The organism is Pseudarthrobacter sp. C4D7, assembly GCF_013359725.1.
Lineage (GTDB): Bacteria > Actinomycetota > Actinomycetes > Actinomycetales > Micrococcaceae > Arthrobacter.
This window is the reverse complement of sequence record NZ_JABFMW010000005.1, coordinates 57,672-173,014: the sequence shown is the minus strand read 5'-3', so window position 1 is coordinate 173,014 and position 115,343 is coordinate 57,672. Positions and strand designations below refer to the sequence as shown.

The following is a 115,343-nucleotide window of genomic DNA, read 5'->3' as shown; positions in this document are numbered from 1 at the left end:
TAATGCACCCGGTTTTCGGCACTGCTTGTAGCTTCCCTACAAAGGAGGGCCGGTTTACACGCGGATTCCGCACGTAATATCGGCGGAACCCTCAAAACCGCGCTAGGCTCCCTGAAGGAAAGAAGGAGACGCCTTGTCAGCAATTTTGGAGCAGTCCGCAGGAACCACGCAGCCCAGCCTCACCAAGGTGCTGATCGCCAACCGCGGTGAGATCGCCGTGCGGATCATCCGGGCGGCCCGGGACGAAGGCATCGCCTCCGTGGCTGTCTATGCCGATCCGGACCGGGATGCGCTGCACGTCCGGCTCGCTGACGAGGCCTTCGCCCTGGGCGGCTCCACCGCCGCCGAGTCCTACCTGGTCATGGACAAGATCATCGACGCCGCCCGCCAGTCCGGTGCCGATGCCATCCACCCGGGCTACGGCTTCCTGGCCGAGAACGCCGAATTCGCCGCCAAGGTGATCGCCGCAGGCATCACCTGGATCGGCCCCTCCCCCGAGGCCATCTCCGCCTTGGGCGACAAGGTCCAGGCCCGGCACATCGCCGAAAAGGTGGGCGCACCCCTGGTCCCCGGCACTGCAGACCCCGTCGGGTCCGCAGACGAGATCCTGGAATTCGTGGACCGGCACGGCCTGCCGGTGGCCATCAAGGCTGCCTTCGGCGGCGGCGGGCGCGGCATCAAGGTGGCCCGCACCCGCGAGGAAATTCCCGAGCTTTACGAATCCGCGGTCCGCGAGGCCACAGCGGCGTTCGGCCGCGGCGAATGCTTCATCGAGCGGTTCCTGGACGCTCCCCGGCACGTGGAAACACAGTGCCTGGCCGACGCCCACGGCAACGTCGTGGTGGTCTCCACCCGCGACTGCTCGCTGCAGCGCCGCAACCAGAAACTCGTGGAGGAAGCTCCGGCACCGTTCCTCACTGAGGACCAGAACCGCCGGCTCTACGAATCCTCCAAGGCCATCCTGAAGGAGGCCGGCTACCTGGGCGCCGGAACCTGCGAGTTCCTGGTGGGCCAGGACGGAACCATCTCCTTCCTTGAGGTCAACACCCGCCTGCAGGTGGAGCACTGCGTCTCCGAGGAAGTCACCGGGATCGACCTGGTCCGCGAGCAGTTCAGGCTGGCCCGCGGCGAGGAGCTCGGCTACGGCGACCCCGAGGTGCGCGGCCACTCCATCGAATTCCGCATCACCGGCGAGGACCCGGGACGCAACTTCCTCCCCGCCCCCGGCACGCTCCGTGTGCTGAAGAACCCCACCGGCCCCGGCGTCCGCGTGGACTCGGGCGTGGAGCAGGGCGACGTCATCAGCGGGAACTTCGACTCCATGCTCTCCAAGCTCATCATCACCGGAGCCAGCCGCCCGCAGGCCCTGCAGCGGGCCCGCCGCGCCCTGGAGGAAATGGTGGTGGAGGGCATTCCCACCGTCATCCCGTTCGACCTCGCGGTGGTCACGGACCCCGCCTTCGCACCCGCGGAGGGGCCCTTCACGGTCCACACGCGCTGGATCGAAACCGAGTTCACCAACAACCTGCCGGCGTGGACCCCGGACACTGCCGCCGACGGCGAAGCTTCCGCCGAGGAACGCCAGCGCGTCGTGGTGGAGGTGGGCGGCAAGCGCCTCGAGGTGGTCCTCCCCGCATCGCTGGGCACCCCAGGTGCGGCCTCGGCTGCCGCCGGCAAGCCGGGCAAGTCCAAGAAGCGTTCCCGGACTGCCGGACCCGCAGCCGCCACCGGCAATGCGTTGACCTCCCCCATGCAGGGAACCATCGTCAAGGTGGCCGTGGCGCACGGCGACGTGGTCACCGAAGGCGACCTGGTGGTGGTCCTGGAAGCCATGAAGATGGAGCAGCCCCTCACCGCGCACCGGTCCGGCACCATCACGGGCCTGACCGCAACAGCGGGCGAAACGGTGTCCGCGGGCGCAATCATCGCCACCATCGAAGACTAGAAGGCGGCGCAGGAAACCATGCTGGCACCCAGCTTCCAGGAAGAAGTGGCCCGCTACCACCAGGCGGTTCCCGAGATCACCCGGGGCAACCCGGCACCCATCAAGGAACTGTACTCCCGGCTGGATGACGTCACCTTGGCCAACCCGTTCGGCGGGATCGCCCGGGGCTGGGCACAGGTGGAAGCCAGGCTGGATCAGGCGGCCAGGCAATTCCACGACGGCGAGATGCTGGGCTTCGACACCATCACCTCCTATACGGCCCGCGACACCGCGTACCTGGTGGAAACCGAACACTTCCGGGCCCGGCTGGACAGTGCCGCCGCCACGGAGGAGTTCGCGCTGCGCGTGACCAGCATCTTCCGCCGCGAGGAGGGCTACTGGAAGCTGGTCCACCGGCACGCCGACCCTGCTGCCCGGCCGCAGTCCCGCCGGTCCCTCACGCAGCCTCCAGCCTGAGGTCGTGCTGGCCGGGGGCGCCCGCAGCATGCAGACTTAGCACATGCTGCCTTTCCTGCTCCTGGCTTCCCGCGCGGAAGACGCCGCCGCTGAGGACGAATACGCCGCGTACCTGAGGTACGGCGGGCTGGAAGAGCGGGAACTGCGCCGGATCCGGCTCGAAGCAGCTCCCCTGCCCCCGCTGGACCTCTCGAAGTACTCCGGCGTCATCGTGGGCGGCAGCCCCTTCACCTCCAGCGACCCGCAGGAGGACAAGAGCGCCGTCCAGCAGCGGGTGGAGCAGGAGCTGGCCGGACTGCTGGACCGGCTGGTGGACCTCGACTACCCGTTCCTTGGCGCCTGTTACGGAGTCGGGACCCTGGGGAGCCACCAGGGCGCCGTGATTGACAGGACCTATGGCGAGCCGCTCGGCGCCGTCGAGGTGGAGCTGACCCCCGAAGGCCTGCAGGACCCCATCCTGCAGGGCATCCCTCAACGGTTCACGGCGCTGACCGGACACAAGGAAGCTGTCAGTTCACTTCCCCCGCATGCGGTCCTGCTGGCACGGGCCGCCACCTGCCCGGTCCACATGTTCCGTATCCGCACCAACCTTTATGCCACCCAGTTCCACCCGGAGCTGGACGCGGACGGGCTGGCAACGCGAATCGACATCTACCGCAACGCCGGGTACTTCCCGCCCGAAACCACCGGGGAGCTCATGGCGGCCGCGCGCCGGTTCACCGCCACCGAACCCATGGCGGTGCTGAAAAACTTCGTGGCCCGCTACGCGCGCTGAAGACAACAATGCCCGGCGTGCCGAAAGGCAGCGCCGGGCATTGGGTCAAACGAAGGGTCAGGCCACGTTGTTCTCGTAGTCGACGTCCTTGGTTTCACGGGTGAGGAACAGTGCGATCAGGGTCAGCACCGCCATGGCGGTGAGGTAGATGCCCACCAGGACCGGGCTGCCCTTGGCGGCTTCCCACAGGGCGACGGCGATGAACGGAGCCACCGCGGCCCCCAGGATGCTGGAGAAGTTGTAGCTGATGGCAGAGCCGGTATAGCGGACGTTCGTGGGGAACAGTTCCGGCAGCAGCGCACCCATGGGGCCAAAAGTGAGGCCCATGAGGGAGAACCCAAGGATCAGCAGGCCCATGGTGCCCACGAAACCGGCGCTGAACAGCGGGACGAACAGCAGGCCGAAGACGAAGATGCCGGCGGTGACGGCCAGGAGCATCTTGCGGCGGCCGTACTTCTCGGCCAACGGGCCCGAGACCAGCGTGAAGATGCCGAAGAAGACCACGCCGGCAATCAGCATCCAGAGGAAATCGTTGCGGCTGTAGCCCAGGCCCGGAACGAACGCGGCGGCAGCTGCCTCGGACATGGGCTTCCCGGCCTTCTCCGCGGCGGCTTTGGCGCCTTCCAGGGTGGGCTTGGTGCCGTAGGTCAGCGTGAACGTGGTCATCAGGTAGAAGAGCACATAGGTGGCCAGCATGATGAAGGTGCCCAGGATCAGCTGGCGCCAGCTGGACTTGAAGACGCGGCCCAGCGGCAGCTTGGCTACTTCGTTGGATTCCACCACCTTGGTGAAGGCGGGGGTTTCGATCAGCTTGAGCCGGACGTAGAGGCCCAGGATCACCATGACGGCGCTGAGCAGGAACGGGACGCGCCAGCCCCAGGCCTGGAAGGCCTCAGGTGTGAGGGTGTAGCTCGCCACCAGGAAGATGACGTTGGCGATGATGAAGCCGATGGGGGCGCCCAGCTGGGGGAAGGTGCCGTAGATGGCGCGCTTGTTGGCAGGGGCATTCTCGGTGGCCAGCAGGGCCGCACCGCTCCATTCGCCGCCGAGGGCCAGGCCCTGGGCGAAGCGCAGGACCACCAGCATGGCCGGTGCCCAGAACTCCCAGCCCGGAACCAGCGCCGTGGGCAGGCACCCGATGAGGAAGGTGGCAATGCCCATGGTCAGCAGCGACGCCACCAGGGTTCCCTTGCGGCCGAACTTGTCGCCGAAGTGCCCGAAGACAATCGAGCCGAGGGGGCGGGCAATGAATGCCACGCCGAAAACAGCGAAGGAGCTCAGCAGCTGGGTGGTTTCGTTGGCGCCCGGGAAGAAGAGCTTCGGGAAGACAAGCACGGCGGCCGTGGCATAGACGTAGAAGTCGTAGAACTCCACGGTGGTGCCGATCAGGCTGGCGACGATGACTCGGCCGCGGGAGTTCACCGGCTGGTGCGAATCGGGCACCTTGGTGGTATCGGTGGATGACATGGGTAAGCGCTTTCGTGAGACCGGCCGGGCGCAGGCAGTCCTGCCGCCCGGCGCGAATAGTTAGAGTTCAATCTTACTTTGTCGCGTCCAGTCAATGGACGAAAGGTCCACGATGCGGACACCTGTTGTGTGGTCCCGCCGGCCGGGAGCGGAATTCCGCCTCACTCTGTCCGGTGGGCCCGGATAGGCAAAAGTCACAGCGCGTTAACAAACATCGTCGGTCCGCGAAACGCGCCGTCCCTACCTTTGAGGAACAACATCCCCCGAAGGAGGTAATCCGTGACTGTAGACCGCACCGTTGATGCCATATCCGCCAGCGCACAGCCCGGCCCTACCCGCACCACTGACGCCCCTGCCCTTGAATTCCGCCCCGGCCGCTGGATCGCCAACTGGGATGCCGAGAACAAGGAGCAGTGGGAAACCGCCGGCCGCGCCATCGCCCGCCGCAACCTGAACTGGTCCATCTTCGCCGAGTTCCTCGGTTTCGTCGTCTGGCAGCTCTGGTCCATCGTGGTGGTCCAGCTCCCCGCCGCAGGCTTCACCTTCTCCACCTCGGAAATCTTCTGGCTCATCTCCATGCCAAGCCTGGTGGGCGCCACCCTCCGGATTCCCTACACCTTCATGGTGCCCCGCTTCGGCGGCCGCAACTGGACCATCGTGTCCGCCCTGCTGCTCCTGATCCCCTCCACCGGGCTGGCACTGTGTGTCTCCAACCCGGGCACCCCGTTCGGTGTCATGCTCCTGGTGGCTGCCCTGGCCGGCTTTGGCGGCGGCAACTTCGCCAGCTCCATGGCCAACATCACGTTCTTCTACCCGGCCCGGGAAAAGGGCTGGGCGCTGGGACTGAACGCAGCGGGCGGAAACCTGGGTGCCGCCGTCGCGCAGCTTGCCGTGCCGATTGTCATCACCCTGCTTGCCGCGGGCACCGTCAACCTCCCCATGGCGGGCTGGATGTGGGTTCCGTTCATCCTGCTGGCCGCCTTCGGCGCCTTCAAATACATGAACAACCTCACCAGCGCCAAGGGTGACGTGGCCGGCTCGGTCGCAGCACTCAAGGAACCGCACCTGTGGATCATGGCCCTGCTGTACATCGGCACTTTCGGCTCCTTCATCGGCTTCGCCGGCGTCTTTCCCAAGCTGATCAAGGACTACTTCCCCGCGTTCTCGTCCATCGGCGTGGGAACGGTCGCCCTGTCCCTGGCGTTCCTCGGCCCCCTGGTGGGTTCCCTGGCCCGGCCCTACGGCGGCCGCATGGCGGACAGGATGGGCGGCGCCCGCATGACCGTGTCCGCCTTCGCCGCCATGGCCGTCATTACGCTGACCATGATCTGGACCCTGCCGCTGAAGAACTTCCTGCTCTTCCTGGTCCTCTTCCTGATGCTCTTCACCGCCAGCGGCTTCGGCAACGGCGCAACGTACCGGATGATCCCGGTCATCTTCGCCACCTCCAGTCGCGCCGCACGCAACGGGGCAAGCCCGGTGGCCACCCAGCGGCTCGCGTCCTCGGCCCTTGGCCTGGTCTCCGCGATCGGCGCCTACGGCGGCTTTGTCATCCCGCAGGTGCTGAACGCCTCCAACACGGCCAGCGGCTCCTACACCCCCGCGTTCTACGGGTTCGTCGGCGCCTACGTCCTGATGCTGGTGGTCTGCTGGGCCTGCTACATCCGCAACGCCGGCCGGAATGCGATGGGACACGTCTAACATGGCCACAAGCGCCGACACGCACTGCCCCTACTGCGCCCTGCAGTGCGCCATGACGCTCACGTCCCCGGCAGGCCTGGCCCCGGCTTCGCAGCCGGGGCCAGGCCCAGCCCCTGCTCCTGCCGGCCCCACGGCACCCCCGCTCCTGGATGTGGCCGGCAGGGACTTCCCCACCAACCGCGGCGGCCTGTGCCGCAAGGGCTGGACGTCAGCCACGCTCCTGAACCACGCGGGCAGGATCACCGAGCCGCTCCTGAAAGGCGCAGACGGCATCCACCGGCCCATCGGCTGGGACCAGGCCCTGGACCTTGCCGCCACGGCCGTGAAGGATGCCCGCGCCCGGTACGGTGCGGACGCCGTCGGCGTTTTCGGCGGCGGCGGGCTCACCAACGAAAAGGCCTACCAGCTGGGCAAGTTCGCCCGGCTGGCCCTGGGCACGTCCCGGATCGACTACAACGGCAGGTTCTGCATGTCCTCCGCGGCTGCGGCGGGAATGCGCGCCTTCGGCGTGGACCGCGGGCTGCCTTTCCCCCTGGATGCCCTGGACACCGCCAGCACCATCCTGATGCTTGGCTCCAACGTTGCCGAAACCATGCCCCCGTTCGTCCAGCACCTCCAAGGCGCCCGCGACGCCGGCGGGCTGATCGTGGTGGATCCCCGACGCTCCGCCACCGCGGCCTTCACGGCCGACGGCGCCGGCCTCCACCTTCAGCCCCTTCCCGGCTCCGACCTCACCCTGCTGCTGGGCCTTTCCCACGTGGTCATCCACGAAAACCTGGTGGACGCCGCCTACGTCCAGGAGCGCACCTCCGGCTACGGCGCAGTGGTCCGCAGCGTGAACGCCTTCTGGCCCGAACGCGTCCAGTCCATCACCGGCGTCCCGGCCGACCTGATCCGGGAAACGGCCCGCAGGCTCGCCGCCGGGGCCCGCAGGGGCGGCAGCTACATCCTCACCGGCCGCGGCGTGGAACAGCATGTGGACGGTACCGACACCGCCACCGCGGCCATCAACCTCAGCCTCCTGCTGGGCCTGCCGGGTTCGGCCCGCAGCGGCTATGGCACCCTGACCGGCCAGGGAAACGGCCAGGGCGGCCGCGAGCACGGCCAGAAAGCCGACCAGCTGCCCGGCTACCGCAAGATCACCGACCCCGCCGCCCGCGCACACGTCGCCGCGGTCTGGGGCGTCCCCGAGGACCTGATCCCCGGCCCTGGCCTGCCCGCCGTCCAGCTGCTGAAGTCCCTGGGGCAGCCCAACGGCGTGCGGTGCTTTTTCGTACACGCCTCCAACATCGCCGTGGCAGCGCCTGACGCCAACGCAGTGATCCAGGGGCTGCGGAGCCTGGACTTCCTGGTGGTGTGCGACTTCTTCATGTCCGAAACCGCCGCCGAAGCGGACCTCATTCTTCCGGTCCTCCAGTGGGCCGAGGAGGACGGCACCCTGACCAACCTGGAAGGCCGCGTGCTGCGCCGCCGCCGCGCCATTTCCCCTCCAGCCGGCGCCCGCAGCGAGCTGTGGATCATGGCCCGCCTGGCCGAGCGGCTGGACGCCCCCTCCACCTACAGCGAGGACCCGGAAACGGTCTTCGAAGAACTCCGCCGGGCCTCCGCGGGCGGCCTGGCTGACTACTCCGGCATCGACTACGCCATGCTGGACCGGGGCCAGGCTGCCTACTGGCCCTACCCGGCCGGCAGCACCGGAACGCCGCGCCTGTTCCGGGACGGCTTCGCCCACCCCGACGGCAAGGCGGTCATGGTCCCGGTGGCGCCCCGCCGCCGTCGTACTCCCGCAGCTGAAGCCGCCGGGAACCCAACAGGCCCCGCCGGCACACCCATGACCCTCATCACCGGCCGCCTCCTGGAGCACTACCAATCCGGGGCCCAGACCCGACGGGTGCCCGAGCTGGCCGCCGTGCAGCCCGCAGCAAGGATGCAGCTCCACCCTGGGGCGGCAGCCGCCATGGGCATCGGTGCCGGAACGCTGGTGTCGGTGTCCAACGGCCGCGGCGAGGTGGTGTGCCGGGCGGAGCTCAGCACTGCCATCCGTCCAGAGACGGTCTTCCTGCCCTTCCATTTTCCCGGGGCGGAGAGCGCCAACCGGTTGACGGAAGCCGCCACTGATCCGGTGTCCGGGATGCCCGAGTTCAAGTTCAACACCGTCTGGGTCCGGCCCGTGACCGCACCCGAATCCGCCCGCATGCTGCAAACAACGGAGGCCTCATGAGCGAGCAGATTGTCATTGTGGGGTTCGGTCCCGTGGCCGCCCGGCTGGTGGACGAGCTCCTCCCCGCCGTGCGCAGCGGACACGTCCGGCTCACGGTGCTCGGCGAGGAAGCCGAGGCCGCCTACAACCGCGTCCTGGTGGCCGATCTCGGCGTCGGCCGAACCACCGCTGACGCCCTGGCCCTCACCGACACCTCAGACCTGGCTGCGGAAGGAGTGGACATCCGGCTGGGCATCCGCGTCCGGCGCGTAGACCGGGCGCGGCAGCAGGTGGTTCTCTCCGACGGCGCGTCCGTGCACTACGACCGGCTGGTGTTCGCCACCGGATCCCGGCCGGTGATTCCCAACCTCACCGGCATCAATCCGGACCCCTCCTCCCCCGTGCTGCCTGCCGGCGTCACGGCACTGCGGGACCTGCGCGACGCGGAAGTCCTGCGGCAGGCGGTGGACGGCGGCAAGCGCGTGGTGGTCCTGGGCGGCGGCGTCCTCGGCCTGGAGACGGCGCTGGCAGCTTCTGAGGAAGGTGCCACGGTGACCGTGGTCCACAACGGCCCGCATCCCCTGGGCCGCAGCATCGACCGCGGCGGCGGGGCCGTCCTGGCCGCGGGGCTGCGGCGCTGCGGCGTCCGTGTGGCCGGGAACGCCCGGTCCACCGGCGTTGAGCACAACGCGCCCGACGGCGGGTTCTCGGCTTTGCTGCTCGACGACGGGTCGGCAATCGACGGCGACCTCCTGGTCATCTCGTGCGGCGTCCGTCCCCGGACAGAGCTGGCCGAAGGCTGCGGCCTGTCCACCGGCACCGGGATTTTGGTGGATCACCGGCTGCGGGCCCACCACGAGCCGCACATCTTCGCCATTGGTGACTGCGCCGAGGTCCGCTGCCCGGATCCGGGCTGCGCCGCCTGCCGCCATGCCTCCGGCCCGTCCGGGCTGGTGGGGCCGGGCTGGCGGCAGGCCGAATGGCTCGCCGGCTACCTCACCCTGTTGGCAGAGGGGGCGGACGCGGACGTACTGCCCGCGCTGCCGCCGGAACAGCCCGGCGTCGTGGTCCTGAAGGCCCGGGGGATGAACCTGGCCGTGGCCGGGGACAACGCTGCCGAGCCATGGGACGAGGAAATTCTCACGGCCGGAGCGGTCAACGGACGCCCGCGCCGGCACGTGTCGCAGTGGGCCGATCCGGAGCACGGCCGGTACGTCAAGATGACCACCCGTGGCGGTGTGCTGGAAGGCCTGTTGGCGGTGGGCATGCCCCGGACTGCGGCCGAACTCGTGGGACTGTTCGAACGGGGGGCCGAGCTGCCCGCCGACCGGTCACTGCTCCTGCGCCTGGATGGACCGGACCAGCTGCCCGGAGGCGGGGCTGCCGACCCTGCCGGCACCGTGTGCCGCTGCGCGGGGGTCAGTGGCGCTGCCATCATGACGGCAGCCTCTGATGGCTGTTCCACCGTGGCAGAGGTGTCCAAGGCCACCCGTGCCGGCACCGGATGCGGTGGTTGCCATGAGGACATCAAGGGCCTCATCGAACGGCATTTCCAGGCGGCCGCAGCCTAGCCGCATGCGGGGCTTTGTTCCCTTGGCAGCGGCTTCCGGCCGGACTTGAATGGTCACAGGATTCCACCGTCTGCAGGAGGCCCCCAATGTCCTTCCCCCTCATTCTGGCGTTCGCCGCGGTGGTGCTCGCCGCCGTGGCCGGCGTGGTCCTGGTCCGGGAGAAGGATCCGCAGCGCCGGGCCCGTGCCCTGGTGAAGATGGGCGCGGTGGTCATGACGGTCTTCACCGCGGCGGCCGTGGCCTTCATTGGCGGCTACGCCATGGATCAGCCCGGCGGCATGGCGGGGCTGATGATGACCCTGTCCTGGTTTGTGCCCATGCTGGTCCTTGCGGCCCTCGCGTGGTTCCGGCCGGCGGTGGCCTCTCCCCTGCTGATTCTGCTGGCCGCGGTACTGGTAGTGGCCTGCGTGTGGTTCGCCCTGGATCCCGCGACGGCCCGCAGCCTCCAGGATTCAGTCGGGCCGGTGGTGGCCATCGGCGTCGTCGCCTTGGCGTTCCCGGCCGCTGTCCTCGGGCTGAAACGGTCAGGCCCCGCCGGCTGGCTGCTGCTGGCCCTTGGCACGCTGCCGCTGCTGGTCACAGTTCTTGGCCGGTCAGGGCCTGCGGCCTCACTGGCCGCCGCAAGCGCGGTTCCCCTGATAACCGGCATTGTCTACCTGGTGGCCGCACGGCTGGCGCGGCGGGACCCGGCATCCCGGAACACGCTCCCGGCCCCGGCCTAAAGATCCGCCCGGATACCGCTGCCTTTCCCGTCCGTGCCCTTGACGGCGGCGCCTGCACAGCATGTGATGGACGGGACTGACCCGCGCTCCCATCTTCCGGGCCGGATGCCTGACGTCCGGACCAACGAAAGGACCACCCTATGTCCCTGCTCGACTCCGCCCGCTGGGAAGGCAAGATCTACCTCAACGGCTGGCGGGCGGGCGGCGGCGGTACCGGCGCCAGCATCGAGCCGGCCACCGGCGGGCAGCTGGGCACCTACGGCGTCGCCTCCGTCGATGACGTCAGGGAGGCAGCGGCCGCCGCCGCGGCGGCGCAGAAGGAATGGGCCGCCCGCAACCCCGAGGACCGTGCGGCGGTGCTGCGCCGTGCGGGGCAGCTCTGGGAGGAGCATGCCGCAGAGATCCAGGACTGGATCGTCCGGGAATCCGGCGGTATCCCGCCCAAGGCCGGGCTGGAAACGCATATCGCCGCGAACGAATGCTATGACGCGTCTGCGCTCCCCTCGCTCCCGGCCGGCGACGTGCTGACCTCCAACGAGAACCGCTGGTCGTTCGCCCGGCGCAGGCCGGTGGGCGTCGTCTCGGTGATCGCTCCGTTCAACTTTCCGCTGATCCTCTCCATCCGGGCCGTCGCTCCGGCCCTGGCGCTGGGCAACGCCGTGCTGCTCAAGCCGGACCCGCGCACGGCGGTCTGTGGCGGCGTGACCGTGATGCGGATCTTCGAGGAGGCTGGACTCCCGCAGGGCCTGCTCTCCCTGCTGCCCGGCGGCGCGGACATCGGCGCCGCCGTCGTCGAAGCCCCCGAGGTCCGCGTGATCGCCTTCACCGGCTCGACGGCGGCCGGCCGGAAGATCGGCGAGACCGCCGGCCGGCTGCTGAAGCGGGCGCACCTGGAACTGGGCGGCAACAACGCGCTGATCGTGCTGCCGGGCGCCGACCTGGCCAGGGCGGCGTCCGCGGCCGCCTTCGGCTCCTTCATGCACCAGGGCCAGATCTGCATGGCGGCGGGCCGGCACATCGTGCATGAAGACATCTACGACGACTACGTTGCCGCCCTGTCCGGAAAGGCGGCGCACCTTCCCGTGGGAGATCCCAAGAGCGGCACCGTGGCCCTGGGGCCGGTGATCGATGAGCGCCAGCTGCACCGGGTGGACGGGATCGTCCAGGACGCAGTCCGGGCAGGCGCCCGGCTGGCCGCCGGCGGCACCCACGACGGCCGCTTCTACCAGCCCACCGTGCTGGTGGACCTGGCCGTGGACAGCCCGGCGTGGAAAGACGAGATCTTCGGCCCCGTGGCGCCGGTCATGAAGTTCTCCACCCTTGACGAGGCGGTGGCACTGGCCAACGACAACGAGTACGGCCTGTCCATCGGCATCCTGGGAGACGTCGGCATGGCCATGGCCATCGCGGACCGCCTGGACTCCGGGAAGGTCCACATCAACGAACAGACCGTTTCGGACGAGGCAAACTCCCCCTTCGGCGGGATGAAGAATTCCGGGAACGGCTCGCGGATCGGCGGACATCACGCCAACATGGAGTCGTTCACCGAGATCCAGTGGCTCACCATGCGCCCGGACATCGCCCCGTACCCGTTTTAGGACCGGACAGCCCGCGAGTCTGCGGTCTGCATGAGCGCCTCGAGCCAGCGCTGGTGCTGCTTCGCGATGCTGCGCTTGACCACCGGTCCCAGCGGCGTTACCTGGTGGAACCGCGGCCGGCGCCCTCCCCTGCCGAGGAATCGAAGGGTGCAGGCCAGGTGCCGGTGGGGTTCATTTCCTGAACTGCAGGCGGAGGTAGGCGTCGAAGAGACCGGATCCCAGGAACCGCCGGGACTGGACGATGGCTTTGGCGGCCGGGGTGACCGTGTAGCGGGCCCGGGGCCGGCCCGATGTTGCGGCGTGCTCAACCGCGCTGGCCACGGTGTCCGGTTCGGCAGCGAGGACCGGCGAAGCGTAGGAGGCGGCCATTTGCTCGTCCGCGGCGGCCCTCAGCTCGGCGTAGGGCCCTGCCGCGCTGCCGGAGGCTGCCAGGCTCCGGGCTGCGGTGGCGCCAAAGCCGGTGCGGATCAGGCCCGGGGCGATCAAGGAGGCATGGATGCCAAAGGGCGCGGTCTCGAAGCGAAGCGCGTCCGTGATGGCCTCCACCGCGTACTTGGTGGCGTGGTAGTAGCCGCCCACGGGGAACGTGACCCGGCCGCCCATGGAGCCAATGTTGATGATGCGGCCGGCTCCGGCCGCCCGCATCCCCGGCAGGACCAGCTGGATCATCCGGGAAAAACCGAACACGTTAGTCTCGAACTGCCGCCTGACCGCGTCCAGTTCGGCCTCCTCGATCGTGCCGTACTCGCCGTAGCCGGCATTGTTGATGAGCACTCCGACGCTGCCGTGCTGTTCCTCCACGGCGCGGACGGCGGCGGCCATGGACGATTCATCGGTGACGTCGAGTGCCAGGACCTGGGCCCCCGCAGTCCGCAGGTCTTCGATGGTTTCCGGCCGGCGCGCCGTGGCGTAGACGGTGAACCCGGGCCGGCGGAGCAGCCGCTCAGCGGTAGCCCGGCCAATGCCGGAGGACGCTCCGGTAATCAGAACAGCGGTGGTCATGATGTTTCTTTCCTTGGGGTGAGGTTGTTGAGTCCGGTGACAAAGATGGTGACGCCGCGGCGGAGGCGGCCGGGCAACGCGGCGGGGTCGGAAACTCCCGCCTCCAGGCCTCGGGTGAAAGCCAGCAGGATTTCGGCAGCTTCCCGGGCGTCCGCCGCCGGGTAAGCCCCGTGGATGGTCCGGGTCAGCAGCTGGAGCATGGCTTCGTCGTAGCGTCCGAGCACCTCGGCGCCCAGGCGGGCATCGACTCCCAGGAGTTCCCCGGCGTGCGCCGGGCTGTCCCGCCAGATCTGCATCACGAGGCCAAGCTTGGCCGCCAGGATCCCCTCCAGCCGGCGTTCCGGCGGCCCTTCCGTTTCCGCGGCGCGCTCGGAAGCGGACAGGGCATCGGCCAGCAGACGCTCGACCAAAGACCGGAACACTTCCTCCTTGCTCCGGAAGTACTGGTACAGGGCAGGACGGGACAGGCCCGCCTGCTCGGACAGGTCGTGCATCGTCGTCCGGCGGGCCCCGTGGCGCGTGAAGCACACGTAGGCCGCATCGATGATCTCGTCAGAACGGCTCGGCACTCTGACAATATAGTCATAAAGTGTCGGAGTGTAAACGGCGTTATCCCGCCCTCGGCGGCCAACGCGCCCCCAGCTCTCCCGGCTTAAAGCGAAGCACCGGCGCCCTGGGACGCCGGTGCCGGAGTTCGCTGCCGAGGCAATTCTCGGCTGGCTACATGTGGACGTGCAGGCGGCGGGCGGCCTCGGAGATGGACCCGGTGAGCGACGGGTACACGGTGAAGGTGCTGGCGACGTCGTCGACGTGCAGCTTCTGCTTGACCGCGATGGCGATGGGGAAGATCAGCTCAGAGGCGTTGGGCCCTACGACTACGCCGCCGATCACCGTGCCGGAACCCTTCCGGGCGAAGATCTTCACGAACCCGTCCTTGGCGTTGCGCATCTTGGCGCGGGCATTGCTGCGGAGGGATAGCTTGATGATGTCCGCCTGGTATTTACCGGACTCAATCTCGGCTTCGGAGACGCCCACGTTCGCGATCTCGGGCGAGGTGAAGATGTTGGAGGCCACCTGGTGGAGCTTGAGCGGGGTGACGCCGTCGCCCATGAAGTGCGCCACAGCGATCCGGCCCTGCATGGCGGCGACCGATGCCAGCGGCAGGACGCCAGTGGCGTCGCCGGCGGCGTAGATGTTCGGGGCCGTGGTGCGGGAGACACCGTCCACCTTGATGTGGCCGCTCTCGCTGACGGCCACGCCGGCCTCCTCGAGGCCAATCCCGGCGGTGTTGGGGATGGAGCCGAGGCACAGGAGGCAGTGGCTGCCGGTCACCTGGGTCCCGTCGGAGAGGGTGACCACCACGCCGTCGTCCGTGCGCTCCACGGTCTGGGCACGGGAACGGGACAGGACCCGCACACCGCGGCGCTCGAAGACTTCCTCCAGCACCACGGCGGCGTCAACGTCGGAGCCGGGCAGCACGCGGTCGCGGCTGGAGACCAGCGTGACCTTGGAGCCCAGGCCGTTGTAGGCGGAAGCGAATTCAGCGCCGGTCACGCCGGAACCCACCACAATGAGTTCCTCAGGCAGTTCGTCGAGGTTGTAGATCTGGGTCCAGTTCAGGATCCGTTCGCCGTCCGGGCGGGCCGTTTCCAGCTCGCGGGGGTGGGCGCCCACCGCCAGGAGGATGGTGTCCACCTCGACGGTCTCGGTGCCGTCCACGGTGAGGACCTCGATGCGGTGGTTGTCCAGAAGCCGGCCCGAGCCCTCGATGATGCGCACACCCTGTTTCTCCAGGCCGTCGCGGATGTCCCGGGACTGGTTGCGGGCAAGGTCGAGGAGGCGGTCGTTGATGTGCTTGAGGTCGGCGCGCATGACCGGCACGAAGTCGCCGCCGTCGACGTCGAACTTCACCCCGAGCTCGCCGGCCTCTGCCACGCGGGTCATCAGGTCAGCCGTGGCAATGAGGGTCTTGGAGGGGACTACATCGGTCAGCACCGCGGACCCACCGAGTCCGGCACGTTCGATCACGGTGACCGTCGCCCCCAAAGAGGCGGCCACCATGGCAGCTTCATATCCGCCGGGACCACCTCCCAGGATTGCGATCCGGGGGGAACTGAAGTCTGGATGCGTAGTCACAGTCATCCATTCTCTCCCATTGACGGCCCGACCACCAAGAAACCGGGGTCCCGTCCGGGCCTGCCGTGACGGGGGCAACATCGGCGGCAGGATAACTTGTACGGGTGAGTACAACAGACTTCCTGAACACTGACCCGTTCGCTGCCGCCCGCGCCGCCGCGGACTACATTGCCGAGGAAACCGGAGTGGACCGCCACGACACGGCCCTGGTGCTCGGCTCCGGCTGGGGCGAGGCCGCAGACCTCATCGGCGAGACCACCGCCACCCTGTCCGCCGAGGAGGTTCCCGGCTTCCACGCCCCCGCCGTGGAGGGCCACGTTGGGACCATCCGCTCCGTGCTGACCACCTCGGGTAAGCGCGCACTGGTCCTGGGCGCGCGCACCCACTATTACGAGGGCAGGGGCGTGCGTGCCGTGGTGCACGGGATCAGGACCGCTGCAGCCGCCGGGTGCAGCACTCTGGTCCTTACCAACGGCTGCGGCGGACTGAATGAGGCCTGGGCTCCGGGCACGCCGGTGCTGATCCGGGACCACATCAACCTGACCGCCACCTCGCCGCTGGAAGGCGCCACCTTCGTGGACCTGACGGACCTCTATTCGCCCAGGATCCGCGGGCTGGCCCGGGAAGTGGACCCCACCCTGGACGAGGGCGTGTATGCACAGTTCCCCGGCCCCCACTATGAAACCCCCGCCGAGGTGCAGTACGCCAAGCGGATCGGCGCGGACCTGATCGGGATGTCGACGGCGCTGGAAGCCATTGCAGGGCGCCACGCCGGGATGGAGGTGTTCGGTATCTCACTGGTCACCAACCTCGCGGCCGGCATCAGCCCCCAGCCCCTGAGCCACCAGGAAGTCATCGAATCCGGACAGGCAGCGGGCCCCCGCATTTCCAGGCTGTTGGCTGACATCATCGCCCGGCTCTAGCGGTTCGGGTGCCCGGGGTGCGTCACCTCGCCGGGCAATGACGATAGCGTTATGCCCATGACGTCTTCCGATGCCGAACTTCGCCTGCTCACCGAGGCCCGCGAGTGGACTGCCCAAGACCCGGATCCCGCAACGGCGGCGGCGCTCCTGGAGCTTGTCCGCCTTGTGGAGGATGGCGATCCCGCGGCCCGGCAGGAACTGGAAGACAGCTTCCGCGGCACACTGCAGTTCGGCACCGCGGGCCTGCGGGCCGCGCTGGGCCCCGGGCCGAACCGGATGAACCGCGTGGTGGTCCGCCGCGCCGCCGCCGGACTTGCTGCTTTCCTGGTGGACGCGGTGGCCAAGGCGGCGGACGGCACCCGGCCACGCGCCGTCGTCGGCTATGACGCCCGGCATAACTCCGATGTCTTCGCTGCGGAAACGGCGGCGATCTTCACCGCGGCCGGCATCGAGACCTTCATGCTGCCCTCCGCCCTCCCCACTCCCCTGCTGGCATACGCCGTCCGCGCCCTGAAGTGCGACGGCGGCGTCATGGTCACGGCCAGCCACAATCCGCCGCAGGACAACGGGTACAAGGTGTACCTGGGGCGGCACGCGGTGGGGGCAGAAGGCGACGGGGCCCAGATCGTCGCCCCGTACGATGCCGAAATCGCAGCGCGCATCAGTGCCGTGGGGCCGCTGGAATCGATAACGCTGGCAGCGGATGGCTGGACCGTCCTGCACGGGTCCATCGCCGCCGATTACCAGCGGGCAACCGCGGCGCTGGCCATGCCTGGGCGCTTCCCGGCACGCGATCTGCGGATTGTCCTGACCCCGCTGCACGGCGTAGGCGGCGGAACGGCGCTGGAGGTGTTGAAGGCGGCAGGCTTCACGGATGTCACCGTGGTGGCCGAGCAGGCCGACCCGGACCCCGACTTCCCCACTGTCAGCTTCCCCAACCCGGAGGAACCCGGCGCGCTGGACCTGGCGTTGGAAGCAGCAGCCCGGCTGGACGCCGACCTCGTGATCGCCAATGACCCCGACGCCGACAGGGCTGCCGTGGCGGCGAAGGACCCCGACACCGGGGCGTGGCGCATGCTCCGCGGCGACGAAGTGGGCTCGCTGCTGGGCGCCCATATGGTGGCCCGGCTCGCGGACGGCCACCCGGACGCCGGGGCCCCGCAGGTGTTCGCCAACTCGATTGTGTCCTCACGCCTCCTGTCCCGCATCGCTGCCGCCGCGGGACTCGGCCACGAGGAAACCCTGACCGGATTCAAGTGGATCTCCCGTGTCCCGGGCCTCGCCTACGGCTACGAGGAGGCGCTGGGGTACTGCGTGGCGCCGGACCAGGTCAAGGACAAGGACGGCATTTCCGCCGCGGTGCTCATCGCCGAACTCGCAGCCACCGCCAAAGCCGCAGGGAAAACAGTCTTTGACACCCTCGACGAGCTCTACCTTCAGCACGGCCTGCATGCCAGCGACCAGCTGAGCATCAGGGTGGCGGACCTGGGACTGCTGGACGCCATGATGAACCGGCTCCGGGTTTCGCCGCCCGAGTCGTTCGGCCAGTCAGCGGTGGAGGTCTTCACCGACCTGGCCGAAGGCAGCGCGCAGTTGCCGCCCACGGAAGGCCTGCTGTACATCACCCGGAACCTCACCCGCGTCATCATCCGGCCCAGCGGCACCGAGCCCAAGCTCAAGTGCTACCTGGAGGTCATCCTGCAGGTGGGTTCCGCGGCGGAGCTGCCCGCGGCACGCCAGGCAGCGCGCGCGTCGCTGGATGAGGTTCTTCACGACGTCAGCGAGGCCCTGGGGCTGTAGCCGACCCCAGCCACGACAGGGTGCCGGGCGTCTCGAACGCCCGGCACCCTTTTTCGTGTCCTGAGGGATTTCCCCTTGTCAGAGCTGCACCTCAACGAAACCGTCGATGATACGGGTGCTGAATGCTTCCAGCCGCAGGCCCGGGGCGCTGAAGCACTCGCCGGTCTCAAGGTCGTAGACCTCCTTGTGCAGCGGTGAGGAGATGGTGGGGCGCGTCCCCTTGGAACCGAGGATGCCGCGGGCCATGACGTTGGCCCCGGTGGCCGGGTCCTGGTGCGCCACGGCGAAAACCTCGCTGGGGCCGGTGCGGAAGAGCGCCACCTGGCGGCCTGCCACCAGGGCTGCCTCACCCCACGCCGGTTCGAGGTCATCCACCATGCAGACCCGGCGCCAGCCGGTCCGGAACCCGGCGGTGTCTGATTCGGCGGCGAGCGCCCCAAGTTCAAGTGTTGCCGTCATGTCCGGCTCCTTTCCGTGTGCCTGTTGTCCCTTGCGGTGGCAGCTTGTGCGGCCGTGTTCAACGCTAGGGTCCGGGTGTTTCAAAGGGGTGCGGTGAATGTGTCCGGCGGGTAAAAGAGACCTAACGCGGGCGGAAATGCGTTCGTGATGCAGAAGTTAAGTTGACGAAACAAAGGGGAAACTGAGGCGAAACTGCCTCCTCCTAGGCTGGATGCACAAGCTGCAGAGCACCGTCTGCGGCCCATGCGAAAGGCCCACAGTGACCGAACAGACTTCACGCACAGAGACTCCGCGCCGCATTGTCGTCGCCGGCGGAGGCCCAGCGGCCCACCGTTTTGCGGACGCCATGCACGCCCGCGGCCTCGACGGCTGGCATGTCACGGTCCTCACCGAGGAGGCGCACCTCCCCTACGACCGGGTGGCGCTCTCCAAGGCCCTCACTGATACCGGAGTGGACCTCACCCTGGGCACGGCTTCCATGTGGGACCACGGTTCGCTGGTCCTGAAGACCGGCGAACGCGTGGTGAAAATCAACCCGGACGCCAGGAGCGTGGAAACTGCCGCCGGCCACAGTTATGAATACGACCACCTGGTGGTGGCTACGGGCTCGGATGCCGTGCGCCTGCCGATTCCCGGTGCTGAACATGCCCACGTGTACCGCACCCTCGAGGACGTGTGGGCCATCAACAAAGCCATTGCGGAACTCACCGCCAAGCGCGGCCGCAGGATCAACGCGGTGACCATCGGGGGCGGGCTCCTGGGCCTTGAGTCCGCCGCCGGCACCGAGCAGCTCGGCGCCACCCCCCTGGTGATCAACGGTTCGCCCTGGCTCATGAACACCCAGCTGGACGAGGGCGCCGGCCAGGCTTTGGGCCGGCTCATCGAGGCGAAGGGCTTCGAAGTGCACGGCGGCGTGTTTCCGTCCGAAATTGTCACGGACGACGACGGCCAGGTCACCGGGGTGCTCATGGCTGACGGCCGCGTCATCCCGGCAGACCTGGTGATTGTCGCCGTCGGCGTCAGGCCCCGCGACGAACTGTTCCGCGCCGCCGAGGGCGAAGACCAGCTCTTCAGCCTGGGCCCCCGCGGCGGGGTGGTCATCAACGATTACTGCGCCACCGAAATCCCTGGCATCTGGGCCATCGGCGAAGTGGCCAACTTCGGCGGCATGTGCCTTGGCCTGGTGGCTCCCGCGAACACCATGGCCGAGATCGTGGCCGACCGGCTGCATGGCGGCGACGCCACGTTCCCGGGCTTTGACACCGCCACCAAGCTCAAGCTCTCCGGCGTGGACGTTGCCAGCTTCGGGGATGCCTTCGCCAGGACCGAGCACGCCCTGGAAATTGTCTACGCCGACCCCGCCCGCGGCGTGTATCAGAAAATCGTCACCACCGATGACGCCAAGACCCTCCTGGGCGGCATCTTCGTCGGGGACGCCTCCCCGTACATGAGCCTGCGCCCGCTCCTGGGCCGGGAACTTCCCGCCGAGCCCGGCGCCTTCCTCACCGCGGCCGGCGGCGGCGACGCTCCGGAAACCGAACTGCCCGACGACGCCACCCTCTGCTCCTGCAACAACGTCACCGCGGGAACCATCCGCGACGCCATCAACGGCTGCGGCACCTGCGAGGGCAGCGCTCCCGTCCAGGAGCTTGGTGAGCTGAAGGGCTGCACCCGCGCCGGCACCCAGTGCGGCTCCTGCGTGCCGATGCTGAAGAAGCTGCTCGAAACTGAGCTGACCAAGTCCGGCGTCGAGGTCTCCAAGGCCCTGTGCGAGCACATCGAGCTGTCCCGGCAGGAGCTCTTCGACGCCATCCGTGTCCTGGAACTGGGCTCCTTCGAGGAGATCATGGCCAAGTACGGCACGGGCGCGGGCTGCGACATCTGCAAGCCCACCATCGCCAACATCCTGGCCAGCCAGAACAGCGCCTACGTCCTCGACGCCGGCCGCGGCACCCTGCAGGACACCAACGACCGCGCCCTGGCCAACATGCAGAAGGACGGCACCTACTCGGTGGTGCCACGCATCGCCGGCGGTGAAATTACCCCCAAGAAGCTGGGCGTGATCGCCGCCGTGGCGGAGAAGTACAACCTGTACACCAAGATCACCGGCGGCCAGCGGATCGACATGTTCGGTGCCCGGCTGGAACAGCTTCCCGAGATCTGGAAGGAACTGGTGGACGCCGGCTTCGAGTCCGGGCAGGCCTACGGCAAGAGCCTGCGCACCGTGAAGTCCTGCGTCGGGTCCACCTGGTGCCGGTTCGGCGTCCAGGACTCGGTGGCCATGGCCATCCAACTGGAGCTGCGCTACCGCGGCCTGCGCAGCCCGCACAAGCTCAAGATGGGCGTCTCCGGCTGCGCCCGCGAATGCGCCGAGGCCCGCGGCAAGGACGTGGGCGTGATCGCCACGGCGGACGGCTGGAACCTTTACGTTGGCGGCAACGGCGGTGCCACCCCGGCGCACGCCCAGCTGCTGGCCAAGGACCTGGATGACGAGACGCTGATCAAGTACATCGACCGGTACTTCATGTACTACATCCGCACCGCGGACCGCCTGCAGCGCACTGCCCGCTGGCAGGAAGAGCTCGACGGCGGCATCCAGCATGTGGAAGACGTGGTGGTCAAGGACACCCTGGGCATCGCCGCCGAGCTGGAAGCGGCCATGGCCAAGCACGTGGACACCTACGTGGACGAGTGGGCCGACACCCTCAAGGACCCCGAGCGGCTGCGCCGGTTCCGCTCCTTCGTCAACGCGCCGGACCAGAAGGACGATTCCATCACCTTCGTCCCGGACGAGCGGGGCCAGATGCGCCCGGCCACACCCGAGGAGAAGGGCAAGGTCCTGATCGGGACCTCCATCCCGGTCCGCACCGCCACGGCCGGCACCACCGGAAACGAGGCATGAGAATGCAGCTCAGTATCGATCTCACCGGCCGGGACGTCCTGGTAACCGGCACGCCCGCTGCTGCGCGGCAGGCAGTGCGCCGGTACCAGGCCGCGGGCGCCGTCGTGCACCGCCTCACCAGCCCGTACGACGCCGGCCGGCCCGCCCAGGTGCCGGCGGGGACGTTCCTGGTTGCCGCCGTCGAGGATGGACAGCCCGGCTGGGCCGGCCTCCTGGACCAGTGCCGGAACGCAGGCATCCCTGTCGCCGCCGAACCTGCTGCCGGCCCTGCCGGGCACGTCACCCTGGTGGGCGGCGGGCCAGGCACCAGCGACCTGCTCACCGTGGCGGCGGTCAAGGCCCTGCGGGACGCCGATGTGGTGTTCTATGACCGCCTTGCCCCGTACCAGGAACTCCCGCTGCTGACGTCCGCGGAACTCGTGGACGTGGGGAAGAAGCCGGGACACCACAAAGTCAGCCAGGCGGACATCGAGAAGCTGATGGTGGAAAGCGCCCTGGCCGGAAACAACGTGGTCCGCCTCAAGGGCGGGGACCCCTACGTGTTTGGCCGCGGCGGCGAGGAGGTGGCCGCCTGCGTGGCCGCCGGCGTCCAGGTCCAGGTGGTCTCCGGCGTGACCAGCGCCATCTCGGTACCCGCAGCCGCAGGCATCCCGGTCACCCACCGGGAGGTCAGCCACATGTTCACGGTGGTCTCCGGGCATGCGCCGCTCACCGAGAAGGAGCACCACCACCTGGCCGGGCTGGGGGGCACCATTGTGGTGCTCATGGGCATCGGCACCCTGCACCAGCTCGCCGCCGGGCTCCGCCGCGCCGGGATGCGCCCGGACATGCCCATGGCCGTGGTGGAACGCGGCTACCGGCCGGGACAGCGGACCACCATCGCCGACCTGGGCACCATTGCTTCGGCCGCCGCCGGTTGCAGCAACCCGGCCGTGCTGGTCATCGGCGAGGTGGTTCGGGTGGCTGAAGCGAACCGGCAGCACGCCGGAACAACCGCCGACCTGGACCGGCTGGCGGCCTCGCTGCTGGGATCGTGAAAGGATTGACCCCCATGACTGCACTTGCACCGGCCGAACCCACGCAGGCTGAAGAATCCACTGACACCGCGGAATCCCCGCTGGAGGGGTTCCGCATCGGCGTCACGTCGGACCGGCGGTCCCGCGACCTGATCGAGGCCCTGGAACGCCGCGGTGCGGAGGTGCTGCACGCCCCCGCGCTGAAAATCGCCCCCGTCCAGGAGGACATGCGCCTCATTGAGGACACCAAGGCCATCATCGCCGCCAGGCCGGACCTCTGCATCGCCACCACCGCCTACGGAATGCGCCGGTGGTGCGAGGCAGCGGATTCCTTCGGGATCGGCGACGAACTGCTCGAAACGCTGGGCAGCTGCCGCATGTTCGTCCGGGGACCGAAGGCCCGCGGTGCGGTCCGCGCCGCCGGCCTGGCCGACGTCGGGATCAGCAGCGACGAAACCACCTCCACCCTGGTGGACATGCTGCTCACGGAGGGCGTCCGGGGCAAGACCGTGGCCATGCAGCTGCACGGGTACACCGATGTCCGCCAGATTGAGCGGCTCCGGATGTCCGGCGCCACCGTCCTGACCGTTACGCCGTACCGCTGGGTGAAACCCGACGGCGAGGACCGGCTTCCGCGGCTGATCGACGCCGCCTGCACCGGGAACCTGGACGTCCTCACCTTCACCAGCGCGCCCGCGGTGGATGCGATGTGGAGCACGGCCCACGAGATGGGCCTCTACAAGCAGCTGGTGGAGAGCCTGAAGCTGAACGTCACTACTGCCGTGGTGGGTCCCGTCACGGCGCAGCCCCTCCTGGACGCCGGGATCACACCGCTCATCCCGGAACGGTTCAGGATGGGTGCGCTCATCCGGCTGGTGTGCGAGCATCTGGCACTGAACCATGTCCGGCGGCTGGAGACCCGGTCCGGGAACATCGAGCTGCGGGGCCGCAGCCTGCGCATCGACGGCCGGCAGGTGGAGCTGGCGCCCGCCCCCTTGCTGCTCCTGCGCGCCCTGCTGGGAGCCGGCGGCGCGGTCCTGTCCCGTGAATCGCTGTCCGACCTGCTGGAACTGCGCGGCTCCGTGCATGCGCTGGACATGACGGTGAGCCGCCTGCGCTCCTCGCTGCCGGACGGCAAGCTGGTTGAAACCGTGGTGAAGCGCGGGTACCGGATCCGCGTCTAAGGGCTGCGGACAGGGCGACGGGGGCCTGCCACCAGGACGTATATTTCCGGGGACGGACGATTGAGAGGTGCGTCACGGGTTCTGTTACCGGCCGGTAAATACTGGCGAACAACAGCCCTTTCAACAGCAACTGCCGGGAAACACCCCGGAAAAAACGCGGGCCTACGCTGTGTTCCATCATGAAGTTCCGGCCGGTTACCGGCCACCAGCGAAAGGGCCAGCACATGTCCGCTCCGGCACCCTCCCCGTCCACCCCCGCCGCCACCCGCATTGTCATTGCAGGCGCCGGCCCCGCTGCGCAGGCCCTGGTGGCGCAGCTGGACCGGGCGCGGTTCACCGGCACCATCACCGTGCTGAGCAACCGGGATGACGCCCCTGCCGGGCTCCTGGAGCTGGCCCTCCTGCCCCAGGTCTCCGTACGCTTCGGCCAGCCGGCCAGCCACATCGACGCTGCCAACCGCACGGTGGCGACGGCCGATGGCATGGAGTTCGCCTACGACCAGCTGGTCATCGCCACCGGCTCCGCGCCGGTGGCGAACCCGGTGGACGGTGCGGCACAGTGCCTGAGCTACGCCACGATCGACGACGCACCGCGCATCGCCAAGGGCGTGCAGAAAGTGGCACGGGAGCTGGGGCGGCGTCCGGTGGGCATCCTGGTGGGGACCGGCGCGGCGGCGGGACAGGCCGAGGCCGTCCTGCGGGCCAAGGGCGTGCGGCCCATCCGCACCACGGCCCGCCCGTCCGCCATCGTCCCCGCGGTTGTTGCGGGTGTTTCAACGCCCCGGGCCGCATCCGCGGTGGTCTTCGAGGACGGCAGCAGCATGACCGGAGACCTGGTGGTCCTGGCCGAGGAGCGGGTCTCCCGCGATGGCCTCGCCGCCAGTGCGGGGCTGGACAGGGCACCAGGGGGCGGGATCGTGATCAGCCGGGACTACCGCACGTCGGTTCCTGGCATTTGGGCGATCGGGGACGCGGCAGCGTTCGACGGCGTGCGGCTGGGGCTGCTGGTGGCCGCGGCTTCGGCGGCGGGCGCCTGCGCCTCGCAGCTGCTGACTGCCGCGGCGGAAGCACCGCTCCTGCAGGCGGCCTGAGCGGCCAGGCCCGCCTGCGGCCCTCCCGCGGCGCCGCCTGCTGCAGTACGGTCCGCTGTGACAAGATGGTTCCCGAAACCGAGTCAACGACGGGCCCACAAGGCCCTCCGAGAGGACCATCATGAGCAACGAAGCCACCGTCCACGCAGGTACCGCCCATCCGGCCGGCCCGGCGAACATCGCCTCCTACATTGACCACACGCTGCTCAAGCCCGAGGCCTCGGAAGCTGACGTGCTGAAGGTCTGCGCCGAGGCCGCCGAGTACCGGTTCAAGTCAGTCTGCGTCAACCCCATCTGGGTCAAGACCGTCACCACGGCACTCAAAGGCTCAGGCGTCCTCACCTGCTCCGTGGTGGGCTTCCCCCTGGGGGCCACCCCCACGGATGTAAAGTCGTTCGAGGCCCGCGGCGCCGTTCTGGACGGCGCGGAAGAGGTGGACATGGTAATCAACATTGCCGCCGCACGGGCCGGCGACAAGGGCGCCCTGGCGGAGGACATCGCTGCGGTGGCCGAGACCGTCCACGCCGGCGGCGCCATCCTGAAAGTCATCATCGAAACCGCCCTCCTGACGGATGAGCAGAAGGTGCTGGCCTGCCAGGCCGCCGTCGAGGCTGGAGCGGACTTCGTGAAGACCTCCACGGGATTCAACGGCGGGGGCGCCACGGTGGAGGATGTGGCCCTGATGCGCCGGACCGTGGGCCCGGACGTGGGGGTCAAGGCCTCCGGCGGCGTACGGTCCCTTGCCGACGCGCAGGCTATGATTGCAGCAGGTGCAACACGAATTGGTGCCAGCTCCGGAATTGCCATTGTCAAGGGTGAACAGGGTTCATCCGCTTACTGACCCGGTCCGGAAGCCGCCACAGATCACGCCCCGCGGGGCCAAGGAGGAACACATGTCCAGCCAGATCAACGCGTCCAGCAGGGACACGGCGTCCAGCCAGGAATCCGTCCGGACCCCGCAGAACGAAAACAACCTCGCCACCAGCGTGGTCCTGTTCGTGATCTGCTTCGCCCTGTTCCTGGGATCCATCTACTCCCTGTCCTTCCTGAGCCTTGGCAACCCTTGGCCCATGGCCGCCTGCCTGGGCCTGTTCGCCCTGGCGTTCTGGCTCCCGCAGACCATCTTTGGCCGCTCGGACTCGGCCGGCGAGCACTAAAGCTACACACGCAGCAACACAGGAAGGGACCCCGGACGAATGTCCGGGGTCCCTTCCTGTGTGTGGTGCCGCTGGTGCCGCCGGCTAGAACCAGAGCCTGATCCAGGCGCCTGCGGCTGCCGCCACGCGCCCCCAGTGGTGCTGGGCGATGGCCCAGCCGGCCATGGTCATGCCCACCATGGCGTAGGCACTGACCGGGATCAGTACCAGCCACTCCCGTTTGGAACCGGCGCGGCCCAGCAGGGGCAGCGACAGTGCGCCGTTGGCGCGCCAGACGTTCCGCAGCAGGGGCAGCCGGCGCAGCAGTTTCGGTGGCCGGACCACCAGGGGCCACAGCAGGGGCACTCCCCCGGTGGTGATGAGGTCTCCGACGATGTGCACCACCACTCCGATCAGCATCGACGTGGGCAGCCAGGTCCACTGGTCCGGTGCATACCAGGTCACCAGGCCCGCGGTCACCAGCGCGAAGATCCAGTTCGAGATGAAGCCGCTCTTGGGAAAGAGCTTGAGCGCCTTCGCGGCGATGTTGATCAGGAACATGCACAGCAGCCCGGCGCCGACGGACAGGCGCCCCCAGTCAGTGTCAACGTGGACCTGGGAGGCCAGGCCGGCCAGGAAGACGAAGAACGCCGCCCCAAGGATGGATTGCGTTCCCTGCCGGTGGCCGCCGCTGGCGTTTTCGATGCCGCGCGCTATCACGTTGGACAACGGAGGCAGCGAATGGGCCACCGTGCTTGAGCGGTGGTCCCAGTCGCAGACCAGCGCGGTGCCGGCCGTGGCCATGCCGCCGATCAGGATGCCCGTGGGATCCAGCGGGTACCAGCCCAGGGTGTACGGGCCGGTGGACGCAACAGCTACCCACGCCGCGGCTCCCGACGCGGCGTGGTGTCCTCCCATCAAGTGCTAACTCACCGCCAGCGGGGCGTCGGAGAAGATGTTCCGGATGACGCCGTTGGCCCATTCCAGGATCTCGGCGTCCTGGAGGTCCCGGCCGCCGATCCGTGCCGTCTTGGGCTTGGGGATGAGGATGGCGTCCATGGCCGGTTTGGACTGCGAGCCCGGATACATCCGGTTCAGCCGCATGGTCTTCGACTCCGGGAGCGAGGCCGGGGAGAACTTGATGAAGTTGCCCTGCAGCGCCACGTCGGAGAGGCCTGCCTCGCGGGCGGCGACCCGGAACCGCGCCACTTCCACCAGGTTCCGGGCAGGCAGCGGCAGCTCGCCGTAGCGGTCCACCAGCTCGGCCTGGACCTCCTCGATGGCCTCGTTGGTGAGGGCTGCGGCGAGCTTGCGGTACGCTTCCAGGCGCAGCCGTTCGCCGGGGACGTAGTCGTGCGGAAGGTGTGCGTTGACCGGCAGTTCGATCTTCATTTCCGCGGCTTTCTCTTCGGCTTCGCCGCGGAAGTCCGCCACGGCCTCGCCCACCAGGCGGATGTAGAGGTCGAAGCCCACGCCCTGGATGTGGCCGGACTGTTCCCCGCCCAGCAGGTTGCCGGCACCGCGGATTTCCAGGTCCTTCATGGCCAGCTGCATGCCGGCGCCGAGCTCGTTGTGCGCCGCCACGGCCTTGAGCCGTTCCAGCGCCACCTCGCCCAGGGGTTTCTCGGAGGGGTACAGGAAGTAGGCGTAGGCACGTTCGCGGCCACGCCCAACACGGCCGCGGAGCTGATGCAGCTGGGACAGGCCGTACTTGTCCGCCCCGTCCACGATCAGGGTGTTGGCGTTGGAGATGTCCAGGCCGGTCTCGATGATGGTGGTGCACACCAGGACGTCGAAGCGCCGTTCCCAGAAATCCACGATGATCTGTTCCAGGCGGCTCTCGGACATCTTGCCGTGGGCCACCTCCACCCGGGCCTCCGGGACCAGTTCGCGGATCTTTGCCGCGGTCCGCTCGATGGTGGACACCCGGTTGTGGACCAGGAACACCTGGCCTTCGCGCATCAGCTCGCGGCGGATGGCGGCAGACGTCTGCTTGTCCGTGTACGGGCCAACGTAGGTCAGCACCGGGTGCCGTTCTTCCGGCGGGGTGGCCAGGGTGGAGGTTTCCCGGATGCCGGTGAGCGACATCTCCAGGGTCCGGGGAATCGGGGTGGCGCTCATGGCCAGGACGTCCACGTTGGTGCGCATCTTCTTCAGCGCTTCCTTGTGTTCGACGCCGAACCGCTGTTCCTCGTCCACGATCACCAGGCCGAGGTCCTTGAACTCGAAGTCCTTGGAGAGCAGCCGGTGGGTGCCGATCACCACGTCCACGGCGCCGCTCTTGACCCCTTCGGCGGTTTCCTTGGACTCCTTGGCGGACTGGAACCGGGACAGCGGCTTGACCCGCAGCGGGAAGCCGGAGAACCGTTCGGTGAAGGTTTCGTAGTGCTGCTGGGCCAGCAGTGTGGTGGGCACCAGCACCGCCACCTGCTTGCCGTCCTGCACGGCCTTGAACGCAGCGCGCACGGCGATTTCGGTCTTGCCGTAGCCAACGTCGCCGGACACCAGGCGGTCCATGGGGATTTCGCGCTCCATGTCGGCCTTGACCTCGTTGATGGTGGTCAGCTGGTCCGGCGTCTCCACGTAGGGGAAGGCTTCCTCCAGCTCGCGCTGCCAGGGGGTGTCCGGGCCGAAGGCGTGGCCGCGGGAGGCCATGCGGGCCGAGTACAGCCGGATCAGTTCACCGGCGATCTCCTTGACGGCCTTGCGCGCCTTGGACTTGGTGCTGGCCCAGTCCGCGCCGCCCATCTTGCTCAGGACCGGGGTGTCGCCGCCAACGTAGCGGGTCACCTGGTCCAGCTGGTCTGTGGGGACGAACAACCGGTCGCCGGGGGCGCCGCGCTTGGCGGGAGCGTATTCGAGCACCAGGTACTCCCGGACGCCGTCGCCACCACCGGCCACCTTGCGCTGGATGAGTTCCACGAACCGGCCGATGCCGTGCTGTTCGTGCACCACGTGGTCCCCCGCCACCAGCTGCAGGGGGTCCACGGCGTTGCGCCGCTTGGAGGGCATCCGCCGCATGTCCTTGGTTGACCCGGCAGAGGTGCGGCCCAGCAGGTCCGCTTCGGTGAGCAGGCCAAGCTTGAGGCCGTCCAGGACAAATCCCCGGCCGACGGCGGCGGTGGTCACCTCGATGATGCCCGCCTGGGGCTCGTGGTCCAGGCTGTCCACGCGGGCGCAGGGAATGTCATTCTCGTGGAAGAGTTCCGCCAGGCGCTGGGCCGGCCCCGGGCCTTCGGTGGCCACCACAATCCGCCACTGGTCGCGGACGTGCGAGCCGATGAAGTCCATCATTTCGGCAACGTCACCCTGGTAGCCACGTGGTTCGCGGGCGTGCAGGTTCAGGACGTCGATTTCGGGCAGCAGTTCCGCATCCTGTGCCAGGGAGGTGATGGACCACCAGGACACGCCGTGGGACAGCGCCGAGCCGCGGGTCTCAGCCAGCGAGCGGAAGCTCGCCGAATGCAGTGCCTCGGACGCCTGCGAGCTGAGGTCCAAAGGTGCCGCACCGCCGTCGGACGCGGTGGACCACGCAGCCTCAAGGAATTCCTCGTTGGTGGCGGCCAGGTCATGGGCGCGGGTGCGCACCTTTTCCGGTTCGATCACCACGGCGATGGAGTCGGCCGGGAGCTGGTCCACGAACGGGACCATCGCGTCCACCAGGACGGGCGCCAGCGATTCCATGCCTTCCACCGCAATGCCGCCGGCGATCTTCTCCAGCATGTCCGCGGCCGCCGGAAGCTGGGACTTGAGGGTGGCGGCACGGGACATCACGGCGGGGGTGATGAGGATTTCACGGCACGGCGGGGCATGCAGTTCGGTGGGGTGGTGGATGCCCGGGGCGGACAGCGAGCGCTGGTCGGCCACGGCGAACCAGCGCATCTGGTCCACTTCGTCGCCGAAGAACTCCACCCGGATGGGGTGGTCCTCCGTGGGCGGGAAGACGTCGATGATGCCGCCGCGGACTGCGAACTCGCCGCGGTGCGTGACCATGTCCACCCGGGCGTAGGCAGCATCCGCGAGGCTCTTCACCACGCTGCTGAACGGAACGTCCTGGCCCACCTTCAACGTGACCGGGACCAGGTCCCCCAGGCCGGCCACGATGGGCTGGACCACGGCGCGGACAGGCGCGACGACGACGCGCAGCCGTCCCGTCGTCGACGTTTCCGGATGTGCCAGGCGGCGCAGCACGGAGAGCCGGCGGCCCACGGTGTCCGAACGCGGCGAAAGCCGCTCGTGCGGCAGGGTCTCCCAGCTGGGAAACTCGGCCACCGAATCCGCGGGCAGATACGCGCGCAGTGCCGCGGACAGGTCCTCAGCCTCCCGGCCGGTGGCGGTGACGGCCAGCACGACGCCCGGCCCACCCGCCTGCTCTGCCACCGCGGCGGCCAGCCCGTCCGCCATTTCGGCCAGCAGCACGGGGCGCAGGCCTGCAGGGGCGCTGATCTGGTAGTCCTGCCCGCGGACGGCGAAGCCCCGGGCAGCCTCGGCCCGGACCCGCGCGAAGGTCTGGTCCGGCTCAAGGGCACGCCGCAGCCCGTCCAGGGACGGAAGCGGGGCGGACGTGCCTGTGCTGGACGTGCCGGCGGCGGACTGGCCGGGAAGGCTCATGGCAGAAGCTCCTGTGGTGATCATCGAAGGCAACGCGAAAACCCGAAATTCGCTGCGAATCCCGGGTATACCCAGCCTACCGCGCGGCACAGACATGGCGGCGCGGCACCAACCTCCGGCGGAATACATCTAGGCTGGCAGGGCCGAGCTTTTTCCGCGGAGCTTTCTTTGCCGGAGCAGCCGTCCCTACGGGCCGCCGCTCCGAATCACAAAGGACGAACAGGAGCCAGCATGACCGCAATGAGCGCCCAGCCCACACCGAAGACCGTCCTGGTGACCGGCGCCACCGGCTACATCGGTGGGCGGCTGGTGCCACGGCTCCTCGAAGCCGGCCACACCGTAAAAGTCCTGGTCCGCTCGCCCGAAAAGATCGCCGGGGTCCCGTGGCGTGACCAGGTGGAGGTGGTGCAAAGCAGCCTCGACGACGGCGACGCACTCCGCGCAGCCCTGGCCGGCGTCGACGTCTTCTACTACCTGGTGCATTCCATGGCGGCAGGGGCAGGATTCGAAGCGAAGGAAAAGGCCATGGCCCGGACCGCCGCGGATGCTGCCGCCGCCGCGGGAGTCCACCGCATCGTCTACCTGGGCGGCCTGCACCCGCAGGGCGTGGATCTCTCTACCCACATGCGCTCCCGCGAAGCCGTGGGCAAGGTGTTCCTGGACAGCCCGGTGGACGCCGTGGTGTTCCAGGCCGGAGTGGTGATCGGGTCCGGCTCCGCATCCTTTGAAATGATCCGCCACCTCTCCGAGACGCTGCCGCTGATGCCCGCGCCCAGCTGGGTACGGAACAGGATCGAAGCCATCGCCGTGCGCGATGTCCTGTACTACCTGGTGTCAGCCGCCTCCCTGGAGGGCACCATCAACAGGACCTTCGACATCGGCTGCCGGCAGGTGCTGACGTACGCCAGGATGATGCAGGAGTACTCCGCCGTGGCTGGCCTGCCCTACCGGGTGGTGCTGGCGTTGCCCATCCCCGCACCCAAGCTGGCCGGCATGTGGGTGGCACTGACCACGCCCATCCCCTGGTCCATGGCGGTCCCGCTGGTCCAGTCCCTCCAGCATGACGCGGTGTCCAACGAGCACGACATCGACCAATTCATTCCCCAGCCGGAGGGCGGCCTCACCCCGTACCGCGATGCGGTGGCCCTCGCCTTGGGCAAGGAGCGTGACGGCCAGGTGGAAACCACGTGGGCGAGTGCCGGCGCCGATTCGGATCCGCTGCCCAGCGACCCCGAGTGGGCCGGGCACAAGGTGTACATCGATGAACGGACGTTCCACGGCGACGTGGACCCCGCCCACGTCTGGACCATCATCGAGGGCATCGGCGGACGCAACGGCTGGTACTCGCTGCCGCTGGCCTGGCAGGTCCGTGGCTGGCTGGACAAGCTCACCGGCGGCGCCGGCCTGCTCCGTGGCCGCCGCCACCCGCACTCGCTGGTTGCGGGGGAAGTGGTGGACTGGTGGCGGGTGGAGAAAATTGAACACGGCAGCCTGCTGCGGCTGCGGGCGGAGATGCGGGCACCGGGACGGGCGTGGCTGGAGCTGTCCGTGGAGCCCGACGGCGGCGGCAGCCGGTACCGGCAGCGCGCCATTTTCTTCCCGAAGGGACTGAGCGGACGGCTTTACTGGCTGGCTGTCCTTCCATTCCACAGCGTGATCTTCCCTGCCATGGCGCGGAACATCACCACGGCTGCGCAGAAACTGGCCGATGCCGAGCGCCCCCAGCGGACCCCGTAGGATGTTGAAGGCGTAAAATCCTTTCCCCACGTCCCAGGAGGACCCATGGCGCTGAGCGCAACCACCACCCTTCCGCACTCCGTTGACAGCGTTGCCGCTGTGCTGGTGAACGAGGATTTCCAGCGCCACGTCAGCCAGCTGGTAGGCGGCAACCTGGAGTCCTTCACGGTTGACGGCGACATCGCAGGGGCTTTCAACACCACCTCCGTACGCACCCTCCCCACCACCCGGCTGCCGGAGATCGCCCGGAAGTTCGTTGGCGAGAACCTCAAGGTAACCCAGGTGGAGAACTGGGAAGCCCCCGCGGCGGACGGCTCCCGCCAGAGCAACATCTCCCTGAAGATTGCGGGCGCCCCCGTGGACGTCACCGCCGTCCAGCGGCTGGTGGCCGAGGCCGGCGGAACCCGCGTCGAGCTCGAAGGTGCCGTCAAGTCCTCCGTACCGTTCCTCGGCGGAAAGATCGCCGACGCCGCCGAGCCCATGGTGGCCAAGGCGCTGAACCTCCAGGCTGCCCAGGCACAGGCCTGGCTGGAAAGCCACTAGCCGCATGCAGCTTCCCGTGTTCGCCGCGCTGGTCCTGATCGTTGCAGGTGTCTGGTCGCTGGTGGTGTGGCCGCAGTTCCTGCGCCGGGTGATGAAGGACCCGCGGGCCCGTGACTCCGCCGGCAAGGCCACCAAGTTCCTGACCGTGCACGTGGTGCTCGTCAGCATCTCCATGGTGCTGGGACTGGCCACCGCCGTGATCGGCGTCCTCGGCCTGCTTGGCTGAACCGACCCAACGCCAGGCGTTTTCCGCGCTGAACAGCCCGGGCCTATCTCCTGCTGGAGAAAGGCCCGGGCTGTTTTGCTGTACGGCTTGTTTGCTGGCCCGGACTGTTTGCTGTCCCGGGCTGTATGCTGCCCGGTTTAGGCTGCCTGGTTGAGCGCGTCTTCGGCCGCGACCCAGGAGATCATGGCGCACTTGACCCGGGCTGCGTACCGGGACACTCCCTCAAAGGCGGCAGCGTCGCCCAGGAGCTCAGGATCGGCATGGACCTTGCCCCGGGAGCGCAGCACTTCCCGGAAGCTGTCGATCGCTTCATGCAGTTCGGCCACCGTCATGCCCTGAGCAAGCTCTGACAGCACTGAGGCGGAGGCCATGGAGATGGAGCAGCCGGCCCCGTCCCACGCGATCTGGGCCACCTTGCCCTCCTGGACGGCAACCCGGAGTGTCACTTCGTCGCCGCAGACGGGGTTGAGCTGGTGCGACTGCCCCGTGGACGTCCCCTGGGGAGATTCGGTGGCGGCAAGCCCGCTGCCGTGGCGGGCCTTGGAATGGTCCAGGATGATCTGCTGGTACAGCTGGTCAAGGCTCATGATGTTATCTTTCGTCTTCTCCGCTAGGCCTGGAAGTAGGCCTTGACGCCCGCGACAGCTTCGAGGAAGCGGTCCACGTCATCGGTGGTGTTGTAGAGGTAGGCGCTGGCGCGGGTGGTGGCGGTCAGGCCCAGGCGGCGGTGCAGCGGCTGGGCGCAGTGGTGCCCCACCCGGACCGCGATGCCGCGCGAGTCCAGGAACTGGCCAACATCGTGGGCGTGGACACCTTCGACGTCGAACGCGGCGAGGCCGATCCGTTCCTTGCCGGCGGCCGGGCCGAGCACCCTGATACCGGGAATGCCTTCCAGCCCCGCCACCATGCGCTGGCCCAGGTCTGCCTCCCAGCGGTGGATGCGGTCCAGCCCCGTCTCGGTCAGGTAGTTGGCGGCAGCAGCCAAAGCCACCGCCTGGGAGATGCGCTGCGTCCCGGCCTCAAAACGCTGGGGAGCCGGAAGGTACTCTGCCCGCTCCATGGTGACGGTGGTAATCATCGATCCGCCGGTGAGGAACGGCGGCAGGACGTCCAGGAGCTCCTGCCTGCCATAAAGCACCCCGATCCCGGTGGGCGCGAGCATTTTGTGGCCGGAGAAGACCGCGAAGTCAACGTCCAGTTCCTTGACGTCGAGGGGAAGGTGCGGCGCCGACTGGCAGGCATCCAGGACCACCAGTGCGCCCGCGGCGTGCCCCAGGGCCACCAATTCCCGCACCGGGTTGATGATTCCCAGGACATTCGAAGCGTGGGTGAAGGCAAGGACCTTGGTGTGCCGGCCGATGATGTCTGCAGCCTGGTCCATGCGGAGGCTGCCATCGTCCGCGACCGGGATATAACGCAGTGTGGCCCCGGTGCGGAACGCCAGTTCCTGCCACGGGATCAGGTTGGCGTGGTGCTCCATTTCCGTCACCACGATCTCATCCCCCGGCTTGAGGGCCAGCCCCTTCAGCGCTTGGTCCCCACGCCCCTGGGCAGCCCACAGCCCGGCGTTGGACAGCGCATAGGCCAGGAGGTTCAAGCCCTCCGTGGCGTTCGACGTCCAGACGGTTTCCGCGTAGTCCGCACCGATGAAGTCGGCCATGGTCTGCCTGGCGTCCTCAAATACCTCGGTGGCCTCCACCGCGAGATGGTGGGCGCCGCGGTGCACGGCGGCGTTGCGCTGCTCGTAGAATTCCTGCTCGGCTTCAATAACGCTTAGGGGGTTCTGCGATGTGGCCCCGGAGTCCAGGTAGACCAGAGGCTGCCCGTTGACCAGCTGGTTCAGCACCGGGAAGTCGTTGCGGATGCGCAGCACCTCGGCATTGTCCATGGCTGGGAGGGCGCGCTCCAGTGTGGCTGGCGTTGATACTACGGCCAAAACGAACTCCTTGGGCTGCCAATGTCTGACTCCCAATTGTCCCACACACGGCTGTGGCGGCCGCCCGAAGGGGCAGCCGCCACCGCTGCCCCGGGCTTCAGCCGAGGGAGCAGAGGGCCGGCGACGGCTGGGGGGAGAGTCTCGGTCTCAGAAGACTCTGACGTCGCCGGCCCCGTCCAAGCCCGGCCCCGTCGGGGACCGGAAATCGATAGGGCCTCAATGGCCTCTTCGGCATTCCAAGCGGCTTCGAACCGGCCGCGTCGCTTTGCCTCCTTAAGTAAATCGCGCAGCGCCCTCCCGTACACGAGTAGGAAGTACTCGATTCCCAGAGGTGCTACTACCGGGGCGCGGGCCTCTACCCGTCCGCCGCCAGGCCGCATGAAGCTGCCGGCAGCAGAAAACCGCCGGGCGTGGAACGCGGCAGGCGGCACAGGGCACTCGGCACTCATGGCAGCGGGTACGGGCAGGGCGAAGTGCCCGGCGGGGGCATCCCACGGAATCCGGACACGCGAGGGCATGGGCCCGGACCCCGGAGAAAGGGCAGCCCGTAGACGGGGAAGCAGTGCGGGGTTGGGGCGGCTGCGTCCTATCTGGGGAGGGCCGACTCCAGCTCATCGCGGCTGCGGACCCCTAGCTTGACGTAGGTCCGGTACAGGTGGCCTTCCACGGTGCGCACGGAGACCATCAACCGTTGTGCGATTTCCCGGTCCGTCAGCCCCTGCACGGCCAGCTCCACGATGTCCTGTTCCCGACGGGTCAGGCGGACCGCAGGCGCCGCGGCAATAAAGCGCCCTTCCCGGAACCGTTCGCCCAGTTCGTGGTCGCACTTCTCGCGCTGGGCAACCGCCTGCCGGGACCGGCGGCGTTCCCCGGACTGCTCCAGCACCGTGCTGGCACGTGCATAGGCTTCACGGGCCAGGTTGACAAAGCCTGCCTCCTCCAGCGAGGCAGCCGTTGCCATGAGGTTGTCGCCGTCGGCGGCCTCCCACGCGGTGGCCAGGGTCAGCAGCGCTTCCGCCCAGCGCCCTTCGACACCGCGGGCGGCCGCCTGCACCATGGGGACCACCGAGGGGTCCCCGAGGTCCCAGCACATGGCAAAGACTTCAAGGAGGTTTCCCGTCCGGGCAGAAGCCTCCGTGGTGGTCATCAGCGTCTGCAGGGCGGCCAGGCCCTTGCCGTCCCGGGCCAGGTATTCCGCAGCTGCGGACACATAGGCTTCGGCCAGGAGATCATGGGCCGGCCAGCCGGTATCGGCGTCTTTGTGGTCCTGTTCCAGCCGCCTGGACTGGTCCGTGTCCCCCAGCCGGGCGGCGGCATAGAAGCCCAGGGCGGTGCCAAAACGGTACAGCTGCAGCGGGTCGTTGAGCCTGAGCGCTTCGACGGCGGGCAGCAGGACCTGGTAGGCGCGCTCCATCCTCCCCTGCCGCAGCAGTGAGTAGCCCCGAAGCAGCTCGAGGCTTCCATGGAAGGTGGCAGCCGCGGCCGCGTTCCCGGCAGCGTAGTGGTTGATTTCCCGCTCGGCCGATTCCCACTCACCCATGGCCAGGTAGTCGGACACCAGCCTCCCCAGCACGAACTCGGGGAAGAAAAAAAGGCTGCCTTCCAGCGGGGGAAGTTCCGAGGCTGCCTGCAGGGCTGCCTCCAGCCCCTGGACGGGACGCCCGGCAGACGCCAGTGCGTGCGCCAGCAGCCCCTCCGCCAGGGCGCGGAGCGGATCTCCCCCGGCATCCGTGCTGCGCTCCCGCATGGCGTCCACGGCGTCGTTCAGTGCCTGGACGTTAACCTCGGCCCCCAGCTGCAGAAGGTGCAGGAGTTCTTCCTGCCAGCCCTGTCCCCCGGCCGCGGCGTGCATCTCGACATCGTCCGCCACCACGCCCAAGGGGTGGCCGATGGCCTGATGCGCCGAGACCCGGAGCAGAAGGACCGCGGGTCCCTCGGGATCCCCTGCCAGGGGAAGCCAACACGTGTCCAGGAGGGCTGCGGCCTCCTGGTAGGCGCCTTCGTTGTACAGCGCCCGCGCCTGGATGGCCTGGGCCAGCGCGACCAGCGGAGGGTGGTGGATGCGGGCAGCGATGGAACGCGCGCTGTGGTTGCGGAACCGCAGCAAGGCTTCCTTGGCCGCCGCCATCAGTTCGTCATCACTGACCCGGACACCGCACTCCAGGGCCCACTCAACGGACCGCAGCCGGCCTTCACCGTGCAGCTGGGCAACGTCCTGGTGGGCTTTGACCTTCTCCAGCAGCTGGAGGCTGCGGGACACGGAGACGGTGTTCCTGATGGCGCCGGCAAAGAGCCCGTTCCAGAGGGAAAGCTCGGCCGGTATGCCCGCCGTTTCCACCACCATCTGCTGGTCCAGCAGGGAACGGACCACAGCAGCGCCGCTGATATCTTCAATGACTTTCCGGCCCACGGGCCCGGCCAGGGCTATCAGCTTCAGCGCTTCCTGTTCCTCGGGTGCACGCCTGAGGTGGTCCTTGGCCACCACAGCCGCGAGCCGTGCCCCGTCCGCGGGCAAGGAACCCAGCAGCATCCAGATTCCGTTGCGCTTGGCCAGGACGCCGGTCTCGGCAGCGTCATGGAGCAGGGCGTCGAGGATCCGGGGGTTTCCTCCCGACGCCGTCCAGATGGCGTCCACCGTTGCATCCGGGACGGTCCCGTCCAGGGCGTGGGCCAGGACCTCTTCGATCTGCTCGCGGTTGAGCGGACGGAGGTCCACGCGCTCGGCAAGACCGTCATACCAGAGCTGGTCCAGCGGCTGCGGAAGGCCGGGACGGGGACGGGCGGCGGCCACCACCGTGGCCCAGCCGGCCGAGATAACCTCCGCCAGGACGCCTGCGGAAGCGTCATCCAGGTGGTGGGCATCATCAACCACCAGGAGGACAGCTGCGCCGTTGCCGCCCTTCAGTTTCTCGAAATACGACCACATGGAACGGAGCACAGCCACCGGTGAGACCGACTCTTCCGCGGTCAGTTCCCCCGTGTACGGAGTCAGCACCCCAAAAGGCACCCCTGCGAGCGCTGAACTGGCATGGATGCGCAGGACGCTCATGCTCCCGGCAAGGCGCTCCGTCACGGCGTCGGTCACAGCCGACTTTCCGATGCCCGGGCCCGCCATGACGAACACGGCCCGGTGGGTGCCGTTCCGGACCAGGTTGCAGATGCGGTCCACCGGTTCCCGGCGGCCGGTCAGGAGCCGGTGTGCAGCCGGCGGCTTGTGGCCATTAGACGAGTCCAGTCAGATCACCCCTTGAAGTTACGCCCAGCTTGGTGAAGACCTGGTACAGGTGCCCTTCCACGGTTCGGACGGACACCCCCATTTCCATGGCGATGTCGCGGTTGGAGGCGCCACGGCCGGCCATCCGCGCGATTTGCCGCTCCCGGCTGGTCAGCAGCGGGCTCCCGCTGCTGGGCACGATGGGCAGGTTGGACACTGTGGCGGCCAGGATGTCCAGCCGTGCCTGCGCCGTCCTTGCGGACAGGGCATCGCCCTCCTGGCGGGCGAAATCCACCGCAAGCGCCATGCAGCGGGCTTCCACGGCGTCGAGTTCGAGCGTGGCCGCGAGTTCACCGCCGGCCAGCAGGACCTTGGCGTCCTTGGTCCTGCTGCCCAGGGCGATCAGCCGCGAAACCTCAGCCAACGGCCCCTGCCTGTGGCCGGCGACATCCTCCAGGAGGCGGAAGTCGGCGTCGCTGCCGTTGACGGTTGCCGCCAGCAGGTACATGCCGGCAAGAGTGTGCCTGCCTGCCTCCACGTTCCGGCGGGCCCCCTGTTTCAGGCCGGCTACCGCGTCCGAGTCCCCCAGCCAGCGGCCGGCAACCAGCGAGCAGAATTCGATCAGGCTCTCCGGGGCGAAGCCCGCGGTGCCGGAGGTGCGCTGCAGCTTGGTGAGGTACTTGCGGGCAAGGGCGGCGTTGCCGGTCTGGGCATACGCCAGGGCGGTGGCCGCGTAGGCAGTCCGCAGCGCTGCCTGGACGGGCTGCAGTTCAAGCTGCGCAGCTGCGGAAATCAAGGGCTCCAGGGCAGCCTCTCCACGGCCGGAAAAGGCGTAGGCCACGCCGGCGGCGAGTTCAGCGGCGGCGCTGCGGTATGGCAGCCGGTGCGGCTGCCCGGCGTCGAAAGGGCTGAGCAGATCAATGCAGCGCCGCCACTGGCCCGCCACCAGCAGCACGAAGTAGGACTCCCTGAGGTAGCGCTCGCGGAGGCCGATGATGTGCGAGGCATCGGTGAGTTGCCCGCCCAGTTGGCGCATGAGGCCCAGCGCCTCCATTTCGCGTCCGGTCAGCGCGAGGGCACTCATCAGGATCATCGCGGACTGGAGCCTGAACGAGGTGTCCGGGTTGAGGTCGGGATCGGCTGCACGTTGGAGCGCCGGGATCATTGGGGCGTAATCCCCGGCGTGGGCCTGGTATTCGAACTCGCTTAACGAGATCCGGTTCGCTGCCACCGCTGCAGGTGCTGGCCAGGACTGCTCCTGGCCCGTCCTGTGCAGCCGTTCCCGGGCGGCGGCAAGCAGGCCGGGCACCTTGCCCGCCTGCTCCGGAATGCAGCGCATCACCTGTGCTTTCGCGGCCACCACCTGGGCGAACTCCTCCAGGTCCAGGGCCTCAAGTTCAGGCTGGGAAAGGTCCGCCAGTGCGGACAGGGCCTGGTCCGGCAGATCCAGCTGGAGGTAGGCCGCAGCCTTCTGCCGCTGCGCGGACGCCCATCCGGGATCGGTCCTCTTCACCATGTCCGCGTACGTCAAGGCAAAACGTGGATCGAAGAGCTGCACGGCGGCCTGGGCTGCGGCCAGTGCCAGCGTTGGCGCCAACTCGGCCTCGCACTCGTGGGTCCAGGCGGCAAAGGACATGAGTTCTTCCACCGTCATGGCCGCCGGGTCCGGTTCCCGGCCGCCCAGCAAGACATTCCGGAGCTCACGCCGCCGGGAGATACTCAGCCATGTCCTGACGACGTCTCCGATGTACTTCTCCCGCAGCGCTACCCAGCGGTGCTCGGAGTCGTCGATTTCCAGCAGGCCGCCGTCCTCCATGTCCGCCACCACGTCGGCACCGTAGATGGTGGTGAGGCTGGAAAGCTCCGCCCGCCGGGCGCAGGAGAGCATTTCGATGACTTCCTGCGCCGCGGGTGATTCCCGCGACCAGCGCGAGCGGACAATGTCGTCAAGGCTGGCGGCGCCGTCGAGCACCACTTTGTCCCGCAGAGTCCAGACGGAATCGGACAGGACCAGGTTCCCCGAGAGCTGCTGTTCGGTGACCAGCGCTTTGAGGAGCAGGGGGTTTCCACCCACCATCTGGTGGTAGGTGCTGACCAGTGAGGAGGCTACCCGGTGCCCCAGCAGGGACAGCAGGACCTGCCTGGTTTGCAGCTCGTTGAGGTTGCTGAGCCGTACTTCGGTCAGTTTCCGGTCCGTCAGCAGCCAATGGAAGTCCGCAGGCAGGTCACTGGAGTTCGGGGCGACGGCGATAATCTTCGCCGTCCCCGTCAGCAGGACGTTAAGGAGAACGCCCGCGCTCATGTCGTCAATGCTGGCGGACGTATCCAGTGTGATGACGCAGGGCCTTCCGGCGGCGTCGCTGCGGATGAGGGAGGTGATGCCGCGCAGGATGGCGGTGGGCGAGCCCATGTACGCCTGCGGCAACCGGGCAAGCAGGAAGGACAGGCAACCGTAGGGCGTGGCGGAGCCGGACGGACCGCTCCGGAGCTGCAGCGACCAGACATCGGGTCCCAGATCAGCCACTGCTGCGCGGGCCAGGGAGGACTTGCCCACTCCCCTGGCGCCGGTGATCACCACGCCATAGGAGTTTTCGCTGGTCAAGGCGGTGCGGACGGCGTCGAGGTTGGCACTTCGTGCAGGCATGGACCATTGCTGGCCCTCGTAGGCCCCTGAAGCAGGCGTGGGCAGCCCGTCACCTTGCGGCGTTGACCCACGTCCCCAGCTGAGTGGCTCGATCGACATGAACTTTTCCCCTACATCCAGCAGTAGCGGGATGTAGCCCCATTGCTCCCCCGCATAGGAAGAAGAGTACCCTGTGCCGCAGACAGGGAAACAGAGCTGGAAGGAACTTTTACGATTCCGTTTGGGTTGATCCGGATTTGGCGGGGTGGAATCTCTGCTGTGCGGCGGTGAGCCCGTCGCGGAGCAGGCACTCCACGGCATCGGCGGCATCATCCAGCAGGAAGGGCAATTCCTTGTGCTCCACCGTGCCGAAATCGCGCAGGACAAAGTCGGCGGTGTCCATCCTGCCCGGCGGACGCCCCACGCCCACGCGCACCCGCAGGTAGTCCTTAGTGCCAAGCGCCTTGGAGATGTCCCGCAACCCGTTATGGCCGCCTTCGCCGCCGCCGAGCTTAAGCTTGACCGTGTTGAAGGGAATGTCGATCTCGTCGTGCACCGCAACCACGTGGTCCGCCGGGATGCCGAAGAAGTTGGCCAATGCCGAGACCGGACCACCCGAAACGTTCATGTAGCTCATGGGCTTCGCCAGGACCACCCTGGGTCCGCCGATGCCCAGCCGGCCTTCAAGGACCTGGGCACGGGCTTTGTGGGTCTTGAACCCGGAACCGATGCGGCCCGCTAGTTCATCGAGCACCATCTGGCCCACGTTGTGCCTGTTGCCTTGGTACTGCGCGCCGGGGTTGCCGAGGCCAACAATCAGCCAGGTGTCAGTCATGGGATCAATCCTAGGGGGACGGCTTGGACAGGGAGGTCCGGACGCTCGTGGACGCCGGCCCGTGGACATGGCAGTGGCCGGGCCCCTGCGGGGTCCGGCCACTGCTGCAAACTGGGAAGTGGTTACTCGGCAGCTTCTTCGGCTGCGGGAGCTTCCTCTTCTGCGCCTTCGGCGCCTTCTTCGGTTTCGGTTTCCTCGACGATTTCGACTTCCTCGGAGATGTTCACCACGAGGGCCTCGGCGTCGGTCAGGAGGACGGTGCCCTTGGGCAGGACCAGGTCCGAAGCGTGGATGTGCTCGCCGGCGGCGCGGCCTTCGATGGAGACCTCGACGGCGGTGGGCAGGTGGGTGGCCTCAGCTTCGAGGGAGACGGTGGTCAGTTCGAGGTTGTGAACCGTGCCGGGAGCGGACTCGCCCTCGACGTGGACGGCTACGTCAACGGTGACCTTCTCGCCCTTGCGGACGGTCAGGAGGTCGATGTGCTCGATGATCTGCTTTACGGGATCGCGCTGGACGTCCTTGACAAGGGCCAGGTGGCCCTCGCCGTTGATGTCCAGGGACAGCAGGGCGTTGGGGGTGCGGACGGCCAGGGTGGTGGCCTTTGCCGGCAGGGTGACGTGGATGGGGTCTGCGCCGTGGCCGTAGATCACGGCGGGGATCAGGTTGGCCATCCGGGCGCGGCGGGCGTAGCCCTTGCCGAATTCGGTGCGCAATTCTGCTGCGAGCTTCTGCTCAGACATGGAATTCTCCTTGAAGACTAAACGGGGTTCAGCAAGGGCGGAGGTCTGGTGTGACCTTCAACGCCGGGCGGCCGGGAGGCGGCCCTTCAAGAAGGTGGCCCCTCGATGAGGAACCATCAGACCCAGTCGATAACGGAGACCTGCAAACCGGTGTCCCGGTTGCTCTCCCTCGCCAAGGTATCGGGAAAAGCCTACCAGTGCCGGGCCGGTTTCCTCAAAAGAGGCCCGGCACTGGTGCGGTATGGATCAGGCCTTGCCGTCGAAGAGGCTGGTGACTGAACCGTCGTCGAACACTTCGCGGATGGCCCTGGCAATCAAGGGCGCGATGGAAAGCACCGTCAACTGCGGGAACTGCTGGGACGAATTCAGCGGCAGGGTGTTGGTGACCACTACTTCGCGTGCGCCGGACTCCGAGAGGCGGCGGGCGGCGGGATCGGAGAAGACCGCGTGCGTGGCTGCGATGATGACATCCTTCGCGCCTGCGTTCTTCAGGACGGTGACGGCACCGGAAATGGTTCCGCCGGTGTCGATCATGTCGTCGATCAGGACACAGGTGCGCCCCTCGATCTGGCCCACCACGGTCTTGGAGACTGCCTGGTTGGGGACGGTGAGGTCGCGGCTCTTGTGGACGAACGCCAGCGGCGCGCCGCCCAGGCGTTCGGCCCACTGTTCGGCCACGCGGACGCGGCCGGTGTCCGGAGAGACAACCGTGATGTTGTCCGAGCCCACACGGGTGCGGATGTAGTCGGCCAGCAGCGGGATGGCCATCAGGTGGTCCACGGGGCCGTCGAAGAAGCCCTGGATCTGGGAGGTGTGCAAGTCCACGCTCATGATGCGGTCCGCGCCGGCGGTCTTGTAGAGGTCGGCCACCAGCCGGGCGGAGATCGGCTCGCGGCCGCGGCCCTTCTTGTCCTGGCGCGCGTACGGGTAGAACGGCGAAACCACCGTGATCCGCTTGGCGGAGGCCCGCTTGAGCGAATCGATCATGATCAGCTGTTCCATGAGGTGGTTGTTCAGCGGCGCGGGGTGCGCCTGGATCACGAACGCATCCGTGCCGCGGACGCTCTCGCCGGCCCGGACGTAGATCTCGCCGTTCGCGAAGTCATAGGCATCCAGCGGCAGGAGTTCGGTGCCGAGCTCCTTGGCGATTTCCCGGGCCAGCTCCGGATGTGCCCGCCCGGAGGCGAGCACCAGCTTCTTCTCGCCGTGCGCCGTAATTTCGCTCATTGTTACTTGCCCTCTTCTGTAGATGCCGGGGTACTTGAGGAGTCATGGGTGGCCGCCTGGGCCAGTTCGGCGGAGCGGGTTCCCGGGCGGTGCTCCGGGACCCAGCCTTCGGTGTTGCGCTGGGCTGCGATGCTCAGCGCAAGCGCACCGGCCGGTACGTCTTTGCGGATCACCGCGCCGGCGCCGCTGTAGGCGCCGTCCCCCACGGTGACCGGGGCGACAAAGACCGTGTTGGAACCTGTCCGGACGCCAGAGCCGATCACCGTGCGGTGCTTCTTCTCGCCGTCGTAGTTTGCCGTGATGTTGCCACAGCCGATGTTGGTGTCTTCACCGATTTCGGCGTCCCCCGCGTAGCCCAGATGGGAGAGCTTTGAGCCGCGGCCAATGGTGACGTTCTTGGTTTCGTAGAAGGCGCCGATCTTGCCTTTTTCACCCAGCACGGTGCCGGGGCGCAGGTACGTGAAGGGGCCGACGGCGGCGCGCGGGCCGATCACCGAGCCGGAGCCGTGGGTGCGGACCACCGTGGCGCCCTCGTGGACTTCGACGTCGGTGAGGGTGGTGTCGGGGCCCACGACGGCGTCCCTGGCCACCGTGGTGGCGCCGTGCAGCTGTGTGTTGGGCAGCAGGCACACGTCCTCGTCAAGGGTGACGGACGCGTCGATCCAGGTGGTGGCCGGGTCCACCACCGTCACGCCGGCGCGCATCCAGGCTTCCACCGTGCGGCGGTTCAGCTCGGCACCGAGTGCTGCGAGCTGGACGCGGTCGTTGGCGCCTTCGACCTGCCAGCGGTCAGCGGTCACGACGGCGGCAACCCGGCCGCCCGCCTCGCGCGCCAGTCCCAGCACGTCGGTCAGGTACTTCTCGCCCTGGGCGTTGTCGGTGGTCACCTTGGCCAGCGCGTCCCGGAGCACGGCGGCGTCGAAGGCGTAGATCCCGGAGTTGACCTCCCGGATCAGGCGCTCGGCCTCGGAGGCATCCTTGTGTTCGCGGATGCACGTGACGGAGCCGTCCTCGCCACGGAGGATGCGGCCGTAGCCGCCGGCGTCGTCCAGGACCGCGGTGAGCACGGTGACAGCGTTGCCGTCGCGCTCGTGGGTGGCGACCAGCTCGGTCAGCAGTTCGCCGGACAGCAGCGGCACATCACCGTAGGTCACCACGACGGTTCCAGCCAGGTGCTCATCCGCATGCAGGGCGTGGAGGGCGGCCTCCACGGCGCGGCCGGTGCCGGGCACGTCGTCCTGGTCCACAATGACGGCGTCGGGGTCCAGTGCCGAGACGTGTCCTGCCACCAGGTCGCGTTCGTAGCGGACCACGATGGCGAGCCGCTGGGGAGCGATGCTGCGGGCTGCCCGGAGGGCGTGGCCCACCATGGACAGGCCACCGATTTCGTGCAGGATCTTGGGGGTACGCGACTTCATCCGGGTACCGGCGCCTGCTGCCAGAACGATTACAGCGGCCGGGCCGGCATTCTCGGGGATCACGTACGGGCTCTCCTTGCTTGGTTGTGCTGGCGCTTTGCAGCGTCCGGTGGACCAGGCCGCCGGACACCGGGTGCCATCCTCATGATCGCGCCCCGCGCAGCAGTTCCGCCCATAGGATTCGAACCTATACTCCACGGCTCCAAAGGCCGGGGTGCTGCCGTTACACCAGAGCGGACCGTGCCGGAGGACTCAAGGCCCGGGCACAAGTCCCTATTTTGCCACGGGTTCAGGGCCCCGCGCGACACGGGGCGCTACGCTCCCGTCCGCCCGCTGAATCCCACCGCCGGCGGTGGGGCATGATGGGAAGGTGAGCAACAACCTTCCGCGGACGCGGATGACTGGCCTGCAGCGCCGAAGCCAGCTGATCGACGTCGGCCGGGGCCTTTTCGCCGTCCGCGGGCTGGACGGGACCACCATCGAGGAAATCGCCGCCTGCGCTGGAGTGTCCAAACCGGTCATCTACGAACACTTCGGTTCCAAGGAAGGCCTGTACACCGAGGTGGTGGACGGCGAATTCCACATCCTCCTGGACGCCGTCAACGCCGCCCTTACCGAGGAAGCCAAGCCCCGGGTCCTCGTCGAACGTGCCGCGCTGGCCCTGCTCACCTACATCGAGGAACGCACGGAGGGCTTCCGCATCCTGATGCGCGACGCACCGCCGTCCCAGCCCGAGGGTGCCTTCTCCACCCTCCTGTCCCACGTCACCGCCCGCGTGGAACACATCCTTTCCGACGAGTTCTCCCGCCGCGGCCTCAGCGGTGAGGACGGTGCCATGTACGCGCAGATGCTGGTGGGCATGGTGGCCATGACCGGCCAGTGGTGGCAGGACAGCCGCCAGCCCGACAAGCACACCGTCGCCGCGCACCTGGTCAACCTCGCCTGGAACGGCCTCACCGGCCTCAAGAAGGAACCCGGGCTGCAGTCCGAACCCTAGGGTGTCACCCTTCGTGAGCGGGGCACCTGCGTCCGGTCCGGGCCTGCCACCCAAGGTGACCTTAGTCGCCCAAGAGCTCTGAGGCTTCGAGCCACTCCATTTCGAGGGTGTCCTTTTCGTCCGTGAGGTTCCTGAGCTGTTTGTTCTGGTCGGCGAGCTTGTCGAAGTCGCCGGCCTCGGTGGTCTTCAGCATCAGGTCGTGAAGCTTCTTTTCCTCTTGGTCGAGCTTTTTGATTTGCCGCTCGATCCTGTTGAGGGCCTTGCGGGCGTCGCGCTTTTCGGCCTCTGAGGGTCCGCCGCCGGCGCCACCGGCGGCCTGTGCCTGCCCGGCACTGGTGACCGGGTTTCCGCCGCCGGTCACGGTGGAGCCGGCAAGGGCGGCCTCACGCAGCTCAAGGTACTGGTCCACGCCGCCGGGCAGGCCGCGCAGCTTGCCGTCGCCGAGCAGCGCCATCTGGTGGTCGGTCACCCGTTCCAGCAGGTAGCGGTCGTGGCTGACCACCACCAGGGTGCCGGGCCAGCCGTCCAGGACGTCCTCGACGGCGGCGAGGGTGTCGGTGTCGAGGTCGTTGGTGGGCTCATCAAGCATCAGCACGTTGGGTTCACCCACCAGCAGCCGGAGCAGCTGCAGTCGGCGCCGCTCGCCGCCGGAGAGGTCGCGCACAGGCGTCCACTGTTTTTGGTTGGTGAAACCGAGCTGCTCCACCAGCTGGCCGGCCGTGAATTCCTTGCCGCCCACGTTGAATGAGCGCTTTTCCCGCTCGATGACCTCGATCACGCGCAGGTCAGCGACGTCGTCGAGCTCCTTGACTTCCTGGGTGAGGACCGCGGTGACCACTGTCTTGCCGCGCTTCAGTTTCCCGGCGTCGGGCGCGATCTCGCCGTTCAGCAGTTTCAGGAGGGTGGTCTTGCCGGCGCCGTTGACGCCCACCAGGCCCAGCCGCTCCCCCGGGGCCAGGCGGAGGGTGATGTTGTCGAAGAGCTTCCTGCCGTCGTCGCCCTGGAAATTCAGGGACACGTTCTCCAGGTCCAGGACATCCTTGCCCTGGCGGGCGGTGGCCATCTTGCTCAGCGCCATGGAGTCGCGCGGGGCCGGAACATCGGCGATCAGCGCATTGGCTGCCTCGATCCGGAACTTCGGCTTGGCGGTCCGGGCAGGGGCGCCCCGGCGCAGCCAGGCGAGTTCCTTCTTGACCAGCTGCTGGCGCTTGCCCTCCACGACGGACGCCATCCGGTCACGCTCGGCCCGGGCCAGCACATACGCGGCATACCCGCCTTCGAAGGGGTCCACGATCCCGTCGTGGACCTCCCAGGTCTTGGTGCAGACTTCGTCGAGGAACCAACGGTCGTGGGTGACCACCAGGAAGGCTCCCTGGTTGGGCCGCCAGCGCGTCTTCAGGTGGCGGGCCAGCCAGGCGACACCCTCGACGTCGAGGTGGTTGGTGGGCTCGTCCAGCATAATGACGTCGTGGTCTTCGATGAGGAGCTTGGCCAGGGCCACGCGCCTCTTCTGACCACCGGAGAGGGCATGGACGTTGGCGTGCCAGTCGACGTCGGACACCAGGCCGCCCATGATCTCCCGGATGCGCGGATTGCGGGCCCACTCGTGGTCCGCCTGGTCCCCCACGATCGCGGCACCCACGGTCAGGTCGCCGTCGAGCACGTCGCTCTGGTCCAGGTACCCGACGTTGACGTCGCCGCGCTTGGTGACCCTGCCGGAGTCCGGGGTGGAACGCAGGGCCAGCAGCCGCATCAGGGTGGATTTGCCGTCGCCGTTGCGGCCCACCATACCGATCCGGTCCCCCTCCTCCAGTCCCAGGGTGATGCCGTCCAGGACGGTGCGGGTTGCGTACGAAACCGTGAGGTTTTCGCCGCCAAGAAGGTGTGCCAAAGGGAACTGCTTTCTGCTGCCGGACGATAGGTATTAAAGGAGTGTGTCGGAGATGATGCGCGCGCCAGGGACCGGGCCGTGGACGGCGAGGGCTGTGAGGCCGTACCTCTGCAGGTCCGCTGCCAAGGCAGCGGCCCCGGCCGAATCCTCGGCCAGCAAAGCCACGGTGGGGCCGGATCCGGAGACCATGCCCGCCATGGCGCCATGGGACTCGCCGATTCCCAGCGTATCGCGCAGCGCAGATGAGAGTTCAATGGATGCCCGCTGCAGGTCGTTGACCAGCACTCGGCTCAGGGACACGGCGTCGCCGCCCCTCAGCGCCGCCAGGATCTTTGGGTCCACACTGGTCGGTTCCACGGCGTCGATTCCCTCGGCCCCGCGCAGCCTGTCCAGGGTCCGGTACACCTCGGGCGTGGAGAGACCGTAGTCTGCCACCACCAGCACCCAATGGGTTTGCGCTTTGGCCAGGGCCGGGGACAGCTCGTCCCCCAGGCCGAGGCCGACGGCGGTGCCGCCCAGGAGTGAGAACGGGACGTCTGCGCCCAGTTCCGCTGCGAGATGTGCCAGTTCCTCACGCGACAGGCCACTGTTCCAGAGGGCGTCGCAGGCCAGGAGGGTGGCAGCGGCGTCGGCCGAACCGCCGCCCATGCCACCGGCCACCGGGACCCGCTTGGTGATCTCCAGGTGCACGCCGGTGGCGTGTTCGGAGACGTCGGCCATGATGGCGGCCGCCCGGTAGGCCAGGTTGCTGCTGTCCAGGGGGATGTCGACGTCGTCGAGGTCCAGGGTGCTTTCCGGGCTGAGGCTGATGGTGATGCCGGGGGCAGCGGTACTGGTGGCGGCCACTTCCTCGTACAGGGACACCGCAAGGTAGACACTGGCCACCGAATGGTACCCGTCCGGCCGCAGCGGCCCCACCGCGAGGGACACGTTGATTTTTCCGGGCGCTTTGACGCGCACTGTCCGCGCCGCGAACCGGCCCCTGCCTGCCCTGTCCAGCCCCGCGCTCACGGGCGGTTTTCCCTGGCTTCAGCGATCCTGGCGAAGGCGGCAATGTCGATGACCTCGCCGCGCGCGGTGGGGTCGACGCCGGCCGCCACCAGGCAGCGCTCGGCTTCCGGGGCTCCCCCGGCCCAGCCCGCCAGGGCGGCGCGGAGTGTCTTGCGCCGCTGGGCGAAGGCGGCGTCAACCACGGCAAACACCTGTTCGCGCGTGGCAGTGGTGGCGGGGGGTTCGCGGCGGGTGAAGGACACCAGCCCGGAATGGATTTTGGGCGCCGGCCAGAAGACATTCATGCCGATCACACCGGCCTTGCGCATTTGGCTGTACCACGCGGCTTTGACGGAGGGGACACCGTAGGTCTTGGATCCCGGTCCTGCTGCGAGTCGGTCTGCCACCTCGTCCTGCACCATCACCAGGCCGTGCTGCAGGCCGGGGAAATGCTGCAGGAGGTGCAGCACCACGGGAACTGCCACGTTGTACGGCAGGTTGGCCACAAGTGCCGTAGGTTCCACCGGCAGTTCCGTGACCTTCATGGCGTCGGCGTGCACCAGGTGGAATGCGCTGGCGGCGGCCGGGCGCCATTCCTTGACCGTTTCGGGGAGTTTTGCTGCCAGGACGGGATCGATTTCGACGGCGACAACCTCTGCTGCTGCGTCGAGCAGTCCCAGCGTGAGGGAGCCGAGCCCGGGACCGACCTCCAGCACTGTTTCGTCCGGCTGCACGTCCGCTGCTGCCACGATCCGGCGGATGGTGTTGCCATCAATAACAAAGTTCTGGCCCAGGGTCTTGGTGGGCCTGACCCCGATTTCCGCCGCCATCCGGCGGATGTCGGAGGCACCGAACAGCGGTGCGGGAGCGGCGGGGATGGGTTCAGTCACCTAGGTATCCTATCCCGCGCGGGTTGGCGGGCCTTTCCGGGTTAAGCGGCTGTGGCCGGCCCCGGGAGTACCCGGGGCCGGCCACAGCAGTCACCTGCGAATATCAGGCTGGCGGATCAGCGGCTGGCCGCCCAGCCGCAACCCCATGGCGACAGGCCACGCTGAGCGTAAACGCGGTTGGCGATGTCGATCTGCTGGGCCTTGGTGGCCAGGCTGGCGTTGGGGGCGTAGGCGCCGCCGCCGGCGCCGATCCAGGTCTGGATGTCGAACTGCAGGCCACCGTAGTAGCCGTTGCCGCTGTTGATGCTCCAGTTTCCGGTGGACTCGCACTGGGCGATCTTGTCCCACATGGCTTCGTTCATCATGGCCGGTGCTGCCGCGCCGGTGTTGGCTCCTGCGGCGGCGGGGGCGGCGGCCGGGGCGGCCTGCGGCACGGGTTTGGCCTTCGTACCGACCGTAACCTTCTCGGCGACCGGCTGGACAGCCACATTTTCGGAGACCAGGGTGCGGGAAGCTTCCCGGCCATCGACCAGGACCAGTTTGAAGGTCCGCTCAAGCTTTCCGGCGGATCCGGCCTGGGTTACTTCCTTCTCGCCCTTGAGCATGTCCGCGCTCTCGGCGGTAACGGTTTCGAAGGGAACGTCTTCGCTGGTGACAGCGGTCTGGCCGGTATCGACCCGCGAAACCTTGATGACCATGTTGTTCACCACGTTGGCATTGGCCGGCTGGGAGGTGCGGTCATTGGCACCAAGTGTCACGCCAGCATCCTCAAGGACCTTGCCGACCGTTGCCGCGGTGGTGGTGGCGGTGTCCGCTTTGCCGTCGGCCACGATGCTGACGGTCTTGGGCGTGGAAATGGAGACGTAGGAGCCGGCCAGCGCAAGGGCGGCATCCTTGGGCGCCGAAACAGACGAGGCACTGGCCACGCCGAGTTCGGTCACCAGGTCTTCGACATCCTGGGCCGTGGTGTTGACGGTTTTTTCGGCCCCGTCAAGGCTGACCTTGACTTCCTTGGCCTGGTTGACGTTGATGACGGTGCCGTTCTGGACCGTTGCGTCAAGGGAGGGGGACACACGGTCGCCGGGCTTCAGGTCCAGGTTGGCGCTCTTGACCACCTGTGCCACTGTTCCACCAAAGGACTGCACGGACGATGCTTTGCCGTCCACGTTGAGCGTGATTGTTTTGTTATTGCCCACGAAGGCTACGAGGCCTGCGACCAGGCCGCAAAGCACCAGCAGCTGGGCGCCAACCTTGATATAGCTGAACTTGCCGTCCGATGTGAAGAACTTGATCACGATTGCCCGTAACTCTCGGTCCATCCGGGCACGGGGAATGGGCAAAGGAATGCCCGGAGCAACCTCACAAAGAGAGTCCGGGCACCGATGCGCCGCCACACTCCGCGCAGCGCCATGGCCGGATATTCGACAGGCCCGGCCAACTGTAGGTGGAGTGAAATTATCCGTTGGCCTTCCCCGACCCCGGCTAATAGTTACCCACTGTAACCGTAGCGTTATAAAGCGACCAACATTTTTGCATACCAGGTATGCGATTCAGTGGGCCCCGCGGGGCTGGATCAGGCCCAGGATCCGTACGCCCGCACGGTATTTTCGCTAATGGTGGTGCACAGGCCGGCGAGGTCGGAGCCTGTCAATTCTGCCATGGCACGCACGGTGTACGGGACCATGTAGCTCGCGTTGGGACGGCCCCGGTGCGGATGCGGGGTAAGAAAAGGGGCATCGGTTTCGACCATGATGAGCTGCCGGTCGGCGACGGCGAGCGCGGCGCGGAGATTCGCGGCATTCTTGAACGTCAGGGTGCCTGCGAACGACATCCACCAGCCGTGGTCGTTGCAGGTTCTGGCCAGCTCCTCATCACCGGAAAAACAATGGAACACCACCCTTTCCGGCGCACCTTCTTCCCGGAGCACGCGGACCACGTCACTGTGCGCATCGCGGTCGTGGATCTGCAGGGTGAGGTTCAGGCGCTTGGCGATGTCGATATGGCGCCGGAAGGAATACTCCTGGTGGCGCAGCCCTTCGCCGTCGGTGCGGTAGAAATCCAGCCCCGTTTCGCCGATCGCGCGGATCCGGGGATGCGTGGCCAACTGCTCGATCTCGGCAAGGGCAGCCTCAAGTTCACCCCGGGCCGCGTAGTGCGGAGCGTCGTTGGGGTGCAGGGCAACAGCGCCCAGGAGCCGTTCGTCCTGGTCAACCGCCTCCACGGTGAAGCGCGAGGACTCCAGGTCGCAGCCCACCTGCACCGCCCCCTGTACGCCGACTGCGGCTGCCGCATCCAGTGCAGCCTTGATCCCCACAGGACCCTTTCCTTCGGGAAAGTCCAGGTGGGTGTGGTTGTCCATGACCGGGACCGGCAAGGGCTCGGGCGCGGGCGGGAAATCCTTCCGGCGTCCGGCATCCGGATCCGCGGCCGCGTCGTCGGCAGGCATCCGGTAGGCAGCGGGAATTGACGAATTGCACATCCATTCAGCCTAACGTTCCAGACGTCCCGCATATTTGCCGGAACTCTCTGTCAGGCATGGCAGTTGTGTTAGTAGTCTGGAACGAACACACGCGCACGCCCACCGAGGGGCGAAGGCAGGCTTGCTGTCACGTCCAGGTGAAACCCGGGCTGAAAGGTTGCCGATGGAACCCCACCGACGCACTGCCAACAATGCAAGCGCACCGAACCTCAACCTGGCCGGCGTCGCCGATGCCGTCAGCCACCTGAACGGCCACCGGCCGGCAGCCATGGAAGCCGCTGAGTTCCATGCAGCGGCGCAGCGCATCCTCACCACGGTCAACACCGTCATCGACGGCAAGTCCGATGCCGCGAAGCTGGCGCTCACCGTACTCCTGGCGCAGGGCCACCTGTTGCTGGAGGACGTGCCCGGCGTCGGGAAGACTCTGCTGGCGAAAACCCTTGCACGGACCATCGACTGCACAGTCAACCGCATACAGTTCACCCCGGACCTCCTCCCGTCGGATGTGACGGGTGTGTCCATCTACAACCAGGCGTCCAGGCTCTTCGAGTTCCGGCCCGGTGCAGTGTTCGCCAACATCGTCATCGGCGATGAGATCAACCGCGCTTCCGCCAAGACCCAGTCAGCGCTGCTGGAATGCATGGAGGAGCACCAGGTGACGGTGGATGGCACGTCGTACAAACTCGATGAGCCGTTCATGGTGGTGGCCACCCAGAATCCCATCGAAATGGAAGGGACATATCCCCTGCCGGAGGCACAGCGGGACCGCTTCATGGCCCGCATTTCCATGGGATACCCGGACAAGGACGCGGAAATCGAAATGCTTGAGACCCATCAGGCGGTCTCACCGCTGGCCAAGGTCTCCCCGGTGGTGACCGCCTCCGATGTTGCAGCCATGATCGCCACCGTCCAACAGGTCTACGTCTCGGACCCCGTCAAGGAGTACACGGTGTCGCTGGGCAGGGCCACGAGGGAAAGCCCGTTGCTGCGGCTGGGCGCCAGTCCCCGGTCCATGCTGCAGCTGCTGCGCGCTGCCAAGGCGACGGCGGCCCTGGACGGGCGTGATTTTGTCCTTCCGGACGACGTAGCTGGTGTGGCCGAGTCCGTCCTGGCGCACCGGATTATTCTTGACCGGAAAGCAGCAGGGTCCGGAGAGACCCCCCACAGCGTCCTGCGCGGCATCCTGTCCCGTCTGCCCGTGCCACAATCGGCCCATGGCCAGCCCGGCCGTGGAACGGCGGCAGCTGCCGCCGGCAGGAACCGCTAGGGGTCAACCGTGGCCATCCTGGACAAGCTCCCGCGGCACCTGTTCACCAGGCGCGGATGGGGCATGCTGGCGGCCGGGGCGTTCACTTTGGCCGCGGCCCAGGTCATGGGCCGGCGTGACCTGCTGACGCTGGCCCTCCTGTTGCTGGTGCTTCCGCTCGTCTCGCTTGCCGGGGTCCGGCTGGTCAAGCCCCGGTTCCGGGTCTACCGCGAATTCAGCCCCTCCCCGGTGGAAACGTCGGCACCGGCGGCGGTCTACCTGGCGGTGGCAAGGACCGGACCCGGCAGCGGACGCGTGGTCATGGAGGAGCGGCTCCCGGGACATTTCGGCCAGGCGCCCGCGTTCCGCTTCCCGTCCCGTTCTGCCTCCGGCGGGACCAGCCGCTATGAATACCACCTCACGTCCCGGTACCGCGGGCAGTTCAGGATTGGGCCGGTAACGGCAGAGTTCACGGACCCTTTCGGCCTGTCGCTGCACCGGCGGGCCATCGACGACGGCGACGTCCTCACGGTGACGCCTGCCGCCGTCGTCCTGCCCGCCACCGGGTTGGCAGGGGCACGGGGCAACGACGGCGTCACCGCCACCCGCGTGCGGGCAAACCCCAGCGACGACGACGTCATGACCCGTGAATACCGGCACGGCGACCCCATGCGCCGGGTCCACTGGGCCGCCACGGCCAGGCACGGGGCCCTGATGGTGCGGCAGGAGGAATCGGTCACCACCCCTGAGGCGACCATCATCCTTGACCACCGTTCCGGTGCTTTTGCCGGCGGCTCTGGAACAGCGATGCCGGGGCTACCGGGCCACGATGGACATGCGGCCGCCACCAGCGACACTTTTGAATGGTCCGTTATTGCCGCCATGTCGGCCTGCGCACACTTCTCTGAACGCAATTTCAGCCTGCGCCTGCTGGATGCCGGCGGCGACCCGGCATTCCTGCATTCCCCTTCCGCCACGGACCCGGCCGCTGATGAGTACAGCGGCCCGTCCGGCCTGCAGGCGATTGCCGAGGGCCTGGCTGCAATCCACCTTTCCGGGACGCACCACCGCCTGGACGGAATGCACCTGGACAAGACCGGAAAGCGCGCGGGCCAGGGTGTCTCCGCGGGATCACCGGTGCACGGAGACGAGGACCACGGTCCGGCGGCTTTCGATGACCAGTTGATGGACAAGTTGTCAGCACACCGGATGCGGGGGCCGCTGATTGCAGTGCTGGGCCGGATGACAGCGCAGGAGGCTGCGGCGCTGGCGCCGGCCGCGGCGTACGGTACGCATGCGTTCGCGCTGCTGGCGGTGGAACGGCCCGGGGAGTTCGAGGATGTCCTTGAGGTGCTGCGCCACGGCGGCTGGCGGGCTGCGGCTGCGGCGCCGAAAACCCCGCTTCCTGCTGCCTGGGGCCAGCTGGCCCAGGATCCGGCCCTGCCGGTGGCCCCCGCAGCGGAAGTCCGCCGGGGAGCGGGGGTGGCCCCATGACCATCGCCCCGCCCAGGTCCACGGGCGCCGGACGGCAGGCACAGGCCGGCCGGGGGACGCCGGCAGGCCGCACCCGCGTGGGTGCCTATCCCTGGGCGATGGCTGCTGCGATATCAGTGGCAGTCTGTGGTGCGGCGCTGTCCCTGAACGGTGTCCTCCGCGGCTGGAACTGGTACTGGCCGGCCATGACCACCGTGCTGGTGGTGGCGCTGGCACTCGCTGCGCTGCGGTCCGTGCGCGCCCAGCCGCTGCTGGTCACCGCCGGAGGCTTCCTGGCCCTGGGCGGCGTCCTGACCCTGACGTTCTTCCGAAGTTCCAGCTTTTTCTGGGTGGTCCCCACCGGTGCCACGCTGCCCGAGCTGGACCGCCTGGTCCAGCGCGCCAGCGAGACGGTGCTGGCGGAGACGGCGCCCGTGGCGCCCAACGCCGGTATTGTCATGGTGGTCTGCGCGGTGCTGGGCCTGGCCGTCATCCTGGTCGATGCCCTCGCCGTGCCGCTGGGAATGCCGGCCGCGTCCGGCACCGGCCTGCTGGCCCTCCTGGTGGTCCCGGCCATGATCAAACCGCAAAGCGTGGGTGTGGGCAGTTTCGTTGCCACGGCGGCGGGATACCTCCTGATCCTTGCATTCAGCCAATGGTTTGCCCCGGAGGGCCGGCTGCAGGGCGGCCCTGCCCGCAGTCCGGGACTGATGCGGCGCGCCGCGCTGACGGGGGCTCTGGCCCTGGCGGCCACCCTGGTGCTGCCGCTGGCCATTCCCGGCTTTGACCGTGGCACTTTCCCGCAGGGGTCCCGGCTGAATCCGTGGGGCGCCTCCACCGGGCTCAATCCGATGATCACCCTGGGCAACAGCCTGCGCACCCCTGACGGAAGCGGCAGGATCACGTACGCCACGAATTCGCCCGCGCCCCTGTATCTGCGCTCGGTGACGGTAGACAGTTTCGACGGCGATTCCTGGGGCCCGGATGACCGCAGCGCGTCGCGGGTTCCCCTTGATGGCCGGATCGACCCCGGCTACCAGGTCCTCACCGACGAGCAGGTACGCCTTGTCACCGCGATCGACGCGGGCACCTTCACCAGCCCCTACCTTCCGGTCCCCTACGCTCCTGAAACCGTCCGCGGCCTCGGCGGCCAATGGACATGGGATCCGGCAACGCTGGCCATCAAAGGCTCGGACAGCACCACCACCAGGCGGCAGGAGTACCTGGTGACCTCTGCAGTGCCCAAGCTCTCCGCAGCCCTGCTGGCCCAGTCCTCGGCTCCGGCACGGGGCATTCCCGACGTCTTCACCCGCGTCCCCGGCAACGTTCCGGACATCGTCAAGACCACTGCGCAGACGGTGGCCGGGTCTGCGGGGACGCCGTACCAAAAAGCCATGGCCATCCAGAAATACCTCCGTTCCGCAGCGTTCACGTACTCCCTGCAGGCACCGGTGCAGGGCGGCTACGACGGCAACGGGCTTTCCGTCCTGGCGGACTTCCTGCAGCAAAAGAGTGGCTACTGCATCCACTACGCTTCCGCGATGGCCGTCATGGCCAGGCTGGAAGGCATTCCGAGCAGGATCGCGGTGGGCTATGCCCCCGGCCGGCTGACCGGGGCCACCATCACGGTGGCGGGCCAGGGGTCCCTCCCGGAATACGAGGCGGATGCGCGTGACGCCCACGCCTGGCCGGAGCTGTACTTCCAGGGCCTGGGCTGGGTGTCCTTTGAACCGACGCCGTCCCGCGGAGTGGTTCCCGACTACGCCACAGAAGCAGCAGCACCGTCGGTGGCGGATCCACTGGGCAACAACGACGGGCTCATTCCCGATACCGCCCCGGCGCCCGCACCGACCCCCACCGCAACGGCGCAGGCGGTCCCCGGTGCCGGCGGCAGTGCATCCGGCGAAGGCGTGCAGCTGATGCCGTGGCTGCTGGGCTCCGCAGGAGTGCTGGGGCTGCTGCTCCTGGCTGCCGCACCGCACCTGGTCCGCACCGGCACCCGGTCCCGGCGGCTGCACCCCAGGCATCCGGACCTGGCTGTTCCGCTTGCCTGGAGCGAGCTTCGGGACCTCGGCACGGACTATGGCATGCCCGCCGGGGACAGTGAAACGCCCCGGGCTTTCGCGGCCCGGTTCCGAAGCACACTGCTCGGCGAACCCGATGGCATGGACAAGGACGCCCACCAGGCTGTGGCGTCCCTGACCTCAGCCTTCGAACACCACAGGTACGGCCGACCGGACACCGGAGCCAGCGCCACAGCGGCCTCCCAGGATATCCCCGGCGGACTTGCCGCCGTGGAGGCGTCGCTGCGTGCCAATGCTCCCCTGCCCAGGCGCTGGGCAGCTTCCTGGCTCCCGCCGTCGGTGACCCGGCGGCTGGGCCGGCTGCTCAGGATGCCGTTCAGCGCGGCCGGAAGCGCCCTCAACCGCTTGCCGCGCCCCGGAGCGCGGTCCAGGCCGGCACCGGATGCCGCCCGCGGCAGGGCGGGCAGGGGCTGAACGCACACGTGCCGGCCGGGAAAATCCCGGCCGGCACGTTGTGTTTCGGACTGCCGGCGTTAGCCGGCGTAGGGGTCGGCGATGCCGATGTACTGCGTGTAGAGGTACTCCTCAATGCCTTCCAGGCCGCCTTCGCGGCCCAGGCCGGACTGCTTCACGCCGCCGAACGGTGCGGCGGCGTTGGAGATCACGCCGGCGTTCAGGCCGAGCATGCCGGTTTCCAGCTTTTCGCCCATCCGGATGCCGCGGTTGAGGTCCTTGGTGAAGACGTAGGCCACCAGGCCGTATTCGGTGTTGTTGGCCAGGCGGACGGCCTCATCCTCGCTGGTGAACGTGATGATCGGAGCAACGGGTCCAAAGATCTCTTCAGACAGGATCCGCGTTCCCTCGGAGACGCCGGAAAGGATGGTGGGCTGGTAGAAGTAGCCCGGCCCCTCCACCGGGGCGCCGCCCAGGACGGCCGTGGCGCCGGAGGCGAGGGCGTCGGACACCAGTTCGTGGACCTTGTCGCGGCTCTTGGCGTCGATCAGCGGGCCCACCTTGGACTCCGGCTCGGTCCCGCGGGCCGTGGTCATCTCTTTCATTTTCGCGGCGAACTTTTCAGCGAATTCGCCGGCCACGGACTCGTGGACGATGAACCGGTTCGCAGCGGTGCAGGCCTCGCCCATGTTGCGGAGCTTCGCGGCCATGGCGCCCGTGACGGCGGCGTCGAGATCGGCATCCTCGAAGACGAGGAACGGGGCATTGCCGCCCAGCTCCATGGAGGTGCGGAGCACGTTTTCGGAGGCATCGGCCAGTAGGCGGCGCCCCACCTCGGTGGAGCCCGTGAAGGAGAGCTTGCGGAGGCGGGAGTCCTTGATCAGGGGTCCCGTGGTGGCCCCGGCGGTGGAGGTGGGGATGACGTTGAGGACACCTGCGGGCAGGCCGGCTTCCTGCATGACGGCCGCGAACAGCTGGGACGTCAGCGGGGTAAGGTTTGCGGACTTCAGCACCATGGTGCAGCCGGCTGCGACAGCCGGGGCGATCTTGCGGGTTGCCATGGCCAGCGGGAAGTTCCACGGGGTGATCAGCAGGCAGGGGCCTACCGGCTTCTTGGTGACCAGGAGGCGGGACTTGCCGTCGGGGGAAACGGAGTAGCGGCCAAAGGCGCGGACCGCTTCCTCGGAGAACCAGCGCAGGAACTCAGCGCCGTAGGTCACTTCGCCGCGTGCTTCGGCCAGCGGCTTGCCCATTTCCATGGTCATCAGGAGGGCGAAGTCTTCTGCCCGTTCCGTCACCAGGTCGAAGGCCCGGCGGAGGATCTCGCCGCGTTCGCGGGGCGGGACCTTGGCCCAGGACTCCTGGGCCGCGGCGGCGGCGTCCAGGGCGGCCGCCGCGTCCTCCGGGCCGGCGTCGGCAATGGCCAGCAGGACCTTCCCGGTGGCGGGATCCTCGACGTCGAACGTCTTGCCGGATGCGGCGTCGCGCCACTCACCGTTGATGAGCAGCCCAGTGGGAACGGAGGCCAAAAGCCGGGTTTCGCGCTCGGCGGTAACGGCCGGCTGTGCGGTGACAGTCACGATGACTCCCTCGTCGGTAGGGTTGTGGCAGCCCGGCGCCGCGGCCGGAGTGACCGGGATCATGGGCTGATTAACAGTCAGACTACTGCGGGCCACCCCCATGGTCTACGCCGTTGCGCACTGCGGAATTGGCACGGGGCTGTGCAGCTGCACAGCCCCGCAGGGGCGTCCTAAACGTTCCGCGGTCCGGCTACCGCGCGGCCAGCACCGCCGAGTAGAGCTCACGCTTGCTGACCCGGGCGTCTTCGGCGACAGCGGCAACAGCCTCCTTCAGCCGGATGCCCTGCGCCACCAGTTCGTTGACTGCCGCAACGTGGTCTTCCGGGGTCCCCGCAGCCTGTTCCGGTGCGCCGCCGAGCACCACGGCAATCTCGCCGCGGACCTCGTTGTCCTCGGCCCACTGGAGCAGCTCGCCCACGGTCCCGCGGATGACTTCCTCGTACGTCTTGGTCAGTTCGCGGCACACTGCGATGGGGCGGTCCGGGCCGAATCTTTCCCGCAGGGCCCTCAGCATGGCTTCAAGCCGGTGCGGCGCCTCGAAGAAGACCATGGTGCGCCGCTCCCCGGCGAGGTCCGCAAGGCGGGACGCCCTCTCGCCGGCCTTCCGGGGCAGGAATCCCTCGAAGCAGAAACGGTCCGTGGGCAGGCCGGAGAGCGCCAATGCCGTGAGGACCGCGGACGGACCGGGGACGGCCGTCACCGGAAGCCCTGCCGCGATGGCACCCTCCACCAGGCGGAAACCGGGGTCCGAGACGGCCGGCATCCCGGCGTCCGTCACCATGAGAAGCGTGCTGCCTGCCCGCACCTGGTCCAGCAGCTCCGCCGTGCGGGTGGCCTCGTTGTGCTCGTGGTAGCTGATGACGCGGCCGGCAACCGCCACCCCCAGGCTCTGCACCAGCCGGTGGAGGCGCCGGGTGTCCTCGGCCGCCACAATGTCCGCCGTGCCCAGCAGTTCCACCAACCGGGCCGACGCATCGCCGGTGTTCCCGATGGGAGTGGCAGCGAGGACGATCCGTCCCGCTGTCGAAGGGCCGGGCTCTGCAAGGGGGCTGGGGTTCGGGTCCACCCACCAAGCCTACTGCTGCCCGGTCTTCCCGCCGCAAAAGGTAGCATGGGGCTCGTGACCCAGACCTCGACGCTGCCCGCCGGGGCCGGGAAACCCAGCCCGGCTTCCCCCGCCACCGGAGCCACCGCGGTAGATCCCGACGGGACAGCGGGCCGGCCCTGGATCAGCCGGCCGCACGAAGCCTTCACCGTCGGTTCGCTCACAGCGAGGTTCATCGGTTCCGGCCCGGCATGGCGGGACTATCCGGCGTCGCTCCGGCTCTGGTTCATCCTGGTTCCCGTCCTTACGGCCGTGGCCGGTGGCCTCCTCCGGTTCATCCGCCTTGAGGTGCCGCACAAGCTGGTGTTCGACGAAACGTACTACGTCAAGGACGCCTACTCCTACCTCATCAGCGGCTACGAACGCAGCTGGCCGGACAAAGCCAACGATTCCTTCAACGCCGGCAATCCCGACGTCCTGCTGAACACCCCGGAATACGTGGTCCACCCGCCGGTAGGCAAATGGATGATCGCGGCCGGCATGTGGATGTTCGGGCCGGACAATCCGTTCGGCTGGCGCTTCGCGGCGGCCCTGACGGGCACCCTGACCGTGCTGCTGGTGTCACTGATTGCCCTGAAACTGTTCCGTTCGCTGCCGCTGGCGGGCGCCGCCGGGCTGCTCCTCGCCGTCGACGGCCACCATCTGGTGATGTCCCGGACGTCGCTGCTGGACATCTTCCTGACGTTTTGGATCCTCGCCGCCTTCGGCGCCCTCCTGATGGACCGCGACGACGGGCGCCGCCGACTGGCCACCCGGCTGGCAGCCGCGGCTGCAGCGAACGGCGGACAGCCAACGGCCCATGCGCTGCTGGCCGGGCCCTGGCTGGGGGTGCGGTGGTGGCGCGTTGCCGCCGGAGTCTGCATGGGCCTGGCGGTCGGCACCAAATGGTCGGGCCTGTTCTTCCTGGCCGGCTTCGGCGTCCTGACGGTGCTGTGGGACCTCAACGCGCGTCGGGTGGCAGGCATCCGGGGCTGGATCAGCGGCGGCGTCATCCGGGACGGCATCCCGGCATTCCTGGGCATGGTGCCGGTCGCAGGGGCGGTCTACGCAGCCACGTGGACCGGCTGGTTCCTGTCGGACAACGCCTACTTCCGCCACTGGGCGGAAAGCAACCCGTCCGCGGGGTGGGAATGGCTCCCCGCCTCTGTCCGGTCCCTGATCCACTACCATCTCGAAGCGTACAAATTCCATCAGGGCCTGAGCGCGGAGCACCCCTACCAGGCCAGCGCCTGGAGCTGGCTGGTAATGGGACGGCCCACGTCCTTCTTCTACGAATCCCCACCCCAGGGCACGCCGGGTTGTGCCGTGGAGAAGTGCACCTCCGCCATCCTTTCGGTCGGCAACCCCCTGATCTGGTGGTCAGCGGCCATCGCACTGGTGGTCCTGCTGTTCTGGTGGGCTGGGCGCCGGGACTGGCGCGCCGGAGCCATCCTGGCCGGCGTCGGGGCGGGGTACCTGCCGTGGTTCATGTACCCCGAGCGGACCATGTTCTACTTCTACGCGGTGTCCTTTGAACCGTTCCTGGTCCTGGCCCTGGTGTATTGCCTGGGGCTGGTTCTGGGCAGGCCCGCGGACCCACCGTGGCGCCGCCGCTCGGGGCTGTACCTGGCGGCCCTGTTCCTCGCGGCGGCACTGTTGGTCTCGGCGTTTTTCTACCCGGTCTGGACTGCCGAAGTCATCCCCTACGTCGACTGGAAGGTCCGGATGTGGATGCCATCCTGGATCTAGGGCAGGATGGCAACAAAGACCTGAAGGAGCCGCCGCCGCGGCGTGGCAGCGGAAACGGAGACCTGCTGTGAGAGAAGCGAGCACGGAACTGCTGGTTGAGCTTGACGCCGACAGCAACGTGACGGACCTGCTGTTGGAGCGACATGCCGCCAACCCGGCGCACGCCCTGTACCGGCGCAAGGGCCCCAATGGCTGGGTGGATGTCTCCGCGCAGAAGTTCCTGCAGGACGTCAGCGCCCTGGCCAAAGGGCTCATCGCCGGTGGCCTGGAGCCCGGGGACACCGTGGCCGTCATGTCCCGTACGTCCTACGAGTGGACGCTGGTGGACTTTGCCATCTGGTTTGCCGGCGGCGTCACGGTGCCCATCTATGAAACGTCCTCCGCAAGCCAGGTGGAGTGGATCATCCAGGATGCAGGGGTCCGCCGCGTCTTTGCCGGCGACCGGGCCACCGTGCAGCTGGTCAACGGGGTGGTGGCGGATTCCGCCGAGCTCACCGACCGCCTGGTCCATGTGGTCCGGATGGACTTCGACGGCGAAGCCCCGGACCTTGCCAGCCTGGCAGCGGCAGGCATGGGTGTCAGCGACGCTGAGCTGGAGCGCCACCGAAGCCGCGCTGGGCTGGCCGACCTCGCCTCACTGGTCTACACGTCAGGCACCACCGGCAAGCCCAAGGGGTGCGAAATCACGCACGGGAACTTCGCCCTGGTGGCCAAAAACATCGTGGCTTTCCTCCCCGAAATCCTGCTGAGGGACCAGGCCCGCACGCTGATGTTCCTGCCGCTGGCCCATGTGCTGGCCCGGGCCGTGCAGGTTGTCTGCCTGGCCGCGGGCGCAACCCTGGGGCACACCCCGGGCGCGACGCAGCTGTTGGAGGACCTGGGCACCTTCCGGCCCACATTCCTGCTGGTGGTGCCACGCATCTTCGAAAAGGTCCGGGCCACCGCGGCCCATAAGGCTGCCGTGGCAGGCAAGGGGCGGCTCTTCGATGCCGCGGCGGCAGCCGCCATCGAATACTCCCGGGCGCAGGACCGCCAGAACCGCGGGGACGGCCCCGGGCCCGGCCTGCTCAGCCGGGTCCGCCATTCAGTCTTTGACCGGCTGGTCTATCCGAGGCTTCGGCAGGCCCTGGGCGGAGAGGTGGAGTACACCGTCTCCGGCGCCAGTTCCCTGGCCTCCGAGGACGCACATTTCTTCCGTGGCGTGGGCATTCCTGTCCTTGAGGGGTACGGCCTGACGGAAACCACCGCGCCCTGCACCGCCAACACGCCGTCCCGGACCAAGGTTGGAACCGTGGGAATTCCGGTTCCCGGCACCACCATCCGTGTGGCTGAAGACGGCGAAATCCTGGTCAAGGGAATCGGTGTCTTCAGGGGCTACCACGCCAACCCGGCGGCGAACGCGGAGGCGTTCGTGGACGGCTTCTTCCGCACCGGTGACCTTGGTGTCCTGGACAGGGACGGCTTCCTCACGGTGACGGGCCGGAAAAAGGACCTGCTGGTCACCGCGGGCGGCAAGAACGTGGCGCCGGGCCCGCTGGAGGAAAAGATCCGCAGCCACCAGCTGGTGGGACATGCAGTGGTGGTGGGCGACGGCAAGCCCTTCGTTTCAGCCCTCCTGACCCTGGACCCGGAAGGCGTGGCCAACTGGCGGTCCGAGCGTGGCCTGCCGGCACTGGCACTGGAGCAGGCGGCAGTGGACCCGCAGCTGCTGGCAGCCCTCCAGGAGGCAGTGGAGGTTGCCAACCAACTGGTGTCAACCGCCGAATCGGTCCGGACTTTCCGGCTGCTGGACGCCGAATTCAGCGTGGAGTCAGGGCACCTGACGCCTTCCCTGAAACTTAAGCGGGCCGCCGTCGTCAACGACTTCCAGGCGGAGATCGCCAAAATTTACGGCTGATCCACCTTTTCCAACTCCGTTTTCGCGCCCGTTTCCTTCGGGGCGACGCCCCGGCGGCGGCGGGTGGGCCAGGTGAGTACCAGCGTCACGATGGACGCCAGGAGCACCATGCCGCCGATGCCGATACCCGCGTCGATCCAGAACTGGCTTGGGAAGAGCCTGATCAGGGTGTCGTCCAGGCTGAAGGTCCAGGACCCGTCGGCGAAGAAGATGCGGTGGAATTCAGTGAAGAACTGCTGCCAGCCGAGTGCCGCCAGCGTGCCAAGGCCCAGGATGACCACCAGCGTGATGGCCGAACCGGCGAAGAGGCCGCGCCGGATCCCGCCGTTGCTGCGCCTGCGCAGGTACAGGATGGCGATCAGGGCCAGGAGGAGCAGCAGCACCCCCGCGCCGAAGGTGGAGAGGATGACGGTCTTGACGTCGGCCATGTGGCTGACTTCGCCGTCCTTGAAGAGTTTGTCGCCGCCGCGCTGCACCAGGTCGCCGAGGTACCGTGGGCCGGCCCAGTTGGTGAGGTAATCCACGGCGTAGGAACCGTAGGTCATCCGGTCGTCGGTGCTGAAGCCGTAGCCGTCCCCCGGGAAGCCGGGCCGGTTGTACTCCACCCACAGGAAGAGCGGGGTGGTCACTGCCCGGACGGCGAGGATCAAGAGGATGAACGGGTAGATGATGGCCAGTACGACCTGCATGACCCGGGGGGCCACGGGCTTGGCGTTTGCGGCGCTTTCGCGCTGGGCGTTGCGCCGCTCCACTTCCGCCTCAGGCGGCCGCACATGCAGCGCCGAGGTGGGCAGGGGTTCCTTGAAGACAGGAGAAGCAGTGCCGTCCGCGTCCCGGTCAGGGGTGGTGGTACTGGCAGTGGCGGCAGCGGCGCGGCCGGCATCCGGCGGGCCTGCAGGGTGGTTGCCGGGGGTGGCGGATTCGACGACGGCGGCTTCCGCAGCCTTGCGGTGGGCGCGGCTTTCAGGCTGGGCAGCCTTCTCCCCTGCCGTGGGCGTGACCGGAGCGGCGCCGTCCTCCTGGGGTCCTGCCGCAACAGGGCCGGCGGGTTCGTCGCCGCGGGTCCTGCCGCCTGCCGTGTCCTTATCAGTGCCCTTGTCAGTGGGGGTCAGCCAGGAGAACGCGGGCTCGTCGGAATCCCCGGACGTATCCAGCAAAGGTTCCGGCTGCGGCGCAGCGCTCTTGGCGCGGACCGGTGTTTCGTCATTCACAGCAGCGTCACTTCCGTCGGGTGCCGCACCGGTCCCATGCCGCCGGTGCGATTGATTCTGCTGTCGAGCCTACCGCCCGGAACTTCCGCTGGGCGAGGAACCACCCCGGCAGGATTACAACGATTCAGGCAGCGATCTCCGTGTAGCCCGCGTCTTCCCGGCGGAGGTCCCCACGCTCGCCGGCGAGGACGGCGCGCCTGCCCCACACCAGGACATAGATCCAGTACGCGGCCAGGACTGCTGCTCCAATGCCTATCTTTGCTCCGGCGGGCAGCGGGCTGGGCGTGACGAAGCCTTCCACCAGCCCGGAGACAAACAGGACCAGGACCAGGCCCAGTGCCACGGTGACCAGCGACCGGCCTTCCTCGGCCACTGCCCGTCCCCTGGTCCGCGGACCGGGCGAGACCAGGGCCCAGAAGATGCGCAATCCCGCGGCGCTGGCCACGAAGACTGCGGTCAGTTCCATCAGCCCGTGCGGCAGGATGTAGCTGAAGAAGACGTCGGATTTTCCTGCGGCCGCGAAAATTCCGGCGGCGATGCCCACTCCCTGGGCGTTGCTGAACAGGATCATCGGTACCCATACGCCAGTGATCCCCAGGGCCACCGCCTGGGCACTGATCCACGCGTTGTTGGTCCACACGGCGCCGGCGAAGGACGCCGCGGGGTTTTCCGAGTAGTAGTTGATGAAGTCCTGTTCCACGTACTGCGCGGCGGCGGTCTCGGACGCCACTGCCCTGAGCGCTTCGGGCGATGTTCCGATCCACACCGCATACCCGGCGGCAATGAGGACGAAAGCTGCCCCGCACGCCAGGGTGAGCCAGGTCAAGCGGTACAGCGCGGCGGGCAGCGCCACCACGAAAAACCTGGCGAGGTCAGCCGCAGCATTGGACCGTGCGCCGGTAAAACGGGTCCTGGCCTGCGCAAGGGTCGCCGAAAGGGACGCGGACAGCGCACTTTCGGGGGCCACGGAACGGACCAGCGACAGGTGGCCCGACGTCGACTGGTACAGCGCCAGCAGTTCGTCGGACTCGGCGCCGGTGAGCCTGCGGTTTCCCGCAAGCTGCTTCAGCCGCGCCCATTTGTCCGCGTTGACGGCGGCGAAGGCATCCATGTCCACGGCTACAGCCTAGCGCCCGGCAGTAGACTTTCAGCGTCCGCACCCTGGTGGTGTGGACGATTCCACGGGTGCGAAAGGCGGGGGCGCAATGAGCCAGATCATCACCGGCGAGGCAGTGGTTTTGGAGCTTCGGCCGGCGGGGTTTGCTGCCCGGGCCCTGGGCCTGGCCATCGACGTCGTCTTCCACCTGGTTCTGCTCGTGCTGGCCTTGCTTGGCCTGGCAGCCGCCGGCGCGGACCTGGACAGTGCTGCTGCCCGGGCCCTGGGCCTGGCCGCCGTGGTCTTCTGCCTGGTGGCTGTGCCGGTTGCGGTGGAGACGCTGAGCCGCGGGCGCTCGCTCGGCAAACTGGCCACAGGCCTGCGCGTGGTGCGGGAGGACGGTGGCGCCATCCGGTTCCGGCATGCAGTGATCCGTGGCCTGACGGGATTCCTTGAGATCTACCTGACGTTTGGCGGAGTCGCCATCGCCGTGGCGCTCTTCAACGACAAGTCCAGGCGCCTGGGGGACCTGCTCGCGGGCACGTACGCGGTGCGCAGCCGGGTTCCCGCCGAAGCGGCTGCCCGGGTTTTCGTGCCACCCTACCTCCAGCCATGGGCTGCCGCGGCGGATATCGGCCGCATCCCCGACGCGACGGCGCGCAGGGCCGCGCAGTTCATCCGCCAGGCGGACAGGATGGCACCGCTGTCCAGGGCAGCGATGGCGCAGGGCATCGCCGGGGAGCTCTCCGCCCACGTGGCCCCTGCCCCACCCCCGGGGACCGGACCGGAAGACTACCTGGCCGCCGTCGTTGCCGAACGCCGGAACAGGGAATTCACGCGGTTGTCCCAGTCACGCCAACGGAACGCGGAAACGGGACGGCGGCTGCAGCGCCTGCCGTTCGCCAACTGACTTAGTTGTCGTACTCGCTCCACGGAATGTTCCAGTCCCCAAACCCGTCGGTGTTCGCAGCGTAGTCGCCTTCGGTGTTGATGATCTGGACGACGTCCCCGGTACCCATGTTGTCGAACACCCACGCGGCACCGTCCGGGAGGAATCCAATGCAGCCGTGGGACACATTGGTGTTGCCGATGTAGGGATAGGCGGACTCAAGCGCCTGGTGGATGTAGGCGCCGCTGAGGGTGAGGCGGATGGTGTATTCGACGTCGGCCTCGCCGTAGTAGGCGGGATCGTCCGGCTTCAGGCCGATGCTGGCTGCCCTGAAGTGGTCAAACCGGTTCTTCTCCATCAGCACCGCGAAGCCCTTGGCCGAGGGGAACCGTTTGTCTCCCATGCTGACCGGCAGGGTCTTCACGGGCTGGTCGTTGACGCTCAGGGTGAAGGTGTGTGCCGTGGCGTCCGCAATGGCCACCTTTTTGTCCCCGATGTTGACGTTGACCTTCTTGTTGAAGTTGGCGATCTGGCCGTTTCCGAGGTCGACGCCAAAAAGCTGCATGTCCATGGTGATGGTGGAGTTCGCCGCCCAGAAGTTCTCGGGCCGGTACCGGACCATGGTGTCGCTGTACCAGTGGAACGCTCCGGCCTGCCCTGCCGTGGTGGTGATTTTGATGGCCTTCTCCACGGCGGCCCGGTTGGTCACGGGCTCGCTGAAGATGACCTGCAGGGGCTGGCCGACGCCAACCTTCATGCCGTTCAGCGGATAGATGGCGGCATCCGCCTCATGCGAACTGGACACGGTATTGAAGGACTGTGTGGTGCTGGTTTCGCGTCCCGCGCTGTCTTTCACCACGTAGGTGTAGCTGTACTCGGTGTTGAACTCCAGCGGCGCAGTGGCGCACCACGACGTCCCTGTGGCGTCAATGCTGCCGTCGATGGTTTTCCCGGCAATGCTGGCCAGGGTGACACGCTGGATGGTCCCGTTGCCCACCTTCAAGGACACCGGGGCCGCAGGATTGACCTGCTTGGCGCCGTCGGCGGGGGCCGCGTCAAGCTTGACCGGCGGCACAACGGGCGAAGCGATCCCCGGAGACGTCCGCAGCGCGGAGCCTGCCTCCGATTCCAGGGTGCCACCCGCAAGGCCTGGAGCGACGGCGGCGAAAACCCCGCCCACGGCAGCCAGGACACAGACGGCTGCGACGGCGAGGACTTTCTTTGCGGTCCCCCGGCGACGGGGCTTTACATCAGGCTCCATGCTTTTGATCCTACGTGCAGAAAATAACGGCCCGGGCGCATGAACGCGCCCGGGCCCTTACGTCTCAGTAACGATAGTGCTCCGGCTTGAACGGGCCGGCGGCGTCGAGGCCCAGGTACTCGGCCTGTTCCTTGCTCAGCTCGGTCAGGGTGGCGCCCAGGGCATCCAGGTGCAGCCGGGCGACCTTCTCGTCCAGGATCTTCGGCAGCACGTAGACCTGCTTCCCGTACTCCTTCTCGCCCTCGGGCTGGTCCGCCTTGGTGAACAGTTCGATCTGCGCGATCGTCTGGTTCGCGAAGGAGTTGCTCATCACGAAGGACGGGTGGCCGGTGGCGTTGCCGAGGTTGAGCAGGCGGCCCTCGGACAGGACGATGATCGACTTCTCCTCGTCGGTGCCTTCGTTGAAGACCCACTCGTGGACCTGCGGCTTGATCTCAACCTTCTTGATCCCGGGGATCCGGGCCAGGCCGGCCATGTCGATCTCGTTGTCGAAGTGGCCGATGTTGCCCACGATGGCCTTGTCACGCATGCCGGCCATGTGTTCGGCCAGGATGACGTCCTTGTTGCCGGTGGTGGTAATGAAGATGTGGCCCTCGCTGAGGACGGATTCCAGGGTGGCCACCTGGTAGCCGTCCATCGCGGCCTGCAGCGCGCAGATGGGGTCGATTTCGGTGACGATCACGCGCGAGCCCTGGCCGCGGAACGCCTCGGCGGCTCCCTTGCCGACGTCGCCGTAGCCGCAAACGACGGCGACCTTGCCGCCCATCAGGACGTCGGTGGCACGGTTGATGCCGTCCGGCAGGGAGTGGCGGATGCCGTACTTGTTGTCGAACTTGCTCTTGGTGACCGAGTCGTTGACGTTGATCGCCGGGAACAGCAGTTTGCCCTGTTCTGCCAGCTGGTAGAGGCGGTGGACGCCTGTGGTGGTCTCCTCGGTGACGCCCAGGAGGCGGGAGCCGATCCGGGTCCACTTCTGCGGGTCCTTTTCGAGCGAGGCGCGCAGGACGGACAGGAAGACCCGGCCTTCCTCGGACTCGTCGTCCGCGGCGGCCGGCACAGCGCCCAGGGCCTCGAACTCGGCACCCTTGTGCACCAGCATGGTGGCGTCGCCGCCGTCGTCCAGGATCATGTTCGGGCCCAGGTCCGGGTTGCTGTCCGCGCCCGGCCAGGTCAGGATCTGCTCGGCGGTCCACCAGTATTCCTCGAGCGTCTCGCCCTTCCAGGCGAAGACGGGGACGCCCTGCGGGTCCTCGACCGTGCCCTTCCCCACCACCACAGCCGCGGCGGCTTCATCCTGGGTGGAGAAGATGTTGCAGGAGGCCCAGCGGACCTCGGCACCGAGCGCGGTGAGGGTTTCAATCAGCACTGCGGTCTGCACCGTCATGTGCAGGGAACCGGCGATGCGGGCGCCCTTGAGCGGCTGGGTGGGGCCGAACTCCTCGCGGAGGGACATCAGGCCGGGCATTTCGTGCTCGGCAAGGCGGATCTGGTGCCGGCCGGCTTCCGCCAGGGAGATGTCGGCAACCTTGTAGTCAAAAGTCATGGATGGTCCTTTGCTTGTACCGGGTCCTGGTCGGATCCCCGTGCTGCTGTTTCTGTGCGTGCGGATGCAGATGAACTAGGGCGTTCCCGCAGCGGGATCATGCTGGTCGGAACCGGCCGACGCTGCGGCGGCCAGCAGTTCCGGCGGCAGCAGCAACGGGATTCCGTCCTCGATGGCATACCGGTTCCGGACTCCTGTTTCCCCGGCGGCGGTGGACACCAGTTCATCCCCCTCCTGGACCAGGGGCGAGCCGGTCACGGGGCAACGCAGGACGGACAACAGCTCGGGACTGATCTTTGGCATTGGTTCATGCTCCCTGGCGGGCGCGCTCGCGCCGGTGGCGGAAAAGATGTGCAGCTTCCAGCGTATCGCCAAAAGAGGCTTACGAAGGTTCCCGGAGAACGCGCAGGTGGCCCCGGCGTACTCCGTCGCCGCCGGCTGGAGCTTCCAGGGCGGAATGGTGCGCCCGCTGGGCGGGCACCTGCGGCTCCGGGGGGAGCGCCGCGGCGTCGCGGACAGCGTTGGCCAACGCCAGGAGGTCGTCAGGTCCGGGCTGCTGCGGAGTCGAGGGCATGGCCAGGCGCAACACTTCCCAGCCGCGTGGAACCGTCAAGGATTCGGCGTGCTGCGCGCAGAGGTCGTAGCAGTGCGGCTCAGCATAAGTGGCAAGGGGACCCAGGACGGCAGTGGAGTCCGCGTACACATACGTCAGGGTGGCTACCGCCGACTGGCGGCAGGCAGACCTTGAACATTGACGGATAGCTCCCACGACATCAGAGACTACCCCTTCGCCGCCCAAAAACCGCGCATTCCCGACCTCACCGACGCGCCTTCGAAGCAGCGGGGATATATCGCACAAATCCTTCCCCGGGTTTACAGTCGTTGTATGCAGTCATCGAACCATGAATCAGGCTTTTCGGTCCGGTTGGCTGACCCGGATGCCCCCGCAGCAGCGGGCGCGGAAACCACCGGCAGAAGCTTCTCCCGGCGGCACCGGAACCGCCACGGACGGGGCCTGCGCGGCGACGTGATGCTGCCCACCCACCCCGGATACCGGACCCGGTCCGACCGCTTTGACGACATGGTGCTCGACTCGGCCCAGCGGCTGCACGACATTTGGGGCAAGACCCTCGACGGCGTGCGCTTTGGCGTTGACGAGATACCGCCGGACCTCGAGACGCTGGCCGCGAACGCGTCCACGCCTCCCATGGGCTCCTACACGCCCGCCGGCGGCGGGGATGGGCCCATGATCACGGTGTTCCGGCGCGTGGTGGAGCAGGCGTGCTCCAGCGTGGAGGAACTGCAGGACCTGGTGCATGACGTGGTGGTCGAACACACGGCGGAAATGCTCGGCGTGCCGCCGGAGACCCTGGACCCGGTGTACCGCCGCCGATACTGAGACCGGCAGCGGCCCGGACGGTAGGCGGCCGGCCCGGGCCTCAGTAGCCCAGCGCCACCGGGACTGTTTCCTGGCCGGCAGCAGCTGCCAGGAACGCCAACGACGAAACATCGTTGCGGCCGTCCTGTCCCAGAAGCACCGCACCATAGGCGGCGTCGCCGGACGCTGACACCACATAGCCAACAACGTCCGCCCCGCCAGCTTGCTCAGGAATGCTGATGGACGCCGTGGTTCCGCCGGCGATGTCGGCGGAGGCCGCGGCACCTACTTTCCCGTCGGCCGTAATGGGCGCGTAGGTGATGGTGGCCCGGGTATCCAGGGCACCAAACACCAGTTGGCGTTGACCGCCCTTGGGCACCGGAACCACGTGCTGGCTGCCAAGCCTCACCGCCGATGCCACCCAGGCCACGTCCGAAGCCTGCCCCGCCTGGAGTCCGCGGCTCATCCGGGCGGAGGCGAGAATCGAGACATCGGATGAGGCGGCAACCGTGTACTGCCCGGCGGGCACTCCGGCCAGGGACACCTCGGTGGTGGCCCCGGCTTTGGCGGTGATCACACCGCCGGCCGGAAGCGCGTGCTGGCCGTCCCGTCCGTAGAGCTTGATCTCCACCACAGCGTCGGAGGCGCCAGGAACGGTCAGTTCGAGGGCAGGCCCGGCATCACTGTAGCCGGACTGCCCTGTCAGGGCAGCAAGCCCCGCGGGTTCCTGGATGTCCACGCCCGTCATGACCTGGCGGACAGAAGGGGAAGTGCCGGGGCTGATGTAGTCCACTCCGCCCGGGGTGAGGCCGCGAAGGACGCTTTGCTGGATGACGGCGGCGACCGGTCCACCGGCGCTGCGGACATGGACGCTGAGCTGGGCTTCAGTGGGAGCCAGTCCAGCGAGGACAACGCTGCGCGTGGTACCGGGGGCCACCAGCAGCCCGCGGCTGCCGGGAGCCTGGATCTTGCCGCCGGCACCGAAGAGCTCAAGGCTCACGGTGGCGGGGGTGCTGGAGGCGTTGGTCAGCAAGAGGACGGAGGTGCGGCCCACCGTGGTGCCGGCACCCGAGAGCCACTGGTCGTTCGAAGGCTGCACGCAGGTAGCCGCCGCACTGCCCTGCAGGTCGCCGTCGGTGGCGGTGTATTTCATTGCGCCCGCAGCCGACGCGTTTTGGTTCGCCACCGCGTCGGCGCTCAGCACGCTTACCTGGTCCACGGCCCGGTCAGCCACTACTCCGGCAAGCAGCTCCTGGGGGGTCCCAGCGCTGGGCGCCGGCCCTGGATCCTTGGCAATCTCGACGGCGGAGGTGCCGTCCAGGCGGGTAAGCCGGCTTCCCGGCAGCACCCCTCCGGCGCTGAGCACCGCGGCACTGACCTTGGTTGCCGCGGTGGCCGACTCAGGCCGGAACTGGGCGTCGGTGCCCGCCTCGGTGCCCTCCAGCAGCCGGGCCGGGCCGGGGCATACGCCGCGGCTCGCACCGGCCGGAACGGCAGCTTCAGCCACCGCTACGGGTCGGCTGGAGGCAGGGCCGGGCAGCAGCGACCCGCCAGCCACCACGGCTCCGGCGCCGGCAAGAACGAGGATCCCTGCCGTGGCGCCCGCAACGGCAGCGGCACGGCCCTTCCCACCCGGAAGCCGGGTTGAGCCGCGGCCGGATGACGTCTTGGCGCGGTCCTCCCCGGATCCGGAAACGCCAGGTTTAGCGGCTTTCACGGGTTTCCCCGCTGATGCCGGCTTTTCGGCAGCAGTCGACGCGTCGGCAGCTGCCGGCGATCCGGTGCCGGCCCCCGCGCCGGCAGCCGGTGGGGTGTTCTCATGCATTTTGGTGTTCCTTACGCAGGGAGCCCTCGTCGCGGGAGAGACCGGTCCGCGGCCGCCGCGTGGGCATGGGGATTGCGAGGATAACGGTGAGCCCGATGACAGCGATTTGCCCGGCAGCAGCCCAGAATGACCACGGGTTCTCATAACGGATCGACAGCTGGCCGCCTGCTGCCGGCAGTGTGAAGGCCTGCGACCAGCCGGAGGTGGTGGCTGTCAGCTTGCGCCCGTCGAGCCACGCGCTCCACCCGGGATCGGCCCGCTCGGCGAGTACTGCCAGCCGGCCTTCCGGCCCGGCGGGCACAGCGGCGTCGACGTCCACGGCTCCTGAGTCCACCAACGCCGTAGCCGTACCGGCGGCGTCGACAATGCGGACACGGTGGGCAACGTCCGCGGCCTGGGGGGTTCGCTGGTTCAGCGGGCTGATCCGCCACAGCCAGCCGGTGTCGGTCTGCCCCACGGCCACCAGGCCCGGGACTGCATCCATGCGGCTCGCGGTCAACTGGGCCGCGGTGTCTGTCGAGCGCAGGACCACAAAACCCACGCCGAGTTGCTCGAGGTCGGAGCGGGGATCCACGCCCTGCCCCGCGACCATGGTGGCGACAACGCGGCGGATGGCCGCCGTAACGTCGTCGTCGCCGCGAACCTCCTCTGCACCGGGGGCGCCGGAGATGTTCCGGGCCGAAGCGATGGCGGAAAGGCTGTCCATCGTGGTGCCGGAGCCACGCATCAGCGCCGCGCTGAAGGTTCCGTCCTCTCCCGTGCTGAGCAGGAGGGTGCGCGTCTGTTCAGGTCCGGTCCCGCGGTCAACCGCGGTGGCGGGAAGGGATCGCCCGGTGACGGCCTCCACCAAGCGGGAAGCGCCCAGCGCTCCCCCGTCCCCGGATGCCGAAAGAGCCGCGGGGGCAGCCTCCGTGGCTGCGGCGGTGGCGGAGCGCAGCAGGTTCTGCGCGGACCAGGCGGCCATGCCTGCCAATGGCCCTGCCAGGAGGACTACCAGCCCCAGCGCCAGGGCGGCACGGCCGGCCGTCCCGGTCCTTGCCCCGGCAGCAGAGGCCCGGTCCGCTGCGGACAGAAGCTGCTCCGCACCAAGGAGTGCAGCTGCAAGGAGGGCAAAAGACGCAGCCGAAACGGCGGGTCCCGGGAAGGGGGTCACCAGGACATTCGCGTTCAGGCCGGTGACTACATGGCCTGCCAGCCAGCCACCGGCCAGGGCGGCCAGGGCGGACACCCAGAACCACCGGGCAGTACGGGCCCGGCGACCTGCGCTGAAGAGTCCCACAATGGCAAGGATCAGCACCGGCCCCGCAAGGAGCACGGCCAGCAGCAGGGCCCAGGGCACTGTTCCGCCGGTGAAGGCCGCCAGCCCCCGGAGGCCACCAGCGGGGTCGAACGACAGGGGCTGGCCCAGGACCTGCTGCCACAGCGGGGCGGCGTCGAAACCGAGCGGAAGCCCGGGATCGGCAAGGAGCGCCCGCGGCCTGTCGAGGGCGGACATGGCAAAGGGCACGAACAGGGCGGCGCTGGGCAGGAGCGCCCACCACACGGTCCGCCCGCGCCGGCCCAGCAGGATGCCGCAGAGAACGATGACCACGGTGGCGGGGATGAGCAGGGAAGGCGCCGAGGCAGTGGTGGCAGCCAGCGCCAGTCCTGCAGCTGCTGACGCTGTCCAGGACGGCGTCCCGTTAACGCCGGCTTTGGCCGGAACCTGGTCGCCCTGGTCGGGCGTTGACGCGGGGCTGAAACGGCCATGCCCAACAGCTGACCCTGTGGCCCGCAGCAGGCCCAGGACCACCAGCGGAAGCATGACGTGCGCGATCAGGGCCCCTGCCCGGCCCTGGTTGAGGGCAGCCTGGAGTGCCGGTGCGGCAGCCCAGAAGATTGCCGCCGCGAACCGGAGCCGGCGGCGTTCGGTGACCCCGCCCGCGGCAAACCACGCGGTGAGCCCGGACAGGGGGGCACCGATCAGGAGCAGCCACGCCATGGCGGCGTTGGCATCCCCTCCACCGGCAACGCCGATGATCCAGAGGACGTACCCGAAGGGGTCGCCATGGCCGGGGAGCCCCGCACCGAGGCTGATCCACCAGGTGGAAGCGTTATGCCAGATATTCCCCAGTCCCGCGGAAACCGGGATGAGGGCACCGCCGGAGACGGCCGGGGCCCGGAACAGTCCTGCCAGTGCCAGCAGCGATGCCACCGAGGCGATGATGACGGCGGCGAGGGCACCGTTGCCCACCCAGCCGCGCTTGCTGGTGGCCAGCGCTGCGAAGTCATCCGCGGCATCGCCGGTGGGCTGGTGCGCGAGGGGGTCCTGCACCAGGTTGTCGGCACCCGACCCGTCAGAACCCAGCGCCTCCATCAAGGACCGGCGATGGCTCCATACTTCCCGGCGGGGTGTCTGGAGCTTGCGGATGACGGAGCGGCGGATGCGCCGCGTGCGTTTGGCTGCCCGCCGGGCCCTGGCCACGGCCGTGGGCCGGCTGAGGGCAGCCACGGTGGCAAGGAGCTGCGAGATTCCGTGGCCCGGATCCTTGACCACGATGCTCAGGACAAGTTTGAAGAGGCTGCCGAGCAACGCGCCGATGCTATGGATGGGAACCATCCATAGCGGGCTGTGCTTAAGGCGCAGGTGGACCTGGGCCTTGCGGGCTGCGGCCGGGTTTCCGAGGCCGTGCGGCCGGTGCGCCACGTGGAACATCCGGGCGGCGGGCACAACCACCACGCGGTGGCCTGCCAGGCGGTTCCGCCAGCAGAAATCGACGTCGTCACCGCTTCCCGGCAGGGCGGGGTCGAAACCGCCCAGGTGTTCCCAGACGTCACGGCGCACCAGCATGCCTGCGGAGTTCACGGCGAAAGTGTCGGTCCTGCCGTCGTACTGGCCCTGGTCCATCTCATCGGCGTCGATGAGGGTGAGCCGCTCGGCCCACCGGCTGGTGGAGAGGCCCACGTCCATGAGCTTGCGCGGGGAATGCCAGTCCAGTTGCTTGCAGCCGGCAACCGTTACCGAGGGCGCGCGCTCCACGGCGCCCAGGAGTTCGGCGAGGGCTTCGGGTGCCGGCGCTGCGTCGTCGTGCAGAAGCCAGATCCACTCGGCCCTGCCGCCGTCGGAGCTCCCGTCGAAGGGCACCAACGCGGCAAGGGCGGCGGACACAGCGGCACCCATACCGCCTTTGCCGCGCTGCTGGCCGACTACGGCGGAGTCCCCCAGGGCCTCCCGCAGGAGGCTGTAGGAATCGTCGCTTGATCCAGCGTCAACGCCGACGGCGCGGTCAGCCGGGCGCGTCTGGGCTGCTAAGGCTGAAAGGGTTCTGGGCAAATAGGCACTGCCGTTGTGGGCAACCACAACGGCAGTGACATGGACATCCTGAAGAATTAGATTGCTCGCTTCCTTAGCCGCCGACGCTCACGCTCGGACAGCCCTCCCCAGATGCCGAACCGTTCGTCGTTGGCCAGTGCATACTCGAGGCACTGGGACCGCACGTTGCAGGCTCCGCAAACCTTCTTGGCGTCCCGGGTGGAACCGCCCTTCTCCGGGAAGAAGGCCTCCGGATCGGTCTGGGCGCACAGAGCGTCGGTCTGCCAGCCCAGTTCACCTTCATCATCGAAATCCTGCTGCAGGGGCAGCCCAATCCACACGGGCTGGACCGTTCCGGCGGCCGCGAGTTCCATGGGCGGGTCAAGCTCGTCTTCGGGCTCCGCACCGCCATCCAGGAGGGCCTCATGCGCCGCAAGGAATGCCGTGGCCTGGTCCTCAAGGACGCTGGTGGTATTCCTGTTGTAACGCTCCGCAGCTTCAGGGTCAGCGGGATCCACATACCAGTCGCTGGGCACCCCCCGTGCACGGTACTTCGCCGTTGCCTGACCGGCCACGACGGCATCTTCCTGGATACGCTCTGCTTGCCCCACGGCGACCCTCCTGATATTGCAGCCACTGCCTGGATACGTGGACACTCGGTTGTGTGCCGGTATTTACGCAATTGCTTTAGTTACCTAATTACACGTGTGTAACTAGGGCTAGTCAAGCCGCTGCCGGGATAATAGACACTCCAGGTTCAGAAGCTTGCGCACGCCACGCCCGGGATTTTTTCCAGCCTCGGCGTGGCGGCAGCAGCAGCCGCTAATTCAGAGCCAAAAACGACCCAAAAATACAGGAATGGCGGGGAAAATACCCGGTTCCCGCGAAAATAGCAAGCACGCTTAGTAGGGCATGTGATTAACATCACTCTCTAAGCGGCATGCTGACCCGCACACGCCGCCGGATGACCTGGATCCCCTGCAGTGGCAGGATGAATTCATGACGACAACACCCGCACTCGACTTGATGGGCGCCCTGCGCTCGGGCAACTCCACGGCACCACGGCTCACGTGGTACGGACCCGATGCGGAGCGGGTGGAGCTGTCCGGACGGGTCCTGGACAACTGGGTAGCGAAGACCAGCAACCTGCTCCAGGACGAACTGGACGCAGAGCCGGGCATGCGCCTGCGCCTTGCCCTGCCGGCGCATTGGAAAGCGTTGGTGTGGGCGCTGGCAGGCTGGCAGCTTGGCCTGGAAACAGTGCTCGACGGCGGACCTGCCCACTTCATTGCCACGGATGAACCCGCCGCAGGCACCAGCGGGAAGCATGACGCGGCCGTCGCCGTCGCACTCCCAGCCCTCGCGATGCGGTGGCCTGGCGGGCTGCCGGCCGGCTGGATCGACTACGCGGCGGAGGTGCGTTCCCACGGAGACGTGTTCATGCCGCACACGGAGCCCGACCCTGCAGGGTGCGCCCTCCGGACCAGCGAAGGGAAGACGGTCCCCCACCGGGACCTGTTGAGCGCGTTTGCGGTGCAGCACGATGAGGGCGCCAGGGTGCATATCCCCGCAGCCCAGGGCCTGGAGTCAGCGTTGTCCAGCGCGCTGGGCGCCTGGCAGCGGGGTGGTTCCGTGGTGCTTACCCACCCCGACGTGGCCCTCACTGACAAACTGCGGGCCGACGAACGCATCCACGGCCACTAGCTGACGCCGGCTAGGCCTTCGGGCTGCCGTCGGTGGAGCTGGAAGCCGGGTGTTCCGCTGTGCGCACTGGCTGGCGGTGCGGGTGGGCTTCGATGATTTCGTGGTCGTGGGAGAATTCCGGCTCCTGGTCCAGTTCCTGGTTGAACACCAGGAAGCGGTACGCGAAGAAACGGACCACCGTGGCAACCAGGATGCCGGCCACGCCCGCCAGGAACAGCAGGTTTTTGTTGTCGATGCCCATTCCGTACTTGGCCAGCGCCGTGAAACCGGTGGAAATGCCGATGCCGATGCCGTTGATGATGACGAACATGATGAATTCGCGGAGCACGTTGGCCTGGCGGCGGTGGCGGAAAGTCCAGAACCGGTTTGCCACCCAGGAGAAGACGGTGGCGATGGTGGCGCCGACGAAGCGTGCCTTTGCCTCGCTGTCCGACATGGGGCCGTGCATGAGGTAGTAGGTCAGGCCGTTGTCAATGACGAACGCCACGCCGCCCACCGCACCGAACTTGGCCACCTCGCGCCAGAAAAGTGAGGCGAGCCCCCGGATACGATCTGCAAGTGCACTAAACATGACCCTCCATGGCCGCGACGAACTGTGGGCCACTCGGCCAAAGGTCCATTTTAGCTGGTAAAGCTTTGAGCCGCCTGGTAGGAACAGGTGACCTTTGTCCCGCCCACCGAAAATCCTGGTCCCCCGCCGGGCCGTAAAAGCGGGATCGGGCCCGTCTTCGGTAGGCTGGCCCATGTGACTTTTCCAGTGATAGGCGTGGTTGGCGGCGGCCAGCTTGCGCGAATGATGGCCCCTGCCGCTACAGCACTCGGCTTTGAACTGCGTGTCCTCGCCGAGGGCGAGGACGTTTCTGCGGTGTCCGCCGTGCCCGCCACCCCGGTGGGCGATTACAAGGACCTGCAGACGCTCCTGGACTTCGCCGAAGGCCTGGATGTGATGACCTTTGACCACGAGCACGTGCCGACGGACCACCTCCGCGCCCTCCAGGACGCCGGCGTCAACGTCCAGCCCGGACCGGATGCCCTGGTCCACGCCCAGGACAAGCTGGTCATGCGTGCCGCCGTCGACCGGTTGGAACTGCCCAACCCCGCGTGGGCGTCCGTGGCGGACGTTGACGCGCTGGTCCGCTTTGGCGATGAAACAGGCTGGCCGGTGGTCCTGAAGACCCCCCGGGGCGGGTACGACGGCAAGGGCGTGCGGATTGTCGCCTCAGCCGAGGAGGCCGCGGAAGCCGCAGACTGGTTTGCCGCCATGAGTCCCCTGCTGGCCGAGGCGAAGGTGGAATTCACCCGTGAGCTTTCAGCGCTCGTGGCCCGCACCCCTGACGGCGAGGCCCGTGCCTGGCCGGTAGTCCACACCATCCAGGTGGACGGTGTCTGCGACGAAGTGATCGCACCCGCGCTGGATATCCCGCTGGAAGTTGCTGCAGCGGCCGAGGATGCAGCATTGCGCATCGCCGCCGAACTGGACGTCACCGGCGTCCTGGCCGTGGAACTGTTCGAAACCCCGGGAAGCGGGGCCGGCTTCCTCATCAACGAACTGGCCATGCGGCCGCACAACACCGGCCACTGGACCCAGGACGGTTCCATCACCAGCCAGTTCGAACAACACCTCCGGGCAGTCCTGAACCTTCCCCTGGGCGCCACCGATGCGTTGGCACCGGTGACCGTGATGAAGAACTTCCTGGGCGGGGACAACGAGGACCTGTACTCGGCCTACCCCATGGCGCTGGCCAGCGAGCCGGCGGCCAAGGTCCACTGCTACGGAAAGTCGGTGCGGCCCGGGCGCAAGATTGGCCACGTCAACCTGCTGGGCAGTTCGACGGCGGAAGTGGACTCTGTCCGGCGCCGTGCCACCGCCGTGGCGGGCATCATCCGCGACGGCCGGGTCACCACCGATGACTCTTCCGCTATTTTCGAGGAGAACGCATGAGCACCGAAGCCGCCACCACCCCAGCCGGCTCGGCGCCTGGCCCCTTGGTGGGCCTGGTCATGGGGTCGGACTCGGACTGGCCCGTCATGGAGGCTGCGGCCGAAGCCCTGGCCGAATTCGGCATCCCTTTCGAAGCGGACGTCGTCTCAGCCCACCGGATGCCCACGGAGATGATCCGCTACGGCCAAACCGCCCACGAGCGCGGCCTGCGTGTCATCATCGCCGGTGCCGGCGGCGCGGCCCACCTGCCCGGCATGCTTGCCAGCGTCACGCCGCTGCCGGTGATCGGGGTTCCGGTTCCCCTGAAGACCCTCGACGGCATGGACTCGCTGCTGTCCATCGTCCAGATGCCCGCAGGCGTTCCGGTGGCAACGGTTTCCATCGCGGGTGCCCGGAACGCTGGCCTGCTGGCAGTGCGGATGCTGGCCTCAGGCACCGACGAACTTGCCGCGTCCCTGCGTGCGGACCTCCTGGACTTCGCCGCGGACCTGAACGCCGTCGCCTCCCGCAAGGGCGCCAACCTGCGGCAGAAGGTCGGCGAGGTCTTCCCCGACGGCGCCAGCGCCCTTCGGGGCAGCCGTTAGGGCGCCGGATATGGCCAGCAGCCGCGTTACCCACGGCTCCGGTCCGTCGTTGACGGACCCGGTCCGCTACCCCGTCAGCGCTTCTCCCGCCGTCCGGACCAAGCGCGCCTTCGTCCTGGTCCTGCTGACGCTCCTGGTTCCGGGCAGCGCCCAACTCGTGGCCGGCGACCGGAAACTGGGCCGGACAGCGCTGCGGGTAACACTCTGCGTGTGGGCGGTCCTGCTGCTGGCGGTGGTGCTGTTGCTGGTCAACCGGAGCCTGGTGATCAGCATCGTTACCAACCCGGTCACGTCGCTGCTGCTGGTGGTCCTCATGGCGGCGCTGGCCGTGGGCTGGGCCTTGCTCTTCCTGAACACCCTGCGCATCATCCGCCCCGTCCTGCTGGCGCCGCGGGCCCGCCCCGCCGTCGGCATAGCCCTCGTGGTGGCGCTGGTCCTGGGCAGCGGCTCCATGGGCTATGCGGCGTATCTGCTCAATGTGGGCCGCAACGCCATTGGCAGCATCTTCGCGTCCGGTCCCGCCATGGAACCTGTGGACGGGCGCTACAACTTCCTCATGATGGGCGGCGACGCCGGCGATGACCGGACGGGGCGCCGGCCGGACAGCCTGTCCGTCCTGAGCGTGGACGCCCAGACGGGCCAGACTGCCATCATCTCCGTCCCCAGGAATTTCCAGAACGCCCAGTTCAGCGTGGGCTCCCCCATGCGGTCCCTCTACCCTGATGGCTATGACTGCGGCGACGAATGCCTGATCAATGCCATCAACACCGAGGTCACCAACGAGCACACGGACCTTTATCCGGGCGTAGCGGACCCCGGCGCGCAGGCAACCGTGGAGGCCGTGTCCGGAACGCTGGGCATGAAGATCCAGGCTTATGTGCTCGTTGACATGGAGGGATTCTCCACGCTGATCGACGCCATGGGCGGCATCCGGGTCAAGGCCGGCGGCTGGGTTCCCATGAGCGGCTACTTCGACGAGGCCACCAAGACCCATGGCATGCCCCTGGGCTGGATTCCGGCAGGAGACCAGACACTCAACGGCGCGCAGGCCCTGTGGTACGGGCGCTCACGCGAATACGTGGATGACTACTCCCGCATCCAGCGCCAGCAGTGCGTGCAGCAGGCCATGCTGAAGCAGCTGGACCCAGCCACCCTGCTGTCCAAGTTCGAGGACATCGCCGGTGCGGGCACCAAGGTGGTGGAGTCGAACATCTCCTCGGCCCAGCTGGGCAGTTTCCTGGACCTGGCCATCAAGGCGAGGGGCAAGGACGTCAAGCGGCTGACCATTGGGCCGCCCGATTTTGACGCCTCGTTCTCCACGAACCCCGACTTCGACCAGATCCACGACCGGGTTGACCAGCTGCTGGCCTCCGCGTCAGCCAAGGGTGCCCAGTCGGCAGGGATGCCCGACGACGGCGCAGCGGTCCAGCCTGCAGGTGCCGGCCACATCCAGGCGGCCGGGGCGTTCCCCGCCTCCCTGCCCGCCGCCGCCACCACGGGGAAGCAGCCCTCGCCGTCGGACTTCACGCCCGTGACCACCACCCCCGACGGCGAGCCGATCACCGAAGAGATGCTGACCCAGCTCAAGCTGGAGGGCGACGAAGAGGCCATCCGCCAACTCGTGGCCACCAACGGGCAGTGCGCCCCGCTCTAGGGCCCACCCACCAGCTCCCACCTACTAAGGAACGGAACGGTTTTGTACGAGATTGATAACATCCTGCGGGACTACGCCTGGGGTTCGACGACCGCGATCGCCTCCCTGCTGGGCCGTCCCGAATCAGGGCGCCCGGAGGCCGAACTGTGGATCGGCGCGCACCCTGATTCGCCCTCCGTGGCGCACCTGCCCGAGGACGGGACCCGGCGCCCGCTCGACGCCCTGATTTCCTCCGACCCGGAACATTTCCTGGGTGGGGAATCCGTTGCCGCTTTCGGTCCCCGGCTGCCGTTCCTGGCAAAGATCCTGGCGGCCGCACAGCCGCTCTCGCTCCAGGTCCACCCGAGCCTGGAACAGGCCCGGGAGGGTTTCGCGCGGGAAAACGAGGCCGGACTCGATGCCCACGCCCCGAACCGGAACTACAAGGATGACAACCACAAGCCGGAGATGATTTTCGCCCTCACGCCGTTTGAGGCACTGTGCGGGTTCCGGGCAGCCGCCGGCGCCCGGGACATCCTGCAGCACATCGCGGATGCCTTCCCGGCGGAAGGGCAGTCCCCCCCGCTGCTCCAGGCCCTGATGGACGATCTTGCCGCCACGGACGAAAGCGCCGGCCTGCGCCGGGCCTTTGAACGGCTCATCACCGGCGGCCAGGGCGTGGCGGAGGACACGGCCCGGGTGGTGGCGGCCCTGCTGTCAGGGGCACCGCTTGAGCCCTACCAGGCCGAGCTGGGCACCGTCATCAGCCTGAACGAAAAGTACCCCGGCGACCCCGGCGTCCTCATTTCGCTCCTGCTGAACCGGATCTCGCTGAAGCCCGGGGAAGCTGTCTACCTTCCCGCCGGCAACGTGCACGCCTACCTGCACGGGCTGGGTGTGGAAGTCATGGCGTCCTCGGACAACGTCCTGCGCGGCGGCCTGACGCCCAAGTTCGTGGATGTACCGGAACTGCTGAACACCATCGACTTCCACCCGGTGGCCGTTCCAATGCTGGACGCAGAAAAGACGGTGATGGACCAGGAGTTGTTCCGGCCGCCGTTCGGGGAATTCCAGCTGCAGCGCATCGAGCTGGGTCCCGACGCCGGTCCGGTCCCGCTGGCGCAGGCAGGGGCGGCAGTGGTCATAGTGGTGGCCGGCGCCGTCTACCTGGACTCCCCCAAAGGCGACCTGCAGCTCTCCCAGGGCGGCAGCGCCTTCATCGCCGCGGCCGAAGCCCCCGTCAACGTCCACCGCGTGGCCGGCAGCACCGGGCCTGCACTGGCGTTCGCCGTGACCACAGGCCTTTAGCGCGGCAGCCCGCAGCAGCACAAAGGGCGACGACGGCACTCTGGCGGGTGCCGTCGTCGCCCTTTTAAGTCGGCGGGTTGCCTCGGTTAGCTGCCCGGACGCAGCTTGCCGACCAGCGGCCGGACCTGCCCTGCTGCGCCCTTCAGCAGCCGGCGCGCGTGCTGGAGGCCCTTCCGTGCCAGCGGCATTGCCTTGGCGTAGGCGGGGTAGAACGGGGACAGCGGCCGCTCCCACGTGCCCATGAGCATGTTTTCGTGCTTGGCGAATTGCTTCTTGAAGTCGGAGATGCCGTCGTTCAGGAGGCCATTGAAGTCGTACCGGCTGCAGCCGTCTTCCCGCATGGACTGCAGGGCAGCCCATTTCACGCCGTAGTTCACCCGCTGCTTCTGGCCCTCCGCGGAGACGCCGCCGTAGAGCTCGAAGGCGGTGGCGCCGCTGCGTGAAAGCCAGGTGAAGGCAAGCATCTGCTCACCGTCGAACGCGGCGATGATCGGCGAGGAGTCGCCCAGGTTCCGGAAAATGTCCCGGTAGTACTGGTCCTCGTGGATGCCGAAGCCTGCCCGCTCCGCCGTCTGGTGGTAGATGGCCAGCACCTGCTCCAGCTCGGAGTCATTCTTGACCTTGCGGAATTCAACGTCGCTGCGCATGGCCTTGCGGATGTTGGCCCGCGTGGACTTGGACATCTCGGCCATCAGTTCGTCATCCGAGCGGCTGAGGTCCAGGATGAGCGTGCGCGGGATGAGGACGGTGTTGGCGGACTCGCGGAAGCCGGCGGCGGCCACGGCACCGGCAAACGCGGAATCCCGGTCCCAGTCCGGTTCGATGCTGAGGGCAACGCCCCGGTGACGGAGGGCGGCGTGTTCGGCCAGCCGGTTCAGGACCACCTGCGCGTTCTCCACGGAGCACATGGGGCCCCGGGGAATGTACACGAGGGCGCGGAAGGGGGCCGGCAGCCGGCGGATCAGCAGCTGGGCGCAGCCGATGGTGTCATCCCCGGCCTTGACCAGGACGCGGTCCACGGCCCAGCCGTGCGCGGCCTTGGTCTCGCCCCAGCCCCACAGCTGCTGCGGATGCCCCTGGAACCGGTCAACGTGCTCGTCCCAGAGGGCGCGGTCAGTACAGGGCACAACAGCAGGAATCATGGCTTAAACCCTATACCAAGGCCTTAACGCCAAAGCCCCCGGCGCCTGTGTGGCGCACGGGGGCTTTGCCGGCAGCAGGAACCGGCGGTCAGTTCTTCCGGGCGTAGCCTTCCCACTTGCTGGCCTGGTGCTCGCCCTCCACGAAACGGATGGTGCCGGACTTGGAACGCATCACGATGGACTGGGTCAGGACCTTGTCCTTGGAGTAACGAACGCCCTTGAGCAGGTCGCCGTCCGTGATGCCGGTGGCGGCGAAGTAGCAGTTGTCGCTGGAGACGAGGTCGTTGGTGGAAAGCACCCGGTCCAGATCGTGCCCGGCGTCGAGGGCCTTCTGCTTCTCCTCGTCGCTGGTGGGCCACAGGCGGCCCTGGATGACACCGCCCAAGGACTTGATGGCACAGGCCGCCACGATGCCCTCCGGCGTTCCGCCGATGCCCATCAGCGCATCCACACCGGTGCCGGAGCGGGCCGCTGCGATGGCTCCGGCCACGTCACCGTCCATGATGAACTTGGTGCGTGCGCCGGCTTCGCGGATTTCCTCCACCAGCGGGCGGTGGCGGTCGCGGTCCAGGATCATGACGTTGAGCTGGTTGACCTTCACGCCCTTGGCCTTGGCGATCAGGTGCAGGTTCTGCTTGACCGGCAGGCGGAGGTCCACCATGTCGGCGGCTTCGGGGCCCGTGACGAGCTTTTCCATGTAGAACACGGCAGAGGGATCGAACATGGACCCGCGCTCGGCGACGGCCAGAACGGCGAGCGCGTTGTTGATGCCCAGGGCGGTCAGGCGGGTTCCGTCGATGGGGTCCACGGCCACGTCCACCTCGGGACCGGTGCCGTCGCCAACGCGCTCACCGTTGAACAGCATGGGGGCTTCGTCCTTTTCGCCCTCACCAATCACCACAACGCCATTGAAGTGGACGGTCTGCAGGAAGGAACGCATGGCATCAACGGCGGCGCCATCGGCCGTGTTCTTGTCACCAAACCCCACCCAGTGGCCGCCGGCAATGGCCGCGGCTTCGGTGACGCGGACCAGCTCAAGAGCAAGGTTGCGGTCCGGCTCGTCGAGGCCCACCGCAAGGGACGGCGAAATCGTGGAGTACTTCTGGGTCATGGACGCTGGTGACACGTGAACCTCTTCTTCGAGTGGCGATCATTGAACCCGCCCGCCGGTGCAGCAGAACGGTGATTCCTCTGATACCGATCATAGTCGTGGCACCGCGCCGGGGGGTGGCCCGTGACGCAACGCCGAAATGTACCCCGTAAGCCGGCGGCGGCACCGGGACCTGCCCGAATGGAACTCCTGCTCCGGGATAGGCGACTATAGAGGGGTGAATGACATGCAGGAAAGCACCAGTCCCAGCTCCGGCCCGGCAGAGCCCGACGGCCGCCCCGGCACCGCCGGCAGCAGCTCCGGCACCCCGGTGAAGCCCGTCATTCCGGCGGCAGCGGCCAAGCGTGCCAACGCTTCGGTAATCGGCATGATCATAGCCCTGGTGCTCAGCATCGCGGCGTTCCTTCCTGTGGTGCTCATGAATCCGCAGCCGAAGAGCGAGGGCTACCGCCCGGACATCGATGTTGCGTCCGTGGCCCGGAACGCCGCAGACGTGGCAGGATTCACACCCGTTGCGCCGGACACGGGCAACGCATTCCGCGCAAACTACGCCCGCTGGGAGGCTGGAACGGGCAGCGGGGTGCCCACGTGGGAGGTCGGCTACGTGACCCCCAAGACATCCTTCATCGCCCTGGTGCAGACGACGCAGTCCAACCCCACTTGGCTGCGCCAGCAGACAAAGAACGCCCCCGTCACTGGCTCACGCAGCGCCGGCGGCCAGGAGTGGGAGCTGCGGGACACCGGCAAGGGCGAAAAGTCGCTGGTCCTCACGTACCGCGGCAGCACCGTTGTCCTCACCGGCGCGGCGCAACTGGACGAGTTCGCAACACTGGCGGCCGCCGTCGTCACGTCTCTTGACGCCAACCCCGCCGTCACAGTTTCCCCTTCCGCCGCTGCCGCGCCTTAACGTAGTAAGCATGGCTACTAACCTCACCCCTGCACTGGCGTGGCGCCGCCTGCGCGAAGGAAATGAACGTTTCGTCAGCGGCGAGACTTCCCACCCCAACCAGAACGCGTCACGGCGCTCGGAACTGGTCGAGACCCAGAACCCGTTCGCCGTCATCTTCGGCTGCTCCGACTCCCGGCTTGCCGCCGAGATCATCTTCGACGTCGGCCTCGGCGATGTCTTCGTGGTCCGCACCGCCGGACAGGTCATTGACGACGCCGTCCTGGGCTCGCTCGAGTACAGCGTCGCGGTGCTGGGGGTGCCCCTGATCGTTGTGCTCGGACATGACAGCTGCGGAGCGGTCACGGCCACGAAGGACGCGGTGGAGACCGGAGAAATGCCGGCGGGCTTCATCCGCGACCTCGTGGAGCGCATCACCCCCTCCGTCCTGACGTCCCTGCGGAACAACCAGCCCGAGGTCAACGACATGGTGGTGGAGAACGTCAAGCAGATGTCCCATCGCCTTGCGGACAGCTCGCGTGTGATTTCCACCGCAATCGAGGAGGGCCGGACCGCGGTCATCGGCCTCTCCTACCGTCTGGCAGAGGGCCGCGCCGACCTTGTTTCCGGAATCGGCGAGCTGTAAGAACCTTGCGCCGGCGGCCCAGCGGGCCGCCGGCGGTGCCCCCTTAACGGTTTTCGATGGGGCGCCCGGGAGCCATAAGCTAGCCCCATGACTTCCACTGAAGAGTTCCGCATTGAACATGACACGATGGGCGAAGTCCGCGTCCCCGTGAACGCACTGTACCGCGCACAGACGCAGCGGGCAGTAGAGAATTTCCCCATCTCCGGCAAGACCCTGGAGCGCACCCACATTGAGGCGCTGGCACGGGTGAAGAAGGCAGCTGCCCAGGCCAACGCTGAACTGGGTGTGCTCGACGGCGAGCTGGCCCAGGCGATTGCCGATGCAGCCGACGAGGTGGCTGCCGGCAAGTACGACGGCGACTTCCCGATCGACGTTTTCCAGACCGGTTCCGGCACGTCCTCGAACATGAACACCAACGAGGTCCTCGCCGAACTGGCCACCCGCGCCCTGAAGGCCGCCGGCAGCGACAAGGTGGTCCACCCCAACGACCACGTCAACGCCTCGCAGTCCTCCAACGACGTGTTCCCCACGTCCGTGCACGTTGCCGCCACCTCCGCGCTGATCAACGACCTCATCCCCGCCCTGGGCTACCTGGCAGAGTCGCTGGAACGCAAGGCAGTTGAGTTCAAGGACGTCGTCAAGTCCGGCCGCACCCACCTCATGGACGCCACCCCGGTAACCCTGGGCCAGGAATTCGGCGGCTACGCCGCGCAGGTCCGCTACGGCATCGAGCGCATCAACGCCTCGCTCCCCCGCGTGGCTGAGGTTCCCCTGGGCGGCACCGCCGTGGGCACCGGCATCAACACCCCCGCAGGCTTCCCGGAGCGCGTTATCGAGCTGCTGGCCACGGACACCGGACTGCCGCTGACCGAGGCCCGCGACCACTTCGAGGCCCAGGCCAACCGCGACGGCCTGATCGAGGCGTCCAGCCAGCTGCGCAACATCGCCATCTCGTTCATGAAGATCAACAACGACCTCCGCTGGATGGGCTCCGGCCCCAACACCGGCCTGGGCGAGATCGCCCTCCCGGACCTGCAGCCCGGCTCCTCCATCATGCCCGGCAAGGTCAACCCGGTCATCTGCGAGGCCTCCATCATGGTGGCAGCCCAGGTCATCGGCAACGACACCGCCATCGCCTGGTCCGGTACCAACGGCGCCTTCGAACTGAACGTCGGCATCCCGGTGATGGCCGCCAACCTGCTCGAGTCCATCCGCCTGCTGGCCAACACCAGCCGCGTCATGGCGGACAAGATGATCGACGGCATCACCGCCAACGTGGAGCGTGCCCGTTTCCTGGCCGAGGCTTCCCCGTCCATCGTCACCCCGCTGAACAAGTACATCGGCTACGAGAACGCCGCCAAGATCGCCAAGACCGCCGTCAAGGAAGGCCTGACCATCCGCCAGGCCACCGAGAAGCTCGGTTTTGTTGGCGAAGGCGACGGCAAGGTCTCCGAGGCCGATCTCGACAAGGCCCTGGACGTCACCACCATGACCTCCCCGGCCCACAAGGCATAACAGCACTCAGCGCCCGACGGCGGCCGGCACCTTTCGCACGAAAGGCGCCGGCCGCCGTCGTACTTTAAGGCAACTGCGGGTCGGCAACTGAAGTTTGCACTCCCTGGCATTTAGTGCAAACATTTACTTTGTGAATGATAGTGCAACTTCTGACGGCCTGCGTGAGCGCAAGCGCGCGGCCACCCGCAGCGCCATCACCTCGGCTGCCCGGACCCTGACGGCTGACCGCGGACTCAACGGATATACCGTGGAGGAAGTCTGCGGGGCCGCCGGCATCTCCCGCCGGACCTTCTTCAATTACTTCCCCACCAAGGAAGACGCCATTATCGGCCACGCGGACGACGACATTCCCGCGGACGTCATCGAGGAATTCGTCGCCGGCGGATCCGGATCACCGGCCGGCCACATCTCCCCTACCCTCTTCCGGGACCTTGTGGCCCTCTCCCTCCGCCTGGCCGACGGCATGTCCGCCTCGGAAGAGGACACCCGCCAGCTCATCGGCGTGGTCAAAAAAGAGCCGCAGCTCATCGTGAAGATCATCGGGGTGACGGAACAGCGCGAAGCCCAGTTCGCCCGCGACGTCGCGCGCCGCGAAGGAGTGGCCCCCGACCACCCGGTGGTGCAGATGGCCGTGGTCCTGCTCAGCACCATCGCCCGGAAAAGCAGCATGGCCTATTTCTCCGATGGCAACACCCGCAGCTATCCGGACCTGCTGCTGGAGAACATCTCTGCAGCCAGCGTCCTGTTTTCACAACCGTTCCACGCCCCTGACACCACCGCAGCAAAAGGACAATCATGAGTACCGCCACCACCCCGGCGCCGGCAGGGCCCCTGCTCTTGACGCAAAAGCGTATCTGGATCATCTTCTCGGCCCTCATCGCCGGCATGCTGCTCTCCAGCCTTGACCAGACCATCGTCTCCACGGCGATGCCCACCATTGTGGGCAAGCTCGGCGGCGTGGAGCACCAGGCCTGGATCACCACCGCCTACCTCCTGGCCACCACCATCGTGATGCCGATTTACGGCAAGTTCGGTGACATCCTGGGCCGGCGCAACCTCTTCCTCGTGGCCATCGCACTTTTCACGCTCGCATCCGTGGGCTGCGCCCTGGCCACCGATTTCTGGGGCTTCGTCATCTTCCGCGCCATCCAGGGCCTGGGCGGCGGCGGCCTCATGATCCTCTCCCAGGCGATCATCGCAGACATCGTTCCCGCCAAGGAGCGCGGCAAGTACATGGGCCCGCTCGGCGCCATCTTCGGCCTCTCCGCCGTGGCCGGCCCGCTGCTGGGTGGTTTCTTCGTGGACCACCTGACGTGGGAGTGGGCGTTCTACATCAACATCCCGGTAGGCCTTGCCGCCTTTGCCATCGCCTGGTTTGCCCTGACGCTGCCCACCAAGAAGGCAGACAAGCGGATCGACATCTTGGGCGTCGTCCTGCTCTCCGCCGCCACCACCTGCCTGATCTTCTTCACCGACTTCGGCGGCAAGAAGGATGAAGGCTGGGATTCGCCTCTCACGTGGGCGTTCGGCGCAGGCCTGCTGGTGTCGGCCGCCGCGTTCATCATGGTGGAGCGCCGGGCCGAAGACCCCATCATCCCGCTGAGCCTGTTCCGGAACCGGATCTTCATCAACGCCACCGCCATTGGCTTCACCCTGGGCCTGGGCATGTTTTCCGCCATCGCCTTCGTCCCCACATTCCTGCAGATGTCCTCCGGCACGTCCGCCGCAGAGTCCGGGCTCCTCATGCTCCCGATGATGGCCGGGCTCATGGGCACCTCCATCTACTCGGGCATCCGGATCTCCAAAACCGGGAAGTACAAGATGTTCCCCATCCTGGGTGCCGCCTTCACCATGGCCGCCATGCTGTGGATGACCACGCTCGCCGCCAGCACCCCAATCTGGGTCATCTGCCTCCAGCTGTTCGTGTTCGGTGCGGGGCTGGGCCTGATCATGCAGGTGGTGGTCCTGGTGGTCCAGAACTCGGTTCCGGCAGACCAGATCGGCACCGCCACCAGCACCAACAACTACTTCCGCGAAGTGGGGGCCGCCATGGGCGTGGCCGTGTTCGGCTCGATCTTCACCACCCGGTTGTCCGAGGCCCTCACCAGCGCGTTCACCGGCGCCGGCGCCTCCGCCGAGCAGGCCGGGCAGTCCACCCGGACCCTGGATCCGCAGGCACTCAGCCAGCTCCCGGAACAGCTGCGCGACGCCATTGTCAACGCCTACGCCGATTCCCTGGCCCCGGTGTTCTGGTACCTCCTCCCCTTCATCGCCGTGGCCCTGCTGCTGGCCATCACGCTGAAGCAGATCCCGTTGTCGGACACCGCCGGTATGGTGGCCCGCGGTGAGGCAGTCGGCGGGGAAGAGGCCGAGCGGCTCGCCGCCGGGCTTCCGGGGACCACGGCTGGCGCCACCGACGCCGGGCCTGACGGGGACGCCGTGAAGGACGACGACGGCGAGCTGGTTTCCCAGGGCCGCTGACCGGCGTCGGACAGCGCGCCAGGTCCCGGCTGGCGAGGCGCCAGGCTGGGGGCACCGGGGCCGGGCCCGGAAACCGACCAGCAGGGTCGCCGCAATCTTGGGGGTTGCGGCGGCCCTGTATCGTCGAAGGATCTCCCCGCCGGAGCCGCTACGGCTCGAAGTGGACGGCTGCGGAGGGCACCAGCGCCTGGCGGATGCTGGTGAGGTGACCGGGCATGAGGTCGGGGAGGTCATCCAGGGCAAACCAGCCCACGGCCAGGGATTCGTCGTCATTGACCCTGGCCTCGCCGGAAACGTAGCGGCACAGGAACACCACATCCAGGAACTCGCAGACGTCCCCGTTCGGGTAGGTGACGGGGCCAACGGCGCCCACGGACACCACGCGCTCGGCTTCAGCCACCACGGCCGTTTCCTCGAAAATTTCGCGGACCAGGCCGCGGGCCGGCTGCTCCCCCGGGTCCAGCATGCCGCTGACCAGCGCCCACTGTCCGTTGTCAGCGCGCTGGGCCAGCAGGATCCGGCCGACGTCGTCCACCACCACACCCCGCACGCCGGGAACCCAGATGGGATCGTTGCCGATCTTCTTGCGCAGCTTCAGGACGTATTCGGGTGCAGGCATGGAGCCAGCCTATCCAACGCCCGTTCCAGCCCCCGTGGTGGACAGGCCGGCGTCTATGCCGGCAGCAGCATGGCGGCGGCGGCCCCGGCGAGCATGAACGGCCCGAACGGAATGGACGATTTCAGTGTCCCCCGCCGGGCCGCCAGCAGGGCAACGGACCACAGGCCGCCCAGCAGGAAAGCCAGGAAAGTCCCGGCAAACAGGTGCCCCCAGCCCAGGTAGCCCAAATACATGCCCAGCACACCTGCGAGTTTGACGTCGCCAAACCCCATGCCCGGCGGATAGACGAACCGAAGGACGAAATAGAACAGCCACAGGATCCCGGCGCCGGCCACCACGCGGACGGCTGTGGACGACAGGATTCCACCGCTGCCGCCGTCCCCTGGCAGCGTGCCGGCCCAGGCAATGCCGGCTGCCGCCAGCAGAAGCACGCCGGCCACCGCATAGGACGGAAAGACGATCCGGTTGGGCAGGAGGTGGTGCCGGACATCGATGATGGTCAGCCGCACCGCCATCACCGCGAAGTAAAGGCAGGCCGCCAGCACCAGCCAGAAGGCGAGCGGGGCGTGCTGCCAGAGTTCACCGAGTCGTCCGATCACCCCTCGGATGCTACTGGATCCACCATTCCCACCGAAGCACGCCCGCGTAAACTGTGGATATGTCGACCTGGGATTCCCGGCGCCGCCCGGTTCCGGGCCCTCCTGCCTCCCCGGCGGACCTGGCTGCCGTGTTTCGGAACCTGTGCCGGTCCTCACCGTGGAAGTGGCAGTCGCTGCGGTTCGAATACTGGGACCAGGCTTTTGCGGCGGCCCCCGCCCCCGGCGCTCCCTTCGTCCGGGCCTGGCTGCGCCGCCCCGGTGCGCTCCGGCTGGAAAGCCCGGAACGCCTGGTCCTGCACAGCACCACGGGCATCAACGATTCACGGGACGTCCTCTATGTGAGTTCCACGCGGAAGTCCTGGCTCCTCCCTCCGCACCTTGTCACCCCCGTCTATGACGACGGCGGGCTGGTGCGCCGCCGTCCGGAGGCAGCCTACGGCGAGCCCGGGTTCGGCAACGGCCGTTTCTCGGCGGCCCTGGACCCCGTGGAGCTCGCCGGCAACGCCCCCGTGCCCCTCGAGTTTCCAGGCAGTAATGCGCTGGACATCCTCGACGTCCAGCACTCCGACCACGAAGGCCGGCCCGTCCTTGAAGCTACCGCAGTGCCCAACGCCGCGTACCGCCCCACCGATCCGTCCGCTCCCCTGTGCCTGCCCGGCCGGTCCCTCCTCCGGGTGGACGCAGGGACAGGTGTCTGCGTGTCGAGCCGGTCGCTGGAACCGGAAACGGAAGGATACGGCCACTGGATCCGGATCATCGCCGTGGACGAGTACATGCTGGATGACCTGTTCCTGGCCCAGTCCATGAACCTCACCGATGTCCGACGGCACATCAGCTGGGACGTTCCGGCCTGAACGTGACAAGGTACGTTCCCACCGGTCGGCTAGGCTTCGCGGATGACCACACTGAGCTCCATCTGGCCGCTGTTCGACCTTCGGCTGGCCACGCCCCGGCTGAAACTGCGGCCCATCACCGACCAGGACATCCCGGCCGCGGTCGCCGCCGCCCGCAGCGGCATCCACGATGCCGCCAGGAATCCGTTCAGCATGCCGTGGACGGAACTGCCCGACGATGAACTTGGCCCCAACATGGCCCGCTGGTACTGGCGCTGCCGCGGCGGGTTCACCCCGGAAGACTGGACACTGCTCCTGGGCATCTGGCACGAGGGGCAGTTCATCGGGTGCCAGGATGTCGGCGCCAAGGACTTCGCGACACTCAAAACCGTGAGCACCGGCTCGTGGCTCAGGCAGTCCGTCCAGGGCCGCGGGCTGGGCAAGGAGATGCGTGCCGCCGTCGTCCTCTGGGCCTTCGACTTGCTGGGCGCCGAAGTGGCCGAATCGGAAGCCGCCGCCTGGAACAGCGCCTCCCTGGGCGTCTCCCGTTCCCTCGGCTACGAACTGAACGGAATCAGCCGCAAAGCCTGGGGCACCAAAGTCGAAACGCTCCAGCACGTCCGCCTCACCCCGGAAACGTTCAACCGCCCGGACTGGGATCTGAAGGTTGAAGGCCACGAAGCCGCAGCGAAGTTCCTCAGCGTGCGTTGAGTGCGTGTCCGTGGCTGGGTACGCCGGGCCACGGCCCTTCTCCGTCGCTTAGCGCGTAGGTCCCTTCCCAACGCTCGCAGGCTCGCGTCGGGCCCCTCGGGACGACGCTTACAGCACATAGGGCCACCTTCGGTCGCTGGGCGACCTACGGCGGCCGATGCGCCGCGATGCGCTCCTACGAGAAGGCCCGCAACCCAGCTTGTGCGTGTCGTTGCCCCAGGTACGCCTTGGCACACGTCCGGTCCGAACGCTTCGCGCAGGAGCGCATCGCCGATCAAAGCGTTGCGCAGGTCGGGACACGCACGAAGGGCCGTGGCCCGGCGAACCCGGCCACGGCCCTTTGCTTGGGTTAGGTCAGCCCTCCAGGAGCTCCGTCACCAGGGCGGCGATCGGGGACCTTTCCGAGCGGGTCAGGGTGACGTGGCCGAAGAGGGGGTGTCCTTTCAGGGTTTCGACGACGGCGGCGATTCCGTCGTGGCGGCCGACGCGGAGGTTGTCCCGTTGGGCGACGTCGTGGGTGAGGACGATCTTGGAGTTCTGGCCCATGCGGCTCATGACGGTGAGGAGGACGTTCTTTTCGAGCGACTGGGCCTCATCGACGATCACGAAGGCGTCGTGGAGCGACCGGCCGCGGATGTGGGTGAGGGGCATAACCTCGAGCATGCCGCGGTCCATGACCTCCTCCACCACTTCCTGGCTGACCAGGGCGCCGAGGGTGTCGAAGACTGCCTGCGCCCACGGATTCATTTTCTCGGATTCCGAGCCGGGCAGGTAACCGAGCTCCTGGCCCCCCACGGCGTAAAGCGGCCGGAAGACGATCACCTTCCGGTGTTCACGGCGTTCCAGCACAGCTTCCAGGCCCGCGCAGAGGGCCAGTGCCGACTTGCCGGTGCCGGCGCGGCCACCGATGGACACGATGCCCACCGAGGGGTCCATCAGCATGTCGATGGCCAGCCGCTGCTCGGCGGAACGGCCGTGGAGGCCGAAGACGTCGCGATCGCCCTTGACCAGGCGGACCTGCTTGTCGGCGCCTACCCGGCCCAGTGCGGAGCCACGGTTGGAGAGCAGCACCAGGCCGGTGTTGACGGGCAGTTCGGCCGCGGCGGGGATGAAGACGGGTTCGTGGCCGTAGAGCGTGGCTATTTCCTGCTCGTCCGCCTCGACTTCGGCAACCCCCGTCCAACCGGAGTCCTTGACCAGCTCGTTGCGGTATTCGTCCGCGGTGAGCCCCATGGCGGAGGCTTTGACTCGCATGGGCAGGTCCTTGGAGACCACCGTGACGTTGCGTCCCTCGTTGGCCAGGTTCTTGGCCACGGCCAGGATGCGGCTGTCATTGTCGCCGCTGCGGAAGCCCAGGGGCAGTACCTCAGCGGAGATGTGGTTGAGCTCCACCATGAGGGTGCCGCCGTCGTCCCCGATGGGGATGGGCTGGTTCAGGCCGCCGTGCTTGACCCTGAGGTCGTCCAAAAGGCGCAGGGCATTCCGGGCGAAGTAGCCGAGCTCGGGATCGTGCCGCTTGGCTTCGAGTTCGGTGATGACGACGACGGGCACCACCACCTCGTGTTCGGCGAACCGCAGGAGCGCGCGCGGGTCGGAGAGCAGGACGGAGGTGTCGATGACGAAGGTGTGGATGTCGGCTTCCCTTCCGGAGACAGCAAAACCGGCCGCAGCAACTGTTGCTGCGCCGGTCTCAGAGGTAGCTCGCTCGGCGCGAGAGGTAGCTTTTCCGCCCTGTCCAACCAGGACCTCGGGCAGTTTTTCAGAAGTAGCCACATCGACTCCAGCCCCGGGCGCCAGCCCGGAATTGTTAGTGGTGAGGCGGCTCGGCCACGAGGCCGGGTCCGGCCTCCCATACAACCGGTGCGATGTTTCGCTCCATGTACTGGCCTCCCCGATCAGCCGGCGGTTTGCCTGCTGATGGATATAACGTAAATCCACTGCGGGGCATTTCCGCAACTATTCGGCGGCGATTTCTCCGGCGGTTGTATGAACTCGCGGTGAACCGGGGGTTCAGGTGCCGAAGCGCCGCTGCCGGCCGGCGTAGTCCCGGAGGGCGCGGAGGAAATCCACCTTGCGGAAGGCGGGCCACAGGGCCTCGCAGAAGTAGAACTCGCTGTAGGCGCTCTGCCACATCAGGAATCCGGAGAGGCGCTGCTCGCCCGATGTCCTGATGACTAGGTCGGGGTCCGGCTGGCCGCGCGTGTAGAGGAACCGGGAGATGTCATCGACGCACAGGTCATCGGCGAGCTTGGAGATGTCCATACCCTTGGCCACGGCATCATGGAGGAGTTCCCGGACGGCGTCGACGATCTCCCGCCGGCCCCCGTACCCCACGGCGACGTTGACGTGGATCTTTTCCCGCACGGGCGTCCTGGCCGTCAGTTTGTTCAGCCGCTCGGCCAGGTAGTCCGGCAACAGCTCCGGGGCACCCATGGCATGGACGGAGATGTTCGCATCCTCGTCCAACCGGTCGAGGGTGTTGGCGATGATCCCCATCAGGAGGTCCAGCTCCTCACTGGAGCGGTTCATGTTGTCCGTGGAGAGCATGTAGAGCGTCACCACGTTGACGCCCAGTTCCTGGCACCAGCCCAGGAATTCGTGGATCTTGTCCGCACCGGCCTGGTGCCCCTGTGCGGTGGGGGCGTTGAACTGCTTGGCCCAGCGCCGGTTGCCGTCCACCATGACACCGATGTGCCGGGGAATGCGGTCGCGGGGAAGGTCCTTGAGCAGCCGGCGCTCGTAATAGCCATAGAGGAACCCGGGCAACTCCACGCGTCCACTCACCTGACTTTCCTGCCGTACGTACATCCACATCCTAGGCTACCGCCAGCCGTCACCCGGGACAGGCAGCACCGAAGGACCGGCCCCAACAGTAAGTTACCCGCGGGTAACTTACTGTTCCGTAAGTTATTCTGGTGCCATGAACAGCGACTCTCCGCAGCCCTCCCCGGCGCCCCGACCGGAGGACCGAAATGTCCCGGATCCGGGGCCCAGCGCCGTGGATGAGACGGCTGTCCGCCTGGCGGAACTGCTGATGATCAAGCCAAAGTGGCGGGGCTGGATCCACACTGTCACCGCCCCGCTGGCGCTTGCCGCCGGGATCATCCTGGTTGCCCTCGCCCCCACGGCGGACCGCCGGATTACCTCTGCCATCTACGCCGCCACAGGCGTCCTGCTCTTTGGCGTCAGCGCCGTCTACCACCGCGGCAACTGGTCCCCGCGCGTGAAGCTCATCCTGAAGCGGCTGGACCACACCAACATCATGCTGGTGATCGCCGGCACCTACACCCCGCTGGCCTGGACCCTGCTGGAGCGGCAGCAGGCGGTGGTCCTGCTATGGGTTATCTGGGCCGGGGCCATCCTCGGCGTGCTGTTCCGGCTACTGTGGACCGATGCACCGCGCTGGCTGTACGTGCCCATCTACATCGCCCTGGGCTGCGGCGCGCTGTTCTACCTGCCGCAGTTTTTCCAGGCCAGCGTTCCCTCAGCCGTGCTGATCTGCGTGGGAGGCGTCCTGTACATCACGGGAGCCGTGTTCTACGCCCTCAAGAAGCCCAATATCAGCTATCACCACTTCGGTTTCCACGAACTGTTCCACGCGTTGACCGTCCTTGCCTTCGCAGCCCACTTCGTGGCGATCGCGCTGGCGGTCCTTTCCTAAGGCCGCCCACCGCGGGCCCAAATCTGCGGACCGTTGGCGGGTTTGACTATTCGCGGGGCTGCGACAGCCCGCCTGCCTGGCCGTTTCCGTTGGCGTCCGGCGCTGCCCGGTGCGTGCCGCCGTCGAACCCGTCCTGGGCGTCGGCGGCATCGATGTCAGCCGAGGCAGCAGCCGCCATGCGCTCTTCCTCCACCTGGGCACGGTAGCGGACCCTGCGGATCCGGCGCACCATGTCCACAATCAGCAGGGCGGTGGCTATGACGAAGAAGGCCGTCATGATGAACCCCAGGAGGCCCGGCGTCACCTGGTCCTCGGATATGCCGTCCCGGAGCGTCGGGGTGGGCAGGGGGCTCGGAGTGGTGGCCAGGCTGAGGAGCAGAGAATGCACGGTTAGAACCTTCTGGTGGAACGGATGCAGCAGGATGCGGCAGGAACGGCCCGTCGCCGCCCCTGTTTTCTACGCAAGATAGAAATAGCCTGCCTTTCTATCTTAGCCCTGCGAACAGGTCCCTCTCAGGGAGTTCGGAGGGCACCCGGGACTGGATCAGGGAGTAGTCTTCCCAAGGCCAGACCCGGCGCTGCATATCCGGCGAAACCGCGAAGAAGAACCCCAACGGGTCCACCTGCGTACGGTGGGCGCGCAGGGCGTCGTCGCGCGTTTCGAAGAAGTCGCCGCAATCCACCTGGGTGGTGGTGGGGTGCGCGGCAGGCGGCGGAGTGTGCCCTTCAGCGTCGGACTCCAGCCAGGCAGCCAGCCGCTCGGCATACGGGGACTGCAGGCCGGCTTCTTCGAGCGCAAAGTGCAGCGCCCGGAACCGTTCCGGGCTGAAGGCCCGGTCGTAGTAGAGCTTGCTGGGTGCCCAGGGGTCCCCCGCGTCCGGATAGCGCTCCGGATCCCCCGCCGCGTCGAAGGCTTCAACGGCCACCTTGTGGGCCATGATGTGGTCCGGGTGGGGGTAGCCGCCGTTCTCGTCATAGCTCAGGATCACGTGCGGCTTGAAGGACCGGACCAGGCGCACCAGGGGCGCGGCGGCCTGCTGCAGCGGAAGCGTGGCAAACGAACCGACCGGAAGCGGCGGGAGGGGATCGCCTTCAGGGAGACCGGAGTCCACGAAGCCCAGCCACTGCTGGCGGATGCCCAGGATTTCAGCGGCCCGCCGCATTTCCAGCCGGCGGGCCCCGGCCATGTCCCGCTTGGGATGCGCTTCGCCTTCCACGGCCGGGTTCTGGATGTCGCCGCGGGAGCCGTCCGTACAGGTGGCCACCATGACATCCACTCCTGACGATGCATACATGGCCATGGTCGCAGCACCCTTGCTGGATTCGTCATCCGGGTGGGCATGGACCGCGAGCAGCCGGAGCGGCACCTGGGGATTGCTGGACGCTGTCATGGAAGGGACGGCTCCTTATTCTTGTCTTCGCGGCGTTGGGGCAGCTTGTGGATGATGGGGCGGACACCGTACCCCGCCGGCAGCTGCTGCTGCCGCGAGAGCGCCGGCGGAAAGGGCACTAAACTGGTCTGGTGACTTCCCCGGACCAGCCGGCCCCATCCGCGCCCGCAGACACTAGCCTAGCCAATCGGTATGGTGCCAAAAAGCGCCGGCTCTCCCCCAAGGCCGCCCGGGCTGTTATCGGTGCGGCACTGGCCGTGGGAATTGGCTTCCTGGCCTGGGTGACCACAGCGAACTCGCTCTCCGGGGTCACGTTCAAGGATGTTGGATACAGCACCGCGGACGCCACGATCGCCGAAGTGGATTTCCAGGTGGTCAGGGAGCCGGCAACGCCCGTCAAGTGCGCGGTGAAGGCACTGGACAGCAAATTTGCCGTGGTGGGCTGGAAAGTGGTGGACATTCCGCCGTCAGCGGCGGACGGAACGGCCGACGGCGGCAGGACAGTCGCCCAGCGCGTCACGTTGCGCACGGAGTCGGCTTCCGTATCCGGCGTGGTGGACAGCTGCTGGATTCCCGGCGGGGCGTCCTAGAAGATGTGATGCGCGACGCTTGATTGTTGGGTTATCTCCAAGGGATTGACTACAATGGAGAGATACCTTTACCCCGCTGAGCTGGTTACTGTTCCACAAGTGGCCACCGTGGCGGGGTATTTTGCATGTAAGACCACTAGAGGAGAAGTCCGTGTCTACCACCAACAGCGCATCTGCCGCCTGGCTTACCCAGGAAGCTTTTGACCGCCTGAAGGCAGAGCTGGACCACCTTTCCGGCGCAGGCCGGGCGGAGATCGTCCAGAAGATTGAAGCAGCGCGGCAAGAGGGGGATCTCAAGGAAAACGGGGGCTACCACGCGGCCAAGGAGGAGCAGGGCAAGATTGAGGCCCGCATCCGCCAGCTGACGGTCCTGCTCCGGGACGCCCATGTTGGTGAAGCGCCTGCCGATGACGGCATCGTGGAGCCCGGCATGATCGTCGTTGCAAAGATCGCCGGCGATGAGGAGACGTTCCTGCTGGGCTCGCGCGAGATCGCGGGCGACTCAGACCTCGATGTCTTCAGCGAGAAGTCTCCGCTGGGCGCCGCCATCCTGGGACACAAGGAGGGCGACAGCCTCAGCTACGTTGCACCGAACGGCAAGGACATCAAGGTGGAGATCCTCTCCGCCAAGCCCTACGCCGGCTAGCGCTGCACAGGCAGGACGCCAGTCAGGAAGGAAGCGGCGGCCCATCCCGGGAGGGATCGGCCGCCGCTTCTTTTTTGCATCCGTTCAGCGGGGCAACCGGAGAACCCGCCCTTAGGACTCCCGCAGACGCGCCGGAGTTCGTGGTCTGAGCAGCAGGGCCGCCACCACCCCGCCCGCGGCGCCGCCGAGGTGAGCCTGCCAGCTCACGTAGCCTGCCACAAAAGGCAGCGCACCAAGCAGGATGCTCCCGTAGCCCATGAAGAGGACCACTGCGAGCAGGATCTGCCGCCAGCTGCGGTTGAAGAACCCGCGCACCAGAAGGAACGCGAAGAGCCCGAACACCAGCCCTGAGGCCCCCACCGTGACGCCGCTGCCGATGAGCCAGACCGTGATCCCGCTGCCGAGCCAGCTGAACGCCATGGCGGTGAGGAAAACACGAAGCCCCGAGAGGAACACCAGGAAGCCGAAAATGACCAGGGGCAGGCTGTTGGAGAGCAGATGGTTCAGGTTGGCGTGCAGGAGCGGGAAGGTAAAGATGTCCAGCAGGCCGTCCGCGCTCCTGGGCCGCAGGCCGAAGGTCCGGGTGAGGGCGCCCATCATCAGCGTGTTGACCACCTCGATGGCGAAGAGCAGTGCCACGAAACCGCCCAGGACCACCAGGCCGCCCTTGGCGCGCGATGCAATGGTCTGCCGTGCAGGAACGCCGCCGGTTCCCGCCAGTCCGTCACCCAGTCCGGCCATGTCCGTTCCTAGTGCACAACGATTGGCTGGAAGCCCTCGGCACGGAGTGCGCTGAGGACCTGTTCACCGTGCTGGTGGCCTTTGGTCTCCAGGTTCACGGTGATGGAGACATCGCCCATGCTGATGGAGCCGCCCACCCGGGTGTGGTCCAGGCCGGTGACGTTCGCATCGTTCTCAGCGATGATGCGGGCGATCGTTGCCAGCGAGCCCGGGCGGTCATCCAGCATCATCCGTACGGTCATGTAGCGGCCTGCTGCGGACAAGCCGCGCTGGATGACCTTGAGCATCAGCATGGGATCGATGTTTCCGCCGGAGAGGACCACCACGGTGGAGCCCGGGTTTTCGATCTTGCCGTCCATGAGGGCCGCCACACCCACTGCGCCTGCGGGTTCCACCACCATTTTGGCCCGCTCCAGCAGGAAGATCAGGGCGCGGGCCAGGGAGTCTTCGCTGACGGTCACAACGTCGTCCACCAGTTCGCGGATGATGCTGAAGGGCAGCTGTCCCGGGCGCCCCACGGCGATGCCGTCCGCCATGGTGGAGACCTTCTTCAGGGGTACGAGGGCGTCGGCGGCGAGCGACGGCGGGTAGGCGGCGGCGTTTTCCGCCTGCACGCCGATGATGCGGATCTCCCGGCCCAGTTCCCTTGCGCGGGCCTTGATGGCGACGGCGACGCCCGCCAGGAGCCCGCCACCGCCGACGCCCATCAGGACAGTGTCGACGTCGGGGACCTGCTCGAGGATTTCCAGGCCAACCGTCCCCTGGCCTGCCACGACGTCCACGTTGTCGAACGGGTGGACAAAGACCATGCCGGTCTCGTCGCTGTAGCGCTGTGCCTCAGCGAGCGCCTCGTCGACGTTGTGGCCGTGCAGGACAACCTCGGCGCCGTGGCTGCGGGTGGCGGCCAGTTTGGGCAGTGCCACGCCCAGCGGCATGTAGATCCGGGCCTTGATGCCAAGGCTTTTGGCTGCGACGGCCACGCCCTGCGCGTGGTTGCCGGCGGAGGCGGCCACCACGCCGCGCTTTTTCTCGTCCGGCGAGAGCCTGGCCATCCGGACGTAGGCGCCACGGACCTTGAAGGAGCCGGCGCGCTGCAGGTTTTCGCATTTGAAGTGGACGTCGCCGCCTACCATGCCGCCCAGCGCCCGGGATGATTCGACGGGCGTGCGCGCAATGATCCCGTCAAGCAGCTTCTGCGCCTCAAGGACATCGTCCAGTGTGACGGGAAGGGTTTCAAGGATCTTCACGGACTATTCTCCTTTGGGTTCTGCCCCGGCGCCCTCCGGAGAGGCAGTGCGGGCATCACGGTGTTCGGATGATGTGCCGTTCCCGGCGTCGGATGCAGGCTGCGTCTCACCATCCCCGATGGTGTTGTCCCCGCCCACTCCGGCTGTGATGGGCCTTCCGGCAATCACCGGCACCTGTTCATGTTCCCACGATCTTGCCGCAATGTAGCGAACGGCCGAGTTTGCTACGGCCAGGATGGGCACGGAGAACAGTGCTCCGGGGATGCCGGCGAGGTAGGAACCGGCCGCAACGCTGAGGATCACGGCAACCGGGTGGAGCGAGACCGCCTTGCCCATGACCAGGGGCTGGAGGATGTGGCCCTCAAGCTGCTGGACCAGGAGGACGATCCCGAGCATGAACAGGGCATTCACCGGCCCGTTGGCCACCAGGGCCAGGAGGACGGCGACGGCGCCGGTCACTAGGGCACCCACCACCGGGATGAAGGAGCCCAGGAAGACCAGCACGCCCAGGGGAAGCGCCAGCGGGACGCCGATGATCGCGGCTCCGACGCCGATGCCCAGGGCGTCGACAGCGGCCACGAACATCTGGATGCGCGCGTAGCTGACCATCGATGCCCAACCCTTGTGTCCGGCGCCGAAGGTGGCGGCCCGGGCTTTGCGCGGAAGCAGCCTGACCAGGAATGCCCAGATCCGATCCCCTTCCAGGAGGAAGAAGATCAGGATGAACAGCGCGAGGAGCATGCCGGCAGCGAAGTGCCCGGCGGTGCTTCCGAAGGACAGGGCGCCGCTGAGGATGCTGCTGCTGTTGTTCTGCAGGGCGTCGGTGGCTTCCTTGACGTACTGGTCGATTTGGGTTGCGGTCAGGTGCAGTGGCCCGTTGGACAGCCAGTCCTGGACCTGGCGGAGGCCCTCAAGGGCCTGTGAATACAGTTCGCCAAAACCCACCATGAGCTGCCGGCCCACCAGGGCCAGGGCACCGGCGATGACGCCGATAAAGCCGACGACGGTAATCGCCACGGCCAGCCCTCCGGGCAGTCCGCGCCGTTTCAGCCACACGGTCACAGGGCTGAGGAGCCCGGCGAGGAGCGCGGCCACCATGATCGGAATAATCAGGAGGGTGATGTGGCTGAGCAGCCACACCAGCGTGCCCGTCATCAGGAGGATCAGGCCCAGCCGCCACGACCACGAGGCCGCGATCCGGATGCCGTACGGTATGTCCTTGTCCAGTTCACGGTCCGTCAGGACCCGCAGGGGGGCAGCCTGTGCCGGCGCGGGAGTTGGTTGGACCGGTGCTGGATGGGAGAGGGTAACGTCGTCCTCTTTTGGCGTCATATCCCAATACTTCCGCAGCAGCGGCCCAATACAAACTACCGCAGCAAACTACCGCGCCGCGCCGGGCGTGTAGTCGATTCCCCATTCCATGCTGAAGGACTCCTCCGGACCCAGCCACCGGAGGCCGTCGCCGGAGTTGAAGGCGTTTGCTGGCCCTGTCATCGGCTCCACGGCCACTGCCCGGGTCCGGCCCGGATAGACCGTGCTGACGAAGACGTGGACGTACCGGCAAGAGTGGTCCTGCCACAGCGAAACCTCGCTCCCGTCCCCCGCGGAAAGGGTGTGCCGGGCTGTTCCGCCCTCGAAACGAAGGTTCGTGAGTGCTACATCCACTGCCAGGTCCGCTATGGGCCGGCCGGCACGGAAGTCGAAGTCTCCGTCCACGGGGGCTGAACTCCGCGGAATAAGACGCTCATCGGTGACCAGCCGGGTGTCGGCTGCGACGGTGAGCCGCAGTTCCTCCACCGGGGCGTCCCCCACCCGCAGGTAGGGGTGCGCGCCCAGGACGAAAGGCGCGGCCGATGCCCCGTCATTGGTGAGGGTCTGCCGGACGCGCAGGCCCAGGTCTTCCGAGATCTGATAGTCCACCCGGTGCCGCACCAGGAACGGGTATCCGTGCTGTGGGAAAGCGACTGCCTCCAGCGCCACTGCGAAGGGCGACTCGGCCACCACGGTGTAGCCGGCGTTCCGAAGCAGGCCATGGCTGGCGTTGTTGCGGGACACTTCGGTGATATCCAGCTGCTGCTTCCTGCCGTCAAGCACCCATTGGCCGTCCTCCACCCGGTTGGCCCACGGGGCAAGCGTGATGCCCGATCCGCCGGGGGCGATGTCGTCGTCGCCGTAGGTCTCGGTCAGCAGGACGCCATCCCGGCTGAAGGAGCGGAGTCCGGCGGCGAGTTCAGTGACCACGGCAACGGCGTCGCCGCGTCGCAGTTCGTATTGCTTGCCGGTGGCGCAGGGACGGGCGGACACGGCGGAAGTTTCCTGTTCGGAAGAGGCAGTCATGGGGATTACCGTACAACGGGCCGCCCGGCAGCTCCACCCTGCCATTGTTACTTTTTGTTGTTAACTATTCTTTTATGATCGCTTGTGCCAAACTTTGGGTATGACAGGGATTACCAGCACCACGCTCTCCGACGGCCGGGAGCTGATCTACTTCGACGACGCAGGCACCACCACCTCCCGCGCCGGACACCTCACCACCGACCACCGCGGTCTTCCGCCCCGGGGGGAACCGGGCGAGGTCCGCTTCGATGCCTTGACGGATGAATGGGTGGCCGTTGCGGCACACCGGCAGGCCCGCACCCACCTGCCGCCGGCAGACCAGTGCCCCATCTGTCCCACCACTCCCGGCAATGCTTCCGAAATTCCCGCCGCGGATTACGACGTGGTGGTCTTCGAGAACAGGTTCCCCTCCCTGGGACCGGCCCTCGGAACCGTTCCCGGGCCAGCAGGATGGGGAACCAAAGCCCCGGCGTACGGCCGCTGCGAGGTGGTGTCGTTCACCCCGGACCACACAGGATCGTTCAGTGGGCTGAGCGAGGAGCGTTCGCGGACCGTGATTGAAGCGTGGTCCCAGCGCACCGAGGCCCTCAGCGCCATGGCGGGCATCAAGCAGGTCTTCCCCTTCGAAAACCGCGGGGCTGACATCGGTGTAACGCTGCACCACCCGCATGGCCAGATCTACGCCTATCCTTACGTCACGCCCCGCGCGGACGTGCTGGGGGCGGCGGCGCGAAGGTACTACGACGCCAGGGACGGCAGGGACACCCTGACCGGGTCGCTGCTGCGAGCCGAACGGGAAGACGGGAGCAGGATGGTCCTTGAAGGCGAGTACTTCAGCGCCTACGTGCCCTTCGCAGCCCGGTGGCCCCTGGAAATCCATTTGGTCCCGCACCGCCAGGTCGCCGACCTTGCCGGGCTGGCCGGGGAGGAAAAGGATGAGCTGGCCCACGTCTACCTGGACCTGCTCAGGCGGGTTGACGCGCTCTATCCCACGCCCACCCCATATATTTCCGCCTGGCACCAGGCGCCGCTGGATGACCTCCTGCGGCCCTCGGGATACCTCCACCTCCAGCTGACCTCACCGCGCCGGGCGGCCGACAAGCTGAAGTTCCTGGCCGGCTCGGAGGCAGCCATGGGCGCTTTCATCAACGACACCACTCCCGAAAGCGTGGCGGAGCGGCTCCGCAACGTCGCCCCCGCGCCATCGCCCGCACCCGATGCCGCAGCCGCGGCCACCCCGGAAGGAGCCTCCGCATGACCACCGCAAGCCCCGGCAACCAGCAGGCCCCGGCTGCCTCACCCCAGGAACTGTCTGGCCGCTTCGAGCAGGAGTTCGGCACGGCACCCCACGGCGTCTGGCAGGCACCCGGGCGGGTCAACCTGATTGGCGAACACACGGACTACAACGAGGGCTTCGTCCTGCCCTTCGCCATCGACCGCACCGCCCGGGTGGCTGTGGCGCTCCGGCAGGATGACTCCATCCGGATGCTCTCCACCTACGGCGACCAGGGCACTGTCACCACAACGTTGGGGGCACTGCAGCCGGGAACGGCAAAAGGCTGGACCAAATACCCCCTGGGCGTTGTCTGGGCCCTGCGCGAGCGCGGCATCGATGTCCCCGGGCTTGACCTGCTCCTGGACTCAAACGTGCCGCTCGGCGCCGGCCTGTCGTCGTCGCACGCCATTGAATGTGCCGTCATCACGGCACTGAACGAACTCACGGGCGCCGGACTGGAGGCCCGGGATATGGTGCTGGCAACGCAGCGGGCTGAGAATGACTTCGTGGGCGCCCCCACGGGAATCATGGACCAGTCCGCGTCCCTGCGGGGTGCCAAGGGCCACGCAGTGTTCCTCGACTGCCGCGACCAGACCGTGCGCCTGGTCCCGTTCGAGACCGAACCTGCCGGGCTGGTGCTCCTGGTGATCGACACCAAGGTGTCTCACTCCCACGCCGACGGCGGCTACGCGTCGCGGCGTGCATCCTGCGAACTGGGCGCGGAAGTCATGGGCGTAAAGGCCCTCCGGGACCTGGACGTCGCGGACCTTGAGGAAGCCGGCGGGCTGCTGGACGAGGTCACCTTCCGGCGGGTGCGGCATGTGGTCACCGAGAACGACAGGGTGCTTCAAACCGTGGAGCTCCTGGCCGGCTCCGGTCCCGGCGCCATTGGCCCCCTGCTGGACGCCAGCCACGCCTCCATGCGTGACGACTTTGAGATCTCCTGTCCTGAACTGGACCTGGCCGTGGACACCGCGCGCGCCCACGGGGCCATCGGTGCCCGGATGACCGGCGGCGGCTTCGGCGGAGCGGCGATCGCGTTGACACCCATGGATTCCGTGCAGACGGTCAGTGAGGCGGTGGCCAAGGCCTTTGCCCAGGCCGGATTCACGGCACCGGATATCTTTGCGGTCTCCCCCGCCGCCGGTGCCATGCGCGTCGGCTGACCTTCCCCACCGCAAACCGCATTAACGGCCGTGGGCCCCACCAGCTTGGTGGGGCCCACGGTTTTATGGTTCACGACGGCGGCCGCAGCCTCCGCGGCTAGTCGTCGCCGCGCAGGATGGCCAGCAGGCGGATGATCTCCACGTACAGCCAGACGAGCGTTACGGTCAGGCCGAAGGCGGCCGTCCAGGAGAAGCGCTGGGGGGCGCCGTTGCGGACGCCCTCTTCGATGCTGGTGAAGTCCATGACCAGGGAGAAGGCTGCAAGGCCGATGGCGAGGAGTCCGATCAGGACGCCCACGATGCCGCTCCGCAGGCCGAAGGGTTCATTGGTCACGCCGGTGAGCATCATGACCAGGTTGACCACGGAGAACAGGGCGTACCCGGCGAGCGCGATCATGAAGAAGCGCATGGCCTTGGGCGTGGCCCGGACCTTGCCGCTCTTGAACAGCAGCAGGGTTACGGCGAACACCGACAGCGTGCCAACCACTGCCTGCAGGCCGACGCCCGGGTACTGGGTGTCAAGGATCCGGGTCAGGCCGCCGAGGAAGAGGCCTTCCAGGGCCGCGTAGGCGAGGATCAGGGCCGGTGAGGGCTGCTTCTTGAACGTGTTGACCAGTGCCAGGACGAAACCGCCCAGGGCACCGACAATCATCAGCAGGGACGCCAGCGGCAGGCCTACGGTCAAGGTGATGGCCGCACCCACCAGCACTGCACCGAGGCAGGCGGCGGTCTTCATGATGACGTCGTCGAACGTCATCCGGCCGGTATCGGCAGGCCCGGCCGAGGGCCGGCTGTACATCTGCTGGAGCTGTTCGTCGGTCATGGCCTGGGGCTGTGTCCCCCAGCCCTGCTGGCCGTAGGGCTGCTGGCCGTACGGCGCCTGTCCGTAGGGAGCGCCGTAGGGAGCCTGCGGGACAGGCGGTGCCTGGGTGGCTCCACGGAAACTCTTTCCGTTGAAGATCGGGTTGCCGCCAAGTGCCATTGCGGGATTCCTCCATGTGGGTGTGGGTGATGAGCTTGTGGTTACGCTACCAATTCCCACGTGGAGGCCGCCGCGAAAGTTCCCCAGGGGCCCGGTTGCAACCGAACCGTGACCGTTGCCGCAGTCCGGCACCGGGCCCCCGGGCGAACTACCCCACGCCCAGGTAGGCCTCCTTGATGGAGGGATCTTCCAGCAGCTGCTTGCCCGTGCCGCTGTGGGTGATCTCCCCCGTTTCCAGCACGAAGGCGCGGTGCGCCCCGGCCAGGGCCTGGTTGGCGTTCTGCTCCACCATCAGGACCGTGGTGCCCTGGTTGTTGATTTCCTTGATGATCTTGAAGATCTGGCGGATAAATTGTGGTGCGAGGCCCATGGAGGGCTCGTCCAGCAGCAGCAGTTTCGGGTTGGACATCAGGGCCCGGCCGATCGCCAGCATCTGCTGCTCACCGCCGGACATGGTGCCCCCGTACTGCTTTTCCCGCTCCTTCAACCGCGGAAACAGATCGAAGACGCGGTCCAGGTCCTTGCCGACGCCGCTTCTGTCCTTGCGCCCGAACGTGCCCATGTCGAGGTTTTCCATGACGGTCATGCCGGGGAAGATGCCGCGACCTTCAGGGGCCTGGGAAATTCCGTGGACCACCCGGATGTGCGCCTTCATTTTGGTGATGTCCTCGCCCGCGAAGGTGATCTTTCCTTCGGAGCAGTTCAAGAGGCCCGAGATGGTCCGCATGGTGGTGGTCTTACCGGCGCCGTTGGCGCCGATCAGTGCCACCACCTCGCCTTCATTGACGGTGAAAGAGATGTCACGCAGGGCCTGGATCCGGCCGTAGTGGACCGACACTCCCTCAAGTTCAAGCAACGTCATCTTCAGGCTCCCCTAGGTAAGCAGCAATAACACGCGGGTCTTCGCGGATCTCCCGCGGCAGTCCGTCTGCAATCTTCTTCCCGAACTCCAGGACCACAATGCGGTCCGTCACGCCCATGACCAGTTTCATGTCGTGCTCGATCAGCAGCACGGTGTAGCCCTCATCCCTGATGGTGCGGATGAGGGCCATCAGCTCCTCTTTCTCGGCCGGGTTGAAGCCGGCGGCAGGCTCATCCAGGCAGAGGACCTTGGGATCGGTGGCGAGGGCCCGCGCAATCTCCAGCCGGCGCTGGTAGCCGTACGGAAGTTGCCGGGACAGGACGTGCGCATGGCTGCCGATGCCCACGAAGTCCAGCAGGGCCATGCCGCGCTCGATGGCCGACTTCTCCTCCCGGATGTGGGTGGGCAGCCGCAGCAGCGCTCCGCCAACACTGGTCCGGTGCCGTGCATCCAGGCCCACCACCACGTTTTCCAAGGCGGTCATCTCACCGAACAGCCGGATGTTCTGGAACGTCCGGGACAGGCCCAGCCGGGTGATCTTGTGCTGCTTGACGCCGTTAAGGACCTGGCCCTCCAGCACCACTTTTCCGCTGGTGGGCTTGTAGACACCGGTCATGGCGTTGAAGCAGGTGGTCTTGCCGGCGCCGTTGGGCCCGATGAGCCCCAGGATCTCGCCGCGTTTGATGTTGAAGCTGACGTTGTCCAGTGCCACCAGTCCGCCGAACTTGATGGTCAGGTTCTGCACCTGGACGATGTCGTCACCCACCTTGACCGCAATATCCCGGTCAGGTGCCACTTTCTCGGCCAACTCCTGGTCCACGCCGGCCTCGGCGAGGGCCTCCACATCCATTTCCGGCGCAACCGGTGCCACCGGGCCGCCGTCGACGGCTCCGTGATGGGCCGGCTGTTGCTCCACATCGCTGGAGCCGGTGTGCTTATCTTCGGAGCTCATGCCTCCGCTCCTCTCTGCCCGGCCGCCCGCGAACTGGGGCCCGCTGGCGAATCGTCGGCGCTGTCCGGCTTCGCGGCATCACGGGTGGTGATCTTGTTCAGTGCCGTCCTGCCGTAGGCCAGCAACCGCTGGCGGGCGGGCAGGAGTCCCTGCGAACGGAAGATCATGATCAACACCAGCGCAATACCGAAAATCAGGTACTTATATTCGGCAATGGCCGTGAACCGCAACGGGATGTAGCTGACCAGGGCTCCGCCCAGGATGGCTCCCACTTTGTTGCCTGCGCCACCCAGGACCACTGCGGCGAGGAACAGGATGGAGGTGGTGACGTCGAACTTCTGGTTGTTGACGAACCCCACCTGTCCGGCGAACAGTGCCCCGGAGAGGCCACCGATCGCTGCGCCGATGGCAAAGGCCCAGACCTTGTACTTGAAGGTGGGAACGCCCATGATCTCGGCAGCGTCCTCGTCCTCGCGGATGGCAATCCAGGCGCGGCCCACGCGGCTCCGTTCCAGGTTGCCCACCAGGAGGGTGACGATGATGATGATGGTCAGGGTCAGCCAGTACCACGGTACGCCGTTTGAGTTGGAGAAGATCGGCGTGCCGTCAGCCTCTGTTCCCGGCGGGTGTCCCACGTTCTGGAAGCCCACCTGGCCCTTCATAGCCGGAATGATGGTGGCCAGGATGCGGATGATCTCGCCGAAGCCGAGGGTCACGATGGCCAGGTAGTCGCCCCTGAGGCGCAGGGTGGGCACGCCCAGCATGACGCCGAAGAACATGGTGACGGCCATGGCAATGGGAAGCGTCCAGAGGTAGGGAATGTGCAGGTAGGGCGAGTCGGGGCTGGTCAGCATGGCCGCGCAGTAGGAACCCACCGCGAAGAACGCAACGTATCCAAGGTCCAGCAGGCCGGCGTATCCCACCACCACGTTGAGGCCGACGGCGATCAGGGCAAACCGGGCCATGTCGAAGCAGGCCAGCGCGAAGTTGTTGCCCGGTTCCGTGGTGATGATGGGCGGGTTGAGCAGCGGGAGCAGGTAGGCCAGGACCACCACGATGGACAGGAACGCCCATTGCTGCTGCCGGGACAGGGCATGCCAGCGGTCGGAGAAGTATCCGGACTTGCGCTTGCCGCGCTGGCGGAGGTCGCTCTTGCCCGCGCCTTTGGATGATGCTTCGCGGTCTTCTGCTGCCTGTTCGGCGGCCGCTGTGTGCAGCGGCGTGGGGCCGTCGGTCATGCTCATGCTTTGCTCCTTCCAAGGGAGGTTCCCAGGATGCCTTCGGGCCGCAGCAGCAGCACGAGCACCAGCACCACGAAGGCTACGACGTCGGTCCACTGCGAGTTGCCCAGCAGGATCTGGCCGTAGTTGCCGATCAGGCCAAGGAGCAGTCCGCCCAGCAGTGCTCCGCGGACGTTTCCGATGCCGCCCAGGACTGCTGCCGCGAACGCCTTGATGCCCAGGACGAACCCACCGCTGTACTGGACACCGGAGGGGATTTTCATGACGTAGAACAAGGCGGCGGCTCCTGCGAGCAGGCCTCCGATGACGAAGGTGGTAATAATGATGCGCTCTTTGTTCACGCCCATCAATGTGGCGGTATCCGGGTCCTGGGCAACCGCCCGGATGCCTCGGCCGGTGCGCGACTTGCTGATGAACCTGTCGATGCCCACCATCATGATCACCGCGGCGATGATGATCACCAGCTGCTGGGAGTCCACGATGGTGCCGAAGACGTCGAAGATGGGCGTGGGCCGGAACATGGTCAGGGCCAGTTCGGGGCTGGGGCCGCGCCACAGGTAGATGAGGTACTGGATGGTGAAGGAGGCGCCGATGGCCGTGATCAGGAAGACCAGACGGGGTGCGTTCCGTTTCCGCAGGGGCTTGTACGCGATCCGTTCCAGGAGGAACGCTGTCACGGCGGACGCGAGCATGGCCAGGACCAGCGCCAGCAGGAGGTTCAGGATGATGGCCCAGATGTCGAGCCTGGGTGCGGAAGGGCCGAAGCCCAGGCTGCTGAGGGTGAAGAAGACTGCGTAGCAGCCAACGATGAACACTTCGGAGTGGGCGAAGTTGATGAGGTTCAGGACGCCGTACACGAGGGTGTAGCCCAGCGCCACAAGCGCATAAATGGCCCCGAACGTGAGGCCGTCAAAGGTGGCACTCCAGAAGTTCTGGGCCAGGGACGGTATATCGAAGGTAATCCAGTCGTTTTCCGTCGGGAGGAGTGGGACAAGAGAGGGAAGCATGGGAACATCCTGATCCAGTTGCACGCGGCTTTGTGGGCCCGGCCGTGGGACTTGTGTCTATTGACGGTGCTTGGTCCTGGGCTGCTGCCAAGCGAAGAAAAGGCTGTGGGGGCCCGCTGGTGCTGGCCCCCACAGCCGGTTCATGCGTGGCTGCTGCTACCCGATGGGGCCGACGGGAACGATCTTGCCGTTTTCCACCTTGTAGCCGTAGACGGTCGGGGCCTGGAGTTCACCCTTGGCGTCCCACTTGTAGTGCTTGCTCAGGCCGTCCTTGTCGTAGGCCTTGACCCATGCCAGCAGGTCTGCACGGCTCTGCTTGCCTGCGTCGATGCCGGACAGGAGGACGGTGGCGGCGTCGTAGCCCTCGATGGAGTACGTGCCCGGTTCAGCGCCCTTGGAGATTTCCTTGTAGGCCGAGGCGAAGTCGGGGATCAGTTCGCCCGGGAGGCAGGGGCAGGTGAAGTAGGCGTTGTTGGAAGCGTCGCCTGCCTGCTTGATGAACTGGTCGTCCTTGACGCCGTCAGGGCCAACGAACGTGCCGGTGAAGCCCTTGCCCACGAGCTGCTGGGCAAAGGGGGCACCCTCTGCGTAGTAGCCGGCGTAGTACACGGCGTCAGCCTTGGCGTTCATGATCTTGGAGATCACGGCCGAGAAGTCCTTCTGGCCGGTGGTCACCTTTTCCGTGCCGGTCAGCGCGCTGCCCAGGCCTGCAGAGGTGGAGGTACCAAGGCCGATGCCGTAATCGGAGTCGTCCTGGACCAGGTAAACCTTCTTGGCGCCAATCTTTCCGGTGAGGAACTTGGCGGCCGCGGGACCCTGGACGGCGTCATTGCCGAGGCCGCGGAAGAAGGTGGTCCAGCCGTTTTCGGTCAGGCCGGGGTTGGTGGCGGACGGGGTGATGTGCACCAGGCCCTTCTGCTCGAAGATGTTGCCCGTGGCCTTGGATTCACCCGAGAACGGGAGCCCGATGACGCCGACGATGTCCTGCTCGCTGACCATCTGGGTGACTGGACCCGTGGCCTTGTTGGGATCGCCTTCAGTGTCGAACTTCTTGAACTGGACCTGGCAGCCGGGGTTCGCCCTGTTGTGCTGGTCGACAGCCAGCTGCACACCGTTGAAGATGTTCACGCCGAGCTGGGCGTTGGGGCCGGTCTGTGCCCCGGCGTAGGCGATCGTGGTGCTGGACGGGCAGCTTCCCTTGCCGTCGCCGGCCGGGAGGACCGCACCGGAGGGAACGTCCACTTTGGAGATGGCAGGGATGTTCACCTTGCTGGACGAACCTGAGCTTTCCGTGGTGCCGGGGCCCGCCTGGTTGGCACAGGCCGACAGCAGCATGCTGAATGTGGCTGCTGCCGCCAACGAGGTGAGGACTTTCTTTCGGTACATTTGTCTGCCTTCCGAAACAGGGCCATGCGATGCGCTTGCGGATCAATGGGGCGCTTCGGCGCCCGGAATTGGACCAGGTATTCCTGATTTAGGTTCAAGCTAATGCATAGACCGCAGGGAAACTAAGTGACTGAGGTCACAGCCTTATAACAGTCGTTGCCTATGTGGAATTAAACGGCGGAAGCCGCCTGCTGTGCAGGCGGCTTCAAGATGGCCACACCGTGGCAGCGGAGGAACAGAACGTACCCCAGGTGGGACTCGAACCCACAACACGCGGATTTTAAGTCCGCTGCCTCTGCCAATTGGGCTACTGGGGCGCCGGGTCAATGGTACCTGCCCGGAACGCGTTGGCTGGAAACGCCGGCGGCGGCCATCCCCGCTTAGGGGACGGCCGCCGCCGGCCGCTGTGAAGCAGGCGCGCTACTTGGCGTTGGCCGCTACCGTTTCCTTGGGGGCGGCAGCGACAGCGCTGGAGCCGGCAGCCGGTGCTGCTGCGGGCGCCGCGGCAGGCTTCGGGGCCGGGGTGGCTGCAGAGACGAAGGCACCGCGGGGGTTGTCCAGGTCCATCAGCTGCGTGGTGTCGCGGCCGGCGAAGAAACCGATAATCCAGTTGAGGATGACCCGGAACTTACGCTCCACCGTGGGCATGGCCATGCCGTGGTAGCCGCGGTGGGCCAGCCAGGCGAGCCCGCCCTTGAGGCCGATCCGGCCCAGGAGATTGATGTTGGCAACGCCCTTCCACTCGCCGAACCCTGCCACGGCACCAAGGTTCTTGTGCTTGTAGTCAGCGAGCGGCTTGTCCCAGCGGGAAGCCCACAGGTTCTTGGCGAGGCGCTTGGCCTGGCGCAGGGCGTGCTGGGCGTTGGGGACGCAGGTGCCGTCCGGCAGGCCCTTGCCGGTGAGGTCCGGAACAGCGGCGATGTCACCTGCGGCCCAGGCGTTCTCCACGATGCCTTCGTCGCCGGAGATACGCAGGTCCGGCAGGACGCGGACGCGGCCGCGGGGTTCGAGCGGGAAGTCGGTGGAGCGGACCATCGGGTTCGCCTGCACGCCGGCCGTCCACACAAGGGTGTCCGCCTCGAATTCCTGGGCGGGAGTCTTGTCCGGAAGGTTGATCAGCTTCAGGCTGCCTTCGGCGCTGTCCAGCGAGGTGTTCAGGAGCACCTCGATGCCGCGGCTGCGCAGGTGCTCAACCACCCAGTCAGCCTGCTTGGCGGTAACCTCGGGCATGATGCGGCCCATGGCTTCAACCAGGACGAAGCGGACTTCCTCCTGCTTGATGCGCGGGTTATTGCGCACAGCGGCGCGGGCGAGGTCTTCCATTTCGGTGATGCATTCGATGCCGGCGAAGCCGCCACCGACAACGACGAAGGTGAGGGCCCGGGCGCGCGCGGCGGGGTCCGTCATGGTGGAGGCAACCTCGATGCGCTCCAGGAGCTTGTTGCGCAGCGCAACGGCTTCCTCGATGGTCTTCAGGCCGATGCCCTTGTCCGCGAGGCCCTTGATGGGGAACGTGCGGGTGATGGCGCCGGCTGCGAGCACGACGTCGAAGTAGGGAACTTCAAAGTTCTCGCCGCCGTCGGCAGGAGCCACAACGGCCGTCCGGTTGACGTGGTCGATCGACGTGACGCGGCCCTGGATGAGCTCGGTCTGCTTGAGGTGCTGGCGGTGGGAGACCACCGCGTGGCGGGCTTCGATGTTG

At 67.4% G+C, this 115,343-nt stretch carries 97 protein-coding genes and 2 tRNA genes (2 of these 99 cut by a window edge); 46 read left to right on the top strand and 53 right to left on the bottom strand.

Features of this window, described 5'->3' with window-relative positions; all coding sequences use genetic code 11:
• The 4 genes from HNO81_RS06345 to HNO81_RS06330 all read left to right on the top strand — a co-directional run.
• Window positions 1-3: the 3' end of a Maf family nucleotide pyrophosphatase gene (locus tag HNO81_RS06345; protein ID WP_175317288.1), read on the top strand. Its footprint begins 642 nt before the window's first position; only the last 3 of its 645 coding nucleotides appear in the window; the start codon falls outside the window, past its left edge; it ends in the stop codon at window positions 1-3.
• 130 nt (window positions 4-133) lie between these two features.
• Window positions 134-1,945, top strand: a complete 1,812-nt coding sequence (locus HNO81_RS06340) for a biotin carboxylase N-terminal domain-containing protein (RefSeq protein ID WP_371818174.1) — start codon at window positions 134-136, stop codon at window positions 1,943-1,945.
• An 18-nt stretch (window positions 1,946-1,963) separates the two neighbouring features.
• On the top strand, window positions 1,964-2,401 hold the full coding sequence (locus tag HNO81_RS06335; protein ID WP_175317287.1) for a nuclear transport factor 2 family protein: 438 nt from the start codon (window positions 1,964-1,966) through the stop codon (window positions 2,399-2,401).
• Between the two features lie 43 nt (window positions 2,402-2,444).
• Entirely contained in the window at window positions 2,445-3,176 is a 732-nt protein-coding gene (locus HNO81_RS06330; RefSeq protein ID WP_175317286.1) for a glutamine amidotransferase, read from the top strand.
• 57 nt (window positions 3,177-3,233) lie between these two features.
• On the opposite strand, the gene HNO81_RS06325 is transcribed toward HNO81_RS06330, so the two are convergent.
• Window positions 3,234-4,643: an MFS transporter gene (locus tag HNO81_RS06325; protein ID WP_175317285.1), complete on the bottom strand. Its 1,410-nt coding sequence runs from the start codon at window positions 4,641-4,643 to the stop codon at window positions 3,234-3,236.
• 279 nt (window positions 4,644-4,922) lie between these two features.
• Between HNO81_RS06325 and HNO81_RS06320 the strand changes: the two genes are divergently transcribed.
• The 6 genes from HNO81_RS06320 to HNO81_RS20300 all read left to right on the top strand — a co-directional run bounded on the left by HNO81_RS06320 (window position 4,923) and on the right by HNO81_RS20300 (window position 12,617).
• On the top strand, window positions 4,923-6,344 hold the full coding sequence (locus HNO81_RS06320) for an MFS transporter (protein WP_175317284.1): 1,422 nt from the start codon (window positions 4,923-4,925) through the stop codon (window positions 6,342-6,344).
• Between the two features lies 1 nt (window position 6,345).
• Complete coding sequence (locus HNO81_RS06315; RefSeq protein ID WP_175317283.1) at window positions 6,346-8,565, top strand: molybdopterin oxidoreductase family protein; 2,220 nt, start codon at window positions 6,346-6,348, stop codon at window positions 8,563-8,565.
• On the top strand, window positions 8,562-10,115 hold the full coding sequence (locus HNO81_RS06310; RefSeq protein ID WP_175317282.1) for an FAD-dependent oxidoreductase: 1,554 nt from the start codon (window positions 8,562-8,564) through the stop codon (window positions 10,113-10,115). Before HNO81_RS06315 ends, HNO81_RS06310 begins: the two co-directional genes overlap by 4 nt.
• Before the next feature lie 86 nt (window positions 10,116-10,201).
• Window positions 10,202-10,837 (top strand): hypothetical protein, encoded by a 636-nt coding sequence (locus HNO81_RS06305; RefSeq protein ID WP_175317281.1) that lies wholly within the window; start codon window positions 10,202-10,204, stop codon window positions 10,835-10,837.
• A gap of 140 nt (window positions 10,838-10,977) precedes the next feature.
• Window positions 10,978-12,435, top strand: a complete 1,458-nt coding sequence (locus HNO81_RS06300) for a benzaldehyde dehydrogenase (RefSeq protein ID WP_175317280.1) — start codon at window positions 10,978-10,980, stop codon at window positions 12,433-12,435.
• Window positions 12,436-12,488: 53 nt separating this feature from the next.
• The gene (locus HNO81_RS20300) at window positions 12,489-12,617 is read left to right on the top strand and encodes a hypothetical protein (RefSeq protein WP_256398654.1); all 129 of its coding nucleotides are present in this window, start codon (window positions 12,489-12,491) and stop codon (window positions 12,615-12,617) included.
• On the opposite strand, the gene HNO81_RS06295 is transcribed toward HNO81_RS20300, so the two are convergent.
• From HNO81_RS06295 to HNO81_RS06285, 3 genes are all read right to left on the bottom strand, one after another.
• Window positions 12,607-13,437 carry an oxidoreductase gene (locus HNO81_RS06295; RefSeq protein ID WP_175317279.1) on the bottom strand — a complete coding sequence of 277 codons (831 nt, stop codon included), beginning with the start codon at window positions 13,435-13,437 and terminating at the stop codon, window positions 12,607-12,609. The genes HNO81_RS20300 and HNO81_RS06295 overlap by 11 nt on opposite strands.
• Window positions 13,434-14,006: a TetR/AcrR family transcriptional regulator gene (locus HNO81_RS06290; RefSeq protein ID WP_175317278.1), complete on the bottom strand. Its 573-nt coding sequence runs from the start codon at window positions 14,004-14,006 to the stop codon at window positions 13,434-13,436. Before HNO81_RS06290 ends, HNO81_RS06295 begins: the two co-directional genes overlap by 4 nt.
• Window positions 14,007-14,157: 151 nt before the next feature.
• Entirely contained in the window at window positions 14,158-15,573 is a 1,416-nt protein-coding gene (locus HNO81_RS06285; protein ID WP_175317277.1) for an NAD(P)H-quinone dehydrogenase, read from the bottom strand.
• A gap of 104 nt (window positions 15,574-15,677) precedes the next feature.
• On the opposite strand from HNO81_RS06285, the gene HNO81_RS06280 reads away from it, so the two are divergent.
• Both HNO81_RS06280 and HNO81_RS06275 read left to right on the top strand, forming a co-directional pair.
• Window positions 15,678-16,496: a purine-nucleoside phosphorylase gene (locus HNO81_RS06280; protein ID WP_175317276.1), complete on the top strand. Its 819-nt coding sequence runs from the start codon at window positions 15,678-15,680 to the stop codon at window positions 16,494-16,496.
• A 57-nt stretch (window positions 16,497-16,553) separates the two neighbouring features.
• Window positions 16,554-18,296 (top strand): phospho-sugar mutase, encoded by a 1,743-nt coding sequence (locus HNO81_RS06275; protein WP_175317275.1) that lies wholly within the window; start codon window positions 16,554-16,556, stop codon window positions 18,294-18,296.
• A gap of 78 nt (window positions 18,297-18,374) precedes the next feature.
• Here HNO81_RS06275 and nirD read toward each other — a convergent pair whose 3' ends face one another.
• A complete protein-coding gene (nirD, locus tag HNO81_RS06270) occupies window positions 18,375-18,755 on the bottom strand; it encodes a nitrite reductase small subunit NirD (protein WP_175317274.1) in 381 nt (126 codons plus the stop codon).
• Window positions 18,756-19,014: 259 nt separating this feature from the next.
• Here nirD and nirB point away from each other — a divergent pair, with 259 nt between their 5' ends.
• From nirB to HNO81_RS06240, 6 genes are all read left to right on the top strand, one after another.
• Window positions 19,015-21,657 (top strand): nitrite reductase large subunit NirB, encoded by a 2,643-nt coding sequence (gene nirB, locus HNO81_RS06265; RefSeq protein WP_175317273.1) that lies wholly within the window; start codon window positions 19,015-19,017, stop codon window positions 21,655-21,657.
• 2 nt (window positions 21,658-21,659) lie between these two features.
• Window positions 21,660-22,694 carry a uroporphyrinogen-III C-methyltransferase gene (gene cobA / locus HNO81_RS06260; RefSeq protein ID WP_175317308.1) on the top strand — a complete coding sequence of 345 codons (1,035 nt, stop codon included), beginning with the start codon at window positions 21,660-21,662 and terminating at the stop codon, window positions 22,692-22,694.
• 14 nt (window positions 22,695-22,708) lie between these two features.
• A complete protein-coding gene (locus HNO81_RS06255) occupies window positions 22,709-23,857 on the top strand; it encodes a uroporphyrinogen-III synthase (protein WP_175317272.1) in 1,149 nt (382 codons plus the stop codon).
• Between the two features lie 224 nt (window positions 23,858-24,081).
• The gene (locus tag HNO81_RS06250; protein ID WP_175317271.1) at window positions 24,082-24,948 is read left to right on the top strand and encodes an FAD-dependent oxidoreductase; all 867 of its coding nucleotides are present in this window, start codon (window positions 24,082-24,084) and stop codon (window positions 24,946-24,948) included.
• Between the two features lie 121 nt (window positions 24,949-25,069).
• Complete coding sequence (gene deoC / locus HNO81_RS06245) at window positions 25,070-25,789, top strand: deoxyribose-phosphate aldolase (protein WP_175317270.1); 720 nt, start codon at window positions 25,070-25,072, stop codon at window positions 25,787-25,789.
• A 52-nt stretch (window positions 25,790-25,841) separates the two neighbouring features.
• Complete coding sequence (locus tag HNO81_RS06240) at window positions 25,842-26,105, top strand: hypothetical protein (RefSeq protein ID WP_175317269.1); 264 nt, start codon at window positions 25,842-25,844, stop codon at window positions 26,103-26,105.
• Between the two features lie 84 nt (window positions 26,106-26,189).
• On the opposite strand, the gene HNO81_RS06235 is transcribed toward HNO81_RS06240, so the two are convergent.
• Complete coding sequence (locus tag HNO81_RS06235; protein WP_175317268.1) at window positions 26,190-27,002, bottom strand: metal-dependent hydrolase; 813 nt, start codon at window positions 27,000-27,002, stop codon at window positions 26,190-26,192.
• A 6-nt stretch (window positions 27,003-27,008) separates the two neighbouring features.
• Complete coding sequence (mfd, locus tag HNO81_RS06230) at window positions 27,009-30,695, bottom strand: transcription-repair coupling factor (RefSeq protein WP_175317267.1); 3,687 nt, start codon at window positions 30,693-30,695, stop codon at window positions 27,009-27,011.
• 231 nt (window positions 30,696-30,926) lie between these two features.
• Here mfd and HNO81_RS06225 point away from each other — a divergent pair, with 231 nt between their 5' ends.
• Genes HNO81_RS06225 through HNO81_RS06215 form a run of 3 tightly spaced genes read left to right on the top strand, consistent with a single transcriptional unit; the run spans window position 30,927 to window position 33,201 of the window.
• A complete protein-coding gene (locus HNO81_RS06225; RefSeq protein ID WP_175317266.1) occupies window positions 30,927-32,432 on the top strand; it encodes an SDR family oxidoreductase in 1,506 nt (501 codons plus the stop codon).
• A 45-nt stretch (window positions 32,433-32,477) separates the two neighbouring features.
• Window positions 32,478-32,975: a DUF2505 domain-containing protein gene (locus tag HNO81_RS06220; protein WP_175317265.1), complete on the top strand. Its 498-nt coding sequence runs from the start codon at window positions 32,478-32,480 to the stop codon at window positions 32,973-32,975.
• Window positions 32,976-32,979: 4 nt separating this feature from the next.
• Complete coding sequence (locus HNO81_RS06215; RefSeq protein ID WP_175317264.1) at window positions 32,980-33,201, top strand: SCO4848 family membrane protein; 222 nt, start codon at window positions 32,980-32,982, stop codon at window positions 33,199-33,201.
• A gap of 137 nt (window positions 33,202-33,338) precedes the next feature.
• Here the strand turns inward: HNO81_RS06215 and sufU are convergent, their stop codons facing one another.
• The 9 genes from sufU to HNO81_RS06170 all read right to left on the bottom strand — a co-directional run bounded on the left by sufU (window position 33,339) and on the right by HNO81_RS06170 (window position 45,432).
• Window positions 33,339-33,788 carry a Fe-S cluster assembly sulfur transfer protein SufU gene (gene sufU / locus HNO81_RS06210; RefSeq protein WP_175317263.1) on the bottom strand — a complete coding sequence of 150 codons (450 nt, stop codon included), beginning with the start codon at window positions 33,786-33,788 and terminating at the stop codon, window positions 33,339-33,341.
• A 23-nt stretch (window positions 33,789-33,811) separates the two neighbouring features.
• Window positions 33,812-35,137 carry a SufS family cysteine desulfurase gene (locus HNO81_RS06205; protein ID WP_175317262.1) on the bottom strand — a complete coding sequence of 442 codons (1,326 nt, stop codon included), beginning with the start codon at window positions 35,135-35,137 and terminating at the stop codon, window positions 33,812-33,814.
• 586 nt (window positions 35,138-35,723) lie between these two features.
• On the bottom strand, window positions 35,724-38,327 hold the full coding sequence (locus tag HNO81_RS06200) for a LuxR C-terminal-related transcriptional regulator (RefSeq protein ID WP_371818179.1): 2,604 nt from the start codon (window positions 38,325-38,327) through the stop codon (window positions 35,724-35,726).
• 31 nt (window positions 38,328-38,358) lie between these two features.
• Complete coding sequence (locus HNO81_RS06195; protein WP_175317261.1) at window positions 38,359-41,094, bottom strand: LuxR family transcriptional regulator; 2,736 nt, start codon at window positions 41,092-41,094, stop codon at window positions 38,359-38,361.
• Between the two features lie 109 nt (window positions 41,095-41,203).
• Window positions 41,204-41,809: an aminoacyl-tRNA hydrolase gene (gene pth / locus HNO81_RS06190; protein WP_175317260.1), complete on the bottom strand. Its 606-nt coding sequence runs from the start codon at window positions 41,807-41,809 to the stop codon at window positions 41,204-41,206.
• Window positions 41,810-41,931: 122 nt separating this feature from the next.
• Window positions 41,932-42,549, bottom strand: a complete 618-nt coding sequence (locus HNO81_RS06185; protein ID WP_175317259.1) for a 50S ribosomal protein L25/general stress protein Ctc — start codon at window positions 42,547-42,549, stop codon at window positions 41,932-41,934.
• A gap of 246 nt (window positions 42,550-42,795) precedes the next feature.
• The gene (locus HNO81_RS06180) at window positions 42,796-43,776 is read right to left on the bottom strand and encodes a ribose-phosphate diphosphokinase (protein WP_175317258.1); all 981 of its coding nucleotides are present in this window, start codon (window positions 43,774-43,776) and stop codon (window positions 42,796-42,798) included.
• Window positions 43,777-43,778: 2 nt separating this feature from the next.
• Window positions 43,779-45,257: a bifunctional UDP-N-acetylglucosamine diphosphorylase/glucosamine-1-phosphate N-acetyltransferase GlmU gene (glmU, locus tag HNO81_RS06175; protein ID WP_175317257.1), complete on the bottom strand. Its 1,479-nt coding sequence runs from the start codon at window positions 45,255-45,257 to the stop codon at window positions 43,779-43,781.
• A 103-nt stretch (window positions 45,258-45,360) separates the two neighbouring features.
• Window positions 45,361-45,432: transfer RNA gene (locus HNO81_RS06170), tRNA-Gln, on the bottom strand.
• Between the two features lie 132 nt (window positions 45,433-45,564).
• Here HNO81_RS06170 and HNO81_RS06165 point away from each other — a divergent pair.
• Window positions 45,565-46,191, top strand: coding sequence for a TetR/AcrR family transcriptional regulator (locus HNO81_RS06165; protein ID WP_175317256.1), 627 nt, complete (start codon window positions 45,565-45,567; stop codon window positions 46,189-46,191).
• Window positions 46,192-46,252: 61 nt separating this feature from the next.
• Here HNO81_RS06165 and HNO81_RS06160 read toward each other — a convergent pair whose 3' ends face one another.
• The 5 genes from HNO81_RS06160 to HNO81_RS06140 all read right to left on the bottom strand — a co-directional run bounded on the left by HNO81_RS06160 (window position 46,253) and on the right by HNO81_RS06140 (window position 52,441).
• Window positions 46,253-48,082: an ABC-F family ATP-binding cassette domain-containing protein gene (locus HNO81_RS06160; protein ID WP_175317255.1), complete on the bottom strand. Its 1,830-nt coding sequence runs from the start codon at window positions 48,080-48,082 to the stop codon at window positions 46,253-46,255.
• Window positions 48,083-48,115: 33 nt separating this feature from the next.
• Window positions 48,116-49,093 (bottom strand): 4-(cytidine 5'-diphospho)-2-C-methyl-D-erythritol kinase, encoded by a 978-nt coding sequence (locus HNO81_RS06155; RefSeq protein ID WP_175317254.1) that lies wholly within the window; start codon window positions 49,091-49,093, stop codon window positions 48,116-48,118.
• Window positions 49,090-49,962 carry a 16S rRNA (adenine(1518)-N(6)/adenine(1519)-N(6))-dimethyltransferase RsmA gene (gene rsmA, locus HNO81_RS06150; RefSeq protein ID WP_175317253.1) on the bottom strand — a complete coding sequence of 291 codons (873 nt, stop codon included), beginning with the start codon at window positions 49,960-49,962 and terminating at the stop codon, window positions 49,090-49,092. Before rsmA ends, HNO81_RS06155 begins: the two co-directional genes overlap by 4 nt.
• A gap of 116 nt (window positions 49,963-50,078) precedes the next feature.
• Window positions 50,079-51,281 carry a resuscitation-promoting factor gene (locus tag HNO81_RS06145; RefSeq protein WP_217509137.1) on the bottom strand — a complete coding sequence of 401 codons (1,203 nt, stop codon included), beginning with the start codon at window positions 51,279-51,281 and terminating at the stop codon, window positions 50,079-50,081.
• 254 nt (window positions 51,282-51,535) lie between these two features.
• Window positions 51,536-52,441, bottom strand: coding sequence for a TatD family hydrolase (locus HNO81_RS06140; protein ID WP_175317252.1), 906 nt, complete (start codon window positions 52,439-52,441; stop codon window positions 51,536-51,538).
• A gap of 163 nt (window positions 52,442-52,604) precedes the next feature.
• Here HNO81_RS06140 and HNO81_RS06135 point away from each other — a divergent pair, with 163 nt between their 5' ends.
• Genes HNO81_RS06135 through HNO81_RS06125 form a run of 3 tightly spaced genes read left to right on the top strand, consistent with a single transcriptional unit; the run spans window position 52,605 to window position 57,658 of the window.
• Complete coding sequence (locus HNO81_RS06135) at window positions 52,605-53,708, top strand: MoxR family ATPase (RefSeq protein WP_175317251.1); 1,104 nt, start codon at window positions 52,605-52,607, stop codon at window positions 53,706-53,708.
• Between the two features lie 9 nt (window positions 53,709-53,717).
• Complete coding sequence (locus tag HNO81_RS06130; protein ID WP_175317250.1) at window positions 53,718-55,181, top strand: DUF58 domain-containing protein; 1,464 nt, start codon at window positions 53,718-53,720, stop codon at window positions 55,179-55,181.
• Window positions 55,178-57,658: a DUF3488 and transglutaminase-like domain-containing protein gene (locus tag HNO81_RS06125; RefSeq protein ID WP_175317249.1), complete on the top strand. Its 2,481-nt coding sequence runs from the start codon at window positions 55,178-55,180 to the stop codon at window positions 57,656-57,658. Before HNO81_RS06130 ends, HNO81_RS06125 begins: the two co-directional genes overlap by 4 nt.
• A 59-nt stretch (window positions 57,659-57,717) precedes the next feature.
• Here HNO81_RS06125 and HNO81_RS06120 read toward each other — a convergent pair whose 3' ends face one another.
• Together HNO81_RS06120 and rsmI are read right to left on the bottom strand one after the other, a co-directional pair.
• Complete coding sequence (locus HNO81_RS06120; RefSeq protein ID WP_175317248.1) at window positions 57,718-59,217, bottom strand: NAD-dependent succinate-semialdehyde dehydrogenase; 1,500 nt, start codon at window positions 59,215-59,217, stop codon at window positions 57,718-57,720.
• Between the two features lie 190 nt (window positions 59,218-59,407).
• The gene (rsmI, locus tag HNO81_RS06115) at window positions 59,408-60,283 is read right to left on the bottom strand and encodes a 16S rRNA (cytidine(1402)-2'-O)-methyltransferase (RefSeq protein WP_175317247.1); all 876 of its coding nucleotides are present in this window, start codon (window positions 60,281-60,283) and stop codon (window positions 59,408-59,410) included.
• A 45-nt stretch (window positions 60,284-60,328) separates the two neighbouring features.
• Here rsmI and HNO81_RS06110 point away from each other — a divergent pair, with 45 nt between their 5' ends.
• Both HNO81_RS06110 and HNO81_RS06105 read left to right on the top strand, forming a co-directional pair.
• Window positions 60,329-62,050, top strand: coding sequence for a dolichyl-phosphate-mannose--protein mannosyltransferase (locus HNO81_RS06110; RefSeq protein ID WP_175317246.1), 1,722 nt, complete (start codon window positions 60,329-60,331; stop codon window positions 62,048-62,050).
• A gap of 67 nt (window positions 62,051-62,117) precedes the next feature.
• Window positions 62,118-63,947 (top strand): AMP-dependent synthetase/ligase, encoded by a 1,830-nt coding sequence (locus HNO81_RS06105; protein ID WP_175317245.1) that lies wholly within the window; start codon window positions 62,118-62,120, stop codon window positions 63,945-63,947.
• Here HNO81_RS06105 and HNO81_RS06100 read toward each other — a convergent pair.
• The gene (locus HNO81_RS06100) at window positions 63,938-65,158 is read right to left on the bottom strand and encodes a TIGR01906 family membrane protein (protein ID WP_175317244.1); all 1,221 of its coding nucleotides are present in this window, start codon (window positions 65,156-65,158) and stop codon (window positions 63,938-63,940) included. The two genes, HNO81_RS06105 and HNO81_RS06100, sit on opposite strands and share 10 nt — an antisense overlap.
• A gap of 124 nt (window positions 65,159-65,282) precedes the next feature.
• Window positions 65,283-66,275, bottom strand: a complete 993-nt coding sequence (locus tag HNO81_RS06095; RefSeq protein ID WP_371818173.1) for a stage II sporulation protein M — start codon at window positions 66,273-66,275, stop codon at window positions 65,283-65,285.
• Between the two features lie 88 nt (window positions 66,276-66,363).
• On the opposite strand from HNO81_RS06095, the gene HNO81_RS06090 reads away from it, so the two are divergent.
• Window positions 66,364-67,164, top strand: a complete 801-nt coding sequence (locus tag HNO81_RS06090; RefSeq protein ID WP_175317243.1) for an RDD family protein — start codon at window positions 66,364-66,366, stop codon at window positions 67,162-67,164.
• A 1-nt stretch (window position 67,165) separates the two neighbouring features.
• Here HNO81_RS06090 and HNO81_RS06085 read toward each other — a convergent pair whose 3' ends face one another.
• The 4 genes from HNO81_RS06085 to HNO81_RS06070 all read right to left on the bottom strand — a co-directional run bounded on the left by HNO81_RS06085 (window position 67,166) and on the right by HNO81_RS06070 (window position 70,716).
• Window positions 67,166-68,404, bottom strand: coding sequence for an Ig-like domain-containing protein (locus tag HNO81_RS06085; RefSeq protein WP_175317242.1), 1,239 nt, complete (start codon window positions 68,402-68,404; stop codon window positions 67,166-67,168).
• Window positions 68,405-68,468: 64 nt separating this feature from the next.
• Window positions 68,469-69,947: an adenosylhomocysteinase gene (gene ahcY / locus HNO81_RS06080; RefSeq protein ID WP_175317241.1), complete on the bottom strand. Its 1,479-nt coding sequence runs from the start codon at window positions 69,945-69,947 to the stop codon at window positions 68,469-68,471.
• Between the two features lie 75 nt (window positions 69,948-70,022).
• Window positions 70,023-70,250: a Trm112 family protein gene (locus HNO81_RS06075; protein WP_175317240.1), complete on the bottom strand. Its 228-nt coding sequence runs from the start codon at window positions 70,248-70,250 to the stop codon at window positions 70,023-70,025.
• A gap of 79 nt (window positions 70,251-70,329) precedes the next feature.
• Window positions 70,330-70,716 carry a DUF3499 domain-containing protein gene (locus HNO81_RS06070; protein WP_175317239.1) on the bottom strand — a complete coding sequence of 129 codons (387 nt, stop codon included), beginning with the start codon at window positions 70,714-70,716 and terminating at the stop codon, window positions 70,330-70,332.
• A 117-nt stretch (window positions 70,717-70,833) separates the two neighbouring features.
• On the opposite strand from HNO81_RS06070, the gene HNO81_RS06065 reads away from it, so the two are divergent.
• Window positions 70,834-71,346 (top strand): metallopeptidase family protein, encoded by a 513-nt coding sequence (locus tag HNO81_RS06065; protein WP_175317238.1) that lies wholly within the window; start codon window positions 70,834-70,836, stop codon window positions 71,344-71,346.
• A gap of 40 nt (window positions 71,347-71,386) precedes the next feature.
• Here the strand turns inward: HNO81_RS06065 and HNO81_RS06060 are convergent, their stop codons facing one another.
• The 3 genes from HNO81_RS06060 to HNO81_RS20330 are packed head-to-tail and all read right to left on the bottom strand — an operon-like array spanning window position 71,387 to window position 77,053.
• Window positions 71,387-73,150 carry a DUF5719 family protein gene (locus HNO81_RS06060; protein ID WP_175317237.1) on the bottom strand — a complete coding sequence of 588 codons (1,764 nt, stop codon included), beginning with the start codon at window positions 73,148-73,150 and terminating at the stop codon, window positions 71,387-71,389.
• On the bottom strand, window positions 73,143-76,490 hold the full coding sequence (locus HNO81_RS06055; protein ID WP_175317236.1) for a glycosyltransferase: 3,348 nt from the start codon (window positions 76,488-76,490) through the stop codon (window positions 73,143-73,145). Before HNO81_RS06055 ends, HNO81_RS06060 begins: the two co-directional genes overlap by 8 nt.
• A gap of 29 nt (window positions 76,491-76,519) precedes the next feature.
• On the bottom strand, window positions 76,520-77,053 hold the full coding sequence (locus HNO81_RS20330; RefSeq protein ID WP_175317235.1) for a WhiB family transcriptional regulator: 534 nt from the start codon (window positions 77,051-77,053) through the stop codon (window positions 76,520-76,522).
• Window positions 77,054-77,441: 388 nt separating this feature from the next.
• Here HNO81_RS20330 and HNO81_RS06045 point away from each other — a divergent pair, with 388 nt between their 5' ends.
• Window positions 77,442-78,146, top strand: a complete 705-nt coding sequence (locus tag HNO81_RS06045) for a TIGR03089 family protein (RefSeq protein ID WP_175317234.1) — start codon at window positions 77,442-77,444, stop codon at window positions 78,144-78,146.
• Between the two features lie 10 nt (window positions 78,147-78,156).
• On the opposite strand, the gene HNO81_RS06040 is transcribed toward HNO81_RS06045, so the two are convergent.
• Window positions 78,157-78,717 carry a GtrA family protein gene (locus tag HNO81_RS06040; RefSeq protein WP_175317233.1) on the bottom strand — a complete coding sequence of 187 codons (561 nt, stop codon included), beginning with the start codon at window positions 78,715-78,717 and terminating at the stop codon, window positions 78,157-78,159.
• Window positions 78,718-78,891: 174 nt separating this feature from the next.
• On the opposite strand from HNO81_RS06040, the gene HNO81_RS06035 reads away from it, so the two are divergent.
• From HNO81_RS06035 to manA, 4 genes are read left to right on the top strand one after another with little or no spacing between them, the layout of a single operon-like run.
• On the top strand, window positions 78,892-80,088 hold the full coding sequence (locus HNO81_RS06035; RefSeq protein WP_175317232.1) for a 5-(carboxyamino)imidazole ribonucleotide synthase: 1,197 nt from the start codon (window positions 78,892-78,894) through the stop codon (window positions 80,086-80,088).
• Window positions 80,085-80,672, top strand: a complete 588-nt coding sequence (gene purE, locus HNO81_RS06030; protein WP_175317231.1) for a 5-(carboxyamino)imidazole ribonucleotide mutase — start codon at window positions 80,085-80,087, stop codon at window positions 80,670-80,672. Before HNO81_RS06035 ends, purE begins: the two co-directional genes overlap by 4 nt.
• Before the next feature lie 10 nt (window positions 80,673-80,682).
• Window positions 80,683-82,326 (top strand): LCP family protein, encoded by a 1,644-nt coding sequence (locus HNO81_RS06025; RefSeq protein WP_175317230.1) that lies wholly within the window; start codon window positions 80,683-80,685, stop codon window positions 82,324-82,326.
• Between the two features lie 42 nt (window positions 82,327-82,368).
• Window positions 82,369-83,613: a mannose-6-phosphate isomerase, class I gene (gene manA / locus HNO81_RS06020; RefSeq protein WP_175317229.1), complete on the top strand. Its 1,245-nt coding sequence runs from the start codon at window positions 82,369-82,371 to the stop codon at window positions 83,611-83,613.
• An 86-nt stretch (window positions 83,614-83,699) separates the two neighbouring features.
• On the opposite strand, the gene HNO81_RS06015 is transcribed toward manA, so the two are convergent.
• Together HNO81_RS06015 and glpX are read right to left on the bottom strand one after the other, a co-directional pair.
• Entirely contained in the window at window positions 83,700-84,755 is a 1,056-nt protein-coding gene (locus HNO81_RS06015; RefSeq protein WP_175317228.1) for a peptidoglycan bridge formation glycyltransferase FemA/FemB family protein, read from the bottom strand.
• An 88-nt stretch (window positions 84,756-84,843) separates the two neighbouring features.
• Window positions 84,844-85,866 (bottom strand): class II fructose-bisphosphatase, encoded by a 1,023-nt coding sequence (gene glpX, locus HNO81_RS06010; RefSeq protein ID WP_175317304.1) that lies wholly within the window; start codon window positions 85,864-85,866, stop codon window positions 84,844-84,846.
• 226 nt (window positions 85,867-86,092) lie between these two features.
• Between glpX and HNO81_RS06005 the strand changes: the two genes are divergently transcribed.
• From HNO81_RS06005 to HNO81_RS05985, 5 genes are all read left to right on the top strand, one after another.
• Window positions 86,093-86,773 carry a DUF4245 domain-containing protein gene (locus tag HNO81_RS06005; RefSeq protein WP_175317227.1) on the top strand — a complete coding sequence of 227 codons (681 nt, stop codon included), beginning with the start codon at window positions 86,093-86,095 and terminating at the stop codon, window positions 86,771-86,773.
• Window positions 86,774-86,783: 10 nt separating this feature from the next.
• Complete coding sequence (locus HNO81_RS06000) at window positions 86,784-87,398, top strand: carbonic anhydrase (RefSeq protein ID WP_175317226.1); 615 nt, start codon at window positions 86,784-86,786, stop codon at window positions 87,396-87,398.
• A gap of 87 nt (window positions 87,399-87,485) precedes the next feature.
• Window positions 87,486-88,913: a class II fumarate hydratase gene (locus HNO81_RS05995; RefSeq protein ID WP_175317225.1), complete on the top strand. Its 1,428-nt coding sequence runs from the start codon at window positions 87,486-87,488 to the stop codon at window positions 88,911-88,913.
• Window positions 88,914-89,043: 130 nt separating this feature from the next.
• Window positions 89,044-89,712: a TetR/AcrR family transcriptional regulator gene (locus HNO81_RS05990; protein WP_175317224.1), complete on the top strand. Its 669-nt coding sequence runs from the start codon at window positions 89,044-89,046 to the stop codon at window positions 89,710-89,712.
• Complete coding sequence (locus tag HNO81_RS05985) at window positions 89,709-91,394, top strand: MDR family MFS transporter (protein WP_175317223.1); 1,686 nt, start codon at window positions 89,709-89,711, stop codon at window positions 91,392-91,394. Before HNO81_RS05990 ends, HNO81_RS05985 begins: the two co-directional genes overlap by 4 nt.
• 148 nt (window positions 91,395-91,542) lie before the next feature.
• On the opposite strand, the gene HNO81_RS05980 is transcribed toward HNO81_RS05985, so the two are convergent.
• Both HNO81_RS05980 and HNO81_RS05975 read right to left on the bottom strand, forming a co-directional pair.
• Window positions 91,543-92,013: an NUDIX domain-containing protein gene (locus tag HNO81_RS05980; protein ID WP_175317222.1), complete on the bottom strand. Its 471-nt coding sequence runs from the start codon at window positions 92,011-92,013 to the stop codon at window positions 91,543-91,545.
• A 53-nt stretch (window positions 92,014-92,066) separates the two neighbouring features.
• Window positions 92,067-92,612, bottom strand: coding sequence for an A24 family peptidase (locus HNO81_RS05975; RefSeq protein WP_175317221.1), 546 nt, complete (start codon window positions 92,610-92,612; stop codon window positions 92,067-92,069).
• A 59-nt stretch (window positions 92,613-92,671) separates the two neighbouring features.
• Here HNO81_RS05975 and HNO81_RS05970 point away from each other — a divergent pair, with 59 nt between their 5' ends.
• Together HNO81_RS05970 and HNO81_RS05965 are read left to right on the top strand one after the other, a co-directional pair.
• The gene (locus HNO81_RS05970) at window positions 92,672-93,466 is read left to right on the top strand and encodes a hypothetical protein (RefSeq protein WP_175317220.1); all 795 of its coding nucleotides are present in this window, start codon (window positions 92,672-92,674) and stop codon (window positions 93,464-93,466) included.
• A gap of 42 nt (window positions 93,467-93,508) precedes the next feature.
• Entirely contained in the window at window positions 93,509-94,156 is a 648-nt protein-coding gene (locus HNO81_RS05965) for a GNAT family N-acetyltransferase (protein WP_175317219.1), read from the top strand.
• A 354-nt stretch (window positions 94,157-94,510) separates the two neighbouring features.
• On the opposite strand, the gene HNO81_RS05960 is transcribed toward HNO81_RS05965, so the two are convergent.
• Together HNO81_RS05960 and HNO81_RS05955 are read right to left on the bottom strand one after the other, a co-directional pair.
• Window positions 94,511-95,929, bottom strand: a complete 1,419-nt coding sequence (locus HNO81_RS05960; protein WP_175317218.1) for a PhoH family protein — start codon at window positions 95,927-95,929, stop codon at window positions 94,511-94,513.
• A gap of 237 nt (window positions 95,930-96,166) precedes the next feature.
• Window positions 96,167-96,928, bottom strand: coding sequence for an isoprenyl transferase (locus tag HNO81_RS05955; RefSeq protein WP_371818178.1), 762 nt, complete (start codon window positions 96,926-96,928; stop codon window positions 96,167-96,169).
• A 148-nt stretch (window positions 96,929-97,076) separates the two neighbouring features.
• Between HNO81_RS05955 and HNO81_RS05950 the strand changes: the two genes are divergently transcribed.
• The gene (locus HNO81_RS05950; RefSeq protein WP_371818172.1) at window positions 97,077-97,817 is read left to right on the top strand and encodes a hemolysin III family protein; all 741 of its coding nucleotides are present in this window, start codon (window positions 97,077-97,079) and stop codon (window positions 97,815-97,817) included.
• A gap of 46 nt (window positions 97,818-97,863) precedes the next feature.
• On the opposite strand, the gene HNO81_RS05945 is transcribed toward HNO81_RS05950, so the two are convergent.
• Window positions 97,864-98,205, bottom strand: a complete 342-nt coding sequence (locus tag HNO81_RS05945) for a hypothetical protein (RefSeq protein WP_175317216.1) — start codon at window positions 98,203-98,205, stop codon at window positions 97,864-97,866.
• Between the two features lie 97 nt (window positions 98,206-98,302).
• A complete protein-coding gene (mca, locus tag HNO81_RS05940) occupies window positions 98,303-99,208 on the bottom strand; it encodes a mycothiol conjugate amidase Mca (protein WP_175317215.1) in 906 nt (301 codons plus the stop codon).
• Window positions 99,209-99,339: 131 nt separating this feature from the next.
• On the opposite strand from mca, the gene HNO81_RS05935 reads away from it, so the two are divergent.
• On the top strand, window positions 99,340-99,798 hold the full coding sequence (locus HNO81_RS05935; protein ID WP_175317214.1) for a DUF4307 domain-containing protein: 459 nt from the start codon (window positions 99,340-99,342) through the stop codon (window positions 99,796-99,798).
• Between the two features lie 151 nt (window positions 99,799-99,949).
• Window positions 99,950-100,444: a transcription elongation factor GreA gene (greA, locus tag HNO81_RS05930; protein ID WP_175317213.1), complete on the top strand. Its 495-nt coding sequence runs from the start codon at window positions 99,950-99,952 to the stop codon at window positions 100,442-100,444.
• A 111-nt stretch (window positions 100,445-100,555) separates the two neighbouring features.
• On the opposite strand, the gene HNO81_RS05925 is transcribed toward greA, so the two are convergent.
• The 4 genes from HNO81_RS05925 to HNO81_RS05910 are packed head-to-tail and all read right to left on the bottom strand — an operon-like array spanning window position 100,556 to window position 104,769.
• Window positions 100,556-101,185 (bottom strand): rhomboid family intramembrane serine protease, encoded by a 630-nt coding sequence (locus HNO81_RS05925; RefSeq protein ID WP_175317212.1) that lies wholly within the window; start codon window positions 101,183-101,185, stop codon window positions 100,556-100,558.
• An 8-nt stretch (window positions 101,186-101,193) separates the two neighbouring features.
• The gene (gene ilvA / locus HNO81_RS05920; RefSeq protein WP_175317211.1) at window positions 101,194-102,432 is read right to left on the bottom strand and encodes a threonine ammonia-lyase; all 1,239 of its coding nucleotides are present in this window, start codon (window positions 102,430-102,432) and stop codon (window positions 101,194-101,196) included.
• A gap of 3 nt (window positions 102,433-102,435) precedes the next feature.
• The gene (locus HNO81_RS05915) at window positions 102,436-103,764 is read right to left on the bottom strand and encodes an AI-2E family transporter (protein ID WP_175317210.1); all 1,329 of its coding nucleotides are present in this window, start codon (window positions 103,762-103,764) and stop codon (window positions 102,436-102,438) included.
• 48 nt (window positions 103,765-103,812) lie between these two features.
• Entirely contained in the window at window positions 103,813-104,769 is a 957-nt protein-coding gene (locus HNO81_RS05910) for an aldose 1-epimerase family protein (protein ID WP_175317209.1), read from the bottom strand.
• A 100-nt stretch (window positions 104,770-104,869) separates the two neighbouring features.
• On the opposite strand from HNO81_RS05910, the gene galT reads away from it, so the two are divergent.
• Window positions 104,870-106,027, top strand: coding sequence for a galactose-1-phosphate uridylyltransferase (gene galT, locus HNO81_RS05905; protein ID WP_175317208.1), 1,158 nt, complete (start codon window positions 104,870-104,872; stop codon window positions 106,025-106,027).
• Complete coding sequence (gene galK / locus HNO81_RS05900; RefSeq protein ID WP_175317207.1) at window positions 106,024-107,211, top strand: galactokinase; 1,188 nt, start codon at window positions 106,024-106,026, stop codon at window positions 107,209-107,211. The genes galT and galK overlap by 4 nt, the downstream gene beginning before the upstream one ends.
• Before the next feature lie 97 nt (window positions 107,212-107,308).
• On the opposite strand, the gene HNO81_RS05895 is transcribed toward galK, so the two are convergent.
• The 8 genes from HNO81_RS05895 to HNO81_RS05860 all read right to left on the bottom strand — a co-directional run.
• Window positions 107,309-108,193 (bottom strand): Bax inhibitor-1/YccA family protein, encoded by an 885-nt coding sequence (locus tag HNO81_RS05895; RefSeq protein ID WP_175317206.1) that lies wholly within the window; start codon window positions 108,191-108,193, stop codon window positions 107,309-107,311.
• A gap of 148 nt (window positions 108,194-108,341) precedes the next feature.
• Window positions 108,342-109,049 carry an ABC transporter ATP-binding protein gene (locus tag HNO81_RS05890; protein ID WP_371818177.1) on the bottom strand — a complete coding sequence of 236 codons (708 nt, stop codon included), beginning with the start codon at window positions 109,047-109,049 and terminating at the stop codon, window positions 108,342-108,344.
• Window positions 109,042-110,007: an ABC transporter ATP-binding protein gene (locus HNO81_RS05885; protein WP_175317204.1), complete on the bottom strand. Its 966-nt coding sequence runs from the start codon at window positions 110,005-110,007 to the stop codon at window positions 109,042-109,044. Before HNO81_RS05885 ends, HNO81_RS05890 begins: the two co-directional genes overlap by 8 nt.
• A complete protein-coding gene (locus HNO81_RS05880) occupies window positions 110,004-111,251 on the bottom strand; it encodes a branched-chain amino acid ABC transporter permease (RefSeq protein ID WP_175317203.1) in 1,248 nt (415 codons plus the stop codon). The genes HNO81_RS05885 and HNO81_RS05880 overlap by 4 nt, the downstream gene beginning before the upstream one ends.
• The gene (locus HNO81_RS05875; RefSeq protein ID WP_175317202.1) at window positions 111,248-112,255 is read right to left on the bottom strand and encodes a branched-chain amino acid ABC transporter permease; all 1,008 of its coding nucleotides are present in this window, start codon (window positions 112,253-112,255) and stop codon (window positions 111,248-111,250) included. The genes HNO81_RS05880 and HNO81_RS05875 overlap by 4 nt, the downstream gene beginning before the upstream one ends.
• Window positions 112,256-112,411: 156 nt before the next feature.
• A complete protein-coding gene (locus HNO81_RS05870) occupies window positions 112,412-113,641 on the bottom strand; it encodes a branched-chain amino acid ABC transporter substrate-binding protein (protein WP_175317201.1) in 1,230 nt (409 codons plus the stop codon).
• Window positions 113,642-113,884: 243 nt separating this feature from the next.
• Window positions 113,885-113,958: transfer RNA gene (locus HNO81_RS05865), tRNA-Leu, on the bottom strand.
• Window positions 113,959-114,061: 103 nt separating this feature from the next.
• Window positions 114,062-115,343, bottom strand: partial view of an NAD(P)/FAD-dependent oxidoreductase gene (locus HNO81_RS05860; protein WP_175317200.1) — the 3' portion only. 182 nt of this gene lie beyond the right edge of the window; the window shows 1,282 of its 1,464 coding nt (coding positions 183-1,464); the start codon falls outside the window, past its right edge; the stop codon is at window positions 114,062-114,064.

What these genes read in the sequence shown, in the direction of transcription:
- HNO81_RS06250 (WP_175317271.1), top strand. Translation starts at nt 24,082, where the DNA reads ATGTCCGCTCCGGCACCCTCCCCGTCCACCCCCGCCGCCACCCGCATT.
- HNO81_RS06325 (WP_175317285.1), bottom strand. Translation starts at nt 4,643, where the DNA reads ATGTCATCCACCGATACCACCAAGGTGCCCGATTCGCACCAGCCGGTG.
- HNO81_RS06125 (WP_175317249.1), top strand. Translation starts at nt 55,178, where the DNA reads ATGACCATCGCCCCGCCCAGGTCCACGGGCGCCGGACGGCAGGCACAG.
- HNO81_RS05925 (WP_175317212.1), bottom strand. Translation starts at nt 101,185, where the DNA reads ATGGCCGGACTGGGTGACGGACTGGCGGGAACCGGCGGCGTTCCTGCA.
- HNO81_RS05895 (WP_175317206.1), bottom strand. Translation starts at nt 108,193, where the DNA reads ATGGCACTTGGCGGCAACCCGATCTTCAACGGAAAGAGTTTCCGTGGA.
- HNO81_RS06295 (WP_175317279.1), bottom strand. Translation starts at nt 13,437, where the DNA reads ATGACCACCGCTGTTCTGATTACCGGAGCGTCCTCCGGCATTGGCCGG.
- HNO81_RS06300 (WP_175317280.1), top strand. Translation starts at nt 10,978, where the DNA reads ATGTCCCTGCTCGACTCCGCCCGCTGGGAAGGCAAGATCTACCTCAAC.
- purE (WP_175317231.1), top strand. Translation starts at nt 80,085, where the DNA reads ATGAGCACCGAAGCCGCCACCACCCCAGCCGGCTCGGCGCCTGGCCCC.
- HNO81_RS06225 (WP_175317266.1), top strand. Translation starts at nt 30,927, where the DNA reads ATGACCGCAATGAGCGCCCAGCCCACACCGAAGACCGTCCTGGTGACC.
- HNO81_RS05970 (WP_175317220.1), top strand. Translation starts at nt 92,672, where the DNA reads ATGTCGACCTGGGATTCCCGGCGCCGCCCGGTTCCGGGCCCTCCTGCC.
- HNO81_RS05915 (WP_175317210.1), bottom strand. Translation starts at nt 103,764, where the DNA reads ATGACGCCAAAAGAGGACGACGTTACCCTCTCCCATCCAGCACCGGTC.
- HNO81_RS06045 (WP_175317234.1), top strand. Translation starts at nt 77,442, where the DNA reads ATGACGACAACACCCGCACTCGACTTGATGGGCGCCCTGCGCTCGGGC.
- HNO81_RS05910 (WP_175317209.1), bottom strand. Translation starts at nt 104,769, where the DNA reads ATGACTGCCTCTTCCGAACAGGAAACTTCCGCCGTGTCCGCCCGTCCC.
- HNO81_RS06085 (WP_175317242.1), bottom strand. Translation starts at nt 68,404, where the DNA reads ATGGAGCCTGATGTAAAGCCCCGTCGCCGGGGGACCGCAAAGAAAGTC.
- HNO81_RS05950 (WP_371818172.1), top strand. Translation starts at nt 97,077, where the DNA reads ATGAACAGCGACTCTCCGCAGCCCTCCCCGGCGCCCCGACCGGAGGAC.
- HNO81_RS06135 (WP_175317251.1), top strand. Translation starts at nt 52,605, where the DNA reads ATGGAACCCCACCGACGCACTGCCAACAATGCAAGCGCACCGAACCTC.
- HNO81_RS05875 (WP_175317202.1), bottom strand. Translation starts at nt 112,255, where the DNA reads ATGCTTCCCTCTCTTGTCCCACTCCTCCCGACGGAAAACGACTGGATT.
- pth (WP_175317260.1), bottom strand. Translation starts at nt 41,809, where the DNA reads ATGACTGACACCTGGCTGATTGTTGGCCTCGGCAACCCCGGCGCGCAG.
- HNO81_RS06235 (WP_175317268.1), bottom strand. Translation starts at nt 27,002, where the DNA reads ATGGGAGGACACCACGCCGCGTCGGGAGCCGCGGCGTGGGTAGCTGTT.
- HNO81_RS06005 (WP_175317227.1), top strand. Translation starts at nt 86,093, where the DNA reads ATGCAGGAAAGCACCAGTCCCAGCTCCGGCCCGGCAGAGCCCGACGGC.
- HNO81_RS06090 (WP_175317243.1), top strand. Translation starts at nt 66,364, where the DNA reads ATGAGCCAGATCATCACCGGCGAGGCAGTGGTTTTGGAGCTTCGGCCG.
- ahcY (WP_175317241.1), bottom strand. Translation starts at nt 69,947, where the DNA reads ATGACTTTTGACTACAAGGTTGCCGACATCTCCCTGGCGGAAGCCGGC.
- HNO81_RS06215 (WP_175317264.1), top strand. Translation starts at nt 32,980, where the DNA reads ATGCAGCTTCCCGTGTTCGCCGCGCTGGTCCTGATCGTTGCAGGTGTC.
- HNO81_RS06015 (WP_175317228.1), bottom strand. Translation starts at nt 84,755, where the DNA reads ATGATTCCTGCTGTTGTGCCCTGTACTGACCGCGCCCTCTGGGACGAG.
- HNO81_RS06065 (WP_175317238.1), top strand. Translation starts at nt 70,834, where the DNA reads ATGCAGTCATCGAACCATGAATCAGGCTTTTCGGTCCGGTTGGCTGAC.
- nirD (WP_175317274.1), bottom strand. Translation starts at nt 18,755, where the DNA reads ATGACGGCAACACTTGAACTTGGGGCGCTCGCCGCCGAATCAGACACC.
- HNO81_RS05995 (WP_175317225.1), top strand. Translation starts at nt 87,486, where the DNA reads ATGACTTCCACTGAAGAGTTCCGCATTGAACATGACACGATGGGCGAA.
- cobA (WP_175317308.1), top strand. Translation starts at nt 21,660, where the DNA reads ATGCAGCTCAGTATCGATCTCACCGGCCGGGACGTCCTGGTAACCGGC.
- HNO81_RS06110 (WP_175317246.1), top strand. Translation starts at nt 60,329, where the DNA reads ATGGGGCTCGTGACCCAGACCTCGACGCTGCCCGCCGGGGCCGGGAAA.
- HNO81_RS06240 (WP_175317269.1), top strand. Translation starts at nt 25,842, where the DNA reads ATGTCCAGCCAGATCAACGCGTCCAGCAGGGACACGGCGTCCAGCCAG.
- HNO81_RS06180 (WP_175317258.1), bottom strand. Translation starts at nt 43,776, where the DNA reads ATGAGCGAAATTACGGCGCACGGCGAGAAGAAGCTGGTGCTCGCCTCC.
- HNO81_RS06140 (WP_175317252.1), bottom strand. Translation starts at nt 52,441, where the DNA reads ATGTGCAATTCGTCAATTCCCGCTGCCTACCGGATGCCTGCCGACGAC.
- mca (WP_175317215.1), bottom strand. Translation starts at nt 99,208, where the DNA reads ATGACAGCGTCCAGCAATCCCCAGGTGCCGCTCCGGCTGCTCGCGGTC.
- galT (WP_175317208.1), top strand. Translation starts at nt 104,870, where the DNA reads ATGACAGGGATTACCAGCACCACGCTCTCCGACGGCCGGGAGCTGATC.
- HNO81_RS06275 (WP_175317275.1), top strand. Translation starts at nt 16,554, where the DNA reads ATGACGTCTTCCGATGCCGAACTTCGCCTGCTCACCGAGGCCCGCGAG.
- HNO81_RS06305 (WP_175317281.1), top strand. Translation starts at nt 10,202, where the DNA reads ATGTCCTTCCCCCTCATTCTGGCGTTCGCCGCGGTGGTGCTCGCCGCC.
- HNO81_RS06025 (WP_175317230.1), top strand. Translation starts at nt 80,683, where the DNA reads ATGGCCAGCAGCCGCGTTACCCACGGCTCCGGTCCGTCGTTGACGGAC.
- HNO81_RS06075 (WP_175317240.1), bottom strand. Translation starts at nt 70,250, where the DNA reads ATGCCAAAGATCAGTCCCGAGCTGTTGTCCGTCCTGCGTTGCCCCGTG.
- HNO81_RS06255 (WP_175317272.1), top strand. Translation starts at nt 22,709, where the DNA reads ATGACTGCACTTGCACCGGCCGAACCCACGCAGGCTGAAGAATCCACT.
- sufU (WP_175317263.1), bottom strand. Translation starts at nt 33,788, where the DNA reads ATGAGCCTTGACCAGCTGTACCAGCAGATCATCCTGGACCATTCCAAG.
- HNO81_RS05880 (WP_175317203.1), bottom strand. Translation starts at nt 111,251, where the DNA reads ATGAGCATGACCGACGGCCCCACGCCGCTGCACACAGCGGCCGCCGAA.
- HNO81_RS05885 (WP_175317204.1), bottom strand. Translation starts at nt 110,007, where the DNA reads ATGAGCTCCGAAGATAAGCACACCGGCTCCAGCGATGTGGAGCAACAG.
- HNO81_RS06315 (WP_175317283.1), top strand. Translation starts at nt 6,346, where the DNA reads ATGGCCACAAGCGCCGACACGCACTGCCCCTACTGCGCCCTGCAGTGC.
- HNO81_RS06060 (WP_175317237.1), bottom strand. Translation starts at nt 73,150, where the DNA reads ATGCATGAGAACACCCCACCGGCTGCCGGCGCGGGGGCCGGCACCGGA.
- HNO81_RS06330 (WP_175317286.1), top strand. Translation starts at nt 2,445, where the DNA reads ATGCTGCCTTTCCTGCTCCTGGCTTCCCGCGCGGAAGACGCCGCCGCT.
- HNO81_RS06310 (WP_175317282.1), top strand. Translation starts at nt 8,562, where the DNA reads ATGAGCGAGCAGATTGTCATTGTGGGGTTCGGTCCCGTGGCCGCCCGG.
- HNO81_RS05980 (WP_175317222.1), bottom strand. Translation starts at nt 92,013, where the DNA reads ATGCCTGCACCCGAATACGTCCTGAAGCTGCGCAAGAAGATCGGCAAC.
- HNO81_RS05870 (WP_175317201.1), bottom strand. Translation starts at nt 113,641, where the DNA reads ATGTACCGAAAGAAAGTCCTCACCTCGTTGGCGGCAGCAGCCACATTC.
- HNO81_RS06220 (WP_175317265.1), top strand. Translation starts at nt 32,478, where the DNA reads ATGGCGCTGAGCGCAACCACCACCCTTCCGCACTCCGTTGACAGCGTT.
- HNO81_RS06195 (WP_175317261.1), bottom strand. Translation starts at nt 41,094, where the DNA reads ATGTCGATCGAGCCACTCAGCTGGGGACGTGGGTCAACGCCGCAAGGT.
- HNO81_RS06040 (WP_175317233.1), bottom strand. Translation starts at nt 78,717, where the DNA reads ATGTTTAGTGCACTTGCAGATCGTATCCGGGGGCTCGCCTCACTTTTC.
- deoC (WP_175317270.1), top strand. Translation starts at nt 25,070, where the DNA reads ATGAGCAACGAAGCCACCGTCCACGCAGGTACCGCCCATCCGGCCGGC.
- HNO81_RS05965 (WP_175317219.1), top strand. Translation starts at nt 93,509, where the DNA reads ATGACCACACTGAGCTCCATCTGGCCGCTGTTCGACCTTCGGCTGGCC.
- HNO81_RS06000 (WP_175317226.1), top strand. Translation starts at nt 86,784, where the DNA reads ATGGCTACTAACCTCACCCCTGCACTGGCGTGGCGCCGCCTGCGCGAA.
- HNO81_RS06185 (WP_175317259.1), bottom strand. Translation starts at nt 42,549, where the DNA reads ATGTCTGAGCAGAAGCTCGCAGCAGAATTGCGCACCGAATTCGGCAAG.
- glpX (WP_175317304.1), bottom strand. Translation starts at nt 85,866, where the DNA reads ATGACCCAGAAGTACTCCACGATTTCGCCGTCCCTTGCGGTGGGCCTC.
- HNO81_RS05985 (WP_175317223.1), top strand. Translation starts at nt 89,709, where the DNA reads ATGAGTACCGCCACCACCCCGGCGCCGGCAGGGCCCCTGCTCTTGACG.
- HNO81_RS06145 (WP_217509137.1), bottom strand. Translation starts at nt 51,281, where the DNA reads ATGGACCGAGAGTTACGGGCAATCGTGATCAAGTTCTTCACATCGGAC.
- galK (WP_175317207.1), top strand. Translation starts at nt 106,024, where the DNA reads ATGACCACCGCAAGCCCCGGCAACCAGCAGGCCCCGGCTGCCTCACCC.
- mfd (WP_175317267.1), bottom strand. Translation starts at nt 30,695, where the DNA reads ATGAGCCTTCCCGGCCAGTCCGCCGCCGGCACGTCCAGCACAGGCACG.
- HNO81_RS06335 (WP_175317287.1), top strand. Translation starts at nt 1,964, where the DNA reads ATGCTGGCACCCAGCTTCCAGGAAGAAGTGGCCCGCTACCACCAGGCG.